The sequence below is a fragment of the Kribbella sp. CWNU-51 genome, from assembly GCF_054073265.1.
Map to the genome: position 1 here is coordinate 148,901 of NZ_JBSXMZ010000044.1, position 111,932 is coordinate 260,832.

The following is a 111,932-nucleotide window of genomic DNA, read 5'->3' on the forward strand; positions in this document are numbered from 1 at the left end:
CGCCGATCAGGCCGCCGCCAAGTTCCCGACGTACTCGGCCCACATGCGCGACCTCTACGACCGCCGCCTGGTCCGGCTGCGGGACGCTTACGAGGCCGGCGTACCGGTGTACGCCGGGACCGACGCCGGCGGCGTACTCGGGCATGGCCTGGTGGCGCAGGAGATCCAGGCCCTGACCGAGATCGGGATGTCGGGGGAGCAGGCGCTGGCGGCCGGGTCATGGGGTGCGCGCGAGTGGCTCGGCGCGTCCAGTGAGCTGAGGCCCGGTGATCCGGCGGACCTGGTCGTGTACGACGAGGATCCGCGGGCCAACCCGGCCGTCCTGACCCACCCGCGGCTGATCGTCCTGCGCGGTCGAGTGGTGGCATGACCCCCTCACGCCAGCATGACCAGTAGAGCCTGATGGGTGTCGACGTCGACAGCTGGTCGAAGGCACTGACACTCGGCCCGCTGCAGGTGGCAGTCACTCTGGGCTTCCTGGGCTGGGTCCCGCCGGCCGTGGCCCGCGGACACGCTCGAGCGGTACGGCACCTGCTCGCACCGAGTCAGGCCGAGTTGGACACCGCACGGTTGCAGCAGCGGGTCGTGGAGCTGACCAAGAGCCGGGCCGGCGCCGTGGACTCCCATGGTGCAGAGCTACGGCGCATCGAACGCGACCTGCACGACGGCACGCAAGCCCAACTGGTGTCGCTGGCCATGCGGATCGGCATCGCCAAGCAGACCATGGCCGACGACCCGGAGAAGGCGGCCAAGCTGCTCGACGACGCCCGCGACGGCGCAGAGCAGGCGATGAACGAGCTGCGCGGCGTACTGCGGACCATGTATCCGCCGATCCTCGCCGACCGCGGTCTGGACGGTGCGGTCTCCGCACTGTGCGCGCGCTGCCCACTGCCGGTCGACCTCCGGCTGGGCGAGCTCAGGCAGGTGCCGGCCCCGTGGAAGCCTCCGCGCCGCGATCGAGGTCCGCCGGGTCCGGCCCGGCCTCCCGGTGCTGGTCTTCTCGCAGTACGTCGAGGAGGTCTACGCGGCCGAGTTACTCGCGGCCGGCAGTGAAGGCGTCGGCTATCTGCTGAAGGACCGGGTGTCCCGGGTCGACGAGTTCATCGAGGCGGTACGGCGGGTGGCCGCGGGAGGGACTGTGCTCGACCCGGAGGTCGTCAGCCAGCTGATGGTCAAGCGGAGCAACCCGCTGGACCGGCCGACGCCACGGGAACATGAGGTACTCGCGCTGATGGCGGAGGGACTCGGCAACACAGCGATCGCCGAGAAGCTGGTGATCTCCGAAGGCGCCGTCCACAAGCACGTCGGCAACGTCTTCCTCAAGCTCGAGCTGCCCCCGACCGATTCCGGTCACCGCCGCGTGCTTGCCGTACTCGCGCACCTCGGGCTCTGAAAGCCATAACGTCCGAAGAACCGAGCGCTACAGGCCTCAGTTCTTCGGACGTTACGCGGGGGTCGTTACGCCGTCTCGTCGGGGACGGACTCCAGGAAGGGCTTCTGGTCCTTCTTGGTGGCCAGGGAGTCGATCAGCTGCTTGGCCAGGGCGAAGCCGGAGCCGCCCATGGTGATGGTCTTCACCAGGGTGTCTTCGATGCCCTGGGCACCGTTCAGCACGACCATGTTGCCGACCTTGTCGAACGACGACGACGCGGCCCGGACGATCTCCGGGTACGCCTCGGCCAGCTGCTGGGCGACGACCGCGTCGGTGTTGGTGGCCAGCGCCTCGGCCCGGGCCTTGATACCGGCCGCCTCGGCCATCGCCTTCGCCTGGACGGCGGCTGCCTCGGCCTTACCGGTCAGCTCGGTCGCCTTCGCCTGCGCCTCACCGCGCAGGTGGACCTCCCGGGCCTGCGCCTCGGCGGCCGCGATCTGCGCGTCACGGGCGGCCTGGGCGAGCGTGCGCTGCCGGTACGCCTCGGCGTCGGCCGGCTTCAGAACGGTCGACTCCAGCTGCTTCTCGGCCAGCGACGCGTTCAGCTTCGCGGTCTCCGTCTCGGCGACCACGACCTCCTGCCGGGCCAGCGCCTCGGCCAGCGGGCCGGACTGGGACGCCTTCGAGTTGGCCTGGTCGACCTCGGCCTGGTAGCCGGCCTGGGCGATCGAGCTCTCCCGGACGGCCGCGGCCTTCTGCGCCGCGGCGGCCTGCTCGCGCTCGGTCGCCTCCCGGTCGCGCTCGGCCTGCGCGATCCGGGCCGCGGCCTCGACCGCGGCGGCCTGCGGGCGGCCCAGGTTCTTGATGTAGCCGGACTCGTCGTCGATCTCCTGGATCTGCAGCGAGTCGACCACGAGGCCGAGCTTCTCCATGTCGCCCGCCAGCGAGCCGCGGATGTTCGTGGTCAGCGTCTCCCGGTCGTGCAGCATCTCCTCGACCGTCGTCGAGCCGACGATCGCCCGCAGGTGACCCGCGAACAGCTCGTGGATCGTGCTCATCACCTGCTCGTCGCTCTGCTCCAGGAACCGCCGGGCCGCGTTCGCGATCGAGCCGTAGTCGTCACCGACCTTGTACGCCGTGACGCCCTTGATGTGCAGCGGGATGCCCTGGCTGGACACGCAGGTGACGGTCAGCGGTGTCGCGCGGATGTCCAGCGGCAACCGCCGTACGGTCTGGAAGCCCGGCAGGACGGCGGTGCCGCGTCCGACCACGATCTTGAAGCCGAGCGTCTCGTTGATCTGCTCGGAGCTCGAGTGCGCGCCGAGGCCGGAGATGATCAGGGCCTCGTTCGGCTCCGCCACCCGCCAGACCATCCGGAACACGATGAGGAGGACGACCACCGCCACCACGGCGATGATCACGTACGTCCAGAGCATTTCCCCTCCAGGGGCTGTACAGATTCAGAGGAACAGGGAGTCAGATGGCGCGAGCGACGTACACGGTGCGGGGCGGGTCGAAATCGACCACGACCACCTGCGTGCCCACCTCGATCACCTCGTCGGTCGCCGGGTAAGCGTAGAAGGCCTCGGTGGCACCCCGGATCGGCAGCATCACCTCGCCGACGATCCCCGGTGCGATCCGGCCGATCACGCGTCCCCGCTTGCCCACCATGACGCCCCTCCGACGTACAGCTGTCACTCTGGGTTCCGCAGCCTACCCGCAGGTCACGCCTTGTCGCCGGGACGGCACAGGAGCATGGTTGAACCACGCGCGGCCTGGGGGACGGGGAGGGATCATGGGCGCCGATGTTCGTGTTGGGGTGGTCGAGGAGGGATCCGACGAGGCGCGGCTCGAGGAGTTGGCGCTGCTGCTGCGGGAGGAGTTGCTGACGCTCGACGTCCAGTCGGTCGAGCCGTACTACGAGGGTGCGGCACCCGAGGGGACGCGGGGCGGCCTGGCCGCGCTCGCAGGCGTTCTGTCCGTCTCGTTGGCACCTGGCCTGCAGGCGATCGGCGCGGTTGTCGCCGTGGTGCGAGGGTGGCTGCGCAGGTCCGGCGGCGGGCGGACGGTGAAACTCACGATCGACGGGGACGTGATCGAGCTGACCGGTGCCAGCGATCGGGCGCAGCAGGAACTCGTGGACGCCTTCATCCGGCGTCACAGCGGCGCGGACGGATGAGATGGGCGGCTCGCGCGTCGCGCTCGTCGTAGCCAACGACCAGTACGCCGATCCTGGGCTGCGCAGCCTGGCCGCCCCGGCCCAGGACGCGGCCGCGCTGGCGGAGGTGCTGACGGATCCGTCGATCGGCGGGTTCGAGGTCCGCGTCCTGCACAACGAATCGGCGCAGGAGATCAGGTTCGCGGTCGAGGACTTCTTCGCCGACCGCGCGCCCGAGGACCTGTTGTTGCTGCACTTCTCCTGCCATGGCTTGAAGAACGCGGCCGGCGAGCTGTTCCTGGCCGTCGCGGACACCCGGCCGACGAGGCTTGCGTCGACCGCGGTGGCAGCGGACTTCGTCAACCGGCAGATGGCCGACAGCCGCGCGCAACGGATCGCACTGTTCCTGGACTGTTGCTACGGCGGCGCATTCCCGCGGGGCATGGTCGTCCGCGCGGCCGGCGAGGCGCAGGTCCGGGACGCCTTCGCCGGGCAGGAGCAGGTCGGCGGCGGGCGTGGCCGCGTGATCGTCACGGCGTCCAGCGCGATGGAGTACGCCTTCGAGGGCGGCCAGCTGACAGCGGATGCGTCGACGCCGGCTCCGTCGGTGTTCACCAGCGCCGTCGTCGACGGCCTGACCACCGGTGAGGCGGACAAGGACGGCGACGGTTGGGTCGGACTCACCGAGCTGGTCGGGTACGTGACCGACCGGGTCCATCGGGTCACTCCGAACCAGAATCCGCAGATGTGGACGTTCGGATCGCAGGGCGAGCTGCTGATCGCGCGCAGCCGGATCCGCCGGATCACCCCGGCCCCGCTCGCACCGGAACTGTCGCAGGCGATGGAGAGTCCGTTGCCGGCAGCAAGGTTCGGTGTCGTCGACTACCTGCGTGAGCGTCTGGACGATGCGGACCTCGCGCAGGCGTACGCCGCGTGGCAGGCACTGCACCGGATGGTCGGCGACGACAGCCGCAAGGTGTCCGAAGCCGCGACCGAAGCGATCGCCCACGGCGTCCCGCGCGTCACGCCGGCCGAGCTGGACCTCAAGCTCGCCGATGGCGTGGCGGTCGGCGAACTGCGGGTCGAGGGACCACCGATCGCCCGGACCGCGGTCGCTTCATCCGCGGCCGGCTGGGTCAGGGTGGAGCAGGACGGCGCGACCGTGCGGTTGACGGCATCGCCCACATCACCGAGTGACCGCCTTGCCTCGGTGGTCGTCGAGGGACCGACCGGGCAGTGCACAGTGCCGGTCCGGCTGACGATGCCGGACACCGAGTCCGAACCACCACCCCCACCACCCGAACCCGAACCCCCGTCCAAGCCGACGCCGGTCCCGCAGCCACCTGCACCCGAGCAGGCCCAACCGGCGCCGGTCGTCAGCCAGCAGTCCGAAAAGCCCCGGAAGACACCGGGATCCGAGGAGCCTCCGAAGACGTCGGGGCAGGTGCCGTGGTGGGCGGTGGCCGCACTGACCGTCGGAGCCCTGATCCTGGTCGTCCTCAACTGGCCGAGCGCGTACCGGTATATCTGGTACGACCACGACAACACGGGGTGGTACGTCTACCGCGGCTGGGGCGACTCCGTGATCCTGTCCTCGTTCGCGGCCTTGCTGGCCGGCCTGGCCGCGCGATGGTCGGGACCCATCGCGCTGGGTGTGGTCGGCGGCTGCGCGGTGTCGCTGATCGAGAGCGGCCTGGTGATCCTCGGCGGCGGCATCTCCTGGAACGAAACCGGCACCTGGGTCGCCACGGTCGCGCTCGCCGCCGCGATGGTCGCCGTACTGCTGATCGTGCTCCGCCCGGCCGGCTGGAGATTCTGGCCGGTCGCGGCGCTGACGGCAGTCCTGATCGTTGCCGGCGGCCTCTTGTTGCTGGCGAGCGCGTTGATCAAGCACCCGGACGGCATTTCGTGGTTCACCGTCACCAACCTGGCTGTAGTGGAGCCCCTTGTCGCGGTCGGACTGGCCTGGCTCGCCGTGGCAGCGACGGAGACCAGGACCCGGATCTGGCTGACGACCGCGGTGACGACGTACGCCGTGATCAGCATCATCGGCACCATCCCCGCCGCGACTCGGGGCGACTCACCGCCCGCCTTCCTCACCGCGCTGCTCGGCAACGCGCTGGTGGCAGCCGCCGTACTCATCCGCGTACGGCGCCCTCCGTCGCACCCTTGATGAACTGGCGGGCGAAGATCGCGAAGACGATCACGAGCGGCACCATCGCCATCAACGCACCGGTCATCACCATGCTGTAGTCGACGCCGTGCGACCGGTTCAGCGTGGACAGCGCCACCTGCAGGGTGAGGTGGTCGGGATTGGTCAGCACGATCAGCGGCCACATGTAGTCGTTCCATGACGCGACGAACGTGAAGATGCCGAGGAACGCCAGCGCTGGCCTCGCCGACGGGAGCGCGACATGCCAGTACGTGCCGAGGAACCCGCAGCCGTCCAGCGTCGCGGCCTCGACCAGCTCGTCGTGGATCGAGTTCTGGAAGTACTGCCGCATCCAGAAGATCCCGAACGCGTTCGCCGCCCCCGGAATGATCAGCGCCTTCAGCGAACCGACCCACCCGAGGATCGCCATCGTCTGGAACTGCGGTACGGCGGCCAACTGCGCGGGCAGCAGCATCGTCGCCAGCAGCAGCACGAACAGGGCCTGCCGGCCAGGGAACCGGAACTTGGCGAAGGTGAACGCGGCCAGCGAATCGAAGAACAGCACCAGCAGCGTGGTGGAGATCGCCACCACCGCGGTGTTCGCCATCGACTGGAAGAACGCCACGTTCGCCAGCACGTGCCGGACGTTGTCGTCGAACTGCGACCCGAAGGTGAACTTCGGCGGGAACCGGTAGATGTCCGCCGTACTGTTCGACGCCATGATGATGGTCCAGGCGAACGGGAACATGAACACCAGCAGGGCCAGCACGAGCACGGCGTGCAGCGCGATCCCGCGCCATCGGTAGCGCATCATCGGTCCTCTCCCCGCCCGCGGAAGATCCGCCAGTTGACGGCCGTGAACAACAGCACGAGCAGGAAGATGCTCAGCGCGATCGCGGCGGCGTACCCGTAGTCGTTGTCCAGGAACGCAGCCCGGTAGAAGAACAGGACGACGGTCATCCCACTCTGCCCAGTACCGCCGCTGTTGCCGACCATCACCTGCGGCTCGGTGAAGGTCTGCAGTCCGCCGATGGTCGAGATGATCACGGTGAACAACACGACCGGCCGCAGTTGCGGCAGCGTGATCGAGAAGAAGGTCCGGACGGCGCCGGCCCCGTCGACCTTGGCCGCTTCGTACTGCTCTCTCGGGATCGCCTGCAGACCGGCCAGATAGATCAGCGTGTTGTACCCGACCCACTGCCACACGATCATCGTCGAGATCGCGATCTTGATCCCCCAGGGCTGGCCGAGCCAGTCCTGCTGCGGAATGCCGAGCGCGCGCAGCCCGGCGTTCACCAAGCCGAAGTTGGTGCTGAACACCGAACTGAAGAAGATCGCCATCGCGACCAGCGAGGTGACGTTCGGGATGAAGTACGCGATCCGGTAGACGTTCGTGAACCGTACGGCGGACTGGAGCATCACCGCGAGCACCAAGGCAATCGCCAGCGTCGGAACCGTGGACATCAGGAACAGGACCACGGTGTTCTTCAGCGCCTGCCAGAACGTCGGGTCCGCGACCAGGAACTTGAAGTTGTCCAGTCCGGTGAACCGACGGGCGCTCAGACCGTCCCAGCGCTGGAACGCCAGAACGATCGTCGACACCATCGGGTAGAGCCCGAAGACCGCGAACAGCAGGTAGAACGGCGACAGCGCCAGATAGAACCGCCAGTACGACCAGACCCGGCGCCCGCGCCGCCGACCAGCAGGGGATCCGGTCAGCGGCGCGGTGTGCGTGGCCGGCGCGGTCGCCGTTCCAGTCACTGCACGCCCTGCCGTTTGGCGATCGCCTTCGCCTTGGACACGGCGGAGGCCCAGGCGGCATCGGAGGTCTTGGAACCGGTCTGCACGGTCTTGAGTTCGTCGTGGAACGGTGCGGCCACAGCGTCGTCGAACGGGCTCTGGTACGCCACCGGGATGGCCTTGGCGGCCGGGCCGAAGGTGTCGATCGGCACCTGCCCGCCGAAGAACGGATCGGCCGCCTTCAGTTGCGGTTTGTCGTACGCCGCCGGGGCGGAGGGGAAGATCTGGGCGTCGGCGAACGCCTTCGCCTCGTTGTCCGGGCTGAGCATGTACTTGATCACCTCGAACGCCTTCTGCGGATCGGCCGCGTTCTTGGTGATCGCGAGGAACGAGCCGCCGAAGTTCGCCGGTCCGCTCGGCGTCGGGGCCAGCCGCCACTTGCCGACGCTGGTCTTGACCGCCGACTTGATGTCCAGCGCCACCCAGGCGGCGCCGATGTGCGCGGGGATCGTGCCCTGGTCGAGGCCGGCGTTCCAGTCCGGGCCACCGCTCGGCGTCTTGCCGTCGATCTTCAGCGTCATCGCCTTGACCGAGGTGTCCCAGGCCTTGCGGATATGGTCCTGGTCGCCGATGAACGTGTTGTCCTTGGAGATGTACCGCTCGGTGCCCTGGCCGACGACCATGTCGTACAGGTCGGTGGCGTCCCAGACGAGCGGCGCCTTCGGGTTCGCCTTCTTCAGCTCGACCCCGGCGGCGAAGAAGTCGTCCCAGGTCTTCAGTTGCTCGGCCACCTTGGCCGGGTCGCTCGGCAGTCCGCCCGCCGCGAAGACGTCCTCACGGTAGAACAGCGCGGTCGGGCCGACGTCGATCGGCAGGCCGATCACCTTGCCGTCCAGCGTCGTGGCCTGCATGACCTTCCAGTCCAGGTAGTCGCCGAGGATCGAGTCCGCGCCGACCGTCTTCAGGTCCACGAACCGCTCGGCCTGCGGCAGCAGCGAGGCGATGTCCTCGCCCTTGAGGCCGGTGATGTCCGGGATGCCCGTACCGCCGTTGAAGGTGGTGATCAGCTTCTGTTTGAAGTCGCCGCCGATCTCGGAGTACTTGATCTTCGGGTCGGGGAAGTGCGCGATCGTGTCGTCGAGCACGGACTTGCCCAGACCGCCCGGCCAGCACCACATCGCCAGCTCGGTGGTGGTGTTCTTCTTCGCCGTCGTCCCGGTGTCCATCCCGGACGAGCAGCCGACGAGGGATCCGCCAAGCACGGCCGTGAAGCCCCCGAGCAGCGTCCGACGTGAGAGCTCCATGGGTTCTACCTTCCTGAGTGGGCGCTGATCAGCGCGTGGAGGTGGTGGTCTTCGGGATGCGCGGCCTGCCAGGCCGCCAGGTCCGCCCAGCGGGGCGCGGCGTCGGCGCCGCCCAGCCGGGTGACCGACAGCGCCGCGGTGAGTGCGGCGAACCGCAGACGCTGCTCGAGTGGCAGCTCCCATAACGTGGCGGCGATGAAACCGGCGGCGAACACATCACCCGCCCCGGTGGTGTCCGCCGCCGGGACCGGATACGCAGGTACGGCGACTCTCTCGCCAGTACTCGCGTCGAGCGCGAGGGCTCCGGCTGCGCCGTTCGACACGACGACCAGCGGCACCTGCTCCGCCAGCCGGTCGAGCGCCTGCTCCGGACTGTCCGTCCGGGTGTAGCTCATGGCCTCGCCGGCGTTCGGCAGGAACACGTCGCAATGCTCGAGCTGATCGAGGACGGCCGGGTCCCACTGCTCGGACGGATCCCAACCCACGTCGGCGAACACCACGCAACCGGCCGCCTTCGCCTTCGCGAGCCACTCGTTCGGCCAGGGGCCGATGTGGGCGGCGACGGCTCGGGCGGCCGGTGGCGCGGTGATCAGCTCGTCGGCCGACAGCAGGGGAGGGGTCCCGCGGGTGACCAGTGCCCGATCGTTGTCATAGGCAAGGGCCACGGTGAGCGGGGTCCGCCAGCCGGCGAGCTTGCGGGAGAGAGTCAGGTCGATGCCCTCGGCGGTCAGGCGGTCCCAGACGCGGTCGCCTTCGGGGTCCGCGCCGAACGCCGCGGCCAGTCCGGTCCGCACGCCCAGCCGGGCCAGCGCGACCGCGAAGTTCGCGATGCCGCCGGGGCTCTCGTGCGAATCGGTGGCCCAGACTTCGGTGCCGGGCCGGGGCGGCGTGGGCAGGCCGAGCACCAGATCCTGGAAGACCAGGCCGGACACCACCACGTCCACGTCGTGCATGGTCAGCACACTCCTGCAGGGTCGATCAAACTCGTGCATGCATCTTGAAGCTACTACGCAATCTCCGCAATACCTGCGCATGTCTTTGACGGAAAATGATAGAGTTTGCGTGATACGGTCTGTCTGTGTTGCCGAAGCAGCGACAGGATCAGATCGTCCGCGCGCTCCGGGCCGACGGGGCCGGGGGCGTCAAGGTGCTGGCCGGCCAGCTGGGGGTCAGTGAGGCGACGATCCGCCGCGACCTCGAGCAGTTGCACGCCGAAGGCCGGCTCACCCGGGTCTACGGTGGCGCGCTCGCGGTTGACGGCGGTGACGAGCCGTTCGCGGACGTGAACGCCGTACACGCCGAGGAGAAGGACCGGATCGCGCGCCGGGCCGCGGAGCTGGTGAGTGACGGCGAGTCGGTGTTGCTCGACATCGGGACCACCGCGCTGCGGGTCGCGCAGCACCTGCACGGCCGCTCGTTGACGGTGGTGACGAGCAATCTCGCCGTACTCGAAGAGTTGCAGCACGACGAGCAGATCGAGCTGATCGTGCTCGGCGGGTTCGTCCGGCGGAGCTACCGGTCCCTGGTCGGGTACCTGACCGAGGAGAGCCTGCGGCAGATCCACGTCGACTGGCTGTTCCTCGGGACCAGCGGGGTCCGGCCGGACGGGCGCGTCATGGACAGCACGATGATCGAGGTGCCGGTGAAGCGCGCGATGATCAAGGCCGCCGACCGGGTGGTGCTGCTCGCGGACCGGACGAAGTTCCCGGGGCACGGGGTTGCGCGGGTGTGCGAGCCGGGCGAACTCTTCATGGTGGTGACCGAGCCCGACGCCGACGAGGCGACCCGGGCCCAACTGGCGGAGGCGGGGGTACAGGTGATGTTGGCGTGAGGCTGACCATTCTCGGCGGCGGTGGATTCCGGGTGCCGCTCGTCTATCAGGCGTTGCTGGGTGATCGTGGCGCCGGCCGGATCACGTCGGTGGTGCTGTACGACGCCGACCGGACGCGGCTCGCGTCGATCGCCGCGGTGCTACGGCAGCAGGCCGCAGCGGTGGCCGACGCTCCGGTAGTCACCGAAACGACCAATCTGGACGACGCGCTGCGTGGTGCGGACTTTGTCTTCTCGGCCGTCCGGGTGGGCGGTCTGGAAGGGCGGACTGTCGACGAGCGGGTCGCGCTGGATCTCGGCGTACTCGGGCAGGAGACGGTCGGAGCCGGTGGGATCGCTTACGGCCTGCGGACGCTGCCGGTCGCCGTGGGAATCGCCCAGCGGATCGCGGCGGTCGCGCCCGAGGCCTGGGTCATCAACTTCACCAACCCGGCGGGGATGGTGACCGAGGCGATGATCCCGTACCTGGGGGACCGGGTGATCGGGATCTGTGACTCACCGTCCGGGCTGGGCCGTCGAGCCGCGTTGGCGCTCGGCCTCGATCCGTCGACTGCCTTCTACGACTACGCGGGGCTGAATCACCTGGGCTGGCTGCGCGGTCTGCGGTCGGGTGGAGTGGATCGACTGCCTGCGCTGCTGGAGTCGAGCGATCTGCTGGCGTCCTTCGAGGAGGGGCGGCTGTTCGGCGCGGACTGGCTGCGGTCGTTGGGGTGCATCCCGAACGAGTACTTGCATTACTACTACTTCGCGCGCGAGACGCTGGCCGCCGTACAGGGTGTTCGGCAGACGCGGGGGACGTTCCTGCTGGAGCAGCAGTCCGCGTTCTACGCCGAGACCGAGCGGCATCCGGAGCATGCGCTGGAGCTGTGGCAGAAGACCCGAGCCGAGCGTGAGTCGACGTACATGGTGGAGAGCCGCGAGATCGCCGACGCGGGAGAGCGCGACGAGCGCGACATGGCGGCCGGCGGTTACGAGCAGGTCGCGCTGTCGCTGATGCGGGCGATCGCCCACAACGAGCGGGCCTCACTGATCCTGAACGTCCGGAACCGTGGCGTACTGCGTCAGTTGGACGACGACGCCGTGGTCGAGATCCCCTGCACGGTCGACGCCAACGGTGCGCTGCCGGTCACCGTGTCCCAGCTGACCGACCACCAGGCCGGTCTGGTCTGCTCGGTCAAGGCCGTCGAGCGGTCCACGATCGAAGCCGCAGCCTCCGGATCCCGGGATGCCGCGTTGCGGGCCTTCGCCTGGCATCCTTTGATCGACTCCGTGACCGTGGCGGGGAAGCTTCTCGACTCGTACGCCGGCCAACTGCCGGATCTCGCCCGCTTCCGGGCGTGACGCCGGATTCGTCGCCGTACCCGACTATCTGGCACAATGGCCTGCTGAGTCCGTCCAGGTTCGTGCAGCCCTCTAACTCCACTGCCTGATGCGGCCCATTCGAGTGGTCACCCGTTGTCCCCACGACGCTGTGCTGCTCACCCAGACATGTAATCCAAGGGAGACCCCACAAACGTGGCAGTCAAGATCCGTTTGAAGCGCATCGGCAAGAAGCGTGCGCCGCACTACCGCATCGTCGTGATGGACGCCCGCACCAAGCGTGACGGCCGCGCCATCGAGGAGATCGGCAAGTACAACCCGAAGACCGAGCCGTCGTTCATCCACGTCGAGTCGGACCGGGCGCAGTACTGGCTGAGCGTCGGCGCGCAGCCGACCGAGGCCGTCGAGGCGATCTTCAAGGCCTCCGGCGACTGGCAGAAGTTCAAGGGCGAGGCCGCTCCGGCGCCGCTGCGGGTCAAGGAGCCGAAGCGGGACAAGCAGGAGATCTTCAACGAGGCCCTCGCCGAGGCGCACGGCACGCTGAAGACCGAGGCCGTCACCGCCAAGAAGACCGCGGCGAAGAAGACGGCCGAGAAGAAGGACGACGCGCCCAAGGCCGAGGAGCCCAAGGCCGAGGAGCCGAAGGCCGAGGCTGCTGAGGCTCCGGCCGAGGCTGCCGCCGAGGCCGCGCCGGCCGACGACGCCAAGGCCTGACGATGATGGAGACCGAGGCGCTCGAGCACCTGGTCCGAGGCATCGTGGACAACCCCGACGACGTCAGCGTCCGGGCCCGGAACCTGCGGCGTGGCCGCACCCTCGAGGTGCACGTCCACCCCGACGACATCGGCAAGGTGATCGGCCGCAACGGCCGGACCGCCACCGCCATCCGCACCGTCGTCGGCGCCCTCAGCTCCGAGTCCTCCCTGCGCATCGACTTCGTCGACGAGCTCAACCGGCGTCCGCGCCGCTGACTCGCAGCAGTCCCCGAAGGGCCGCACCCCACCGGGTGCGGCCCTTCGCCATATCCTCAGGTGAATCGTCGTGTCTGCAGAGAGAGGTTTGTGCGGGTGTTGGTGACTGTCGGACGGATCGGCCGGGCGCATGGTCTCAAGGGCGAGGTCGGGGTGGACGTCCGTACGGATGAGCCGGATCGGCGGTTCGCGGAGGGCGCGATCGTGGTGACGGACTCGAAGGTGCCGCGGACGCTGACCGTGGCAGCGAGCCGCTGGCACAGTGGGCGGCTGCTGGTGAAGTTCGCCGAGGTGCCGGACCGGACCGCGGCCGAGCAGTTGCGGAATCTGACCGTGCGATCCGAGGTCTCGGAGGACGAGCGCCCCGAGGACCCGGAGGAGTACTACGACCGCGAGCTGATCGGTCTGGCCGTCCGCACCGACGACGGCGCCGAGGCCGGCGAGATCATCGACGTCGTCCACCTGCCTTCGCAGGATCTCCTGGAGATCCGCCGCCCGGCGGGCAACGCCGTACTCGTGCCCCTGGTCGAGGAGCTGGTCCCGGAGATCAACGTGGACAAGCGGTACGTCGTCGTGGCCGACCGGCCCGGTCTGCTGGACCCGGAGGGCGCCGAGGTGGCCCCGACCGAGCCGGGCCCGGAGTGAGGCCGGACAGATGAGGCTGGACGTCGTCACGATCTTCCCGGAGTACCTGGCCGCGCTCGACGTCTCTCTAGTCGGCAAGGCGGCCAAGAGCGGCCTCCTGGACATCCACCTGCACGACCTGCGCGAGTGGACCCACGACCGGCACCGCACCGTCGACGACACCCCGTACGGCGGTGGCGCCGGCATGGTGATGAAGCCGGAGCCGTGGGGCCAGGCCCTCGACGCCATCGCGCCCGCAGACGGCCCGACGCAGCCACGGCTGATCGTGCCGACGCCCGCAGGCCGCCCTTTCACCCAGGAACTCGCCTACGAGCTCGCGGCTGAGCCATGGCTCGCTTTCGCGTGCGGTCGCTACGAGGGCATCGACGCGCGGGTCGCGTCGTACGCCGGTGAGCGCATGCGGGTCGATGAGGTGTCCATCGGCGACTACGTGCTCAACGGCGGTGAGGTCGCCGTACTCGTCATGGTCGAGGCAGTGGCTCGCCTCCTGCCCGGAGTGATCGGCAACCCGGAGTCCCTGGCCGAGGAGTCGCACTCCGGTGACGGCCTGCTCGAGTACCCGGTCTACACGAAACCCCCGAGCTGGCGCGGGTACGACGTACCCGACGTACTGCTCTCGGGGAACCACGGCCTGATCGCCGACTGGCACCACGAGGAGTCGGTACGCCGTACTGCCGAGCGCCGGCCTGATCTGCTCGCGGCGTGGGGCGATGCGGTCGCCGGGAAGGACGATGCGGCGTCGCAGGTCCGGCTGCTGCCGGCCACCGAGGAGGACGCGGGGGAGCTCTACACGCTGCAGCTGGCAGCCTTCCTCTCGGAGGGACGGCTCTACGACGATCTCGCCATCCCGCCGCTGGCCGAGGAGCTGGACGCGTGTGTCGCCAGGGTCAAGCAGGGCGGCGTGCTCAAAGCGGTCGCGGGCACGCGGATCGTCGGCTCGGTGCACCTGACCGTGGACGGTGAGGTCGGCCACATCGGACGGCTCATGGTCGCGCCGGACTGGCAGGGCCGTGGTCTGGGCGCCCGGTTGCTGCGAGTCGCCGAGCAGCTAGCGCCCGCCGGCGTCACGTCGTACCAGCTCGACACCGGTGCGGAGAGTGACCGTAACCTCGAGCTGTATCGGAAGGCCGGTTACCGTGAGGTACATCGACGGCAGCAGACCGCGAAGGTCGAGTTGGTCGTGCTCACGAAGCGTCGCAGGCGGCGCTGATTTCGGTTCCGCTGGCGCGGTGTGGCAAGATTGCTCGTTGCTGCCCTTCGGTGCTCCTGCCACAGGGGGTGACCACCGACCGGCAGCACCCGACGAGCTGTGCAAATATGCAGAGCTTTTCATGACTTCATCACCACCGACATTTCGTGGGTGACCTGTGGCACGCGCGAGGAAGAGACACCTGATGAGCAACGTCCTGAACGAGCTCGACAACGCGAGCAAGCGCGACGACATCCCCTCCTTCCGTCCCGGTGACACCGTCAAGGTGCACGTCAAGGTCGTCGAGGGCAACCGGTCCCGCGTCCAGGTGTTCCAGGGTGTCGTGATCCGGCGCCAGGGTGGTGGCCTGCAGGAGACCTTCACGGTCCGCAAGGTCAGCTTCGGCGTCGGCGTCGAGCGGACCTTCCCGCTGCACACCCCGATCGTCGAGAAGATCGAGGTCGTGACCCGCGGCGACGTCCGCCGGGCCAAGCTCTACTACCTGCGCGAACTGCGCGGCAAGGCAGCCAAGATCAAGGAGAAGCGGGACGTCCCGGCCTCCTGAACGTCTTCTAGCGACGACGGTCACCTATGGCGCCGAGCACTGCGACTCGCGCTCGCCCTCGCCCGGCATCGAGGGCACGTCGCAGCAAGGGACGTCACCGCAGGCTGAAGCAGCGGAATCCGCTGCTCAGTCTGCTCGTCGAGATGACCACCGTGACGGTGCTCGCACTCGTCATCACGGTGGTGCTGCGGCTGTTCGTCGCGGAGGCGTTCTACGTCCCGTCGGAGTCGATGTACGACACCCTGACCAAGGACGACCGGATCCTGGCCGAGAAGATCAGCTATCTGCACCGGGACGTCGACCGCGGTGACATCATCGTCTTCAAGGACCCGAGCAACTGGCTGAACGAGGAGCAGGCGGAGCCCGGCCCGTTCCGCAAGGTCGGTGAGTTCGTCGGCATCCTGCCGCGCAGCGGCGAGGGTCACCTGGTCAAGCGCGTCATCGGCATCGGCGGTGACAAGGTGGTCTGCTGCAACAGGGCCGGCCAGATCACCGTGAACGGGATCCCGCTGGACGAGCGCGAGTACCTGCTCAAGGACGCCAAGCCGTCCGAGGTGCCGTTCTCCGTGGTCGTGCCGGCCGGCCATCTGTGGGTGATGGGCGACAATCGGGCCGAATCGGCCGACTCCCGTGCCCATATGGGCGGCCCCGGCGGTGGATTCGTGCCGGTCGAGAACGTGGTTGGCCGGGCCTGTTGCGTAATCTGGCCGTCTGACCGGATGACGATGCTGCGTCCTCCGGAAACCTTCAAGAAGCCGGGGCTGAAGAAGTGACCGATACACCGACCAAGACGGACACCAAATCCGGCCACCGCTCGGGCTTCGGGGCGGCGGCCCGCGAATTCGTGCTGATCGTGGTCGGGGCCCTGATCGTCTCCTCGATCCTGCGGGCGTTCGTCGGGCAGATGTTCATCATCCCGAGCGAGTCGATGGAGAACACCCTGCTGGTCGGGGACCGCGTCGTGGTCGAGAAGCTCACCGACGTGAAGCGCGGCGACGTGGTCGTCTTCGAGGATCCGGGCGGCTGGCTCGGCCCGGAGGAGAGCGGTCAGAAGCGCGGCTCGATCGGCCGGTTCTTCGAGGTCGTCGGCCTGCTGCCGGACTCCAGCCACGGTCACCTGATCAAGCGCCTGATCGGCATGCCGGGCGACAAGGTCGCCTGCTGCGACTCCAAGGGCCGACTCCTGGTCAACGGTCAGCCGCTCGACGAGACCAGCTACCTGTATCCGGGCGACGCGCCGTCGCAGATGGAGTTCCAGGTCACCGTCCCGGCGGGGCGCGTGTTCGTGATGGGTGACCATCGCTCCGCCTCGGGGGACTCCCGCGTCCACTTGCAGGACACCGACTCCAACGGCGCCAACCAGGGTGACGCCGCCTTCGTCCCGATGGACAAGATCACCGGCCGCGCGATCATGATCGTCTGGCCCGCCGGCCGCTGGGCCAAACTCGGCGTACCGGACACCTTCAAAGCCGTTCCAGCGCCCGGCCCGGCCCCGGACAAACCCTCGATCTCCCTCACCCCACCACCCAAGTGAGAGACCCCCGGTGCCCAATCTCTCGCCCTTCGGCCCCGGCCACACTCGACGCACTCGCCATACCCAGCCAGCTGCACCCGACCTCCTGCAGTGTTGGTCGGTGCGGCTGCCTAGGGTGGGGTGTGTGATGCGGAGGGCTGCATGAGTGCGTTGCCGCGTGGGAGCACGGTCCGGCGGGATGCCGGGTTGTACGGGTACGAGCGGGCCTTGCGCCGCGTCGGCTTGGACCCGATCGCCGGCGTGGACGAGGCCGGCCGCGGACCCTGCGCCGGCCCGCTGGTCGCCGCCGCGGTGATCCTGCCGGAGGGCAAGCGCGGTCAGATCCCGGAGCTCGCCGACTCCAAGCTCCTCACCGCCAAGGCGCGCGATCGCTGCTACGACGAGATCCGCAACCGCGCCCTCGCTTGGTCGGTGGTCGCGATCGAGTCGACGGAGTGTGACCGCCTCGGCATGCACGTCGCCAACGTCGAAGCGCTCCGGCGAGCCCTGTTCCGTCTCGACGTACGCCCGGCGTACGTGCTGACCGACGGCTTCGGTGTCGACGGTCTCGACGTACCGGGCCTGGCGATCTGGAAGGGTGACCGCGTGGCGGCTTGTATCGCCGCCGCATCTGTGATTGCCAAGGTGACGCGGGACCGGGTGATGGAGCACTGGGACAAGGTGTACCCGCAGTACGGTTTTGGGATCCACAAGGGCTACTGCACGCCTGAGCACCAGGCGGCACTGGACGAATACGGCCCGTGCCCACAACATCGACGGCGGTTCGAGAATGTCCGCCGCAGTCTGCGACCCGATATGGGACAGAATGTGACCAGTCCCACCGGAGTGGAGAGCCTGTGAGTGAGCGTAGCGAGCGAACCAGCAACTCAGCGCCCCACAGCGCTCATGCCGGAGCCGAGCGTAGCGAGGTGGCGGCATGAGCGCTGACGACCTCGAGAAGTACGAGACCGATATGGAGCTACAGCTCTATCGGGAGTACAAGGACGTCGTCGGGATCTTCAAGTACGTCGTGGAGACCGAACGGCGCTTCTACCTGTGCAACGCGGTCGATCTGAAGGTCCGCACCGAGGGCGGCGACGTGTACTTCGAGGTGACGATGGCCGACGCGTGGGTCTGGGACGTCTACCGTTCCGCCCGCTTCGTCAAGAACGCCAAGGTGGTCACCTTCCGCGACGTCAACATCGAAGAACTCGCCAAGTCCGACCTGGAAGTCCCCAAAGACTCCGACTTCGGCCGCTGACGGCCCGTTGACCGCCCGCACCAGGGCTCATGAGCTCGGCAGGCTTTGGTCTGGTGGAGTTGTTGGGGTCAGGTGCCAGCCGGAGTCGTCGTGCTCGATGAGGTGTAGATCTGCGAGGGTGTCGAGGCAGCTCTCGGTTGTGGGGAGGTCCAAGCCCGCTGTGGTGGCTATGCGGTCGGCGGGGGCCGAACGGACGACAGGGACGGCGTCGAGCGTGCGGCGGAGGTCGTGGTTCAGGTCGTCGACCGGATTCTTGGGGGCTTGCGGGTACGGGGTGAGGCGGGTGCCGAGCGGCGAGATCGCTTCGATGATGTCGGCAACGTTCGTGACGAGGACGGCGTCTCGTTCGCGGACCAGGAGGTGACTGCCTTCCGACATTCGCGACGTGATCGGGCCTGGCACGGCGAGCACAGCGCGACCGCAGTGCTCGGCCCAGCCCGCGCTGTTGAGGGCACCGCTGCGTACGGCGGCCTCGATCACGACCGTCCCCAGCGTGCCGGCGGCGATGAGCCGGTTGCGGGACAGGAACCGCAATTTCGTCGGCGAACATCCCGGCGGCAGTTCACTCACGACCAGGCCGTCCTCGACGATCCGGCTGAACAGTGCCGAGTTGCTCTTCGGATAACTGACATCGACCCCGCATGCCAGCACCGCAACCGTCAGCCCCGACGCTGCGAGCGCGCCACGGTGAGCCGCTGCGTCGATCCCGTAGGCCCCGCCGGACACCACGGTGACGCCGTTGTCCGCCAGTCCCGACGACAGCTCAGCCGCGACATGCTCGCCGTACGACGAACACGCGCGCGCACCCACCATCGCCACGGCCTGGGCAAGCGCACGCCGCAGATTCGCCGGGCCGCGGACCCACAAGCCGAAGGGCACGCCCGCTCGGCGGCTCAGCTGGCCGGCCTCCGCGAGGATCTCCACCTGCTCCGGCCACTCGTCATCCCCAGGAATCACAAACCGTGCCCCCGCCGCAGCCGCTCGCTCCAAGTCGCGCTCCGGCTCAGCCTCGGCCAGCCGGGTAGACCACCGCTCGACCCCAGGAGCCTTCTGCTGCAGCAGCTCCCAGATCTCCAGCACGTCCAACCCGTCAAACGCCTTGAGCGCCGCCAGATCCCCGGGCTCCACCACTCGAGACAACCCAACCCGGGCCAACCGCTCCTCGTCATCACCCCCACCAACCCCGGCCCGCCCCGGTCTGTTCGGCGGCGGAGGCGTCTTGAGCGGCAGACTCGCGTCCGCCGCGAGGCCGTTGGTCGTGGTGGCGCAGGTCGAGTTCATATCGGGCTCCTTAGTGCGGGACAGCTGTCGGAGGGGTCAGTCAGCCGGGGAGACTGCTGAGGTCGGTCAGCCGCCGCCGGGGTCAGGTGAGGGGGCGGGTGTCGGCGAGGTTGGTTAGGGGTTCGCCGGTGCGGAGTTGGAAGGCTTGGTGGGTGAGGTCGACGGTGGGTTGGGCGATGCCTTCCAGGTCGGCCAGGGTCCAGGCGAGGCGGACGACGCGGTCGAAGCCGCGGGCGGTGATTCGGCCGCCGGAGTAGAGGTCCTCGAGGAGTTTCTGGCTGGCGACATCGAGTGGGTAGTCGCGGCGGAGGACCGGGCCGGGGACCTCGCTGTTGAGGATCCAGCCGGTGTCGCGGTAGCGGTGCCCTTGGCGCTCGCGAGCCGACTGGACGCGAGCGGCAACGACCGCGGTCGACTCCGGCTTCTCGTCGGTGATGGCGCGGGCGGCCGGCAAGATCTGGCGCTGGATGTCGAGGCGGTCCTTGATCGGGCCACTGATCCGTTGCCGATAGCGCGCCAGCACTTGAGGCGTGCAGTTGCAGATCCCTTGCTTCGTCCCGGACAGTCCGCAGGGGCAGGGATTGGCCGCCAGGACCAGCATGAAGCGTGCCGGGAACTTGGCCACCGCGGCCGACCGATGCACCTCGATGTACCCCGACTCGAGCGGCTGCCGCAGTGTGTCCAAGGTGAGCGGATGCATCTCGGGCGCCTCGTCGATGAAGAGGATCCCGCGGTGTGCGCAACTGATGGCACCGGGCCGCGGCATCCCCGAGCCGCCACCGACGAGGCTCGACAGCGACGCTGTGTGGTGTGGCGCGATGAACGGCGGACGAACGACGAGCTCGGCGTCGCTGGTCAGCAGCCCTGCCAGCGAGTGCACAGCCGACACTTCCAGCGAGTCGTCCGTGCTCAGGTCGGGCATCAGTCCAGCGAGCCGCTCCGCCAGCATCGTCTTGCCGGACCCTGGCGGCCCGTGCAGGAGCAGATGATGCCCACCCGCGGCCGCGGCCTCGATCGCCCGCCGCCCTTCGTGTTGGCCGATGACATCGTCGAGATCGACCTCAGGAACCCGTGTCAGCGACTCGGACAACAGCCGCGGCTCGGCGCGTGGTGGGGCCTCGTCCGGCACCTCGGTCCCGCGGAGTAGCGCGAGCACCTGCCGCAATGACCGCACGCCGTACACCTCGATGCCGGGGACCAGGCGGGCTTCGCCGGAGTTGAGCTCGGGGACGACGATGCGCTCGAAGTTGGCCCTGGCGGCGGCCAGCGTCATCGCGAGGGCACCACGGACCTCACGGATCCGGCCGTCGAGTCCGAGCTCGCCGATGATCGCCGTCTGCCGGAGCGGGCCGGGCTCGACCACCCCGGCCGCCGTGAGCAGAGCCAGAGCGATCGCGACATCGTAGTGAGAACCGGTCTTGGGCAGTGTGGCCGGCGAGAGGCCGATGGTGACCTTGCGGTCGGGGAATCGCTCCCCGCTGTTCACGACCGCGGCGCGGACCCGGTCGCGGGCCTCGGACAGCGACGCGTCCGGTAGGCCGATCAGCGTTGTCTTCGGCAGGCCCTGGGCGATGTCCGCTTCGACCTCGACCAGATGCCCTTCCAGGCCGACCAGAGCGACCGACCACGTCTGTGCCAGCGACATCAGGCCGCACCCCGCACGTGGTCGACACTCGGCGGCGTGTTGTGGTCGAAGAGGACCGCGATGACGTCGATCCGGATCGCCGCGGGTCTGAGCTGGTGGGTCTGCAGCCAGCGGCCAGCCAGTTTCCGGAGCGTGGTCAGCTTCCGGTAGGTGATCGACTCCAGCGGGCTGCCGTAGTTCAGCCCGCGGCGCGTCTTCACCTCACAGACGACAAGCGTGTCGCCTTCGCGCGCAACGATGTCGATCTCGCCGAGCTCGCAGCGCCAGTTGCGCTCGAGCACGGCGAAACCGTGCGACGTCAGATACCTCGCGGCGAGATCCTCGCCGTACCGCCCGACTGCGTTCTTGGTCCGCATCGATGACCACCTCCGGCTAAGAACATGCCGGGATCAGGCCACGATTTCAGACCTCAGTTTTCGCCTGTGGACAACTCTGCCGCCGATGATGTTGCCGGGGACAACGATCGTGGGCACGACGGTGCCGCGGACAACCGCCGGGACGGCGTCAGTTGCGCATGTGCTTGCCGCGGGACGGTTTGTGCTGCTCGTGCGGCGGTGTGCGCACCGCACGCAACTCGTTCGGATCTGGATGGATCGCCTGCAGGCCGCCGGTCCCGGGATCCGTGTCGCCGATGTCGAAGTCCCAGCTGTCCTCGTTCGCCAGCCGGCTGTGCCAGCGCCCGTACAGGCCGTAGATCGCCAGTCCGATCGCCATCCAGATGCCGAACTTCGTCCAGGTGCTCGTCTTCATGTTGAGCATCAGCCACAGTGTTGCGCCCAGCGACAGCAGCGGGATCAGCGGCACCATCGGCACCCGGAAGCCGCGCTCCAGGTTCGGCTCGGAGCGGCGCAGAGTGAGGACGCCGATCGCACAGAACGCGAAGCAGAACAAGGCGCCGATGACCAGCAACTCCTCCAGCTCCAGCACCTTCGGATAGAGCGTCAGCGCCAGGGCGGCGACGCCGGCAGCGGCCGCCGCACGGGCGGGGGAGGAGTAGACCCGGCTGACTCGACCAAGGCTCTTCGGCAGGAGACCATCGCGGCCCATGTTGAACAGGACGCGGCTCTGCGCGATGAGAACGACCATGATCACCGTCATCAGCGCCAGCAGGGCGCCTAGGTTGACCACCTTCGCGGCCCAGCCGACGCCGACCGCGGCCATCGCCTCCGAGACCGGTGCGCTGCCGCCCAGCTTGCTGTACGGGCGCATTCCGACCAGTACGACGGCCATCGCGATGTAGAGGATCGTGACGGCACCGACGCCGAGCAGCATGCCTTGTGGAACCGTCTTGCGCGGACTGCGGGCGTCCTCGGACGCGGTCGCGATCAGGTCGAACCCGATGTAGGCGAACACGATCGAGCTGGCCGCGGTGAAGATGCCCATGATGCCGAACGAGCCGAACGACGAATCCAGGATCCAGCCGAGCAACGTCGGGCTGGCGGTCGCGGGCGCGGCCCGGGCCATCGGGACGAACGGGTGGTAGTTGGCCATGTTGATGTGCGCGGCGCCGACGATCACGACCAGCAGGATCACGGCGACCTTGGCGATCACCACGACCGTCAGCACCCGGGCCGACAGCTTGGTGCCGGTCACGATCAACGCGGTCAGGATCAGCAACAGCACCGGGGCGACGAGGTTGACCTCGGCGTTCGGGCCGAAGAACTTGGCCACACCGGTGGGCAGCGTGACACCGAATCCGTCCAAGGTGGCCAGGAAGTACGCCGACCAGACGCGGGCGACGATGGCCGCCGCGGTGACGAGCTCGAGCACGAGCGCCCAGCCGACCAGCCAGGCCCACATCTCGCCGAAGGTCACATAGCTGAAGGTGTACGCGCTACCCGAAACAGGAATGGTGGACGACAGCTCGGCGTAGCAGGCCGCGGCCAGCACACACACGATCGCCGCGATCACGAACGAGATGATCACGGCCGGGCCGGCGACCGTGGCCGCCTGGTTACCGCTGATGCTGAAGATGCCGGACCCGATCATCACGCCCAGGCCAAGTACAACCAGGTCGCGACGACCGAACAAGCGCGGCAGACGGTGTCGCGCGTCCTCGACTCGAGTGAACGCCGACTCGACCGGCAGGCGCCGGCCTACGGTCTGTCCGTTCGCTGAGGGGGCCATGGTCAGGGGTGCCTCCGTTGCTACTAGGGCAATCGGGCCGAACAGTAGTCGACCGTCGGGCTATCGACCAGACCTCCTCTCCTCGACCCCCGCGCGGTGGCTTGCGATGCCGCGCCGGCTCCCGCATCGTCGAGGCATGACGCCGGACGCTGTCAGCGCGAACCCCGACTGGCCGGAGGGTTTCGCTGCGTTACTGGCTGACTACGAACGGCATCTGACGGCGGAAAGAGACCTCAGCAGACATTCCGTCAGAGCCTACATCGGGGATGTCGCGGATTTACTCGAACATTTGATTCGGCTTGGTCACGATGATCTCGAGGCCCTCGACATCCGCGGGCTGCGCTCCTGGCTGGCCAAGCAGCAGAGCCTCGGCAAGGCGCGCAGCACGATGTCGCGGCGGGCCACGGCCGCGCGTGTCTTCACCGCGTGGGCGCAGCGGACCGGCCGGATCAGCACGGATCCGGGGGCATTGCTGGCGAGCCCGCGGCCGCACAAAACCCTGCCCGGCGTGCTGGGCCAGGCCGACACTCGAGCCGTCCTGGATGCCGCCGCGGTGGCAGCGGACGACGGCAGCCCGGTCGGCCTGCGCGATCTGGCGATCATGGAACTGCTGTATGCGACCGGCACCCGCGTCGGCGAGCTCTGCGCCCTCGACATCGACGACATCGACACGGCCCGTCGCGTCGTCCGCGTCTTCGGCAAGGGACGCAAGGAACGCTCCGTCCCGTACGGCGTGCCCGCGGCCGAAGCTCTCCAGAGATGGCTGCACGAGGCGCGACCGGAGTTGGCGCGACACGGGAGCGGCCCGGCTGTCTTCCTGGGTGCTCGCGGCGGCCGGATCGACCAGCGAGCGGTACGGCGTCTCGTCCACGAGCGGATCGGGGTCGTCGACGCGCCGGACCTGTCGCCGCACGGGCTCCGGCACACGGCCGCTACCCATCTGCTCGAAGGTGGTGCCGACCTTCGCAGTGTCCAGGAACTGCTCGGGCACGCGTCGCTGGCGACCACGCAGATCTACACCCACATCTCGACCGAACGGCTCCGCAAGGCCTACGAGCAGGCCCATCCTCGAGCCTGATCCGCGGCCGGGCCGGGGTGTGGATGCGGCGCGGTGGCAGGGCGATGGGGCAGACTGCGGGACATGCGGGTTTCGGCGAAGTCTGACTATGCGTTGCGGGCGTTGATCGAGATCACTCAGCGATGGGTGGCGAACGATCCCTCGGTGGTGTCGGCCGAGGAACTCAGCCGCGCGCAGGGGATTCCGCACGGCTTCCTGCAGGGCATCCTCGCCGACCTGCGCCGCGCCGGCGTGCTGGTGAGTCAGCGCGGCCAGTCCGGCGGGTGGCGGCTGGCCGTCGATCCGAACGAGATCTCGGTCGCCGACGTGATGCGCGCGGTGGACGGACCGATCGTGAGCATCTCCGGGGTGCGGCCCGAGAGCGTCGCGTACAACGAGCGGGCCGTCGTCCTGCAGCGCGTCTGGATCGCCGCGCGGGCCAGCCTGCGCGACGTGCTCGAGCACACCACACTCATCGACCTCGCCAAGAACAAGCTCCCGGCCGGCGTCGAACGCCGTTCCCGCGACGAGGACGCCTGGCAGGCTCGGGTCCCCGGCAGCTGAGGCTCGCACTCCGGCCTCGCCGTTGCTACAGTGACGACTTATATAAGTCGAGACTACAGGAGGGGTTTGATGGCTGAGCAGATCTCCACGTTCCTGATGTTCGAGGGCAGGGCCGAGGAGGCGATGAACTTCTACGTGTCGCTCTTCGACGACGCAGAGGTCGTCTCGATCACTCGGCACGGCGCGGAAGGCCCCGGCCCCGAGGGGTCGGTGATGACCGCGGTGTTCACGCTCGCAGGGCAGCGGCTCATGTGCAGTGACAGCTTTGTGCAGCACCAGTTCACCTTCACTCCGTCGGTGTCGCTGTTCGTCGACTGTGCGGACGAGGCCGAGCTCGACCGGCTGTACGCCGCCCTGTCCGAGAAAGGCGGGGTGCTGATGCCGCTCGGGGAGTACGGCTTCAGCCGGAAGTTCGGATGGGTCAACGACCGCTTCGGGGTCTCATGGCAGGTCAATCTGCCCGCCTAGTTCTGGCCGGACTAGTGGCGCCTGATCAGCAGTCCGCCGGCCAGCATCAGGGCTGCCGTCGCACCGACGATCGCGGCGGCCGTCCGCTTCCCGGCTCGGGACGTGTCGTGTGGCGCGTCTGCACGCTCGGCGCGCGGGCTTGGTTCAGGTAGGGGAGCCGCCGCCCGGGGCGGCGGATCTTGGCTGAGCGGAAGTAGGCGGACAGGGCGGTCGGGGACCAAGGTGAGCGGGTTGAGGTACTGCTTGCCCTGGATGAGGCCCCAGTGCAGACAGGTCGCGGGTCTGCAATGCGAGCCGGCGGCAGAGAGATGACCGATCAGAGTGCCCGGGGTCACGGCAGCGCCCACCGCCAGCGCCGAGACGACCGGCTCATAGGTCGTACGGCGAGGGTCGGTCGAGACCGTGACCACGCCGCGTCCCGCGAGCGGACCGGCGTACGTGATGGTGCCGGCGGTCGCTGCGAGGACGGGTTGGCCCGGGGTGCCGGCCAGGTCGACGCCGCGATGGCCCGGGAGCCAGGGTTTGGCTGGGAGTTCGAAGCCATGCACGACCTGTGGTCGTGGTTGGAGGGGCCACACCGGCGGGGCCGCCGTGGCGGGTGGGGAGGTTCCGAGAGTCAGCGCGGCTGTGGTCAGGGTCAAGAGGATGAGCTTCATACCCTGGAACATGCCGTCGGGACGGGCGGTTGCGGACAGTGAGTTCGTGGCCTGTGGACAACCGGTGGCCGGTTCGCCTTCGGCGGGGCTGGTCCCGTACACTTCCGGTGGCGTCCCATGTGAGTGGGACGACTACGCATGCCCGCACAACAGCGCGTTTCCCTCGGTCCCGGGACCTCCCGGGTGGGTTCGTGCGACGGGCATCAGGAGCGGCGGGCCACCCGGTTCGGCGCGAGACAACCGAGAACAGCGCCCGCGCGAGCAGCCGGGCGCGACAGGAGGAACACCCTCATGGCCGTCGTGACCATGAAGCAGCTCCTTGAGAGCGGCGTGCACTTCGGGCACCAGACCCGGCGCTGGAACCCGAAGATGAAGCGCTACATCCTCACCGAGCGCAACGGCATCTACATCATCGACCTGCAGCAGTCGCTGTCGTACATCGACCGCGCCTACGAGTTCGTTCGTAGCACGGTCGCCTCCGGCGGCGCGATCCTGTTCGTCGGCACCAAGAAGCAGGCCCAGGAAGCCATCGCCGAGCAGGCGACCCGAGTCGGCATGCCGTACGTGAACCAGCGCTGGCTGGGCGGCATGCTCACCAACTTCCAGACCGTGAACAAGCGGCTCCAGCGGCTCAAGGAGCTGGAGCTGATCGACTTCGACGACGTCGCGGCCTCCGGTGTCACCAAGAAGGAGCTGCTGCAGAAGCGGCGCGAGCACGACAAGCTGCTGAAGACCCTCGGCGGTATCCGCGACATGGCCCGGGTTCCGGCCGCCGTGTGGATCGTGGACACCAAGAAGGAGCACCTCGCGGTCGACGAGGCGCGCAAGCTGAAGCTGCCGATCATCGGCATCCTGGACACCAACTGCGACCCGGACGAGGTCGACTTCCCGATCCCGGGCAACGACGACGCGATCCGTTCGGTCGGCCTGCTGACCCGCGTGGTCGCCGACGCCGTCGCGGACGGTCTGATGTCGCGTGGTGGCCAGGGCGCTGCCGCGGCCGGCGAGGAGCTGGGCGCCGAGGAGCCGCTGGCCGCCTGGGAGCGGGAGCTGCTGGAGAGCCAGAACGGCACCACCGAGGCCAAGGCCGCCGACGCCCCGGCCGCTGCCGAGGCCCCGGCTGCCGAGGCTCCGGCCGCTGAGGCTCCGGTTGCCGAGGCCCCCGCCGCGGAGGCCCCGGCCGCCGAGGTGCTGACCGAGCCGATCGCGACCGACGCCGTCGTGGTCGAGGGGACCGAGTCCGAGGCCAAGGCCGAGGAGACCCCGAAGGCCGACGAGGCCTGACAGCCACGGATGCCGCCCGGTCCGCCGGGCGGCACCCAGCTGCGCCGCATGGTCCGCAACCGGGCCTGCCCCGCTCATCCAGCCGCATCGACAAGACGAGAGAACGAGGAATGGCGAACTACACCGCCGCTGACGTGAAGAAGCTCCGCGACGCCACCGGCGCGGGCATGATGGACGCGAAGAAGGCGCTCGAGACCACCGACGGCGACTTCGAGAAGGCGATCGAGGAGCTGCGCATCCACGGCGCGGCCAAGGCCGCCAAGCGGGGCGCCGAGCGCTCCGCCACCAACGGTCTGGTGGCCGCGGCGGAGAACGCGCTGGTCCAGCTCAACTGCGAGACCGACTTCGTCGCCAAGAACGAGCAGTTCCAGCAGCTCGCCGCCGACATCGTCGCGCACGCCGCCGCCAGCAAGGTCGGCGACGTCGAGGGCCTGCTGAGCGAGAAGCTGTCCGACGGCAAGTCGGTCGCCGAGAACATCGAGGCTCTGGCCGCGGTCATCGGCGAGAAGCTCGAGCTCGGCAAGGTCGCCGTGTTCGACGGCCAGGTGACGGCGTACATGCACAAGCGCGCCGCGGACCTGCCGGCCCAGGTCGGCGTGCTGGTCGAGTTCGAGGGCGACAACGTCGAGGCCGCCCGCGGTGCCGCCATGCAGGCCGCCGCGATGCGCCCGCTCTACACCACCCGCGACGAGGTCCCGGCCGAGACGGTCGAGAACGAGAAGCGGATCGCCGAGGCGACCGCCCGCGAGGAGGGCAAGCCGGAGCAGGCCCTGCCGAAGATCGTCGAGGGCCGGGTGAACGGGTTCTTCAAGGACGTCGTGCTGCTCGAGCAGGCGTCGGTCCAGGAGAGCAAGAAGTCCGTGAAGGCCGTGCTCGACGAGGCCGGTGTGACCGTGAAGCGGTTCGCCCGCTTCGAGGTCGGCGCCTGATCGCAGGAAAAGCACAGTTCTTCATCGACGAGGAGGCCGGAATCGTGACGGAAACCCTGGGTACCGAGACGAGTCCGGCCTCTTCGCCGTTCGCGCCCGCCTACCATCGGGTGCTGCTGAAGCTCTCGGGTGAGGTGTTCGGCGGCGGCAAGCTCGGCGTCGACCCCGACGTGGTGAACTCGATCGCCAAGCAGATCGCCGAGGTGGCCCGGTCCGGTGTCCAGGTCGCCGTCGTGGTCGGTGGCGGCAACTTCTTCCGCGGCGCCGAGTTGCAGCAGCGCGGGATGGAGCGAAACCGGGCCGACTATATGGGCATGCTGGGCACGGTGATGAACTGCCTGGCGCTGCAGGACTTCCTGGAGAAGCTCGGGATCGAGACCCGGGTGCAGACCGCCATCACGATGGGCCAGGTCGCCGAGCCGTACATCCCGCGCAAGGCCGAGCGGCACCTGGAGAAGGGCCGCGTGGTGATCTTCGGCGCCGGCTCCGGCATGCCGTACTTCTCCACCGACACGGTCGCCGCCCAGCGTGCGCTGGAGATCGGCGCCGAGGCGCTGCTGATGGGCAAACAGGGCGTGGACGGGGTGTACGACTCCGACCCGAAGAAGAACCCGGACGCGGTGAAGTTCGACCAGCTGTCGTACGACGACTTCCTGGCCCGCGGCCTGCGGGTGGCCGACGCGACCGCGATCAGTCTGGCCCGCGACAACGCGCTGCCGATCGTGATCTTCGGGCTCGAGGAGGGCAACATCGCCCGGGTCGTCCACGGAGAGAAGATCGGCACCGTCGTTTCCCCGGGCCAGTAGCCCCAGGTACGCCGTACGCGCCCGTACCACTAGGATCGTTCGACACGGGTGGATGTCCGTTATCTGGTAAACCTGCGTTCGTAGGGTTCCTGTGTTCGTTGGTTGGAGTGGCCGCGCCGAGGCGGCCCTGAGGAAGCGAGGAATGTCGTGATCGACGAAGCTCTCCGCGAAGCCGAGCAGAAGATGGCGAAGGCCGTGGAGGTCGCGAAGGACGACTTCGCCGCGATCCGCACCGGCCGGGCGCACCCGCAGATGTTCGCGGGCATCCTGGCCGACTACTACGGCACCCCGACGCCGCTGCAGCAGCTGGCCGGTTTCCAGGTGCCGGAGCCCCGGACCGTGCTGATCTCGCCGTACGACAAGAGTGCGATGACGGCGATCGAGAAGGCGATCCGCGACTCGGACCTGGGTGTGAACCCGGGCAACGACGGCGCGGTGATCCGGGTGGTGATGCCGCAGCTGACCGAGGAGCGGCGCAAGGAGTACATCAAGGTCGCCAAGACCAAGGCCGAGGAAGCCAAGGTCTCGGTCCGCAACATCCGCCGGCATGCGATGGATCAGGTGCACAAAACCGTCAAGGACGGCGATGCGGGCGAGGACGAGGGCAAGAGTGCTGAGAAGCGGCTCGACGGGTTGACGAAGAAGTACGTCGACTCGATCGACGAGCTGCTCAAGCACAAGGAAGCCGAACTGCTCGAGGTGTGATGGGCGTCGAGAGCACGCCCGCACCGAGTCCCAGCCCGAGCCGCGCCGGGCGGAACCTGCCTGCGGCGATCGCCGTGGGTGTCGGCCTCGGCGCGCTGATCCTCGGATCGCTGTTCTGGCAGAAGGTGCTGTTCACCGTCCTGGTGCTGGCGGTCGTCCTGATCGCCGTCGACGAGATGATGAAGGCCCTGCGCACCGGCGGGGCGATCATCCCGCGGGTCCCGCTGTTCGTCGGTACGACGGCGATGCTGGTGTCGGCGTACTTCGGCGGACCGATGGCGCTGCTGGTCGCGCTCGCGCTGACCGTGCTCGGGACGATCTTCTGGCGGATGCCGGGCGGGACGATCGGGTTCGTGCGGGACGCGAGCGCCGGGGTGTTCCTGATCGGCTACGTGCCGCTGCTGGCCGGGTTCGCGATCCTGCTGGTCCAGCCGGAGGTGGACGGCCCCGAGCGGGTGGTCACGTTCTTCCTGGTCGTGGTCGCCAGTGACGTCGGCGGTTACGCGGCCGGTGTGCTGTTCGGCAAGCACCCGATGGCGCCGACGATCAGCCCGAAGAAGTCCTGGGAGGGCTTCGCGGGCTCGGTGCTCGCCTGCATCGGAGCCGGTATCGCCTCGGTCGTCTGGCTGCTCGACGGGGACTGGTGGGCCGGTGCGATCGTCGGTGCGGTCGCCGTGCTGACCGCCACGGTCGGCGACCTCGCCGAGTCGATGATCAAGCGCGACCTCGGCATCAAGGACATGTCGAACCTGCTGCCCGGGCACGGCGGGGTGATGGACCGGCTCGACTCGTTGCTGGCGACGGCCCCTGCGGTCTGGCTGGTGCTGCATCTCTTGGTGAAGCCATGACGGTCGCACCGGACGGACGGTCCCTGGTGGGCGGCGTCGTACGGCTGGAGCGGCTCCGGGACGGCGACATCGAGGAGCTGTACGCCGCGATCGGCAACGAGCAGGTGTATGCCGGGGGATTCGACGGCGGTCGTGTGCCGGAGAGCGCGGAGGCGATGCGGGCCGAGTGGATCCCGGCTGCGGCGAAGCGATTCGCCTACGCGGTCCGGTTGGTTGCCGACGGCACGGTTGTCGGTACGTCGAGCCTCGGGGACGTCGACCTGGTCAACGAGAGCATCCACCTCGGCTGGACCGGCTACGCGCCGGCCGTCTGGGGTACGGCGGTCAATCCGGCGACGAAGTTGCTGTTACTCCAGCACGCCTTTGAGGACTGCGGATTCGGCCGGGTGAAGATCCAGACCGGCTCGAAGAACACCAGGTCTCAGGCAGCGATCGTGAAGCTCGGTGCGACGCGTGAGGGCGTGCTGCGCCGGCACAAGAGACTGGCCGACGGTTCGTTCCGCGACACGGTCGTGTTCTCGATCCTGGCCGATGAGTGGCCTGAGGTCCGCAAGGGTCTAGAGGCGCGCATCAACCGGTAGCGCCAGCTCCGCGAGGGCGGCGTACGACGCCAGCAAGTTAGCCCGGTCGTAGGTGTTGGTCGTGATCAACACTTCGTCGACGGCGGTACGGCGTACTAGGCCGCCGAGTGCTGTGTCGACCTCGTCAGGCGTGCCGTAGATCTGGCCACGGAGACCGTTCTCGAAGAACTCTTGCTCGCGAGCGGTCATCTCGGGCGGCACGTCCGGCTGCAAGGGCGGGAACACGCCACGCGTGCGTGAGTACGCGCTGGCCCATGCCTCGGGCAACAGGATCTGCCGGGCAGCTTCGGTGGTGTCCGCGACCGCGGCGGTGACGGCGAGGATCACGTAGGGTTCCGACGCCCAGGCCGATGGTTGGAAGCTCGTACGGTACTGGTCGAGGGTCTCGAGCACCTGAGACTCGGAGCGAGCGGCGAGGACGACCGGGAGGCCCAGAGAAGCTGCGATCGCAGCGCCTTCGCCGACCGCGAGGATGAACGGTGGGATGTGCAGGCCCTCGCCGGGGCGGGCGTGGACCTGGTTCTGCTGGGTGCCGGCGAGATACGCCAGCAGTTCACGGACCTGGGCGGCGAAGTCTTCGGTCGCATCCTTCTCTACGCCCAGGGCACGACGGATGCCGTTCGTGAAGCCGACTGATCGGCCGAGGCCCATGTCGATGCGGCCCGGGTACAGCGACTCCAGCACTCCGAACTGCTCGGCCACCACGAGCGGCCGGTGGTTCGGCAGCATCACACCGCCGGTGCCGACGCGGATGCAACTCGTACGGGCAGCAATGGCCGCAGCCAGCACTGTCGGAGCGGAGCCCACCACACCGGGCACGCTGTGGTGCTCTGACACCCAGAAACGCTTGTAGCCAAGCTCTTCGACCTGCTGAGCCAGCTCGACGGTCGCACGCAGTGTCTCGGCTTCCGTCTCACCTACTCGCGTCCGCGAGCGGTCCAGCACGGACAGGGGGACGCCGGAGAGTGCAGCCATGATGCAGAGTCCAACGGGCGCGGCAGAACCGTCATTCCCCCAGCAGGGCCTGAAGGTCCGAGCGGAAGCGTTCCCCGTCGCGCAGGGGAGCAAGGAATCCGCGCTCGACCTCGAGCCGGATCCTTTCGGCCGTTGCGTAGGTGGATCCGCCCAGCTCGGTCAGCACGACGACGTTGCGGCGCCGGTCCTCGGGGCTTCGCCGGCGCTCCACGAATCCTCGGTCCTCCAGGCCGTCGATGAGGTCGCCGATCGAGGTCCGGTCGACGCGGAGCCTGGATCCGACCTCGAGCTGTGACAGCGGCTCGCCGGACGCGACTGCGGACAGCACGGCCAGATCGCGGCCGTTCAACCCGTGCGGGGCCAGCGCCTTGGTCTGCGCCTCGGTCAGCCGCGCCAGGACGTGTTTGAGCAGATACCCCAGCCGGTCCGACACCATACGAGCAAATCTACCGGTAACCTGATCGTCAGGAGAACTGATCATCAGTTACTCTGACGATTATGGAACTGTCTTTCGGTCTGAAGACCACCCCGATGCATGTCCAGTACGCCGACATCCAGCGCGTTTGGCTGGAAGCCGACGAGGTTCCGCAGCTCCGTGACGCCTGGCTCTGGGACCACTTCCTGCCGCTGGTCGGCCCCAAGGACGGCGACGTACTCGAAGGCTGGACGCTGCTCACCGCGCTGGCCGCACAAACGACCCGGCTCCGGCTCGGGCTGCTGGTCACCAGCAACCGCATCCGCCCGCCGGCGGTGCTCGGCAAGATCGCCAGCACGCTGGACGTGATCTCTGGTGGGCGGCTGATCATGGGTCTGGGCGCCGGCGGTACGCATCAGCCGGCCGGTACGGGCGGCATCCCGGGCCCGAACCCGGCCGTTGCGGAGTACGCGGCGTACGGACTGACGCTCGTACCGCCGGGGGAGGGCGTGGATCGGCTGCGCGAGACGATCGAGATCCTGCGCGGGATGTGGACGCAGGACGTCTTCGACTTCCACGGCCGCTACTACACGCTCGAGGAGAACCAGAACGAGCCGAAGCCGATCCAGCGACCGGGTCCGCCGCTGCTGATCGGCGGCTGGGGCAACCGGATGATGCGGCTGATCGCGGAGCACGCCGACATCTGGAACATCAGCGGCCCGCCGCACAACGACTTCGACGTCCTGACCGATCGCGTACGGCGGCTGGACGCGGAGTGCGCGCGGATCGGCCGCGACCCGGGCACGATCAGCCGGTCACTGCAGCAGATCGTCTCGTACGACGATCCGGCGTCGACCCGGGCGATCGTGCAACGCGCCGTCGGGCTGGGGTTCGATCACATCGTGCTGTCGCTGCCGAGGCCGTATCCGGAGCGGGCGGTGCGCTGGCTGGTCCGGGAGATCATCGAGCCCGTGGAGCAGGCTGCCGCCTGACCTTTCGAGCTGGATGGAAAGGGTTGGTGAATTTTCTACACAGTCACGGATGAGTGTGTCAGCATCAAACAAGAGACGACCCGCCCCGGTCGTCCCGTGAGGCTGAGGAGCTGACATGAGAAGTCATCCGAGCACCACGACGAAGTTGAAGGCCGCCCTCGGCGGTCTGGCCCTGGTCGCGGCCGCGGCGCTGCCGATGGCAGCCACCCCGGCGACCGCCGCACCCACGCTGTCCGCGGAGACGGTCGCGGCGACCAAGACGGTGCCGTCGCTCGGCTACTCGACGCAGACCGTCAGGACGCTGAACATCGACTTCCAGTACCAGCAGACCGGGTACTGGTGCGGCCCGGCGGCAACCCGGATCGCGCTGTCGGCCAGGATCTCGCCGCCGAGTCAGCAGCAGCTGGCCAACGAGCTCCCGACCACCACGAACGGCACCGACTGGATCGGGCAGGTGACCCGGGTGCTGAACAACCACCTCGGCACCGGCTGGTACGAGACCAAGGAGATGCCGAACGACCCGCCCACCCAGGCACAGCGTGACCTGCTCTGGCGCGACGTCGTCCTCGACATCGACAACAACTACCCGATCGTCGCCAATATCGTTGCCCCGGCCAACAACCACCCGCCGGGCTACCCGAACTACACGATCTACCACTACTTCACCGTGATCGGGTACGACTCCAGCGACACGACCGTGCTGATCGCCGACCCGGCCGGCTTCGCCCCGACAGCGACGTACTGGCTCACCTTCAACCAGCTCGCCACGCTGATCCCGCCGAAGGGCTACTCGGCCTGAAGGCGCCCCTCGTCACGGCGATACCGTTGTCGCCGTGACGAGGGAACCGCGGTTGGAGATCGAATACTGCACGCAGTGCCGGTGGTTGTTGCGGGCGGCCTGGACCGCGCAGGAGTTGCTGACCACCTTCCCGAAGGAGCTCGGGGAGGTCGCGCTGATTCCGGGCACCGGTGGCGTCTTCGAGGTGCGGCTGGACGGGGAGACGTTGTGGTCGCGCAAGGCGGAGGGTGGATTCGCCGAGATCCCCACGCTGAAGCAGCTGGTGCGTGACCGGATCGCGCCGGACCGCAAGCTCGGTCACTCGGATCGCAAGGAGCCGGCCGCCGAGAGCTGACCGGGTCTGTGATTCTGGGCACGTGGGGGATGTGAATTTGTGAATGTGGTCGGCGGCAAGGGACAATCGGGGATGTTATGACTACCTCCCTTCCTCTTGTCTTCGATGAGCCGCGCCGCGCCAAGAAGCCGCCGCGGCATCTGGCCGACCTCACCGGGGAGGAGCGGCGTACGGCGGTCGCCGCGCTGGGGGAGCCCGCATTCCGGGCCAAGCAGCTGTCGAACCACTACTTCTCCCGGCTGGTGTCCGACCCGGCCGAGATGACCGATCTGCCGGCCGCGACCCGCGACAAGCTGGTCGCGGAGCTGATGCCGCCGCTGCTGACCCGGGTGCGCGACCTGGAGTGCGACAACGGGGAGACCCGCAAGACGCTGTGGAAGCTGCTCGACGGTTCGCTGGTCGAGTCCGTCCTGATGCGGTATCCGGGTCGCACCACCATGTGCGTGTCCTCGCAGGCCGGTTGCGGGATGGCGTGCCCGTTCTGTGCGACCGGCCAGGCCGGACTGACCCGCAACATGACCACCGCCGAGATCGTCGAGCAGGTCGTCGACGGTGCGCGGGCGCTGTCCCGCGGTGAGATCGCCGGCGGGCCGGGGCGGGTCAGCAACATCGTGTTCATGGGCATGGGCGAGCCGATGGCCAACTACAAGGCCGTGATCGGCGCGGTGCGGCGGTTCACCGACCCGTCGCCGGAGGGCCTCGGGATCTCGGCGCGTGGTGTGACCGTGTCGACGGTCGGGCTGGTGCCGCGGATCAACCAGCTCGCGACCGAGGGGATTCCGGTCACGCTGGCGCTGTCGCTGCACGCGCCGGACGACGAGCTGCGGGACGAGCTCGTGCCGATCAACAACCGCTGGAAGGTCGATGAGGTCCTCGACGCGGCCTGGGCGTACGCGCGGCAGACCAAGCGCCGGGTGTCGATCGAGTACGCGATGATCCGCGACATCAACGACCACGCCTGGCGGGCCGACCTGCTGGCGGAGAAGTTGCGGGCCCGCGGCGACTGGGGCTGGGTGCACGTCAACCTGATCCCGCTCAACCCGACCCCCGGTTCCAAGTGGACCGCCTCCGACCCGGCCGACGAGCGCGAGTTCGTCCGCCGCCTCGAGGCCGGCGGCATCCCCACCACCGTCCGCGACACCCGCGGCCAGGAGATCGACGGCGCCTGCGGCCAGCTCGCCGCCGCCAACAAGTGATCAGCTGCTGCTGAGGATCTTCGCCAAGGCGGTGGGTTGGGAGAACATCGGCCAATGGCCGGTGGGGAGTTCGACCAGGTCCCAGGTCGGGGACTCGAGGTGCTTGGCCACGTCTGATGACGGGGTTGCGCCGTCCATCAGGCACTTGATGTAGGTCGTCGGGAGCTCGGTGATCGGACGGGTAACGACAGCCGGCTCGGTGAGTGCGCGGCCGGGGTGTGGGGTGCTGCGAGAAACGATCAGGGCGATGGTCTCGTCGGAGAGGTCCTGGTCGGCGTAGTCCTCCGCGGTGAGTGCCGGCCAGAAACCGCCGGACGCGGTCAGCTGCTCCTGGACCCAGGCGCGGCCTTCGTCGGACCAGCCGTCGACGAACGACTTCCCGTCCGTCGGGATGTTCGAGTCGACGTACACGACTCGCCGCAGCCGATCGCCGATCCGCCCGGCGGCCTGACCGACCGGGATCCCGGAGTAGCTGTGGCCCGCGAGTACGACGTCCTGCAGGTTGTTGTCCTCGATCACCGCCACGATGTCGTCGACATGCTCCTGCTGACCGGCATCCGGACCACGCCGCTCGGCCACCCCACTCAGCGTCACCGGATAGACCCCGTGCCCCTCCGCACGCAGTGCCGCTGCCACGTCGTCCCACGCCCACGCCCCGAGCCAAGCCCCCGGCACCAACACGAAGTTCGTCATGCCGCGCACCGTAGATGACGCCACCGACAGTTCAGCTGACCAGTGCTGCAGCCTCGTCGATGGTGTCGACGAGCCGGATGGATCGGGCCATCGGCCGGTCAGCAGACAGCGACTGCAGCAGGGGCCACACGGGGAGCTTCACGGTCCAGTGGTCGATGCCGACGAGGATGAGGGGGATCTGGGTCGCCGGATCGCCGTAGTAGTTGGGAGTGACGGCCTGGAAGACCTCCTGCACGGTGCCGGCCGCGCCTGGGAGGTAGATGATGCCGCCACGCGCCCGGCTGAGCAGGACGTCCTCACGCTGCGCGTTGGAGAAGTACTTCGCGATGGCCGACGCGAACACGTTCGGCGGCTCGTGGCCGTAGAACCACGTCGGGACGGACACACCCCCGTCGCCCGGGAACTCACGCCGTACGTCGAGACCCGCGGCAGCCCACGCGGCCACCGACGGCTTGAACGACGGTACGCGCGCTAGTCCGGCGAGTGCACGCTCGATGGCGGCGTCGTCGTATTCGGAGAGTGACGCACCGAGGTTGGCGGCCTCCATTGCACCTGGGCCGCCGCCGGTGACCACCATGCGCTTGCGGCGGGCGAGCGTACGACCGAGGAGCACGGCGGCTCGGTAGCTGTCGTCGCTCCGGAGTACGCCGTGGCCGCCCATCACACCCACCCAGGGCTCGTTGCCGGGCAGATCGTCGAGAGCGTCGCCGATGGCGTGGTCGTGGAGGGCCGCGGCGAGGGTCCGGCTGGTGTCGCCCTTCTCGTCGTGCTGCCGTGACCACGCGTAGATCCGGGCGTCCGGTGTGGCGTCGTACCCGTGTTCTAGGCCGGCGTACAGCTCGTCGGCGTCGTACAGCGTGCCGCGGTAGGCGTCGAAGGGGAGGGACGGGATCGCCGGGAAGACGAGTCCGCCGCCGTCGCGGATCCAGCTGTCCGCCTTCTCCTCCAGCACGCAGCCGAGGAACAGGGCGCCCATCGGACGCAGACCGAGCAACTCCGCCGTCCGGCCGGTCAGATCGACCGACTGCACCCGCCACCCGTCCATCGAGGTGGCCCCGGCAGCGACGATCCGGTCGAAGTGTTCCAGGGACTCGATGTCCACATGCGGAATGCTCGGCATTGTCACGCAGAGCACCCTAACTGCCATAGATGCCCACTATGAGCGAACGGCGCGATGAGGTAATGCTTAGGCATGACACATGCGGAGCTCTGGGAGCGTCACAAGGCCGTCATGCCGGACTGGCTCGCGTTGTACTACGAGGAGCCGATCGAGATCGTGCAGGGAACGGGTCGCCGGGTCACCGACGGTGAGGGCGTCACCTACCTAGACTTCTTCGCCGGCATCCTGACCAACGCGATCGGCTACGACATCGCGGAGATCTCCGACGCGGTGCGCGAGCAGCTCGGCAGCGGGATCGCGCACACCTCGACGGTGTACCTGATCCGCAAGCAGATCGAGCTGGCCGAACAGATCGCCGAGTTGTCCGGCATCCCGAACGCCAAGGTCTTCTTCGCCAACTCCGGCACCGAGGCGAACGAGACGGCGCTCCTGCTCGCCACCCAGAACCGCCGCTCCAACCAGGTGCTGGCGATGCGGAACTCCTACCACGGCCGCGCCTTCGGGACCGTCGCGATCACCGGCAACCGCGGCTGGTCCGCGAGCAGCCTGTCCCCGGTGAACGTGCAGTACGTGCAGGGCGCGTACCGGTACCGCAGCCCGTTCCGCGACCTGCCCGACGCCGACTACATCAAGGTCTGCGTCGACGACCTGCGCAACGTCATCGAGACCACCACTGCCGGCGACGTCGCCTGTCTGATCACGGAGCCGATCCAGGGCGTCGGCGGGTTCTCGTCACCCCCGGACGGCTTGTACGGCGCCTTCAAGGAGGTGCTCGACGAGTTCGGGATCCTCTTCATCTCCGACGAGGTGCAGACCGGGTGGGGGCGGACCGGTGAGCACTTCTGGGGGATCCAGGCGCACGACGTCGTACCGGACGCGATGACGTTCGCGAAGGGACTCGGCAACGGGTTCGCGATCGGCGGCGTGGTCGCCCGGCCCGACCTGATGGACAGCATCAAGGCGAACTCGCTGTCCACGTTCGGCGGCAACCCGATCTCGACCAGCGCGGCGAAGGCGACCATCGACTACCTGCTCGACCACGACCTGCAGGCGAACGCGGCCAAGCGCGGCGCCCAGCTGGCCGACGGACTGCGCGGCATCTCCGAGGAGTTCCCCGAGCTCGGCGACGTCCGCGGCAAGGGCCTGATGCTGGCCGCCGAGATCGTGAAGCCGGACGACAACAGCCCCGACGCCGCCACGACCGCCAAACTCCAGCAGGAGACCAAGAACCGCGGCCTCCTGGTCGGCAAGGGCGGCCTCTACGGCAACGTCCTCCGAATGGCCCCACCGATGACCCTCACCGAGGAAGAAACCGCCGAAGCTCTCGACATCATCCGGGACTCCTTCAACACCCTGCGCTGACCAGAGAAGAGCCCCTGCGAGGGGTTCTTCCCTTCGTCGGTCAGATCGGCGGGATGGCGCCGGCCGCTGCGGTGGCGACGGCGGTCTGGTCGATCTGGTCGGGGGCGATGGGTCCCCCGGCGGAGCGGCCGCGGCGGCGCGTCAGGCCCTCGACCCACTGGGCGAGCCGGCCGAGCAGGTAGTTCAGGATCACGAAGATCGCGCCGACGACGATCAACGCCGGCAGCAGGTTCGACTTGTAGTTGCCGATCTGCTCCGCCTTCCGGAGCAGTTCCTCGTACGTGATGATGTAGCCGAGCGCGGTGTCCTTCAGGATGACCACGAGTTGGCCGACGATGGCGGGCAGCATCGCGGTGATTGCCTGCGGCAACAAGATCAGCCGCATCGTCTTCCCGCTGGTCAGGCCGATCGCCATGGCCGCCTCACTCTGTCCCTTCGGCAGCGAGTACACGCCGGAACGGACGAGTTCGGCGACCACCGCGCCGTTGTACAGCGTGAGGCCGGTGACGACCGCGGCCAGGGCGAGCCGATCCGGCGGGACCACCTCGTAGTTGGCGTACAGGGCATAGGTGAACAGCATCATCAGCAGCACCGGCACCGAGCGGAAGAACTCGACGATGACGCTGCAGGGCCACCGGATCCAGGCCGCGAGCGAGAGCCGTCCGACACCCAGCAGCGTCCCGAAGACGAGCGCCAGGACGACCGAGATGGCGGCCGCGGTCAGCGTGCCGATCAGGCCCGGGATCAGGTACTGGGTCCAGATCTCGCCGGTCAGGAACGGCTTCCACTTCGCCGCGGTGAGCTGCCCCTTCTCGTTGAACTTGGCGAGGACGAACCACAACACCAGGACCAGCACGACGATGCTGCCCACGCCGACGGCGGCGTACAGGCGCTTGGCCCGCGGGCCGGGCGCGTCGAACAGAACGCTGCTGTTGCTCATCGCTTCACCGCCAGCCGCTTGGACATCGAGGTGAACAGCACGCCGACCGGCAGCGTCAGGATGACGAAGCCGACCGCGAAGATGCCGAACACCACGAAGATCACGTCCGGCCGGTTCTCCATCATCACCTTCATCACCGCGGAGGCCTCGGTGACACCGATGACGGAGGCAACCGTCGAGTTCTTGGTCAGGGCGATCAGCACGTTGCCCAGTGGGGCGATCGCACCACGGAATGCTTGCGGGAGTACGACGTACCGCAGCGTCTTCAGGAACGGCAGGCCGATCGCCCTGGCCGCTTCGGCCTGGCCGAGAGGCACGGTGTTCACCCCGCTGCGGATCGCCTCGGCCACGAACGACGCGTGGTAGACCGACAGGCCGAGGACGGCGAGCCGGAAGTTGTTGTCGGTGATGAAGGTGTTCGAATCCTTGTTCGCCAGCGAGACGCCGAGCTGCAGGAACAGCCCGAGGTTGCAGAACACGATGACCAGGGTCAGCGGGGTGTTCCGGACGATGTTCACGTAGGCGGAGCCGATCACCTGCAGCACCCGGACGGGGGAGACCCGCATCACCGCCACCCCGGTGCCGATCAGCAGCGCGAAGAACGCCGACAGCAGCGTGAGGTAGATGGTCGTCCGGAAGGCTTGCAGACCGTCGTACTCGACGAAGAACTCCGTAATCACGTCCATGTTTCTCCAGCTGGGAACGAGGTGGAGATCAGCACGCCGGGGAGAGACCGCGCGAGCGGCCTCTCCCCGGCGATGTCAGATCAGGCGCAGGCGTCGAAGGTCTTCGGCGGGTTCGTCGCCGGGTCGAGCTTCAGCCCGGACGAACCGAGATTCTTGTCGAAGGCCTTCTGCCACTCGCCGGAGTCGACCATCTTCTTCAGCGCGTCGTTGACCTTGGTGCAGGTCTCGGTGTCGCCCTTCTTCAGGCCGACGCCGTACCGCTCGGTCGAGAATGTCTTGCCGACCACCTTGAACTTTCCCTGGTTGGCCGCCTGCGAGGCATAGCCGGCCAGGATGGTGTTGTCGGTGGTCACCGCGTCGATCGCGCCGGCGCCGAGCGCCTCCACGCACTTGGAGTAGGTGTCGTACTCCTGCAGCTGCACCGTCTTGGCGAACTTGTCCTTGACCTTCTGCGCCGACGTGGAGCCGGTCACCGAGCACAGCTTCTTGCCGTTCAGCGTCTCCGGACCGGTGATGTCGGTGTTGTCGGCCTTGACCAGCAGGTCCTGGCCGGCGGTCAAGTACGGGCCGGCGAAGGAGACCTTCTCCTTGCGGGCGTCGGTGATCGAGTAGGAGGCGAAGATCATCTTGACCTGCCCGTTGGCCAGCAGCGTCTCGCGCTGGGCCGACGGGGACTCCTTGAACGTGATGTCCTCGTTGTAGCCGAGCTCCTTGGCGACGTACTTCGCGACGTCGACGTCCATGCCGGTGTAGTTCGCGCCTTCCTTCAGGCCGATACCCGGCTGGTCGAACTTGATGCCGATGGTGACCTTCTCGCCACCGCTGGAGCCCGAGGCGGAATCGGAGTCGTCGCTGCCGCAGGCGGCCAGTCCGGTCGCGGCCAAGCCCGCGATGCCGAGGGCAGCGATGATTCGCTGTCGCATGTCATTTCCTCCGTAAGTATCGGTACTACGCTGGGAACGGCGCGAACGGTCAGTGGGTGAGGATCTTCGAGAGGAAGTCCTGTGCCCGCTTGGTCTGCGGATCGGTGAAGAACTTCTCCGGCTCGGCTTCCTCGACGATCTGACCGTCGGCCATGAAGACGACCCGGTTGGCCGCCCGGCGGGCGAAGCCCATCTCGTGGGTGACCACGACCATCGTCATGCTCTGGCCGGCCAGGTCGACCATCACGTCGAGGACCTCTTTGATCATCTCCGGGTCCAGGGCCGAGGTCGGCTCGTCGAACAGCATCACCTTGGGATCCATCGCCAGGGCGCGGGCGATCGCCACCCGCTGCTGCTGACCACCGGACAGCTGCGCCGGATACTTGTCGGCCTGGGCGGTGACGCCGACCCGCTCGAGCAGACCGCGGGCCTTCTCGTCCGCCTCGGCCTTGGACAGACCGCGCACCTTCGTGGGACCGAGGGTGACGTTCTGCAGGATCGTCTTGTGCGCGAACAGGTTGAACGACTGGAACACCATGCCGACGTCGGCGCGCAGCTTGGCCAGGGCCTTGCCCTCGCTGGGCAGCGGTTGCCCGTCGAGGGTGATGGTGCCGTCGTCGATCGGTTCCAGCCGGTTGATCGCGCGGCAGAGCGTGGACTTTCCGGACCCGGACGGACCGATCACCACGACGACCTCGCCCTTGGCGATGGACAGGTTGATGTCCTTCAGGACGTGCAGCTCGCCGAAATGTTTGTTGACCCCGGTCAGCGCGACCAGACCGGTTTTCGTCAAGGTACCGGAATCGCTCATGGCCCAGAACCTAGCGGAGCCTAGGGTGCGGTCGCAGCGCTGGGCGGTTCCACGGTGGTAACGATCTGCAATAACCGGCGCGTACTGTGATCGAAGCCTCACAGGCTGTCCATCTGTATTGCCGGCCGATGTGAACCGATCAGGCGGGACCCGTCAGGTGACGATTCCGTAGTCGCGAATCTTGCGGTAGATGGTCGCCCGCGACATCCCCAGTGCGGCGGCCGCGGCCTGCTTGTCGCCGTCGTACATCGACAGCGCGTCGACGATCGCGTCCCGCTCCAGCGCTTCGATCGGCGTCAACTGCCGACGGGTCGTGGCCCGGCACTCGGGTGGCAGGTCGGCCAGCTCGACCACGCCGGATCGGCGTCGCTTGGCGACCGCGGTGAGGACGGCGCGCAGGTGGGTGATGTTGCCCGCCCACGGCAGCCGCATCAACTGGTTCATCGTCGTGGTGGAGAAGGTCAGGCCGCTGACGCCGGCCTTGGCCAGCAGCGATCGGACCAGTGCCGGAATGTCTTCGAGATGGTGTCGTAGCGGAGGTACTTCGACGGTCCGGGGGAAGAACGCCAGCAGTTGGTCGGCGATCTCGGACCGGTCCGCCGGCAGGGTGAGCGCGACCCAGGCGTCCCCGGCGATCGCGCCGTCGCGGACGCTCTGCAGTACGTCGGTGAGGCCGTAGAGGACCTCGCCGGTCAAGAGGTTGGCCCGCCGGATGATCAGATCGGAACCGGATTCCAGTTCGGCTCGGGCCTCGGCCGGCAGGTCGTCGCCGGTCACCGCGGGATCGAGAACGGCCAGCCGCCGGTCGGGGGACACGTGCCGGCGGACCGCGCGCAGCAGGGACAGCTTGCCGGCGCCCGGTTCGCCGTCGGCGATCAGCCACTCGGACCGGCGGCACGCGTCCAGCATCTCCTGGGTGACGTGCTGCCAGACCGCGCTGTACCCGGTCGTGCCAGGAACCAGGGGGGCGCGGGCGGGTTGCTGACTGCGGGCTGGTGGCCGCTGCTCCTTGATCTGGATGACGCCGCCGGCCAGGGTGTCGCCGAGGAAGGTCGGCCGGTAGGCCAGCCGGGCGGTCGTCCCGCTGGGCAGGTCGGTCAGGATCACCAGCGGCTTCGTGCCACCCCGCGCGTCCCGGGTGCGGTCGATCAGCGCCGCCTGGTCGACGGCGTCGAACCGGGCCTGTGCGTAGGCGTTCATCATGAACACTTCGTCGCCGAGCGCGAGCACCGGGCCGCCGCTGTGCCGGCAGGCGGCGTAGTAGTCGCTCAGCAGCGCGTGGTCGAGTGCGTTCGCCTCCTCGACGACCCGTTCGTGGATCCGCCGGGCCGCGAGCTTGGCGAACGACAGCAGGATCGAGTTCGAGTTCCGGGCCTGGGTGGTGATGTCCAGTACGCCGAGCAGGCCGCCGGTGACCGGATGGGTGATCGGCGCCCCGGCGCAGGAGAACATCCGCAGCTTGTCGTTGTAGTGCTCGGGTCCGTGAATCAGGATCGGGCCGCCCACCTCGAGCGCCGTACCGATCCCGTTGGTGCCGACCTCGGACTCGGCGTACTGGAATCCGGGCGCGAGGTCGACGGAGTCCAGCCGCCGCAACAGCGACGGGTCGCCGCCGCGGCGATCGAGGACGACGCCCTTGGAGTCGGTCAGGATGATGCAGACCGGCTCGTTGTGCAGCTCCGACGACAGCGCGTCGATGACTGGCCGGGCTGCCCGCATCAGCGTGGTCTCGCGGTCGATCCGGTCGAAGTACTTCGGGGCGGGGCGGTCAATGTCCACCTGGGACGCGTGTGAACGCTCCCACGAGACCCGGATCGGATCCCGGACCGGCTGTGCAGCGCCCATGGGTCGCCTCCTTCACGTCCGTCACCAGCGGAGTTCCCACCACGGTAGCCGCCCCGTGTGTGACCGCCATCTCACATTGAGACACGGACGCCGCCCCTGGACGGCTTTCATCCCTTCTTAACGCAGCCCGCCGTACCGCAGGAGCCGGGCCGAGAGCCGGCTCCCGATCATGGAGGCAGACATTGAGTAGGCAGAGTCTCACCAAGGCGCACGCCAAGATCACCGAGCTGTCGTGGGAACCGACCTTCGCGACCCCGGCGACCCGGTTCGGCACCGACTACACGTTCGAGAAGGCGCCGAAGAAGGACCCGCTGAAGCAGATCATGCGGTCCTACTTCCCGATGGAGGAGGAGAAGGACAACCGCGTGTACGGCGCCATGGACGGCGCGATCCGCGGCAACATGTTCCGCCAGGTGCAGCAGCGCTGGCTGGAGTGGCAGAAGCTCTTCCTGTCGATCATCCCGTTCCCGGAGATCTCCGCCGCCCGGGCGATGCCGATGGCGATCGACGCCGTACCAAACCCGGAGATCCACAACGGGCTCGCGGTGCAGATGATCGACGAGGTCAGGCACTCGACGATCCAGATGAACCTCAAGCGCCTGTACATGAACAACTACATCGACCCGGCCGGGTTCGACATGACCGAGAAGGCGTTCGCGAACAACTACGCGGGCACCATCGGCCGCCAGTTCGGCGAGGGGTTCATCACCGGTGACGCGATCACCGCCGCGAACATCTACCTGACTGTGGTCGCGGAGACCGCGTTCACCAACACGCTCTTCGTCGCGATGCCGGACGAGGCCGCGGCCAACGGCGACTACCTGCTGCCGACCGTCTTCCACTCGGTGCAGTCCGACGAGTCGCGGCACATCAGCAACGGCTACTCGATCCTGCTGATGGCACTCGCCGACGAGCGCAACCGGCCGCTGCTCGAGCGCGACCTGCGCTACGCGTGGTGGAACAACCACTGCGTCGTGGACGCGGCGATCGGGACCTTCATCGAGTACGGCACGAAGGACCGCCGCAAGGACCGGGAGAGCTATGCGGAGATGTGGCGCCGGTGGATCTACGACGACTACTACCGCAGCTACCTGCTGCCGCTGGAGAAGTACGGCCTCACGATTCCGCACGACCTGGTCGAGGAGGCCTGGAAGCGGATCGTCGACAAGGGCTACGTGCACGAGGTCGCGCGGTTCTTCGCCACCGGCTGGCCGGTGAACTACTGGCGGATCGACGCGATGACCGACAAGGACTTCGAGTGGTTCGAGGAGAAGTACCCAGGTTGGTACTCGAAGTACGGCAAGTGGTGGGAGAACTACAACCGGCTCGCCTACCCCGGCAAGAACAAGCCGATCGCCTTCGAGGAGGTCGGGTACCAGTACCCGCACCGCTGCTGGACCTGCATGGTGCCGGCGCTGATCCGCGAGGACATGGTGGTCGAGAAGGTCGACGACCAGTGGCGCACGTACTGCTCGGAGACCTGCTACTGGACCGACGCGGTCGCCTTCCGCGGCGAGTACGACGGCCGCCCGACACCGAACATGGGACGCCTGACCGGCTTCCGTGAGTGGGAGACCCTGCACCACAACAAGGACCTGGCCGACATCGTCCAGGACCTCGGGTACGTGCGCGACGACGGCAAGACACTGATCGGCCAGCCGCACCTGGACCTGGACGACCCGAAGAAGATGTGGACCCTCGACGACGTCCGCGGCAACACGTTCATGAGCCCGAACGTGCTGCTGAACGAGATGTCCGACGCCGAGCGCGAGGCCCACGTGGCGGCGTACAAGGCCAACGGAACCAAGCCCGCGGCCTGACGCGATGAGCTGTCTTATCTGGCACTGAATCCACCGAGCATCAGGAGGAGGCCGCCATGGCCGACACCCACCGGATCCGCTTCGAACCGGTCGATATCGAGATGGACGTCACCGAGGACGACAAGATCCTCGACGCGGCGTTCCGGCAGGGCATCCACCTGATGCACGGCTGCAGGGAGGGGCAGTGCTCCGCCTGCAAGTCGTACGTCCTGGACGGTGACCTGCAGATGGAGCGCTACTCCACCTTCGCGTGCAACGACGCCGAGGTGGCCGAGGGCTACGTGCTGCTGTGCCGGGCGCACGCCTTCAGCGACTGCACGATCGAGCTGCTCAACTACGACGAGGACGAGTTGCTCGGCGGCGTTCCGATCCAGACCGTGACCGCCCAGGTCCTGGCGATCGAACCGGTCACCCGGGACATCGTCTCGCTCCGCTTGACGACGGAGCAGGCGTTCGAGTTCAGGCCGGGTCAGTACGTCGACATCACCATCCCCGGCACCGACGACCACCGCTCGTTCTCGATGGCGACCACGCAGTCGACGCCGGACGAGCTCGAGTTCCTGATCAAGAAGTACCCGGGCGGCCGGTTCTCGGCCCTGCTCGACGGCGAGCTCGCGGTCGGCGACGAACTGTCGCTGACCGGGCCGTACGGCTCGTCGACCCTGAAGGACGGCCATGTGCTGCCGGTCGTCTGCGTGGCAGGCGGGGCCGGGATGGCGCCCATCCTGTCCATCCTGCGGCACCTGCGGGAGACCGGCAGCACCCGTCCGGTCCGCTTCTACTACGGCGCTCGTACGGCGGCCGACCTGTTCTACCTCGAGGCGATCAAGGAACTCGGTGCGGAGCTCACCGGCTTCGAGTTCGTCGCCTGCCTGTCCGAGTCGGCCCTGTCCGAGTCGACTGAGCACGCGGACGGGCTGCAGGTCGAACAAGGCAACGTCACCGACATCGTCGAACGGCGGGAGGCCGAGCTGCACCGCAGCGAGGTCTACCTGTGCGGGCCGCCCCCCATGGTCGACGCCGCCCTGGCGTTGCTGGAGGCAAGCAACGTGCCGAAGGACCAGGTCTTCTACGACAAGTTCACCAGCCCAGCGACTACCGATGGAGTCTGAGATGACAGAAACCAAGCAACGCAGCTTCCCGAAGATCGAGTTCACCGACTCCGAGGCCGGCGCGCTGGAGTTCCCCAGCTCGCAGAGCCGGTCGTACAACTACTACAAGCCGGCCAAGCTGCGCGCGACGATGTACGAGGACGTCACGGTCGACGTGCAGCCGGACCCGGAGCGGCACCTGAGCCAGGGCTGGATCTACGGCTTCGGCGACGGTCCCGGCGGCTACCCGAAGGAGTGGACCGCCGCGAAGTCCTCGAACTGGCACGCCTTCCTCGACCCGAACGAGGAGTGGAACCAGACGATCTACCGGAACAACTCCGCAGTCGTCCGGCAGGTCGACCTCGGCCTGCAGAACGCCAAGCGGGCCCGGGCGTACGACGCCTGGAACCCGGCCTGGCTGAAGTTCGTCGAGCGCAATCTCGGCGCCTGGATGCACGCCGAGAACGGTCTCGCCCTGCACGTGTTCACCAGCATCCAGCGGTCCGGTCCGACGAACATGATCAACACCGCGGTCGCCGTCAACGCCGCCCACAAGATGCGGTTCGCCCAGGACCTCGCCCTCTTCAACCTGGACCTGTCCGAGGCCGACGTACCGTTCGACGGCGCAGCCCACAAGGAGGTCTGGAAGAGCGCCCCGGAGTGGCAGCCGACGCGTGAGGTGGTCGAGCGGCTGACCGCCGTCGGCGACTGGTGCGAGCTGTTGTTCGCCACCAACATCGTGTTCGAGCAGCTGGTCGGGTCGCTGTTCCGCACCGAGCTGGTGATGCAGATCGCGGCCCGCAACGGCGACTACATCACGCCGACCATCGTCGGCACCGGCGAGCACGACTACGACCGCGACCTCGGCTACAGCCGCAACCTGTTCCGGCTGCTGACCCGGGACGCCGAGTTCGGCGAGAGCAACAAGGTGCTGTTCGGCGAGTGGCTCGCGACCTGGGTGCCGCGTTGCCTCGACGCCGCGCACGCGCTGCAGCCGATCTGGTCGCAGCCGGCCGACAAGTCGGTCACGTTCGCGGACAGCCTGGACGCGGCCAAGCAGAAGTTCCGTTCCCTGCTCGAGGATCTCGGGCTCGACACTCCGAAGGAGCTGGACCAGTGAGCATGCAGTTCGGATCTGCCGCCGAGTTCTCCAACAAGACCGGTGTGACCCTGATGAACACCCCGATCGGCCGCGTCGTCGCCCAGGTGATGGGTGCCAAGGACGGCGTCGAGCTGACCGAGTACCCGTCGATGATCCGCGTCGACGGTACCGGGTTGCTCGACTTCGACTACGCCGAACTGTCCGACGCGCTCGGGATGGAGTTCGACGGCTCGGTGTTCGAGGAGATCTCCTCCACCCACTACGGCCGGATGGTGCACCTCGACGACAAGACCATCCTGTTCGCCAGCCCCGAGGACGCCGCCGAGTACATCGGTTTCGACCTCACCACGAAGTGAGGCCGCATGTACGAGAAGAACGGTGAGAAGTACTACGTCGTCGACGCCCACATCGCGCTGTGGGACGCCCGGGCGGAGAACCAGCGCAACATCCACGGCAAGCAGTTCATCGACTGCTTCTACGACTACCACAAGAACCTCAGCCCCGAAGAGGTCGTCTGGGACTACGACACCTACACGTACTACGGCGGGCAGCGCCTGCTGAAGGACCTGTTCGAGGACGGGTACGTCGACCACGCGATCTTCCAGCCGGCTATCCTGAGCGACTTCTACAAGCGGGGTTTCGGCCAGACCGAGGACGCCCTCGCGCTGACCCGGGCGAACCCCGGCAAGCTCACCTACAACCACGCGTGGGACCCGCGGCACGAGGAGGCCGGCCTCGAGCAGCTCCGCAAGGACGCGGACCGGATGGGGCTGAAGGGCGTCAAGCTCTACACCGCCGAGTGGCACGGCGACTCCCGGGGCTACAAGCTGGACAGCCCGTGGTCGCGCCGCTATCTCGAGGAGTGCCTGAAGCTCGGGATCAAGAACATCCACGTGCACAAGGGCCCCACCATCCGGCCGCTGGACCGGGACGCGTTCGACGTCGCGGACATCGACCAGGTGGCGACCGACTACACCGACCTGAACTTCATCGTCGAGCACGTCGGCCTGCCCCGGCTGGAGGACTTCTGCTGGATCGCCACCCAGGAGCCCAACGTGTACGGCGGTCTGGCGGTGGCGATGCCGTTCATCCACACCCGGCCGAAGTACTTCGCGCAGATCATCGGGGAGTTGCTCTACTGGATCGGCGAGGACCGGATCCTCTTCTCGTCGGACTACGCGCTCTGGACGCCGAAGTGGCTGGTGGAGAAGTTCGTCGACTTCCAGATCCCGGCGGACCTGACCGAGTACGCGCCGCTGACCGTCGAGCAGAAGAAGAAGATCCTCGGGCTCAATGCGGCGAGCCTGTACGACCTCGACGTACCCGAGGAGCTCCGGCTTCCCGCTGACGCCGGATCGCGGGAAGAAGCCGTGGCGTCATGACCACGGTCGCGGTGTCGCTGGAGGCCGGCGTCGCGGCGGCGCTCGCGACCGTCGTCGACCCCGAGCTGGACCAGCCGATCACGGAGCTGGGCTTCGTCCGGTCGGTCCGGATCGACGACGCCGGCGTGACCGTCCATCTCCGGTTGCCGACCTCGTTCTGTGCGCCCAACTTCGCCTACCTGATGGCATCCGACGCGGTCGACGCCCTGCGTCGGGTGCCGGCAGTGGGCACGGTGACAGTGCTGCTCGACGATCACCACGACTCGGACAAGATCAACGCCGGTCTGGCCGCGGACGCGGGCTATGTCGGCACGTTCGGATCCGAGGCCGAGCAGGACCTGGACGAGCTGCGCCGGACCTTCCAGCGCAAGGCGCACACCGCGGCGATGGAGCGGTGCGTGATGGCGTTGCTCCGGTCCACCAGTATCACCGTCGACCAGCTGTCCGGGGTCACCCTCGGCCAGCTGGTCGGTGGCCCGCACAAGGAGGCCCTGCTCCGGCGGCGCACCGACATCGGACTCGGCATCCGGCCCGACGACCTGGTGCTGGTCGACGACGACGGCGTACCGGTGCCGTCCGAGGCGATACCGATGCGGCTGCGGTTCGCGAAGGCGGTCCGGATCTCCGTCGAAGGCAACGCGCACTTCTGCCGCGGCCTGCTGGCCACCCGGTACGACGACGAGCCGGGCGGCTTGATCACCAATACGAGGAGGACGAAATGAGAGCCGTCCAGGTCATCGGCTATCACGAGAAGTTGCAGCTCACCGACGTACCCGAGCCGAAGATCACCGGGCCGCTCGACGTCGTCGTCCGGATCGGGGGAGCGGGGGTCTGCCGGACCGACCTGCACATCCTCGAAGGGCAGTGGGCGGAGAAGAGCGGCGTACGGCTCCCGTACACGATCGGGCACGAGAACGCCGGCTGGGTCCATGCGGTCGGCGACGCCGTCACCAATGTGACGGTCGGCGACAAGGTGATCCTGCATCCGCTGATCACCTGCGGACTCTGCCGGGCCTGCCGGTCCGGCGACGACGTGCACTGTGAGGCGAGCAGCTTCCCGGGCATCGACACCGACGGCGGGTACGCCGAGTATCTGCGCACCACCGCCCGGAGCGTCGTACGGATCGACGACTCACTCGAGCCGGCCGATGTCGCGGCACTCGCGGATGCCGGGCTGACCGCGTACCACGCGGCGGCGAAGGCGGCCCGGGCGCTCAGGCCGGGCAATGTCTGCGTGCTGATCGGCGCGGGCGGGCTGGGGCACATCGGGATCCAGGTGATGAAGGCGATCTCGGCGGCGACCGTGGTCGTTGTCGACCGCAACAAGGCCGCGCTGGATCTGGCCGTGGAGATCGGCGCCGATCACGGAATCGTTGCCGATGGCACTCAGGTCGACCAGGTCCGGGAGCTGACCGGCGGCGCCGGCGCGGAGGCGGTGATCGACTTCGTCGGCGAGGGCGGCGCCACCGCGGACGGGGTCGCGATGCTGCGGCGGGCCGGCAACTACTACGTCGTCGGGTACGGCGAGAACCTCGACGTACCGACCATCGACGTGATCTCGACCGAGATCAACTTCCTCGGGAACCTGGTCGGTTCCTACAACGATCTGCAGGACCTGATGGAGCTCGCGGCCCAGGGCAAGGTCGCGCTGCACACCACGAAGTACCCGCTGGCCGAGTTCCAGCAGGCCATCGACGATCTCGACCACGGCCGGGTCCGCGGCCGGGCGATCCTCATCCCCTAGAAGGAGGCTGACCATGGCGAAGGAACTGCGGTTCAACACGGACGCGCGGCGGTTGCTCGAGTCCGGCGTGAACGCGCTCGCGGACGCGATCAAGGTGACGCTCGGGCCGAAAGGCCGCAACGCGGTGCTGGAGAAGCTGACAGGCCCGCCGACGATCACCAACGACGGCGTCACCATCGCTCGCGAGATCCAGCTGCGCGAACCCTTCGCCAACATGGGCGCGCAGCTGGTCAAGGAAGTCGCGATGAAGACCAACGGGGTGGTCGGCGACGGCACCACCACGGCCACCGTACTGGCCCAGGCGATGGTCCGCGAAGGCCTCCGTGAGGTCGACGCGGGCGCCAACCCGATGCGGGTCCGGCGCGGGATCGAGCAGACCGTTCCGGTGGTGATCGAGACGCTGCGGGAGTGGGCGGTCGAGGTCGGCGGCCGCGACGAGCTGCGGCACATCGCGACGCTGGCGGCCAGTGACGACGAGGTGATCGGCGCGGTGATCGCGGACGCGGTCGACTGGGTCGGGCGCAACGGCGTCGTCACCACCGAGGAGTCGGACACCCTCGGGATGTCGGTCGAGGTGGTCGACGGCATCGAGTTCGACCACGGCTACGTGTCGGCGTACATGGTCACCGACCGGGAGCGGATGGAGACCGTCTACGACCACCCGGTGATCCTGCTGACGAACAAGAAGATCACCCAGGTGCAGGAGATCATGCCGGCCGTCGAGGTGGCGCAGCGCGCCGAGCGACCCCTCGTCGTCCTCGCCGAGGAGGTCGACGGACCGGCGCTGCAGCTGCTGGTCGGCGGCAACATGCACAACACGATGCGCTCGGTCGTCGTCCGGGCGCCCGGCTTCGGCCACCGCCGGATCGCCGAGCTGGAGGATCTCGCCACCGCGCTCGGCGGTTCGGTGATCGCGAAGGACACCGGGCTCGACCTGTCCGACGTGAGCCGCGAGCACCTCGGGTCCTGCGACCGGATCACGATCACCGAGGACTCCACGACGATCGTGGGCGGGCACGGGGACGCGTCACTGGTGGCGGCGCGGATCTCCCAGCTGGAGAAGCAGTTCGAGCGGGCCAAGATCGACGCCGATCAGGACAGCCTGCAGCTGCGGATGGCGCGGCTGGCCGGCAAGGTCGCGGTGATCCGGGTCGGCGGCGCGACCAGTGTCGAGCTGAAGGAGCGGATGCTGCGGGTTGAGGACTCGCTCGCCGCGACCCGCGCCGCGCTCGAGGAAGGCGTGGTGGCCGGCGGCGGAACCGTCCTGGTCCAGGCGCAGGCCGTGCTGTCGAAGCTGGAGCTGTCCGGCGACGAGGCCATCGGCCGCGAGGTGGTCCGGCGAGCACTGCCCGAACCGCTGCGGTGGATCGCGATCAACGCCGGGTACGACGGCGACGAGGTGGTGGCGCGGGTCGCCGAGCTGCCGAACGGGCACGGCTTCAACGCGCTCACCGGCCAGTACGCCGATCTTGTCGAGGACGCGGTGATCGACCCGCTCAAGGTCACCCGGGCGGCGCTGGAGAGCGCGGCCTCGATCGCGGCGCTGCTGATCACCACCGAGACCGCCGTTGTCGAGGAGATCCTCGGCAACCCCGGCGCGATCATGGCGCCCGGCTTCGGCGATCTCGCCGAGGGCATGGTCCGCCCGTCCAACATCTACTGACAGGAGTGTGCCATGGGCGACCGACGGCACCAGTTGCTGGAGACCTTTCTGCACCGGGTCCTCGGCGTCGGCCTCGACGAGGTGCACGTGGAGGCCGTCGTACTCGCGCAGGGTCTCAGCGACCGGCTCGAGGAGCTGATCGACGCCGCGCTCGGATACCCGACCCGGGACCCGCGTGGGGTGCCGATCCCACCCAAGGCGCGCGTGGACGCATGATCGAACCGACCTCGCCGCAGCTCGCCACCGCGGCCCGCACCTTCGGGCTGTTGCTGGCGCCGGTCCGGCTGCATCTGGTCGCACTGGCGAGCTGCGGTGAGTACGACGTCGGCACGCTGGCCGCCCGGGTGGGCGTCAGCGTGCCCACGGCGAGCCAGCACCTGGCCAAGCTGCGACTGGCCGGCCTGGTCAGCGCCCGGCGGGAGGGCCGCCGGCAGTTCTACACCGTCGACGACCCGCACGTGATCGCGCTGGTCGAGCAGATCTTCCAGCACGTCGCGCCCGACGGCTCCCTCGCGCCGGATCCTCCCCGGCAGCAGTCTCTCCCGGACCGGCAGCCGGCGGTCTCCGGTCCGGGAGGCAGGCTCGTCAGTGACTTGGCCGGCCACCGCAGCAGCCGCCGGCAGCGAGTGCCGTCGCCGCAGGCGGCTCCTTGACCGCGGCCTCCACATCGGCGAGCATTCGTTGCCGCGCGGCCGGCGAGATCACCTGGCCGCGCGTGACGACGGAGTGGATCTTCCGGGTGTTCCGGATGTCCGCTAGCGGGTCCGCATCCAGTACGACGAGGTCCGCGATCTTCCGTGGTTCCACCGAGCCCAGGTCCGCGGTCAGCCCGAGGAACCTGGCCGGCTCGACGGTGGCGGCGTACAGGGCCTGGCGAGGGGTGGCACCGGCCGTCACCAGGTGCTCGAGTTCCTCGTGCAGGGCGAATCCGGGGACGGAGTACGGCGTACCCGTGTCGGTGCCGGCCAGGATCGGGACATCGTGGGCGAACAGCTCACGGACGAAGCGCTGCCGCCACGCCCACATCTGGTGCTGGTGCGAGATCTCCTCGGCGGTCCGGTTGGCGGCGTACAGGTTCTCCATCACGTAGTCGTAGGTGCCGATCGAGTCGGCGCTCATGTACTTCGCGAGGGCCGGGTCGAGGCGGGTGTAGTCGATCTGGTCCAGGACGTTGTGCATGGTCAGCGTCGGCGTCACGCCCGTCCGGTTGCGGCGCAGGGTGCCGAAGACGTCCGCGGCCCGGGCCGGGCTGTAGGTGTTCGCGGCGATCCACTCGATCGGGTGCAGTTGCCGGAACCAGGCGTTGTAGTCGCCGGTGTTCACGCTGATCGCGCGGACCATCCGCCGTACCTCGGCCTCGCGAGTGGAGACGGACAGGCCGAGGGAGTGGATGTGCTCGATGCTGCGCTGGCCGGCGTTGCTGACCTCCTTCGAGGTGAGCTCGTCGGGTCCGTGGCCGTGGACGGTCAGTCCGACCTTCCGGGCCTCGTCGAGGATGGCGGCGTACGCGATCTTGTTCAGGCGCGAGTACACCTTGACGAAGTCGGCGCCTTCGGCCTTGACCTGGCGTACGGCGGCTCGCGCGGCGGCCGCGTCGTCGACGACCAGGACGTGCAGGAGATTCGGATCCCACAGGGTCGGGTCGCCGTCGATGATCTGGCTGGCCACGATCATCCGCGGGCCGAGCAGCGTGCCGGCGTCGATCCGGTCGCGCCAGTCGTAGAGCATCGGGTTGGAGGCGGCCATCTCGCGGACCATGGTCAGGCCGTTGGCCAGGTACAGCGGGGGAGACACCCGCTCGTCGCCGAGGCTGTGGACGTGCATGTCGGCGAGTCCCGGGATGACGTACTTGCCGGTGGCGTCGATCACGGTCGCGCCGCGCGGGACGGGGAGCCGGCCGACGCCGATGATCCGGTCGCCGCTGATCAGGACGGTCTGGTTGCGATCGCGGCGGCCGGTGGCGACGTCGATGACGGTGGCGTTGGTCAGGGCGGTGATCCGCGTCGAGGGCTTCACCGAGGCGGTGGCGGTGCCGACGGAGAAGGAACCGCCGGCGATCACGGCGGCGCCGGCGGCGGTACGGGCGAGGAACTGACGGCGAGAACTGTTCATGCCCCTCACTATTCTCGCCGGGCGCGCGCCGGTCAGGGGTTACAAGCAGCCGGTCCCAGGTAGGGAAATGTCTACCTCGGCACGTACTCTTGGTGGCTGTCATGCGTACTTATGAGGTCCGCACCTACGGGTGCCAGATGAACGTCCACGACTCCGAGCGGCTCCGCGGCCTGCTGGAGGACGCGGGCTATGTCCGCGCGCCCGAGGGTGACCAGGCCGATGTGGTCGTCTTCAATACCTGCGCGGTCCGGGAGAACGCCGACAACAAGCTGTACGGCAACCTCGGCCACCTGGCGCCGGTGAAGGCGAAGAAGCCCGACCTGCAGATCGCCGTCGGCGGTTGCCTGGCGCAGAAGGACAAGGCGTCGATCGTCCGCAAGGCGCCGTGGGTCGACGTGGTCTTCGGGACGCACAACATCGGCTCGCTGCCGGTGCTGCTGGAGCGGGCCCGGGTGGAGCAGGAGTCGCAGGTCGAGATCCTCGAGTCGCTCGAGGTGTTCCCGTCGACGCTGCCGACCCGGCGCGAATCGCCGTACTCGGCCTGGGTGTCGGTGAGCGTCGGCTGCAACAACACCTGCACGTTCTGCATCGTGCCGGCGCTGCGCGGCCGGGAGAAGGACCGGCGGCCGGGCGACGTCCTGGCCGAGGTCGAGGCGCTGGTCGCCGAGGGCGTCCTCGAGGTGACCCTGCTCGGCCAGAACGTGAACTCGTACGGCGTGGAGTTCGGCGACCGGTTTGCTTTTGGCAAGCTGCTGCGAGCGTGCGGCGGGATCGACGGCCTGGAGCGGGTCCGGTTCACGTCGCCGCATCCGCGGGACTTCACCGCGGACGTGATCGAGGCGATGGCCGAGACGCCGAATGTGATGCCCTCGCTGCACATGCCGCTGCAGTCCGGTTCGGACCGTGTGCTGAAAGCGATGCGCCGCTCGTACCGGCGTGATCGGTACCTTCGCATTATCGAAGACGTCCGTGCGGCGATGCCGGATGCCGCCATCACGACCGACATCATCGTCGGGTTCCCGGGGGAGACCGAGGAGGACTTCCAAGGCACACTCGACGTGGTTCGGCAGGCGCGGTTCGCGGGGGCGTTCACCTTCCAGTACTCCAAGCGTCCTGGTACGCCGGCCGAGTCCATGGAGGATCAGGTCCCGCGCGACGTCGTCCAGGATCGGTACGAGCGGCTGGTCGCGCTGCAGGACGACGTGGCCTGGGACGAGAACAAGGCGATCGTCGGTCGGTCGCTCGAGGTGCTCGTCGCCGAGGGGGAGGGGCGCAAGGACGCCGCGACCCATCGGCTCAGCGGGCGGGCCCGCGACAACCGCCTCGTCCACTTCGCGCTCCCGGAGGGCGTCGAGACGCCACGGCCGGGCGACCTGGCCACGGTCGAGGTCACCTACGCCGCACCCCACCACCTGGTCGCGGACGTCTTCGGCGCCGTACGCCGTACTCGCGCCGGCGACGCGTGGGAGCGCGCGCAGGACGCACCGGCCTCGGAGAGTCCCGGCGTCATGCTCGGCATGCCCACCATCGGCGCCAAACCCCTCGAACCGGCAGTCGGCGGCTGCCAGGTCGGATGACGGCCGAGCCGGCCGACGGGTCGGAGCGGTCGCCCCTCCTTCCGCCTGGCGCCGAGCCGTTCGCCGCTGGGCGGGATGCGGACGTCTACGCCATCGACGACCAATGGGTGCTGCGCCGCTACCGCGACGGGTACCCGGTGCGGGACGAGGCGGACTTCATGCGTCACGTCGCGAAGTACGACTACCCGGTCCCCGCAGTCCGCGAGGTTGTGGGTCCGGAGATGGTGATCCAGCGGCTGAACGGCCCGACCCTCGCCGACGCGGCGATCGCCGGAGACCTCAACGGGACCGAACTCGGCGAGATCCACGCGGACCTCCACCGCCGGCTGCACGCGATCCCCGCACCGAGCGGCACCCCGGGCCGGGTGGTTGTCCACGGCGACCTGCATCCGCTCAACGTCATCGCCACCGACGACGGCCCGGTCGTGATCGACTGGCGCAACGCGGTGGAAGGCATGGCGGAGTTCGACATCGCGATGACGGCGATCATCTGCGCCCAGGTCGCGCTCGACCCGTCCTTCGAGGCGCTGACCCCCCTCGTCCGCGAAGCCCTCGGCGCCTACCTCGCCAACTCCATCGACCCCACGCCAGGCCTCGCCGACGCCCTGGCCGAGCGAGGCCGCAACGTCACCCTGACCCCGGAGGAACTGGCCCTCCTCCCCGCGCAGGAAGCCCTCATCCGCTCGTATCTCTAGGCGTTCAGGAACTGTGACGGTTTGAGGGCGCGGGTGACGATCCGGAGCTCGCCGAGGTGGCCGGCGAACGCCTGCTCGATCACGTTGGCGTAGTGGTTCGCGCCCAGCAGCCACGGTTTGCCGGCAGTCGCGAGCCCGTTGGACGGGGTCGCCGGATTACGCAGCAGCGGCGCGGAGTCGACGTACAAGGTGCTGTGCCGGCCGTGTCGGCGCCGGTACCCATCCGGCTCAGCAGACCCTGCCACGAGTGGTCCGCACCGTCGTCGGTCAGCTTCACGAACGCCTCGATCGTGTAGCCCTTGGTGAACGTCATCGCGTTGAGCGGCGCGTTATCCACCGTCCGCAGGTACCCGCCGCGCGCCGGGTTCTTGCCGCCGGCAAACAACCAGCTGGCATGCCCGGGCTGGTCCGGATGGAACTCGGCAGTCGCCGTCGGCTCGTCGCCTGCCAACTGCACGCGGGTCAGATGGTTGCCCTGGCCCGAGTGGTCGATCACCTGGTCGGTGACCGGCCCGTCGAAGCGCCAGTACGCCGCTGTGCCGGGGATGACGAGTTGAGCGGCCGGCCGGGCCGGGCGGACCGGGACCGGAGCGAACCCGGCGAACCGCTCGGCGAAGTCGATCGGGATGCTGAACCGGTTGGTGTCGTCGGTCAGCTCGATGTCACCCTCGGCGAGCTCGTTGCGTCGTGTCGGGTCCTGGTCGAGGATCCACGGCGCGAAGGTCTCGACGTCGATCGTGTTCCGGGCCAGGTCGAAGTGGTAGAGCCGGACCCGCCGTAGTACCGATCCTGATAGTTGGTCAGGTGCAGGTGCACGTCGTGGCCGGCGGCGTTCTGCCGGACCACCCGGCCGGGCGGCCAGAAGGGGCCGTTGAGGGTGAGGAAGATCTGGTCGCTGTGCTTCACCAGTTGGTCCCAGACCCGGTTGCCGTGGTCGGTGAAGTACGCGACCGGGTTGCCGTGGTCGGCGTTCACCAGCTCGTGCGTGGTGAGGACGACGGGCAGCCGCGGGTGCTTGGCGATGACGTCGCGCGCCCACGCGAAGCTCGCGTCCGACGGTCGCCAATCCATTGCCAGCAGCAACCACTGCCTGCCCGCCGCCCGGAACACGTGGTACGAGTTGTACCCGTTCGCCGTCGAGCCGCCGTACGTCGCCATCCGCCGGAACCGCTCCGGCGGGAAGGTGTCCAGGTACGGCGACGGGCCGCGGGTGTCATCCCTCGACGCGTCGATGTCGTGGTTGCCGGCCAGCACGCTGTAACTCGAAGCTCGCACTCAGCGGTGCCGGGTCCCCCCGATCCTGATCGAACTGATACTGCGTATCCGGTACGACGGCCACCGTGAAGCGCGGGTGCTCCTTGTCGATCCGTCCCGCCGTCTTTCTCGCCGTACCGGCCGCAACCGCTGCCGCCGAGCCGCTGCTGGATGCCGCAGCATTCCCGGTGGTGAGCACACCGGGCGCGATCACCGCACCCGCCCCGAGCGCTCCTGCCTGCAAAAGCCGCCGCCGGCTCGTCCCGTCGCCCTGCTGACCCATCGCCGCCTCCAAAGCCTCACTGACACCGCAGCGAACTCTAAAGCGGTCTATCCCCGCGATCGATGAGCACGAGGCGAACCCTCGAAGCAGAAGTCAGAACCCGTGCACGATCACCGCAGGCAGTCCGTCACCGGCGATCCCCGCCAGCACCCGAGCCTCATGCGGCACCACCGGATCGGGCAACTTGTCCAACGAGAACCAGTCCAACCCATCCGCCTTGTCCGGCTCCATCAACCGAGGCTCACCCGACCACCGAGTCGTCAGAAAGAAGAAGTCCACCCGCTCATCAATCGGATCCCCGTTGCCGCCGGTCCGATGCATCGCGGTCACCGGCACGAGATCACCCGGATCGATCTCCACCCCAACCTCCTCCCGAACCTCCCGCACCGCAGCCGCAACCACCGACTCTCCCCGCTCCACATGCCCAGCCGGCACCGCCCAATACCCATCCATGTAACCGGTATTGGCTCGCAGCATCATCAACACCTCATCCCCCCGTCGCAGCACCACATAAGCCGCCGGCACCACCCGAAACCGATCCATACCCCAAACCCTAATAACCCCCACCGACACCCCATCCCCACCACCTCCACCGCCCTCGAACGACCCCGCACCCGCCCGACCCCACCAACCCCGCGCCCACTTCACCCCGCGCCGCCGTCCCAGCCCCCGCCCCGCGCACCGCCGTCTTTGCGCCCGCCCTGCGCGGCTCGCCGCGTCCGCGCCATTTGAGAGGTTGACCCCCAAGTTGGAGGGTCGCCCCCTCAGAATCCGAGGGGGCAACCCTCCAGCTCAGGGGTCAACCTCTGAGGTTTCCTCCCGTGGATCGGGTTGGACGGCGCGCGGATGGTCCAGGTGGGGGAGTCGGAGGTGCGTCGCGACTGCTACGGCTGAGGTGGTGGAGCGAGGATGGTGATGCCGTGCCGGGCGGCTATCTGGGAAACGGCGGCAAGGTCGGGCGGTACGCCGGGTTCCTGCGCGCGGCCGCGGCGCCGCCAGGCATCCACCTGGAATCGTTGCTCACCGAGCCACTTGTCGCCGGCCTCCCCGCCGACCGCCGACTCGCCCACCACGACCGGATCGCCCTGTCCGAACTGGCCGACGAGCCCTTGTGTTCTTCCCACGCCACCGTTCCGTACTCGCGTACGACGAGTTCATCGCCTCCTGCCGCGCAGCCGGCTTCAGCCCAGCCATCGTCTAAGAAGCCAGCGGCATCTCCGCGCTAGGCCTCGTCGCCGCAGGCTTCGGAGTAACTGGCGTAGCCGCCTCCTACCAAGCAGTCTCGTTGCACGGCGTCCGCTACGACCCCGTCACCGGCCACCAACACACCCTCCAACTCGCCTGGTCCGCCAACAACACCAACACCGCCCTCGCCGCCTTCTGACAAACCGCCCGCCGAACAACCCAGCTCGAGAGTTAGCCAGCAGAAGACATCTGGCTCGCTCGACCGGGTGATCGTGTAGAACCGCGTGCATGGTTCTTCCGACTGAAATCGTTGCGCCCGAGAGGATCGAAGTCCGTGCTGGGCACCGCCTCGCGGTGCGGCGTCGTGGGGATGGCGGCGTACCGCTGCTGCTCATCCACGGGTTCCCGTGCACGAGCCGCATCTGGTCGCACAACATAGTCCCGCTGGCCGAGGCGGGTTTCGACGTCGTCGCGCCGGACCTGCGCGGGTACGGCGACTCCGATTTCGCGCCGAATGACTTCTACGACCTCAATGCGTTCAACACCGACCTGACCGCCTTGTTCGACAAGCTCGGCTGGGAGCGCGCAGTCATCGCCGGGCACGACCTGGGTGCGATGATCGCCGTCGACATGGCCAACCGGCACCCCGACCGGGTGGATCGCTTGGTGATCCTGGACGACTCCATGCCCGACCTGGCTGAGACGTTCGCGGCGGCGGGCATCCCGCCGAGCCGGCCCAAGCCCGCTGTCTACGACTACCAACGCCTCCAAGGGCACCACGCCGACGCCCTGGTCGCAGAACTGGGTACGCCCGAGCAACGGCGGCGTTACATCGGTGAGTTCTACGGGCATCGCATGTGGTGTCCGCCGGATGCCTTCGACGAGGACGACTTGGCCTTCCTGACCGAGCCGTACGGCGACGCGGACCGACTGCGCGCCTCCTTCGCCGACTATGAAGTGGTTATGGGCACCCGGCAACTGTCGGCTCCAGAAATGCTCGACCGGCCGGTCCAGCAGCGGGCCCTGGTACTGATCGGCGCCGATCAGGTGACCATCGGCGACCACGCCGAGCAGCGATGCGCGCTCGCCTTCCCCGCCGCGGTCGGTCCGTTCTGGGTCAAGGGCGCCGGCCACTTCATGCCCTGGGAGCGACCCGAAACAGTCAACCGAGCCATTCACTCCTTCTGCGGCGACCTCCTAGCGACCGCCGCCACTCGCCCCCGCGCCAACACCTGAACCCGCCGCGAGCACGACGCACGGACCCTCGCCGCTCCTCTGCCCCTTCTGTCTCGCTCGGGCGAGCCAAGGGAACCGCGCCTCCTGGAGTTGCTTGATTGGTCTCGCGGGCGGATGCGCCACATTCAGCGGTTCATTGCTGGGAACGACTTGGGAACGACTTGGGAACAGCGCGGGAACGAGGCGGGAACAGCATGAGAACGAAGATGCGCTGATTCGAGTCGGCGGAGGCGATATCCGGAGGACGGGGCCTCCCAGACACGCCTGGAGCGGCGCATATCCGTGGGATGTGTCGGTTTCTGAACCGAGCGTTGGCCCCGTGCTGCTCGGCAATGTGCGCGGGCTCGCCGGCTGGACCTAAAAGCCAAGAGAACCTCATGACGATTCCGTCCCTCGGCGGGCTGATAACGCATCGACCGGCGCTCCTGAGCGCGAATAGATGGCTGTTTGGGCCGGTCCGGGACACATTTGGGGACATAAATGCTGCCGCGACAGGTTAAAGGCGATCGAATACAGGATCAGCGCGGCGATGAAACCGCAGCGAACGGCAGGTCGATCGACAGCCCGCCGACGTGCACCGGCCGCAGCGCCCGCCCGAGCACCGGCTTCCGTCCATGCATGCGTCAGCTCACCGGGCCCGGCTCGCCCCACTGGGGACCGTTTTGCCAACACACGCGTCCAGTCCAGCACCATCCGTACGAGCGACGGCAAGATCAACGCTGTCAGGTGTACCCGACCAGGGCTCATGGTCAACTCCCCTCCGCGATGACCACACTGCGACGTTCAGTCCAGGCGAGCTACTAATTACGAGGACGGCTGTTCTGGGGTGTCCGGGGGCCAGCGGTTTCCTCCGGATTGTGAATCATGTGAGGGCACAGCTCGTGCATCGGTCGGACGTTCGTGATGCCTTGGCCGGTCGACGCGTGGAGTGACCCTGTGAGGCCACTGCTAATGGCATGTTCTTGGCATGCGCGGGAAGTGCATAAGCGGCGTGAAAGGTGATCGCAGCCTTGATGTACCGGTTTGTTGAACGTGCGGGATGATGCAGGCCGTTGCTTCGCTTGAGAGAGGCGCAGCGTCCGGTCGACGTCGGGCAATTCATCCGCTGGGGATGAGTCGCGTACACGCGACCCGGGGCCAAATGGTCCCGGGAAGGGAGCGCGGGATGGATCGAGAATTGGCTGTCACGGGTGGTCCGCTGGAGAACCTCGCCAGGCCCAAGGATTCTCTCTGCCTGGTTGTGTCCACAGCCATGGTCGGGTTGCGATGAGGGCCGGTCGCTTGCTGCGGGTCGGCGTACTGCTCGCCTGCCTTGGCCTGCTGGTCGGCTGCGACTACACCGCAAACGCCAAGGCCCAGGACCTGTGCACCCAGTACGACCAACTGGTCACCTCCGTGGACAAGTTGCGCAGTGAGGATCCGCTGACTGCAAAGGCGGAGGAGCTGCGGACCGCGTCACAGGAGGTCGTGGCCCAGCTCGACGAGTTCCAGGCCGTCTCTGACGGGCGCCTCGACGTCGCCCTGTCGACGCTGCGCGCCGATGTTGCAGCAGTGAAGGAGTCCGCGGTCGCCGCCGGGACCGAGGCGCTCGACGCGGCGCGCCCGCAGTTGCAGGACGCCTTGACGAACCTCGCCGAGGCCTGGTCCGTGGTGGAGCGCATAGCCGTCGCCCAGTGCGGCCCAGCTAGTTGAGGCAGCAACGGAGCACCAGGAAGTGAGTAGGAGAGGAACGAGATGAGCGTGTCGTTCGTGCTTGAGGCTCTGGTCGTCCTTGGCGCAATCGTCATGGGCACCCGGGCGGGCGGGGTCGGGGTCGGCCTGTGGGGCGGTCTCGGCACCTTCGTACTGGTCTTCGTCTTCGGTGAGGCGCCCGGTGAGCCGCCGGCCGCGGCACTGGCGATCATTCTGGCCGTCGTCACAACGGCGGCGCTGATGCAGGCCGCCGGCGGCATCGACTGGATGGTGGCAGTTGCGGCGCGGGTCATCGCGAGCCATCCGAAGCAGATCACGGTGATCGCCCCGTTGACGGCGTTCGCGTTCTCGATCGGGGCCGGCACCAGCAACATCATCTACCCCTTGCTGCCGGTGATCTACGACGTCTCCTACAAGAACGGGATCCGGCCCTCGCGGCCGTTGACGGTCACGGTGGTGCAGTCCGGGATGGCGCTCGCCGCCTCCCCGGTCTCGGCGGCGATGGCCGCGATGCTGACCCTGACCGACGTCGCGCCGTACAACCTCGGGCTGACGCAGATCCTCGCGATCACCGTGCCGTCGTGCGTGATCGGCATCGTCGTCACCTCGCTGATGGTCGGCAGGATGGGAAAGGAGCTCGCCGACGATCCCGAGGTCCAGGCCAAGATCGCCGCAGGTGAGCTGGCCCGGGTGGGCTCTGAGAGGCCGGCCGCGGCTCAGATCCGAGGCCAGGGCTCGGCCGGCGGCACCGGTTCCGACCCGGAGCTGCCGACTTCGGCGCAGGTCCCGGCACCCACCGAACTCACCTACACCAAGCGGGGCCGCAACTCGGCACTGGCGTTCCTGTTCGGCGTGGTGGCCATCGTCATCCTCGGGCTCTTCCCGGACCTGCGGCCCTCGTACCAGGTCGAGAACGAGACGGTCACCATCGACATGACCACCACGATCGTCTTGGTCATGTTCGTGATCGGTGTGGCGATCCTCCTGATCGGTCGACCCGACGTGAAGGTCGTGCCGGACATGTCGGTGTTCAAGGCCGGCATGATCTCCGCGATCGCCTTGTTCGGGATCGCCTGGCTCACGGCCACGTTCATCGACGCGCACGAGGCCTTCATCATCGACACTATCGGCGGCTGGGTCACCGACTGGAAGTTCATCTTCGCGCTCGCGGTCTTCCTCGTCGCGGCCCTGACCACCAGCCAGTCCACCGCGACCCGGACGATCGTGCCCATCGGGCTCGCCGCCGGGCTGGCGCCGGGCATCGTCACCGGCATGTGGGCCGGTGCGCTCAGCGGCGTCTACACGCTGCCCGCCAACGGCACCCAGATCGCCGCGGCCAACTTCGACCTCACGGGCACCACGAAGCTGGGCACGAAGCTGTTCGACCACAGCTTCTTCGTCCCGATGCTGATCATGTCCGTCACCACGATCGTCGTCGGGGCGCTGATCGGCGGCATCTTCTTCTGATCCCGGCGGTCAACGGCCCCAGATTCCTTGCGAGAAACGGAGCGCAGCAATGAACAAGACCGACATCGCCGCGAAAGCCTCGGCCCTCATGCCCGGTCTCCTCACGGACCTGGAGAAGCTGGTGTCGATCCCGTCGATCGCCTTCCCGGGCTACCCGGCCGAACCCGTCGAGGAGATGGGACGGGTGACCCTGCAGATGTTCCGCGAGGCTGGGTTCACCGACGCGCGACTGATGGAGGTCCCGTCCGGTTACCCTCCGATCTACGGCGAGATCAAAGGCCCTGAAGGATCACCGACCGTGGTGCTCTACGCCCACTACGACGTGCAGCCCGCACCACCGGAGCAGGGCTGGACGAGCGACCCGTGGACCGCCACCCGTAAGGACGACGGTCGAATCTACGGCCGCGGCGCCGCCGACGACATCGGCGGCCTGATCGCGCACCTCGGCACCCTGCGCATCTTCGACGGCAAGCTCCCGTGCACAGTGAAGCTGGTTCTGGAGGGGATGGAGGAGACCGAGAGCAACCTCGAGGCGTTCGTCGAGGCTCATCCGGAGCTGTTCGCCTGTGACTTGTTCGTCATCTGCGACATGGGGAACCTGCAGGTCGGCGAACCCGTCCTGACCACCGCCCTGCGCGGTGACGTCGCCTGCGTGGTGACGCTGAAGACGCTCGAGCACCCGCTGCACTCCGGCGTGTTCGGGGGGCCCGCGCCGGACGCCATGATGGCGATGGCACGCCTGCTCGCGACGCTGCACGACGACCACGGGAACGTCGCCGTCGCCGGAGTCTCCGCCGGCGAGTGGACGGGGGAAGACTTCAGCGCCGAGGACTTCCGGGCCAGCGCCGACATCCTCGACGGGGTCCGGCTCACCGGCACCGGTCACATCGGGGATCGGCTCTGGTCACGTCCCTCGATCAACGCCATCGGACTCGACATGACCTCCATCGCCGGCTCCTCCAACGTGCTCATCCCCGAGGCTCGCGCCAAACTCTCAATGCGAATCGTGCCCGGTTCGGACCCGGACAAGGAGCTCGAGGCGCTCGTCGATCACCTCGAGGCCAACGCTCCGTGGGGCGCCCGGGTCGAGGTGCAGCGCACCAAGGCGGCGCCGCCGTTCCGGTGTGACACCAGCGGACCCGGCTATGCCGCCGCCCGGTGGGCACTGACCGAGGCCTTCGGCAAGCCGGCCGGAGAGGCTGGCAGCGGCGGCTCGATCCCGCTGCTCCGCACCCTCCAGCAGGCCGCACCCGGCGCTGAGTTCGTCCTCTGGGGGCCGGAGGACACTGCAGTCGCACGAATCCACTCCTCCAACGAGAGCGTCGACCTGCACGAGATCGAGAGCCTGGTCGTCGCGCAGGCCCTGCTTTTGCAGCGCTTGGCCGACGGTGCACACCCAGCCTGATGCGTCTCAGCGCTGTTGGTAGCGCGCCTTCGTGAGAGGGGAGTCGAATGAGTTCCACTGACACCGGTACGAGTAACGGGACCCAAGGTGTCCTGCTCGTCACCTGCCTGTCCACCCTGGTGGTCAACGCGAACACGTCCGCGGTCAGCATCCTCCTCCCGGCCATCAGCGCCGATACCGGCATGTCCGTAACGACGTTGCAATGGGCCGTGACCGGCTATTCACTGGTCGGTGCCGCAACCATCGTGACGTCTGGTTCGCTGGGCGACGTCTTCGGAAGGAAGCGGATCTTTCAGCTCGGACTACTGCTCTTCACCGCCTCCTGCGTGCTGATCGCACTCTCCGGCTCGGGGGGCATGGTGATCGCCGGCCGCGCTACCCAGGGCGCCGCGGGCGCGACGATCCTCGCTTGCGGGCTCAGCCTTCTGTCGGTGGCCAACCGCGGTCAAGCACAGTTGCGGGCGGTCTCGCTCTGGGGGGCGGCAGCAGCGGTCGGTGCCGCGGCCGGGCCCCTGCTTGGCGGCGTCTTGGTCGAGCTGACGGGATGGCAGGCACTGTTCTGGGTGGACGCGGGCGTCGCTGTAGTCTGCATGGTCATCACGGCCGCCAGTGTGGCCGAATCACGCGACTCCAGCCGGTCCCGCTCGATCGACGTTTGGGGGAGCTTGCTGGTCGCCATCACCCTCATGCCCCTCATCCTCGCGCTGAGCAAGGGCAGCGACTGGGGATGGGCATCCGTCGCCACCCTCGGTTGCCTGGCGCTGGCCATCGGTGCGGGGATCGCATTCGTGGCCGTCGAACGCCGGGTCGCCGTACCGATGCTCGATCTGGCGCTGCTCCGAAACCGGGTCCTGGTCGGTTCCACACTCGCGATCCTGATTGGCTCCGGCACCATCAACGGGCTCATGTACCTGATCAGCCTCTACTTCCAGAACCCCCAAGCCCTTGGCTACAGCCCATTGCAGGCCGGCCTGGCAACCCTGCCCGCCACAGCTGGACTGGTGGTGGTCGCGCCTCTCGTGCCACGCTTGGCAGCACGGTTCGGCGGCCGGCAGGTCGTCGCCGGAGGGTTCGCGATCACCGCCGCCGGGTTCGCAGCGATCGGCTTCGTCGAGGCGTCATGGCTGTACACGGCCTTCGTCCTACCGCTCGTTGCCGTTGCCATCGGAATGGGACTCTCCAACGGGCCGGCGTCGTCGGCGGCGACAGCCTCAGTGTCGGCGACTCAGGTCGGGGCAGCATCCGGTGTCTCCAACATGGCCCGGTATGTCGGTGCCGCAGTGGCCACGGCGCTTGCTGCGTCGATCTACGGCAACGTGATCGCAGACAAGACAGCGGCCGGACAGTCGGGCGCCGACGCACTGGCCGCAGGACTCGGTGCAGCCTCCTGGGCGATGGCAGCAATCAGTGCCGCCGGCGTCGTGATGGCCGTGGTCATGGGTCGCCACCGCGCTGCCCAGGGCACCCTGGCCGATGCGGCCGCCGCAGCAGCGGCCCACACCCACACGCTGCCGACCTCAGCCACGCCCGTCGCTACGCCGACCGGTCACCCTTAAGGCGGTGTCCTTCGGGCGGTGTTCTTATGTCACTCCCTGGACATGACGGAGGGCCGCAAGGGGTTCATTCCTTGCGGCCCTTCGGGTGGTGATCAGGCGGGCTGGTTCGGGCCGTCCGGGATGTCGTCGTTCTGGCCGTCGAGGCCGTCCAGGCCCTCTTTGGCCTTCTCGACACCCTGGTCGATCTTGTCGCCGTATTTGCCGCCCGTCTTCTCGTCGACGAAGTCACCGGCCTTGTCGAGACCCTCGCCTACCTTGTCGCCGTGCTGGTCGACCAGGTCGCCGGCCTTTTCCTTCAGGCCCTCGGCCTTACCCTTGAACTTGTCGAAGATGCCCATCTCCGGGCTCCCATTCCTGCGTAGTTGAGTGCTTACAGACAGCTTGCGGCGATCTTCGCACCTGCAACGCTTGAACTGTGGGATCTCCGCGAGTGCCATGCGGACGGGCCCGGAGTCAAGACCGAGACTCAGACGCCGTCGCCAGACGGCTCCGACTCTACGTCACCACCGCTGTCTTCACCCTCGTCGCCAGTGGACTCGACGTCTCCACCACTGAACTCGACGTCGCCGCCACTCCTGGACTCGACGTCGCCGCCGCTGCGCTTGAATTCGACGTCGCCGCCACTCTTCGCGGCGAACTCATCGGCCTCGTCGCCCAGCCCCAACTTCTCCTTGGCCGCGTCGGACTCTTCCTCGAACGGATTCGACACTGGTTTCCTCCCGTAGACGTAATGCGATCTGCAGTGTTCCTACCGAACTTTCCGGGTCAACCACAAGGCCAGTCTGGCCCTCTTGGCGGAGTCTTCATAACGACCCTGTCAGACTGGAGCGATGCCCGATCCACTCGTCGTCGCGGTCGTCGGTCCCACCGCCGCCGGCAAGTCCGACCTGTCCGTTGCCTTGTGCAAGCGCCTCGGCGGCGAGGTGGTGAACGCGGACGCAATGCAGGTCTATCGCGGCATGGACATCGGTACGGCGAAGATCAGTACGGCGGAGCGCGACGGCGTACCGCATCACCTGCTGGACATCCTCGATGTCACCGAGACCGCGACCGTCGCCGAGTTCCAGCAGCTCGCGCGGCAAGCGATCGACGACTGCATCGACCGCGGCAAGGTCCCGGTGCTCGCCGGCGGATCTGCGCTGTACATCCGCGCGATCCTCGACGACTTCGTCTTCCCCGGCACCGACCCCGCCGTTCGCGCCCGCCTGGAAGCCGAGCTGGCAGACAAGGGCTCCGGGGCACTGCACGAGAAGCTGACGGAGATCGACCCGAAGGCGGCCGAGCAGATCCTGCCCAGCAACGGCCGGCGGATCGTCCGGGCGCTCGAGGTCGTCGAGATCACCGGCGGCCCGTACGTCGCGACCCTGCCCGAGCATCGGTACGTGTATCCGGGTGCGGTCCAGCTCGGTCTCGACGTACCGCGGCCGGAGCTGGACGAGCGGATCGGGCGGCGGGTGGACCGGATGTTCGACGCCGGATTCGCCGACGAGGTGCGAGGTCTGCTGAACAAGGGTTTGATTGAGGGGAAGACGGCCAACCGGGCGCTCGGCTACTCGCAGGTGATCGCGTTGCTGAACGGTGAGATCGACGAGGTGGAGGCGCGGGAGCGGACCGCGCAGGCCACGCGCCGGTTCGCGCGCCGGCAGGACTCGTGGTTCCGTAAGGACCAACGAATCAGTTGGCTGCCGTACGACGACCCCGACCTGCTGGAGAAGGCACTCGAAGTGATAGCCGAAGGCAACCGGAAGGCGAGCAGCGGCGTAGTCGGGGTGGAAGAAGCCCCGAGCCATCACTCAGGGGCCGTCGATGCGAGGGGGTGACCGTGAGGCCGAGTTTCGCGAGTACCTGCTCGCGGACCGCACCCGACTGATGAGGACGGCTCTCCTGCTGACCGCGGGAGATGTGCACACCGCCGAAGATCTGGTGCAGACCGCCTGCACGCGGGTCTACGTGCACTGGCACCGGATCAAGCACGAAGGCGCCGGCCCGTATGCGCACCGCATCCTGGTCAACGCCTTCCTGGACGAGCGCCGCCGCGCCGGCCGCCACCCCGAGGTGGTGACGGCGGAGACGCTCGAGCCGCGGCTGTCCGGCGAGGCGGACCCGGTGGACACCCTGGCCGTGCGCGGGGCGTTGCTGGATCTCGCGCCGCGGCAGCGGGCGGTGCTGGTCCTGCGGTACTTCCAGGATCTCGACGTGGCGACCTGCGCGCGGATCCTGGAGTGCACCGAGGGGACCGTGAAGAGCCAGACGGCGAAGGCGTTGAAGCGTCTGAAGGAACTGATGTCCGAGGAAACGGATCGTACGACGGGGAGTAGTTGAGAACACGGTGGACGAGGTCAAGAGGCTGTTGGAGGGGTTCGCGGATACTGCGGCCGATGGGTTGCCGGACGCGGACATCGAGGCGGACGTCGCCCGCGGCCGGCGCGCGCTGCGCCGGATCAAGCGCCGGCGCCGGGTCACCGGAGTACTGTGCGTGGCCGCCGTGTCGGCCGTTGTCCTTGCGATCGGCAACCAAGTGAAATGGTGGGGGACCGGCGGCAGCACCGAGGTCGCGGGCGGATCGGGCGAGCCGGAGACCGCCGCCGCGAGTACGATTCCCTCGACGGCCCGACCCGCTCCGGCCAAGAGCGGCGAGACGATGTCCATGTTCGGCGCGTCCGTGGCCGAACTGGTGGCGAACAACAAGCCCTGGCGCACGATCGACTGCTTGCTCGCGCCGAAGGGCTGGACCGCCGAGACCCCGATCGCCGCCGGCCGCGTCGTACTCTCGCAGCCGGAGATGCGGACCGCGGACACCGCCGCCAAGATCGTGCTGCAGGCGGCTCCACAGGCGCGCAGTCTGGTGTCGGTCCGGGTCACCGACGGGGTCGGCAAGACCTTCCACATCGGCACTCTCGACGGCCGGCTGACCGGCCAGGTGAAGCTCGCCGACAAGTGGCTGCTGGTCCAGCTCCCGAACGGCACCGTCGAGTGGCCCGACGACGTCCTGCGCCAGTTCATGGACTCCTGCGCCATCAAGTAGGCGCGCCACAAGTGGCGCACAACCTCGCCGTGGGATAGGCAAGGGCTTGACCTTGTCGCCGACGCCCCGCGGGAGAAACTCGTGAAGAAACTGGTCGCATCTCTGTCTGCAGGTGCCCTTCTCCTGTCCGGTCTGAGTGCGAGCGGAGCCGTCGCGAGCCCGCCGGCCCAGAGCCCGGTCAGACATCCGACCGCGGTCGGGTTCGGCGGCGCGGTGTCGTCGGTCGACCCGGACGCGACCAAGATCGGCCTCGACGTACTGCGGCGTGGCGGCAACGCGGTCGACGCCGCGGTGGCCACAGCCGCGGCCCTCGGTGTGACCGAGCCGTACTCCGCCGGCGTCGGCGGTGGCGGGTACTTCGTCTACTACAACGCCAAGAAACACAAGGTGTTCACGATCGACGGCCGCGAGACCGCACCCGCGGACATGCCGTCGGACGCGTTCATGAACAAGGCGACGGGTCAGCCGTACCCCTTCGCGCAGCTGGTGACCTCTGGTGTGTCGATCGGCGTACCGGGCACGCTGGCGACCTGGGACAGCGCGCTGCGGCAGTGGGGTTCGCTGCCGCTCGGCAAGGCGCTGACGCCGGCCGCCGACCTGGCCGATCGCGGCTTCGTGGTCGACCCGACGTTCCGGCTCCAGACGCTCGAGAACAAGGACCGGTTCGCGCAGGTCGTGCCGACGGCCAAGCTGTTCCTGCCCAACGGCGACGCGCCGCAGGTCGGGTCGGTGTTCAAGAACCCGGAGCTCGCCGACACCTACCGCCTGATCGGCAAGCAGGGCCCGTCGGTGTTCTACCGCGGTCCGCTGGCCGGCGAGATGGCGGCCGTGGCCGAGAACCCACCGAAGACCGCCGACGCCACGCTGCCCTTCTTCAGCGGATACCTCGCCACGGGCGACCTGGCGAAGTACAAGGCGATCGACCGCCAGCCGACCAGCGTTCGGTACGACGGCCTGGACGTGTACGGCATGCCGCCGTCGTCATCCGGCGGCATCACTGTCGGTGAGGCGCTCAACATCCTGCAGCCGCAGCACCTGAGGCAGCAGAGCACCACGCAGGCGTTGCACACCTACCTCGAGGCCTCCGCGCTGGCCTTCGCGGATCGCGGTGCGTACATCGGTGATCCGGCGTACGTCGACGTACCGCAGAAGGAGCTGCTGTCACGGGGCTTCGGCGCCGAGCGGTCGTGCTTGATCGACCCGCAGAAGGCCGCGGTCAAGCCGGTGCCGGCGGGGTCGCCGGACGGCAAGTACTCGCCGTGCGCGCAGGGCACGGCCGCCGAGCAGCGGCCGGACACCGAAGGTCGTTCGACCACGCACCTGGTCACCGCGGACAAGTGGGGCAACGTCGTCTCCTACACGCTGACGATCGAGCAGACGGGTGGCAGCGGCATCACGGTTCCCGGACGCGGGTTCCTGCTGAACAACGAGCTGACCGACTTCTCCGCGGTCCCTGACCCCAAGGACCCGAACATCGTGGCGGCCGGCAAGCGGCCGCGGTCCTCGATGTCGCCGACGATCGTGCTGCGCGGCGGCAAGCCGTACATCGCGATCGGATCGCCTGGCGGCTCGACCATCATCACGACGGTCTTGCAGACGCTGACGAACCGGCTCGACCGTGACATGACCCTGCCGGAGGCGATCGCCGCACCGCGCGCGTCCCAGCGCAACACTGCGTCGGTCACCGCCGAACAGTCCTTCATCGACACCTACGGTTCGGCGCTCGCGCCGTACGGCCACACCTTCACGCCGGCGGGTGCTCCCGGGAGCTCGGCGGCCGAGATCGGAGCGGTCGCGGCGCTGGAGTTCCTGCCCGGCGGTGCGATCCTGGCGGCCGCGGAGCCGACCCGGCGCGGCGGCGGATCCGCCGGCACGGTCCGGCCCTGACCGACCCGTTGCGTCCGAAGATGTGAGGGCAATAGACCACGGATCTTCGGACGCAAGGGGTCTTCTGGCGCTAGAGCGAGGTGATGATCGCGGCGACCAGGTCGGCTCGTTCGGCCAGGCTCGCCGCGATCACCTGTTCGTGGACGGCGTGGGCCCCTTGACCTAGCGGCCCCAGGCCGTCCAGCGTCGGAATCCCGAGCCAGCCGGTCAGATTGGTGTCGGCGGCCCCTGAAGCCGCCGCTCCGTCGACTTCCTGGCCGACAGACCGCCCGGCTGTGATCACCTTCCCTAGCAACTCATCGGTCGCCGGCGACGGCTGCCAGGCCGGGCGGTTGGACATGACGCGTACCTGCAGCTGGGCGTCCGCACGCACGGGCTGGAGGCCGGTGACCGCGTCGAGTACCGCCTGCTCGGTCTCCGGATCGACGAACCGGAAGCCGATATCGGCCGCGGCAAATCCGGGTACGACGTTCGTCCGGCCGCCTCCGGTGATCGTGCCGACGTTGCACAACACCTCGTCGTACCTGCTGACCACCGCGCGGACGAGGATCAGCTGGTCGACCAGCTCGTCGATCGCGGAGACACCACTGCCGGGGTCGAGGGCGGCGTGCGCCTCGCGGCCGGTGACCTCGATCCGGACCCGGGTGCTGCCCCAGCGCGACGTCTTGAGGTCGCCGTTCGGATGCGGTGGCTCGAGGCCGAAGGCGGCGTACACCCCGGTCGACTCGGCGGTGACGAGATCGCGAGCCGATGGGGAGCCGACCTCCTCGTCCGCGACGACGACAACGCGCACCGGACGGTGATCGAGGTCGGCGATCCGTTCGAGCGCGGTTTCCAGGACGACGAGTCCGCCCTTCATGTCGAAGACGCCGGGCCCGCGGACGACGCCGCCCTGTTCATGCCAGGGCATCGCGTCCCGCAGTTGCCCGACCGGCCAGACGGTGTCGTGGTGCCCGAGGAAGAGCAGGGGCGGCTCCCCGGCGCGCGGACCGCGGCCGGGGAAGTCGGCGACCACATGATCGCCGGTAGGCATCGGCACGCGGCGGGTGGTCCCGCCGAGCTCGCCGTACCTGTCGACGAGGCGGTCGGCGAAGGCGTTCAGGGCCTTGGAGTCACCCGTTGGCGTCTCGTGGCCGACGTACTCCCGGAGCCGATCGATCATCATGGATAGTCAACGTATCATCATCCGGTCGCCGATTGACTTCCCTCAGATCGACGGGATGTACTCAAGATATGAATCGTATCCGTGAGGCGGGCGACGGCTTCAGGGCCGTCTCGCTGACCACCCCGGCGCGGTATGCCGAGGCTGCGACGCTCTACCGCGAGGTGTTCGGTTACCAGGACCCGGACTACGCCCTGAACCCGCGACTGCTCGGCGCTCTGACGAGCAACGGCGGGTCCGTGGTCGGCGTGCTGGACGAGTCCGATCGGCTCGTCGCCTTCGCCTACGGCTTCTGTGGCACGGACCGGCGCGGTTTCTACCACTACTCGCAATCGGCCGTGGTCGCCGCCGATCAGCAAGGCCAGGGGCTCGGGCGGCTGCTCAAGCACACGCAGCGGGAAGTTGCCCTCGGCCACGGCATGACCCGGATGCGCTGGACCTACGATCCGTTCGAGATCCGCAACGCGCACTTCAACCTCGACGTCCTCGGCGCCCGCGGTCGGTGGTACGCCCCGGACATGTACGGTCCCGGCACCGACCGCGTGGTCGTCGAGTGGGATCTGACCCGGGAGCCGAGTGCTGAGCCGGCCCGGGAGACGGCTCGGTTGGTGGTCCCGGCCAAGGTGACCGACCAGGTCCGGCACGACGTCCGGGCGGGCTTCCAGGGGTTGCTCGGGAAGGGGCTCGTGGCCAAGTCCTGCACTCGGCTGACGGACGGGGACGCCGCCTACTGCTTCGGGCCGGTCGACGATGCCTGAGGATGCACGCAACCGCGAACTGTCCAGCCCCCACGAGCGGTACGACGCCCGCCTGCAAAGGCGATCGTCGACGCAGTTGCAGCGCCGCGTGGTCGAGCAGGAGCGCGCCTCGATCGAGCGGGCACTCGACCAGATCCTGGCCGACGACTCGATCGCCCAGGCGGCAGCCCGGATCGTGGCCGCCCGGCGCCGCTTCATCATCGGCTCGGCGAAGTCGTTCTCCTACGCCTCGCTGCTCGCCTTCGACCTCAGTGCCGGCCTGTCCCAGGTCACGCTGATCGACGGCACGGTCGTCCGCGGCGTCGACGTGCTGTCCGACGTACGGTCCAACGACCTGATGGTCGCGTTCTCGCTGCGCCGCTACCGTCGCGACACCGTGGAGATCGCCCGCGCCTTCGTCGAGGCCGGTGGTGAACTCGTCGCCGTCACGGACTCCGAGGACGCGCCGCTGGCGAAGATCGCGAACCAGAGCATCTACGTCGCCACCGGGAGTGCGTCGTACGTCGATTCGCCGACGGTGGTGGCGTCCGTGCTGCACGTGCTGGCGACCCTGACCACGGCGAGCGCGAAGGGCGCGCGCCGGCGGCTGGGAGAGCGCGACCGCTTGAACACGGAGCTGGGACTGTATGTCAACTGACCTGAAGATCACCGCTGCCCGGCTGCACCGGGTGCGGATGCCGCTGGTGCACGCGTTCCGCACCAGTTCGCACCGCAAGACGTTTCTCGATCACATCCTGGTCGAGCTGGAGGACGCGTCCGGAGCTGTCGGCTGGGGCGAGATCGCCTCACCGTCGGATCCGTACTTCGTCCCTGAGACGGTCGAGACGTGCTGGCAGATCGCCGGGCACTACCTCTTGCCGGCCGTGCTCGGTCAGCAGTGGCAACACCCGGAGCAGGTCTCGCGACTGTGGTCGAAGGTTCGCGGCAACCAGTTCGCCAAGGCAGGTGTGGATGTCGCCGCCTGGGTGTTGTGGTCGGCCGTGCGGGGAGTGCCGTTGGCCGAGGCGCTCGGCGGGACCCGGACCGAGGTGGTCGCCGGGGTCTCGCTCGGGATCGAGCCGACGATCGACGGCCTGCTGGCCGAGGTCGAACGGCAGGTCGCGGCCGGCTATCCGCGGGTGAAGCTGAAGATCGCGCCCGGCTGGGACCTCGAGCCGGTGCGAGCGGTGCGGGCCGCCTATCCGGAGCTCGACCTCCATGTCGATGCCAACGGCATCTATTCCGGGGACGACCTGGACTACCTGCGGACCCTGGACGACTTCGGCCTGACGATGATCGAGCAGCCGTTCGCGCCGCGGAACCTGCTGGACCACGCCCGCCTGCAGCGACAGGTGGCGACCCCGATCTGCCTGGACGAGAGCATCGAGACCCTCGACGACCTCGAGACCGCCTTGTCCGTCGGGGCGTTGAAGGTGCTCAACATCAAGGTCTCGCGGATGGGTGGCCTGACGGCAGCCCGCGCCGCGCACGACCGCGCGCAGCAGGCCGGGATCGCGGTCTGGTGCGGGGGTATGCACGAGTTCGGCGTCGGCCGCGCCGCCAACGTCGCGATCTCCAGCCTGCCCGGTTTCTCCCTCCCGTCGGACGTGTCCGCCTCGGACAAGTACTACGCCCAGGACGTGATCACCCCTGCGGTGATCGCGACACGAGGTGTCGTACAGGTGCCGTCGGGGCCAGGTCTGGGCCACGCGCTCGACACCGACCTGATCGCCGCGAACACCGTGGCCACGCTCGCTCTCTGACAGAACAGGACCATTGGATGAGTCAGGACCTACGCACGGACTCCCCGGCAAACGCATACCAGACCGAGCTCCCGACCGGCCGTCGCCGCTGGCTGAACGCGCTCGCCGCGATCGGGTTGCTGGCGTCGGTCGTCGCCGGGCTGCTCACCGACGGCCCGACGCTGTGGGGCCTGCTGCCGATCGTGCTGTACGCCGTCTTGTGCCTGCTGGGCATGGACATCGTCGTCGGCACCGTCATCGCGGTGCTGTCCGGCATTCTGATCGCCGGCCTGAGCCCGATCGAGACCGGCACGTTGCTCGGCAAGTCGCTGGCCGACTCGGTGACGGCGATCGGCCTGATCATCGTGCTGGGCGCGGGCGTCGGCGAGGTGCTCAGGGTGACCGGCGTGGCGACGACGATCGTGTCGGGTGTGATGCGCATCGCCGGGGATCGCAGCCGGGTCGCGGTCGTCGTCGGTGTGATGGTGTCGTGCCTGATCCTGGTCGCCAGCCTCGGCACGCTGGCCGGTGCGCTGGCCATCGCGGCGCCGATCGTGCTGCCGATCACGGCGCGGCTGGGCTACACCCGCGCGGCGACCGCCTCGATGATCTTCATCGGCGGCTGTGCCGGCCTCACGGTCGCACCCTTCGCGGGCTCGAACGTCGCGATCATGACCGCGGCCGACGTCAACTATCTGACCTACCTCGGCTACGGCGCCGGCCCGCTGGCCGTGCTCTCCCTGGTGCTGGGCCCGTTGGTGGTGGCCTACATCCAGCGCCGGACCGAGGGCACCGGCGACGACTACGACCTCGCCGAACTCGTCTCCGGCGACAGCGCGACCACCGCGCGGGCGCCGCGAGCCGCGACGGCCACCTTCCTCGTCGTACTGCTCGGCAGTGTCGTGTACGCGACGGTGACCGAGGCCGGTACGAACTTCCCGTTGCTCGCGCTGCCGGTGCTGGGGATCGTCACCGGTCTGGCCGGCCGGCTGAGCGCCCGGGACATCGCCGAGCACATGTACCGCGGTGGCGCCAAGCTGATCAGCATCCTGCTGCTGTTCTGGTTGCTGGCCGCGCTGTTCGCGCTGATCGACCAGTTGGCGCCGTTCAAGGTCATCCTCGACGAGCTCGGCCCCGAGCTCGCGACGGTGTCCGGATTCGGGGTGGCGATCGCGATCGCCTTGCTCGGCTGGGTCGGCGTACCCGGCGCCACGGCGGCTCAGGTCGTCCTGCTCGACAAGGTGTTCGGGACGCTGGCGGCCGGCGCCGGCGTGGGTCCGGGTGCGTGGGTCGTGGTGCTGCTGTTCGCGTCGAAGGCGGACACGTACGGGCCGTTCCCGAACGCCAACATGGTCGGCGCGATGGGCCTGGCCCGATCCTCGGACCTGAAGAGCATGCTCATCACCGGCTGGATGATGCTGGTGCCCGCCTGCGTCATGTACGCCGTGATCCTGTTGGTGACGACATGATCGCGATCACCGGCGGTCTCGTCGTGGACGGCACCGGCACGGAGCCGGTGGCGGCGACGGTGGTGGTCGACGGCGACCGCATCGCCGACGTCCTGCCGGCCACCTCGCAGCCGGCCGTCTCCGAGGTGATCGATGCCGCGGGCAACATCGTGGCACCGGGTTTCATCGACCTGCATTCGCACGCGGACTTCAGTGTCCGTACGTCGCCCGGGGCGACCGCCCAACTGCACCAGGGCGTGACCACCCTGGTCACCGGGAACTGCGGCTGGTCGCCGTTCCCGATCACGGACCTGGAGTCGATGCGGACCGGTACGGCGTTCCTCGACCCGAAGCACGACTGGTCGTGGCGGGACACCGGCGAGTTCGCCGCATCCCTGGAGCCCGCGGCCGTGAACGTCGCGCTCCAGGTCGGCCACTCGGCGCTGAGGATCGCGGCGATGGGCAACGCGGACCGGGCGCCGTCACCGGACGAGCTGCGGACGATGCAAGACCTGCTGCGAATCGCCGCGGAGCAAGGCGCGGTGGGCTTCTCGACCGGCTTGATCTACGCGCCGGGTGCCTACGCGGAGTCGTCCGAAGTCGCGGCCCTGGTGGCGACCGCGGCCGACTGCGGGCTGCTCTACTCGACCCACATCCGCAACGAAGGCGCGGGCCTGCTCAGGGCACTGGACGAGGCGATGGCCGCGGCAAGGGCAGGCGGCGCGAGACTCGAGGTCTCGCACCTGAAGGCCGTTGGCGAACGAATCCACGGTCTGGTCACCGCGGCGCTCGAACGCCTCGACCGAGCCCGCGCAGACGGTCTGGACGTCACCTGGGACGTCTATCCCTACACGGCCTCCAGTACGACGCTCACCGCCCGGCTGCCCACCTGGGCGATGGACGGCGGTACGCAAGGTCTGCTGGCCAGGCTCGCCGATCGGACCGAACGCGAGCGGATCGCGGCGGCCCTCCGCACGGGTGACCTGTTCGATCCGGCCGCTGTCGTGATCGCGTCCGTGCCGCCCGGCCGGTACGAGGACTGTCGCGGTCTCAGCCTCGCGGAGATCGCCCGGCGCGACGAGGTGGACGCGGCCGAGGCCGCGCTGCGGGTGCTCGAGCACCACCGGGCCGCGGTCAGTGTGGTGAACCACGCGATGAGCGAGGACGACGTCGTCACCGTGCTGCGGCACCCGTGCACGAGCGTCGCGAGCGACGGGTGGATCCTCGACGCCACCGGGCCCGGCCACCCGCATCCGCGCAACTTCGGCACGTTCCCCAGGGTCCTCGGCCGGTACGCGCGTGACCTCGGCGTACTCACCCTGCCCGAAGCGATCCGCCGGATGACCTCGCTGCCCGCGTCCCGGCTGGGCTTCACCGACCGCGGTGTGATCAAACCCGGTGCCGTCGCCGACCTCGTCGTACTGGACCCGTCACGGGTCGCCGACAGGTCGACGTACGACGATCCCTGGCAACTGTCCGTCGGCATCGAGCACCTGCTTGTCGGGGGCCGGCAGGTGCTGGCCGACAGCGTACCGACGGGTGAGCGGCCGGGGCGCGTCCTCACTTGACGCGCTGTCCCCGGGTTCGCCCTCCCAGCGGACGTGTCCGCCGCGGAGAAGTACTACGCCCGGGATCGGCGGCCAACCCTCCGGAGCCGAGGTGATCGATGCCACGGGCAACATTGTGGCATCGATCGTCCGCTCAGGTCTGCTTGAAACGCTTGGGTTCGCTCGGCAACGGCGGAGGGGTGACGGCGGCGTCCTCGGCGGTCGTCTCGAGCCATCCGTCGTACTCGGTCAGCAGGTCGTCGAGCTCGTTCTGATCCACATCGCGCAGTACGACGACCCACGGGTGGTCCTCGTCGTCGCCCTCGCCGTGGAAGCGGCCGCGCCGTACGTCACCGTCCAGCCGGGCGGCGACCGTCTCGGCGTCCTCCTGCTCCCAGAAGTAGGCGATCAGCTCCATGGGCAACACCGTACGATCTTCCTCATGAGTACGTTTGCGTGGCTGAAGGGGCATGGCACGGAGAACGACTTCGTGATCCTGCCCGACCCCGACGGCACGATCCACGGCGAGCTGGACGCGTCGGTGGTGCGCTTCCTCTGCGACCGGCACGCCGGCCTCGGGGCGGACGGCGTCCTGCGGGTGATCGAGGGCGGCAAGCAGTCGTACGTCGAGGACGGCGGCGACTGGTTCATGGACTACCGCAACGCCGACGGCTCGATCGCCGAGATGTGCGGCAACGGCGTCCGCGTCTTCGTCCGGTACCTGACCGAAGCCGGGCTGACCGGAGGCAAGCCGGTCCGGGTCGGCACCCGGGCCGGCGTCAAAGAGGTCGTGCTGAACGACGACGGCACGCTGACCGTGGACATGGGCGAGCCCACGCTGCCCGCTCCGGCGGGCGTCGTCGTCGAGGCGAACGGGCACCAGTGGCCGGCTGTCAACGTGGACATGGGCAACCCGCACGCGGTCGCCTTCGTCGACGACCTCCGCGAGCCCGGCAACCTGTGCGACCAGCCCACCTGGTCCCCCCAGGAAGCGTTTCCCGACGGCGTGAACCTGGAGTTCGTCGTACGGCGGGGTCCGCACGACGTCGAGATGCGGGTGCACGAGCGCGGATCGGGGGAGACGCGGTCCTGCGGGACCGGGACCTGTGCCGTCACTGTGGCCGCTGCGCGGGCGGCCGGGGACGAGTTGCCGGTCACGTATCGCGTCGGCGTACCGGGCGGTGAAGTCAGCGTGACGTGGCGTGCGGACAACCATCTGGAGCTGACCGGACCGGCCGTGATCCACGCTCGCGGAGACTTCGATCGGGCCTGGTTACCCGCCTGACGGGGAATTCAGGTACCGCGTGGGGCGTTGACGTGGTTAATCGGGTCGCCTGTACTAGGTGGCCCGTGCCACGATGGAAGGTATATGACGACCCATTCGCATTCATACGACGAGACCACCGACGTCGAACTTGACCTCATCGAGGGCGACGACTCCGGCGATTCGTTGACGGGTCACGACTCGCACGACTCCGAGCTGGGCACTGAGGGCCTAGAGCTCGAGGAACGCCAGGCCCTGCGCCGTATCGTCGGCATGTCGACCGAGCTGACCGACATCAGCGAGGTCGAGTACCGCAAGCTGCTGCTCGAGCGGGTGCTGCTGGTCGGCGTCTGGACCGAGGGCAGCGCCGAGGACGCGGAGAACTCGCTTGCCGAGCTGAAGCTGCTCGCCGAGACCGCCGGTTCCGAGGTACTGGACGGCGTGATCCAGCGGCGGAAGAAGCCCGACCCGGCGACCTTCATCGGTTCCGGCAAGGTGGCCGACCTGCGCAACCTGGTCGCGTCGCTCGGCGCCGACACGGTGATTGCCGACGGTGAGTTGGCCCCCGCGCAACTGCGCAACCTGGAGGACAAGCTCAAGGTCAAGGTGGTCGACCGGACCGCGCTGATCCTGGACATCTTCGCGCAGCACGCGAAGAGCAAGGAAGGCAAGGCCCAGGTCGAGTTGGCCCAGCTGCAGTACATGAAGCAGCGCCTGCGTGGTTGGGGTGGCAACCTGTCCCGCCAGGCCGGTGGACGCGTCGGCGCGGCTGGTGGCGGTATCGGTGGCCGTGGTCCCGGTGAGACCAAGATCGAGACCGACCGGCGCCGGATCAACACCAAGATCTCCAAGCTCCGCCGTGAGCTGAAGGACATGAAGGGCACGCGGTCGACGATGCGCCAGGAGCGCCGCCGGCACTCGATCCCGTCGGTCGCGATCGCGGGGTACACCAACGCCGGCAAGTCCTCGCTGCTGAACAAGATCACCGGAGCCGGTGTCCTGGTCGAGAACGCGCTGTTCGCGACGCTGGATCCGACCACCCGGCGGACGACGACCTCCGACGGCCGCGTGTACACGTTCACCGACACCGTCGGATTCGTGCGGCACCTGCCGCACGACATCGTCGAGGCGTTCCGCTCGACGCTGGAAGAGGTCGCGGACGCGGATCTGCTGCTGCACGTGGTCGACGGTTCGCACCCCGACCCGTTGGCCCAGATCCAGGCGGTCCGCGAGGTGCTCGGCGAGATCGGCGCCACGGACGTCCCGGAGATCATCGTGATCAACAAGGGCGACCTGGCCGACCCGATCGCGCTGGCCCCGATCCTGCACCGCGAGCCGGGCGCGATCATCGTCTCGGCCCGCACCGGCGACGGCATCGACAAGCTGAAGGCCCTGGTCGAGGCATCGCTGCCGCAGCCGGACGTGGCCGTCGACCTGTTGCTTCCGTACGACCGGGGCGATCTGGTCTCCCGGATCCACTCCGAGGGCTCGGTCGGCCAGCTCGAACACACCGCCGACGGCACCCGTCTCACCGCCAAGGTCCATCCCGACCTGGCCGGCGACCTCACGCCGTACCAGGTGGCGGCAGCCAACTAACGCACGGCTCTCTGAGGGCGTCGCCAACTCTTGGCGACGCCCTCACGCTGTGTCATCCTCCGAATTGGGGGTGGGGGATGGCGGTCAGGGTGGGTGTCGCTTGGGCGACCTATTTCCAGCGCAAGCCGTATCAGTTCTATCCGCGACTTCGGTACGCCTACAAACCGCCGTCGCTGTTCCTGCAGGCCATGATCGAGGCCGGTGACCGAGCGAAGTGGCTCGGTAGCGACGAACAGTTGGTGACTAGCTGTTTCGATCCGCAGGGTCGAGCGCAACAGGTCGACATCCTGTACCTCTCCAGCCACGGCCTGACCGGTGCGAGCGGCTTCGAGGTCGCCCTGCACGCCGGTGACTGGCCGTTGTTCGGTGGCGGCTTCGGCGACACCGGCCCAACGGTGGTGGTCTTCGACTGCTGCGAGCTGGCCGACGTCCAGGTTCCGAACTGGAAGCAGGACTGGGAGACTGCTCTGCTGGGGCAGGGGCTCCGCCTCGTACTGGGCTTCTCGACCAAAGCCTCGGGCTCCCGCAAGGCGGCTGCAAGGGGTACCGGATTCGCCGACGAGTTGATCGCCAGTCCGAATCAGTCGATCAAGGAGGCGTGGTTCACCGCGATCCACAACAGCACCAGCACCAACGAGGAGCCGGTCGCCATCGCGTTCGGCGACAGCGATGCCGACGCGCAGGACGTGCTGGACACCATGTCCATCGGGTCCTTGTACGGTCCGCGGGCCAACACCGTTCCGACCGTGCGGACGGAGCCGTGAGATGGCATGGCTCATGGTGGGGCTCAGTGCCGTCGGTGACTGGGCCGAGGCGCAACAGAACCGGTTCGTGGCGGTGCCACCGAGCATCGAGTTCGCCCCGGTCAGGCGGCAGCACGAGGTGGCGGAGCAGATTCTGGCGGAGCTCGGCCTGAACGGTGAGGTCCAGCGCAGGTCCGGTACCGTCCGGCTGTTCGGCGAGCCGGATCAGTTGTGGTCGGCGGCCCTCGGCTACGTCGACGTGACAGACCTGCCCCGCGAAGTCGAGTTCGGTGGAGACGAGCCTCCTCCGAGGCCGCCGCCGTTCGTCCGCCGGGAGGCGGCGACCCGGATCGAGGGAGTGCCGGCGACCGGTCCGGGTGGCCGGATCACCCAGTTCGCTCACCGTGGTGGGGACTTCGTCGACGTGTCGGTACGGCCGGTCGCCATCCTGACCGATCCCGGCGAGTGGCGTGATCCCGGTGAAGTGCAGGCGATCGCGGAGAACCTTGTCGGCAGCGTACCGAACTACGAGCTGTACGTGGCGTTCGGTTACTCCGAGCCGTCCTGCTACGAGGCGGCCGATCGAACCGACGCGGCGTTCTCCCTGCTTCTGGACGGGTTCGCGCCGGACGGTACCGGGCCGCGGTGGCAGCAGTGCTTCGAGATTCCGGCGGACCGGACCCTGCCGGTCGACGATTGAGAGCGGGGAGGGGACGTGGCCGACTATCTCGGCATTGCTCTGGGGGTCTTCGTGGCGGTGGTGTACCCGATCCTGAAGGGGTACGTCACCGAGGAGTTCTCGACCAAGGCCGTCGAGGTGCCCAAGTGGGTGAAGGTGTACGGCGCCCTCGTGGCGCTGTGCCTGGTCAGCGCGTTCGCCGTACTCGCGGCGTTCCGGGCGGCCAAGCCGGACACGGAGATCACCTTCTGGGTCGCCGTCGTGATGGGCTTCGGGTACGAAGCCTCGGTGGAGAAGATCTTCGGCAAGCCGCTGACCGCCTGACGGCGCGGCGGCCCGGGTCTTCCGACCCGGGCCGCCGTTGCCGTTCAGTTGCTCAAGGCATCACTTGCGCTTGGAGACCTGGACCTTCATGGTCGTGCCGTTGCGCGAGAGGACCTTGATGTTGACGCCGTTGTTCGGCACCTTGACGCCGGCCTGCGGCTGCTCCGGGTACCAGTACTGCAAGCTGTCGTTGAAGGTGGAGACAGCGTTCTGGCCGCGGATGTAGCTCGCCTGCCCATTCACGTGCAGGGTGAACGAGTCTGCCTTCTCCAGACCGAACGGGGCGTCGTACCCGGCGACCCGCGGCCGCCAGATCTGGCCGTCGAGGCGGTTGATCGGGACCGGGTGGCTGTCGATCGGCAGAATCAGACCCTGACCGGGGTGTTCGTTGGTGTTGTTGTCCTCCTGCGAGGTGTCCCAGTACCAGAGCAGCAGACCGTCCTGGTACGGGAAGTGCTCGACCTTGTCCGGCAGCGTGCTCGCCCAACCGAAGTTGTACGGGCCGGTCTGCAGGTACTGGTCGTGGTCGACGTAGTTGATGTGCGACGCCATGTAGTAGTTGTCGTGCAGGGTGGTGAAGCTCGCGCCGGCCGCGCTGAAGCCGTTCAGCGTCCAGCCGTCGGGCGAGGTCTCGGCACCGGACGTGACCACCGCGGTCGTGCCCGAGGTCACCTTGATCTCGTCGGCGAAGAAGCCCTTGCCGCCGGCCGCGGGGTCGGTGGTGTAGCGGAACTGCAGGCCGATCGTCTTGCCGGCGTAGGCCGACAGGTCGAAGGTGGCCGGCTGCCAGCCGGTGCTGGTGCCGTCGATGCCGTTGCCCTCGGCCGCCTTGGTGATGTTGCCGGCGATCGGCTTGTAGCCGGTGCCGTCGTTCACCTCGACGTAGGCGTAGTCACAGGCCTCCGCGCCACAGTCCTCGATGTCCCAGTTCGCCTGGAAGGTGAGGCTGGCGGGCTGGCCGGCCGGCAGCGTGACCTGACGGTTCATCGTGTGGGTGAAGTTGTTGCCTTCACCACTCCACCATGACTTGGTGCCGGCCGCCGGTGGCACCAAGTCGTGCACCAGCGGCTTCTTCGGCAGTGTCACCACCAGGCTCTGGGCCTTCTTGGTGTTGTACTCGTGCGGGCCGAGCTCGACGGTCCGGTTCTGGCCAGCCGCGACGATCTCGTAGTCCAGCCAGCCGAGCTGCAGCTTGTCCCACGCGTTGAAGTCGGCCGCCTGCTCGCCGAGGCCGCCGTCGGTGGCACTGCTGACCCGGCTCTGCGCCATGATCGTCCACCAGTTCACGCCGTTCTCGACCGGCGCGCCAGAGGTGTCGTACTCGTCCGGCAGACCGAGGTCGTGGCCATACTCGTGGGCGAAGACGCTGATCCCGCCGTTCTCCGGCTGGATCGTGTAGTCGCCGACGTACAGGCCGGTGTCGCCGATCTGGGCGCCGCCGCGGTTCGGCTGGTTCACTGGGCCGCCGGGGAAGTTGGCGTACCAGCGGTGCGACCAGATCGCGTCCTCGCCCTGCTGCGGGTCGCCGTCGGCCTGGTCGCCGCCGGCGTGGACGATCTGGAAGTGGTCGATGTAGCCGTCCGGCTCGTTGAAGTTGCCGTCGCCGTCGTAGTCGTAGCGGTCCCACTGGTCGAACGTCTTCAGGTCCGCGGTGATCTGCGCGGTGGTCCGGCCGGCCGCCTTCTGGTCGGCGACCCACTGGTTGACCGCGTCCTGGATCAGGAACCAGGTGTTGTTGCAGACGTTGCCGGCACACGGGAACCCGTTCGACCGGCCGTAGCGGGCCTCGTTGTACCTGACCTTGACCCAGTCGGTGACCTCGCCGTCGACGCTGTACCGGCCGGACGACTGCTTCTCGTAGTACTCCTTCACCGAGTTGCCGTTGCCGAAGTACAGGTCCTGGAAGTGCTTCTGGTCGTAGTTCGGCTGCCAGACGGTCGAGTTGTCCACCGACCGGTCCGGCGCGGGGATCGCGTTGTGCAGCGGGCCCTCGAAGGTGGCCGGGCCGGGGATGGCGGCGTTCTGGTCCTTGTCCGGGTAGCTCGGGTGCCGCTCGTTGCCGAACTCGGCCAGCACGACGAAGATCTTGTCGGTCTTCTCCCGGCTCAGCTCGACGTACTGGTCGACCCGGCCCTTGGCGTTCTTCACACCCTTCGCGCCGACCTGCTTGCTGCCGAGGTTGACGACGGTGCTGCCGTCGCGCTGCTCGACCTTGGCGGTGCCGTTCAGCACCTTGGTCAGGGCCTCCTGCCGCAGTTCGCGGCGCTTGTCCTCCTGCGGGCTGGACAGTTCGTCCGGCGCGGGTGCCGCCTCACTCGCGACCGGCGCGGCGCCCATCTCCCGGGGCGGTGTGGCGGCATCGCTGGCCGAGGCCCACCCGAGCCCGGCCGTTGCCGCCAATGCCAGGCTGAATAGCCCGGCGGGTAGCTTGCGCACGATTCCCCTCCATGCTTGGTCGATGCCCGCCGCGTATGGTGACGCGGCGTAGTCAGTTGCTCCCCCGAGCGTGTTTTGCGCGAGAGTACGGGGAAAATCGGCAGAGCTGAAGTAGATTGCCGGAATTTCGCCAAAGCTGCGGGGAATCCTGCGTCATCGGTGGAACTACTCAAGCGCCCGCGTACGACGCCTCACCCGCGGCAGCCCCCGGAGTTGGCAGACTGTGCTAGTGGAGCGCGAGACGGTCGACCTGCTGCAGCCCCTGTGGCGTGCGCTCGTCGTGTTCCGCGTGATCACCTGGGCGTTCGCCTGCTTCGGCGTCTGGACCCGCTGGGACGGGATCGTCCGGCCGTCCGGCGCGCTGCTCCTGCTGGCGGTGATGGGCGTCTGGACGGTGATCTCCTCGATCGGCTACAGCCGGCGCTGGGGACGGCGGAACACCCGGCTCGCGTTCGCCGACCTGATCGTCACCGTCGGCTGCATGTACGCGACCTTGTGGGCGCAGCCGCTGGTCGACATACGGGCCGGAGCCTCCGTACTGACCTCGGTCTGGGCGGCCGGGCCGGTGCTCGCACTGGCGATCTCCCGCGGCCGGGACGGCGGCCTGCTCGGTGCGGCCACGATCAGTCTCGCGCTGCTCTCGCTGCGCGGTGTCGACAATGCCGCGAGCATCCTCGCCAACGTGCAGCTGCTGCTGGTCGCGGGCCTGGTTGTCGGGTACGCCGCCTCCACCTTGCGGCAGGCGGGAGCACGGCTGCGGAAGGCGATCGCCACCGAGAGCGCGACCGCCGAGCGGCTGCGGCTCAGCCGGTCCATCCATGACGGTGTCATGCAGGTGCTGGCCCAGGTCCAGCGCCGCGGTACGGCGATCGGCGGCGAGGCGCTCGAACTGGCCGCGCTGGCCGCCGAACAGGAAGTTGCCCTGCGCACCTTGATGTCGACCCGGCCGGCCGTTGCCGAGGGCGACCGCGTCGACCTGTGCGGATTGCTCCTGCTGCTGGCCACGCCGCGGGTGGACGTCGTCGTACCGGCCGGGCAGGTGTTGTTGCCGGCCGCAACCGCGGACGAACTGGTTGCCGCGGTCAAGGAAGCGCTGAGCAACGTGACCAAGCACGCCGGCCCCGAGGCCCGTGCCTGGGTGGTGATCGAGGACCTCGCCGACGCGGTGGTGGTGTCGATCCGCGACGATGGGATCGGTACGACGCCGGCCCGGCTCGAGCAGGCCCGGGTCGACGGGCACCTCGGCGTGAGCCAGTCGATCCGCGGCCGGATCACAGACCTGGGCGGCACCGTCACGGTCCGGACCGGGCCTGGCGAGGGAACCGAGTGGGAATTGAAGGTGGTGACGGCATGACTGTGTTGAATTCCGCGCCTCCGGCGCGGGGGTCTTGGGGCTTCGCCTCCCGCCCTTCCCTCGTCGCTGCGCTCTCTGCACTCCTCAGTCCAGGGCGGGAGGCCCCATGACCAGGGTCATGATCGTCGACGACCATCCGATGTGGCGTGAGGGGGTGGCGCGCGATCTGGGGAGCCGCGGGTACGACGTCTGCGCGACGGCGTCGGACGTGTCAGGCGCGGTGAAGGTCGCACTGGCGACCCGGCCGGACGTGGTGGTGATGGACCTGCAGCTCGGCGACGGTTCCGGTGTCGACGCGACCCGGGAGATCACGACGGCCTTGCCGGACACGCGAGTACTGGTGTTGTCCGCCAGCGCCGAGCAGGACGACGTACTGGCGGCGGTGAAGAACGGCGCGTCGGGGTATCTGGTGAAGTCGGCGTCGCTGGACGAGTTCGACGACGCGGTACGGCGTACTGCCGAGGGCGATGCGATCTTCAGCGCCGGCCTGGCCGGGCTGTTGCTGGGGGAGTACCGCCGGCTCGGGGCTGCTGGGCCCGAGGTGCCGAAGCTGACCGACCGGGAGACGGAGGTGCTCCGGCTGGTCGCGCGCGGGCTGACCGCCCGGCAGATCGCCACCCGGCTCGTGCTCTCGCACCGGACGGTGGAGAACCACGTGCAGAACACGCTCCGGAAGCTGCAGCTGCACAACCGGGCCGAGCTGGTCCGCTACGCGATCGAACACGGGTTGGACACACCCGAATAGACCTGGGCGCTGGTTACAGTCGCGACCTGGTCGCTTGTGCGATTGTTCGCCGTACCGCTTGAATGGCTTCGTACACTATGCGTTCCACCCTCGGTGGATGCTCTCTGTCACGACACCCGCACTATGGGTGCCCAGCTCCGGAGGCTGTAGTGAACCGGTCGTCCCTCATCCGCGCGCTGCTTGCGTTCTTCGTTCTCGCGGCATCGACGTACGTCGTCCTGACGGCCCGGCCGCAACTCGGCCTCGACCTGCGCGGCGGCACGCAGATCGTGCTGGAGGCCAAGGACTCGCCGACGGTCAAGGCGACCAAGGAGACCACCGACAAGGCGACCCAGGTGCTGCACCGGCGGATCGACGCCCTCGGCGTCAGCGAGCCGAACGTGACCCGCCAGGGCGAGAACCGGATCATCGTCGAACTGCCCGGCGTGCAGGACCCGCGCGAGGCGGCGAAGGTGATCGGCAAGACCGCGCAGCTGACGTTCCACGAGGTGCTCGACCAGGTCGCCGCGAAGCCGGCCAAACCGGCAGCGGGTGAGGTCTACCTGCCCAGTGACACCGGGCAAGGCTTCCTGCGGCTGGCCAAGCCGGCGATGACGGGCGAGCTGGTCAGCGGGGCCGAGGGGGTGCTCGATCCGCAGCAGGTCGCCCAGGGCTGGTTCGTCGAGATGAAGTTCAAGGGCGACGGCGGCAAGATCTGGGCGAACATCACCGGCAAAGCCGCCTGCCAGCCGGTCAACACGCCGCAGCGCCTGATCGCGATCGTGCTCGACAACGAGATCATCAGCGCACCGCAGGTCGATCCGAACGGTGGCAACCAGCTCTGCAACCTCGGCATCGCCGGCGGGACCACGACGATCTCCGGCTCGTTCGCCGAGGCCGACGCCAAGGACCTGGCCGCGCTGATCTCCGGCGGCGCGCTGCCAGTGCCGGTCGAGGTCATCGACCAGCGCACGGTCGGCCCGTCGCTGGGTCAGGACGCGATCCAGGCCAGCGCACTGGCCGCGATCATCGGGCTCGCCCTGACCGCCTTGTTCATCGTGATCGTCTACCGCCTGGTCGGCCTGATGGCGGTCCTCGGCTTGGTCGGGTACGCCGGGATGTCGTACGCGGCCCTGACCGCACTCGGAGCCACGCTCACTTTGCCCGGTCTGGCCGGCTTCGTGCTGGCGATCGGGATGGCGGTCGATGCGAACGTGCTCGTCTTCGAGCGAGCCCGCGAGGACTACACCTCCGGCCGCACCGACGGCCTGCGCCGGTCGCTGCGCAGCGGCTTCCAGAACGCGCTGTCCGCGATCGCCGACTCGAACATCACCACCCTGCTCGCCGCCGGACTGCTCTTCTTCCTGGCCGCCGGCCCGGTCCGTGGCTTCGGTGTCACGTTGAGCATCGGCGTGGTGGCTTCGATGCTGTCCGCGCTGGTCGTCACCCGGGTGCTGGCCGAGTTCGCCGTCTCGCGAGGTTTCGTACTGCGGCACCCTGGGCTGAGCGGGATCGCGGGGCACGGCCGGGTTCGGACCTGGCTGGAGTCGCGGCGGCCGTCGTTGATGAAGCACAGCCGGCGGTGGTTGCTGATCACGGCGGTGGCAATCGTGGTTGCCGTCGCGGGGGTTGCGGTGCGCGGGCTGAACCTCGGCATCGAGTTCACCGGTGGGCGGCTGCTCGAGGTGAGCACGGCCCAGCGGATCACGCCGGACCAGGCCCGGGCCGCGGTGGCGGAGGCCGGCTACCCGAGTGCGGTGGTGCAGGCGTCGGGCACCGACGACATCACCGTGCGGACCGGGACGATCAGCGACGACGAGGCGGAGAAGATCCGCGAGTCCATCTCCCGGATCGGCGGCGGCACCGAACTGGTCCGCAACGAGAGCATCGGCCCATCGCTGGGTGACGAACTGCGGAACAAGGGCCTGATCGCGCTCGGCATCGCGCTGCTGGCCCAGTTGCTCTATCTGGCTGCCCGATTCCGCTGGACCTTCGGCGCCGGCGCCGTCCTCGCACTCGTGCAGAACGTCGCGGTCGTGATCGGCGTCTTCGCCTGGACCGGGAAGCCGATCGACGGCATCTTCCTGGCCGCGGTCCTGACGATCATCGGCTACACCGTGAACGACTCCGTCGTGGTCTTCGACCGCATCCGCGAGACCCGCAACGCCCGCTCGACGGACAACCTCGCCAGCATCATCGACACCGCGATCGTCAACGTCCTGCCACGCACCATCAACACCGGCATCTCGACACTCTTCATCCTGAGCGCGCTGCTCTTCCTGGGCGGCGACTCGCTGGCGGACTTCGCCCTCGCACTGCTCCTCGGCATCCTCGTCGGCACCTACTCGTCGAACCTGACCGCGGCGCCGCTCCTGCTCGAGCTCGAACGCCGCTACCCGGCACCGCCGCCCCGCCCGAAGCGCCCCCAGGTCGCCCGCGACGCCCAACCCGACCGCGGCGCCGTGGTCTAACCCCGCCCCCCACCACCTCGCCCCGCCCTCCACCACCTCGCCGCGGCCGCCGCCACCTCGCCGCGCCCGCCACCACCTCGCTTCGCCCTCCACCACCTCGCCGCGCCCGCCACCACCTCGCTTCGCGCTCCACCACCTCGCCGCGCCCGCCACCACCTCGCTTCGCGCTCCACCACCGCCCTTCCCGGCTCGTTGCCGCGATCGCGCCCCGCCGGTATGCATGCAACCAGCTGCACTGCCGGCGCCTCCACCACCCCTCACCCACCCGGCCGCTCTTCCACTTTGTGCACCGGCCAACCGTCCGCGGCCCGGTTCGATGGTTGACCGGTGCACAGGGTCGCCACGTGTGGTCGGTTGTGTGGCTGCGCGCCGCGGATGGGTCGCTGGCGGCGGTCGTCCGGGATGGCTGACGAGTCGGCCTCCGACCGACCGCACCCCCCGGGGCGCTGCCACTTTGTGCATGGACCGACCGTCGGCGGCCCGGTTCGGTGGTTGACCGGTGCACAGGGTCGCCACGTGTGGTCGGTTGTGTGGATGCGCGCCGCGGATGGGTCGCTGGCGGCGGTCGTCCGGGTGGCTGACGAGCCGGCCTCCGACCAGCCGCAGCCCCCCGGGGCGTTGCCACTTTGTGCACCGGCCAACCGTCCGCCCCCGTTCGATGGTTGGCCGGTGCACAACGTCGCCGCGCGCGCCGCGCCGGCCTACCCCCAGCCGAGTCGTGGGTTCTGGTCGATGGTTCGGCGGTGAGCCTCACCGTGATCCACGACTCGGGGGGTGGGGTGCGGCGGGTGGTTGCGGGAGCGGGAGGTGGTGGGGGTGGGTTGTCCACAGGAGGGGCGGCGGACCGGAAATGTGTCGGTCTTGCGGGCTAGGGTGTGGCGGTGGGTGTTGACGTACGCGAACTGCTCGAAGCCGCTGTCTCCGGAATCAACGGTCAGACACGACCTGGTCAGGTGGAGATGGCCGAGGCCGTCAACACCTCTATGCACGACGGCTCCCACCTTCTCGTCCAGGCGGGCACCGGCACGGGTAAGTCCCTCGGCTACCTCGTCCCGGCGCTCCTGCATGCGATCGAGGACCGCCGCGTCGTGGTTTCGACCGCGACTCTCGCGCTCCAGTCCCAGCTCGTCGACCGCGACGTCCCGGCCCTCCTCGACGCGACGGAGAAGCTTCTCCCGCGCAGACCGTCGTACGCGATCCAGAAGGGCCGCAACAACTACGCCTGCCTGCACCGCATCCGCGAAGGCGCGCCGGACGACGACGGCATGCTCATCGACGTCCCACCGCCCGGGCAGGTCGGCCAGCAGGTGCTCGAGCTCCGCGACTGGGCCGAGCAGCAGCTGCTCGACGGCGAGGCCGGCGACCGCGACCACGCACCCTCGCATCAGTACCAGGCCTGGCAGCAAGTCGCCATTGCCGCCCGCGAGTGCCTCGGGGCGCAGAAGTGCCCGTACGGCGAGGAGTGCTTCGCGGAGAAGGCCAAGGAGCAGGCCCGCAAGGCCGACATCGTCATCACGAATCACGCGCTGCTCTCGATCGACGCGTTCGAGAACCGCACCGTCCTGCCCGAGCACGACGTCGTCATCGTCGACGAGGCCCACGAGCTGCCGGCCCGGGTCACCGGCGCCGCGGGTGACGAGCTCTCGCCGCAGATGGTCGAGCGCGCCGCCAAGCGCTCCCGCCGCTTCGTCGACGACGACAAGGCCGACGACCTGATCGACGCCTCCGACGCTCTCCGCGCCGCCCTCGACGGCACCCGCGAAGGCCGCATCGAGGCGTCGAACGGTCCCGTGCTCGAGGCCGCCGCCCTCGTCCGCGATGCGGCCCGCGGGCTGTACTCCGACCTGAACAAGAAGTCCGACGACAAGGACGACGATCCCGACGGCGCCAAGCGGCAGGCCAAGGGCGCGGTCAAGGAGATCTTCGACGTCTCCGAACGCGTCGCCGCGCTGAGCGACCTCGACGTCGTCTGGATGACCGACCGCGACCGCTTCGGCCGCGAGCTTCGGATCGCCCCGCTCACGGTCGCGGGTCTCCTCCGCGAGCTGGTGCTCAAGGACCGCACCGCCGTTCTTACCTCGGCGACGCTGTCGCTGGGCGGCGACTTCGACGCGATCGCCCGCCAGGTCGGTCTCCGCCCGGCCGACAAGCTCGAGGACGACGACGAGATGCCAGAGGTCGACTCGGATTCCGAGACCGGCCCGCTCCCGTGGCGTGGTCTCGACGTCGGTTCGCCGTTCGAGTACGAGAAGCAGGCGATCCTGTACGTCGCCAAGCACCTGCCGCCGCCCCATCGCGACGGACTGGGCCAGAAGCAGTTCGACGAGATCATCGATCTGGTCACCGCCGCGGGCGGCCGGACGCTCGGCCTGTTCTCGTCCCGGCGGGCTGCCGAGGCGGCGACGGCTGCGGTCCGCGAGGCGACCGACCTGAAGGTGCTCTGTCAGGGTGACGCGCAGCTGGGCGAGCTGGCCCGCGAGTTCGTCGACGACCCGGAGACGTCACTGTTCGGCACCCTGTCGCTCTGGCAGGGCATCGACGTACCGGGCTCGACCTGCAACCTGGTGATCATCGACCGGGTCCCGTTCCCGCGTCCGGACGAGCCGCTGATGGCCGCCCGCCAGCGCGCCGTCGACGAAGCCGGCGGGAACGGGTTCATGGCCGTCGCCGCGACCCACGCCGCGCTGCTCCTCGCGCAGGGGACCGGCCGGCTGATCCGTCGCAGCTCCGACCGCGGGGTGGTCGCGATCCTGGACCCCCGCATCGTCACCCAGCGGTACGGCGCCTTCCTGCGCGCCTCCTTGCCCCCGATGTGGCCGACCGCCGATCGTGAGAAAGTGCTCGGCGCCCTGAAGCGATTGCAATCGACGTGAGCCCCGTGACCGGTCCGCCGGTGCTGCCGATGATGGCGGCGCTGGGGGAGATGCCGTCGGGCGCGGGCTGGTCGTACGAGATGAAGTGGGACGGCATCCGCGTCATCGCCGAGGTGGATGCCGGTGTCTGCCGACTCTGGTCGCGGAACAGCCGGGACGTGTCCGGCGGCTACCCCGAGCTGATCGGGCTGGCCGAGGCGCCGGGTTTGCGGCTGCCCGCCGTACTGGACGGCGAGATCGTCACCCTGGACGAGAACGGCGCACCCTCGTTCGGCCTGCTGCAGCGCCGGATGCACGTCCGCGATCCGCGCCACCTGCGTCACCTGATCACCGAGGTCCCGGTCTCGGTGCGGCTCTTCGACGTCCTTCGCCTCGACGGCAAGTGGTTGCTAGAGGCAACGTACGACGATCGCCGTGGACTGCTGGACTCGTTGGAGATCGGCGACCCGTTCTGGGAGACACCGCCCGCGTATGACGACGGGGAGGCGGCGCTGGAGTTGTCGGCGTCGACCGGGCTCGAGGGAGTGGTGGCGAAGCGCCGGAAGTCCCGGTACCTGGCCGGCCGCCGCAGCAGCGACTGGATCAAGGTCAAGCCGGTGCAGACGCGCGATGTGATCCTCTGTGGCTGGCATCCGGGAGAGGGCAACCGCGAGGGCAAGATCGGCTCGTTCTACTGCGGCGCGTACGCCGAACCGGGCGGCGACCTGGTCCTGATCGGCAAGGTCGGCTCGGGTCTCGACTTCGCCACCCTGGACATGCTGTCCGCCGAGTTGGCCGGCCTGGAGATCGACCGCCCACCCTTCGACCCTGCCACGATCCCCGGACCCGACCGCCGTCGCGCCCACTGGCTCGACCCGGTGCTGGTTGCTGAAGTCACCTACTCCGGCTGGGCCGCCGACGCCCGCCTCCGTCATCCCGTGTGGCGGGGCCTCCGCTTGGACATCAACCCCGAAGCGGTCCTCGTCTGAGCCCGTCCCCGCGAGTCCGCCCCACTCCATCCCACGCCGCACTCGAATCAGGCCGACACCCAGCCGCACGCCGGCCCGACACCACTCCCGGACCCGCACACCCCTCGGGCGACCTCGGACCGGGACCTTGCACACGATCTGGGGACCTGGGACAGGTTGTGCGATGTCCAAGGACCCGATGACTTGTCCGAGGCCCCGGCCGAAGGAAGCTGAGCAGCGTCTCGAGGACCCGGCACCCCGGGTAGCAGGCCTTCCGCGGCAGCCGGCACCCGCGGCTCCCCGCGCTGGGCGCGGGCCCCCGACCACCGGGTTGGCACCGGGCGCCGGGCAAACCCACCGGGTTGGCACCGGGCACCCTCCCGGACCCGCACACCCCCGGGCGACCTCGAACCGGGACCTTGCTCACCATCTGGGGACCTGGGACAGGTTGTGCCATGTCCGAGGACCCCATGACTTGTCCGAGGCCCCGGCCGACGGAAGCTGAGCAGCGTGTCGAGCACCCGGCATCCCGGGCAGCGGGCCTTCCGCGGCACCCGGCACCCGCGTCACCCCGGCGCTTGTGCCAGCCGGCGCCCGCGGCACCCGGCGCCCGCGGCACCCGGCGCCCGCGGCACCCGGCGCCCGCGGCACCCGGCGCCCGCGGCACCCGGCACGTCGGGGTCTTCTGGGGTTGTTCGGCGGGTGTCCGGGCAGGGTTGATGAAGCATCGAGTGTGCAAGTGCGTGGAATGTTCACGTGCAAGCAGCGGAAAGCCCCGGCCGCCAGAACATGCGGGCACCGAGCCGAAATGTTCGGAATGCGGAGAGAAACCTGCTGCGCTGAGACGGCAGCTGTTCAGGTGTCGCAGAAAACGGCGATTTTCAGCCAATGCCGAGAGGAACTCCGGTGCTCTTCACGCAAACGACTGTTGCATGTGGCCACGAATCCCTCGAGGCCGCATCCGTAGGTCAGTCGTTCGCTTCCCGGGACGGCGCCGGAATCTCCAGCGCAGCCTCGATCTTGTCGGCCAGTTTCTCCGGCGAGTGAGTCGGCGCGTAGCGCGCGATCACCCCGCCGTCTCGGCCGATCAGGAACTTGGTGAAGTTCCACTTGATCCGTCCGCCGAGCAGGCCGCCTTGCTCACGCTTCAGCCAGTTGTACAGCGGAAGCGTCTTCGACCCGTTCACATCGATCTTGGCGAACATGGGGAACGTGACGTGATAGATCGTCGAGCAGAAGTTCGCGATCTCCTTCTCGTCACCGGGCTCCTGGTGGCCGAACTGGTCGCAGGGGAAGCCAAGCACCGAGAAGCCCTGCCTGCGGTATTTCTTGTAGAGCTTCTGCAGGCCGGAGTACTGCGGGGTCTGGCTGCACTGCGAGGCCGTGTTCACCACCAGGAGCACCTGGTCGCGGAAATCGGCAAGAGACTGTTCATTGCCTTCGATCCGCACGGCGCTGAAGTCATAGACAGTCGTCATGACTCAATGCTGACACGACACGCCCGACTTCGCGCGGCGTCTGACATGTCAGACTCGGCGCAGAACTGTTACGACCTTTCCGAGAATGATCGCGTCCTTGCCGTCGATCGGCTCGAAGGCGGGGTTGTGTGGTAGCAGCAGGATCTCGGTCTTGGTCTTCTTGAACGTCTTCACGGTGGCCTCGCCGTCGATCATCGCGGCCACGATGTCACCGTTCTCCGCGGTCGGCTGCTGCCGGACGACCACCCAGTCGCCGTCACAGATCGCCGCCTCGATCATCGACTCACCCTTGACCCGCAGCATGAACAGCGTGCCCTCGCCGACCATTGCCTTGGGCAAAGGGAAGACCTCTTCGATCTCCTGCTCGGCCAGGATCGGCCCACCGGCGGCGATCCGGCCGACGACCGGCACGTAGGCGGCGTCCGGATGCGCGTCGCCGGCCCCGGTCTCGTCGTACGTCGTCTGCCGCACCGAACCGAGCGCCGTCCGCCGGGCCGCGGCGTCGACCTCGCCCGGGTAGCGGACCTCGATCGCCCGTGGCCGGTTGGGGTCGCGGCGGAGCAGGCCCTTCTGCTCCAGCACGCGTAGTTGGTGGGACACCGACGACGAGCTGGTCAGGCCGACCCGCTCGCCGATCTCGCGCATCGACGGCGGATAGCCGCGGCTGTCCACCGAGTCCCGGATGACGTCCAGCACGCGGCGCTGGCGCGGCGTCAGACCGGTCGCGTCGGCCGGGCCGTCGGGCAGCTCGGCCACGGTCCGGTCCGCCGGTTGACCGGCCCCCGCGGCGCGGCGCTCGTCCTTGCTGGAACCGCTCGGCGTCCTGGCCATCGGTGATTGCTCCTCTGGTCGGGCCGGCGGTCGCACACCGGCCAAAGCTTGCTCGACTGACACGACCGTAGACCGAATCCTGAGATTCTTCAAACATCTGTTCGAAGGCGTGTCGGTTCGCACGTCTGTTCGTGTGTCGGGTTATAAGCCGCGGGCGAGGCGGCCGGGGTGGTGGGAATTTACCGGGCGTGTCGTGGTTGGAAGTGGTTGCGCGACGGGCGCCTGTCGGTTAATCATTCGTACAGGCGTTCGATCGAACAAGTGTTCGGGCCGGTCGGTTTCCGGAAACTGTCGGAGGGGACCGGTAGACAGAGATCGACAGCCCAAGACGTGGTCTGGACGAGGTCTGGAGGATCCGATGAGCACAACGGCTCTCGCGGCAGATGCACTGGTGGGCCGCCAGGCGCCTGAGGCCGCGCCGTCCCCGAGCGGGACCCCGCGCCGTCGCCCCAGGATCGCCGGCACCAGCACCGAGCCGCTGCCGGTCCGTGCCTGCTCCGGTGAGGTCCTCGGCCGCCGGGCCGGCGACGTGCGTCGCGCCAACCCTGGGTCCACTCGGGTCCGGCGTCACGCGGTCGCCGAGGCTGAGGCGCCTGCTCTGCGGCTCACCCGCCGCGGCCGGATGCTGCTGACCGCCATCTCCGTCGTCGTCTTCGGATCGGCGATCGTCGTCCTCGGCCTGCGCGTCAGCGGAGTCCTCGTCCCGGGCCCGGACTTCTCCCACACGGTCTCCGTCCAGGTGGCCCCCGGCCAGACCCTCTGGTCCATCGCCCAGGACACCAACCCGACCCAGGACCCGGCCACCGTCGTCGAGAAGATCGCCGACCTCAACAAGCTCGCCAGCCCGGCCGACGTCGTTCCCGGCCAGACGCTCCAGATCCCGATCGCGCGCTGATCAGACCGTCTTGGTGGCGCAGCCCATGTAGGACACGGCGGTGCCCTTCACCTGGCCGACGTCCATCAGCCGGCTGAGCCGGCCGAAGGTGATCCGACCGCGGCGGGCGCGGGTGAAGTTCCACAGCAGCGAGGCTTTGCTCGCCCGCGGCCCGAGTCCGGTGATCTCGTCGAGGCGTAGGCCGTGCCGGTGCAGGATCTCCTCGAGCTCCGCCGGCTTGATGAACAGCGCCCAGGAGTGCAGTTCGGTGTCGACGACTCGCGTCAGTCGCCAGTCCTGCAGCAGTTTGACGGCCAGCAGTTTCGACGTGCGGGTCCGGTTGATGGTGTCGAACAGGTAGAGACCACCGGGCTTGAGCACGCGCGCCGTCTCGCCGACCACCCGTTCCAGGTCCGACACGTGTTCGAGCACGTCACAGCAGTACGCGAGATCAACACTCGCGTCGGCCAACGGCAGCCGCTCACCCGCGGCCACGGCGTACCCGACGCCCAATCCCGACGACTTCGCATGCTCGCGCGCAGTCCGGACCGAGACCTCCGACGGATCCAGGCCGACGACCCGGCACCCCAGTTGCGCGAACGCCTCGGCCAGGAATCCGCCCCCGCACCCGATGTCGACCGTTCGCAGGCCGGCTGGATCGCGTCCGGTCCGACGGAGTACGCCGCGGAAGTAGGCGAACCGCCCAGGCGTGAAACTGCCGTTCAGCGTGTTCAGCGGGTTGGCCTCGTCCCACCAGCCGCCGCCCAACCGGTCGTAGATCTGGTTGTCGATGCCCATCGCGGCCCCCGATCCCAGTAAACAACTTCGCTGGGAACCTCAGGCCCGGGCAGCGCGCCAGTCGTCCTCGAGCAGGGCGTAGACGTACTCGTTGGCCCATTCGCCCTTGAAGACGAGCGCGTGGATGTGGTGCGCCTCCCGGCGCATCCCGAGGCGTTCCAGCAGGCCGGCGGACGCGGTGTTGCGGTCATCCAGGATCGCGACGATCCGGTGCAACCCAAGATCCTCGAATCCAACTCGCAGCACCTCGCGCGCAGCATCGGCCGCGAGCCCCTTGCCCTGGTAGTCGGTGTGCAGGGCGAAGCCGATCTCGCCCTGGCGATCGGTCTCGCTGGCCCACTTCAGCAGCACCTCACCGATCACGGTCCCGGTCTCGCGGAGCTCGATCGCGAGCACCAGCCACTGGCCCGGTTCGGTCAACTCGCCCTGGCTCAGCTTCTTCTCGAGGGCGACGCGGGTCTCTTCGCGATCCCGGACCGGCCAGGGCGTGTAGCGCACCACCTCAGGTCGCGAATGGAACGCGAACAGATCGTCGAGGTCGTCCATCCGATGCGGCCTCAGGTCGAGTCGCTCGGTTCGCAGCGGGTAGGTGGGGCGTAGTCCAGGCACGGAGCCATCCTCGAGTAGGCTGTCTAATGTCGTTAGACAATAGCTGCCGAGCTCGAGAGTCGACAACGAGGTTTAGTGACCAGACGCGATCCGTCCTCCCATGCCGCGGCCGGGATCTCGACTGCCGCGATCGCCGACGCTGCACTGGCTGTCATCCGCGCCAGTGGCGTCGACGGTCTCACGATGCGCACTGTGGCCGAGCGCCTGCAGGTCCGCGCCCCGTCGCTGTATCACCACGTCCACAACAAGTCCGAGCTCCTCGACCTGGTCGCCCGGAACGCGTTCGACCAGTTCACCGCGGACAAAACGGCGTACGTCGAACTCGGCAGCGTCGACGAGTGGATCGCGGTCACCAAGGCCGGGGCGCTCGAGCTGCGAGCGTTCTACGCCGAACACCCCGGCCTGGCCGGCCTGATCCAGTCGAAGGCCACTCCTGACCGCGACCAAGGCGAAGGCTCACGCGCTGAGTTGGTGCGCGCGCAGATCCAGTCGCTCGTCGACCTCGGCGTACCCGAGTCTCAGGCGCGCCACATCTTCGAGGTGAGCGCCCGCTGGACGTTGGCTGCCGTGGTCGCCGAGTCCCCAGGCTCCATGGATCTCTTCAGCGATGGCCTCGATCTCTTCCTGGACGGCGTGCGCGCCCGCCTGCAGGAGTTGGCTACTTGACCGTGTCCAGCCACAACTGGGCATAGCGAGCACCGTCGACCGCGGTCGCGACCTGTACGGCGGTCGACGACGGCCCGTGGGGATCGCCAGAGAGATCCGCGGACCAGTCCCGCGTGTCGACGATCGTGCGACCCCGGGACCAGCTCCCCGCCAGCTCCACTCGCAGCGGGAAGCGCTGAGTCGTCAGCCCGGACGGATCGATCACCGCACACACTGCGCCGCCGTCCCCGATGCTGGCCCCGTCGGAGTTGTAGAGCTCGCTCCGCCTCTCGATCAGCTTCCGCGCCAGCTCCGCCGACGGCGATCCGCCCAACCCGCGCGCCTGGTCCAGCGAGATCACGACGTCGTAGAAGACATCCAGCCCGTACATCGTCACCGGTACGCCGAGCTCCCCGGCCGCACTGAGCACGATCGCGGCCGCCTCCGGGTCGGTCCAGATGTTGAACTCCGCCGACGCGGTCGCGTTCCCGATCCCGGCCGCGCCGCCCATGAACACGATCTCGCGGAGTCCCGCAGCCGCTTCGGGGTAGGTGCGCAGCAAGAGCGCGATGTTCGTCATCGGTGCCAACGGAACGAGCGTCACCAGGTCGCCGGTCGTCGCGGCGTCCCCCAGTACGTCGCGCAGCAACTCGACCGCATGCCGGGAATCCGTCGTACGGGTGGATCGCGGCCAGTCGAGATCGCCGAGCCCGTCGACGCCGTGGACATGCGGAGCGGCCCGCACCGGCTGGAGCAGCGGCAACGCGGCACCACGAGCGACCGGAACGTCGGGCCGCCCGGCAGCCTCCAGCACGGTCAGCGTGTTGATCACCACGTCGTCCAATCCGACGTTGCCGCCGGCGCAGGTCACGGCCTTGAGGTCGAGCTCGGGGTGCCGAGCGGCCAGTAGGAGGGCACAGGCGTCGTCCAGTCCTGTGTCGACGTCGAGAATCACCGGCTTCATGGCGCCATCCTCACGCATGCCGGGTTACATCCGGAGTTGGCGGGCAGTTCATCACTGGCTTGAGCGGTGTTCGCGTCGCCTTTCTACGGTCGATGCCTGTGACCCTGACCGTCGCGCGGCCCGTGCGGGAGTCGTTCGTTCGCGAGCCCGGTGCGCCGCTGCGCATCTGGGCACACCGCGGTGGTTCCTCGGCGGCGCCGGAGAACACGGCCGCGTCCGACGAGGTCGCTCGCCGCGCGGGGGTCGAGTGGATCGAGAACGACGTACAGCCGACGAAGGACGGCGTACCGGTGGTCCTGCACGACGAGACCGTCGACCGGACCACGGACGGGACCGGAGCGATCCGGTCGCTGACGGCGGCTCAGGTGGCCGAGTTGGATGCGGGGTCGTGGTTCGCGCCCGGGTACGCCGGTCTGCGGGTGCCGACGCTGGTATCGCAGCTTGACGGGTTCAGGGAGCGTGGTGGCAGTCTGCTGCTCGAGATCAAGGGCGTGCACCCGCGCGAATCGGTCGAGCGGATTGTCGACGAGATCCACGGTCGCGGGATGAGCCAGCGGGTGTTCGTGCAGAGCTTCGAGCCGCAGCACCTGCGCTGGGTCCGCGAGTTCGCTCCCGAACTGCCGCTCGGTCTGCTGCGATCCACGCTCGATCCGGATCCGCCGGCGATCGCGAAGGATCTCGAGTTGTCGGCGTACAACCCGTCGGAGGCCGCGTTCGGGCTCCGGCCGGACATCGTCGCCGGCCTGCACGCGGCCGGGGTCGCGGTCAACATTTGGACTGTCGACAATCCGGCCAGCTGGAACGCGCTGGAGCGAGCCGGTGTCGACGGCATCATCACCAACCGCCCGGCCGAGCTGGCCGGCTGGAACGCGGCGTTCGGCCAGCGGCTCAAACCGGCCGCGACGATCCTGAGCCCGGCGGCGGGGGAGCGGATCGAGCCGGGCCAGCGCCTACGAGTTGCCGTCGGCAACAATTCGCCCGAGCCCATCGCGATCACGCTCGACGGCGTCCCGGTCGCCAATGGCGCCTTGATCGACCCGGTCCTGCTGACGGCTGGGCAGCACACCGTGACGGCGACCGTCGCGGGATCGACAGTCGAGATCACCTTCGAGGTGAGCGCGCCGCGCTTGTAGGCTGGCTCGGAGCTGTTTATCGATACAGCGCTCGTGCCATGAGCAGCACCGGACCGAAAGGCCGATATGACTCAGAACGCCTCGCCCAGCGCAGTGCAGCGACTCGCCTACACCCCCTCCGACCCCGAGGCCACACCAATCCGCCAGGCACGCGTCACCGTCGACGCGGCGCAGGACCTCGGCGTACTGGACCGCCCATGGGCGAGCCTCGGGTACGACGAGATCAACTGGACCTACACGCCGCAGGGACGCCGGACCCTGCGGACCATCGGTGGTTTCGCGGAGACGCCGTACCACGTCCGGCCGCACAACATCTTCAACAGCGGCACGGGGCTCGGTCTGCCGCACTGGGGTAGCGGCAACGTCTACCACGAGGACGCGGACGGCAAGCCGTACTACGACTTCACCATCGCCGACCTGACGTACGACGCGATCGTCGACGCCGGCCATCATCCGCTGGTCGAACTCGCGTTCAGCCCGCTAGCGCTCGTACCAGAGGAGGCGAAGACGGACTTCACCTTCGAGGGCAGCCCGAGTCAGTACAGCGCCTATGAGGCCGGCTGGTGGTCCTATCCGCCCAAGGACTACGCCAAGTGGGGCGGACTGGTCGCGGCACTGGTCGAACACGCTCTGGAGCGGTACGGCGCCGACGAGGTCCAGCACTGGCTCTGGGAACTGTGGAACGAGCCCGACATCTCCTACTGGCGCGGTACGCCGGAACAGTTCCACGAGCTGTACGACGTGACGGTCAAGGCGATCCGTGGTGTGTATCCATCGGCCAAGGTCGGTGGGCCCGCGGTCACCGGTGGGGATGAGGGCGCGGTCTTCCTGCGCGGCTTCCTCCAGGCCTGTGCCGACCGCGACCTGCCCGTCGACTTCGTGTCCTTCCACACCAAGGGCTCGCACTTCACTCCGTGGCGCACGTACGGCCCGATCGGCGCCCCGGCGCCGGTACAGCAGTCGCCGTCCACCCCGAAGATGCTCCGCGAGATCGACCGCGCGCTGGCCGTCATCGAGGAGTTCCCGCAGTACGCCGGGCAGCCGGTGATCGTGGACGAGTGCGACGCATCGGTCCCGGCGCACTGGGGGATCTACGACAACGCGAACTTCGCCTACCGCAACAACGAGTACTACCCGGTGTTCCAGGCCAAGCTGATGAAGAAGGTGCTCGACCTCAACGCGCAGCACACCGCGAAGGTGCATGAGGCAACCACCTGGAGCTTCTCGATGGAAGGCGAGCGGTACTTCGAGGGCACGCGGAGCTTCGTCACCGCGTCCGGCGTCGAGAAGCCGCTGATGAACGCCTACCGCGCCTTCGCCCGCCTCGGCCACCGCCGGTTGGCCGCCACCTCGGACCAGGCCGCGGACATCTCCGATATCAGTACTCTAGGCAACGGTCTTCCCGAGGAGATCGACGTCATCGCCGGTGCCGACGGCGACGAGATCACGATTCTCGTCTGGCGCCACACTGACGACCAGTACGCCGCTGACCCGGCCACGGCCGGCGTCGACCTCGAGGTGAACGGTCTGGATTCCGGCCCGTGGACCGTCCAGCACTTCCGGATCGACCACAGTCACAGCAACAGTCACACGATCTGGCAGGAGCTCGGCGCACCCCAGGATCCGACGCCTGAACAACTCGCCGCCATCACCGCCCGCCAAGGCCTCGAACGACTCAGCGACGATGTGGTGGTCGAGATCGACGGCGGCTTCACTATGCCGTTGGACCTACCGCGACCGGCGCTTAGTCTCGTCGTGCTGAAGAAGGGAGCGGGATGACTTTGGATCCCGGCGTATGGGGCGTGCTGGCGACTCCGCTGAGCGAGGACGGTTCGGCCGTCGACACGGAATCGCTGGCGCGACAGGTCCGGCACTACGAGTCGATCGGTGCGACCGGCCTGACCGTGCTCGGCGTCTTCGGCGAAGCGGCCCGGCTGAGCTCCGCCGAGCGGCGCACGGTGGTGGAGACGGTCGTCGCGGCGTCGTCCCGGCTGCCGCTCGTCGTCGGGATCAGCGCGCTGGAGCTCGACGAGGTGTGCGCGGAGGCCGCCAATGTGCTGCCGGCAGTCGATTCCCGCCTCGCCGGACTTATGGTTCAAGTGAACTCCAGCGATCCCGGTGCGCTGAGCAATCATTTGAATTCCGTTGCCGAGCGCACCGAACGTCCGATCGTGGTCCAGGACTACCCGATCATCACCGGCATCCGGATCACGACCGCCGATCTGATCGCCGCCGTACGTGACGTGCCGTCCGCCGTCGCGGTGAAGTCGGAGTCGTCCCCGAGCCCGCCCGCCGTCGCCGAGTTGGCGGCCGGACTCGACGTACCCATCTTCGGTGGCCTCGGCGGCACCTGCCTGCTCGACGAGCTCGCCGCCGGCGCGGCCGGCGCGATGACCGGCTTCTCGGTCCCGGAGGGCCTGATCGCGTGTGTGACGGCGTACCGTGAAGGTGGTTTCGACGCTGCTCGCGAGGTGTGGCGGGACTACCTTCCGCTGGTCAACTTCGAGTTCCAGGCCGGGATCGCGCTCGGTCTGCGCAAACACAGTCTCGTCCGACGCGGCTTGATCGCGTACGACGCCGTCCGGCCGCCGGCCGCGGTACCGCCGGAGAGCATGTTGCGGCTGCTGGCCGAGCACCTGCGGAACACGCCTGGCGTGTCATGAGCGGCATCTACCGCGGGCTGGTGAGCTACGGGGATCCGGAGTTCTCGCGGTATCTGCGGCGCGCGTTCCTGCACGCGAGCGGGCGGTCGCCGGAGTCGCTGGAGCGGCCGGTGATCGGGATCGCCACCTCGACCAGCGATTTCAACCCGTGCCATCGGCAACAGCCGGAGCTGGTGGAGTCCGTTGCCCGCGGCATCCTCGCGGCCGGCGGGCTGCCGATGGAGTTCCCGACGATCTCGCTGGGCGAGAGCTTCCTCGAACCGACCGCGATGGTCTACCGCAACCTGATGGCGATGGATGTCGAGGAACTCGTCCGGGCTCAGCCGATGGACGGGGTCGTGCTGGTCGGCGGGTGTGACAAGACCGTGCCGGCGCAGCTGATGGGCGCGTTCTCGGCCGGTCGTCCGGCGATCCAGCTCGTCACCGGCCCGATGTCGACAGGCCGGTATCAGGGCGAGCGGTTGGGCGCATGCACTGACTGTCGACGGTTCTGGGCGCGCTACCGGGCCGGTGAGGTGCCGGAGGAGGAGATCGGTCGGGTGGAGCGGAACCTGGCGACCACAGCCGGGACCTGTGCGGTCATGGGGACCGCGTCGACGATGGCCTGCCTGGTAGAGGCGCTCGGCATGGCGTTGCCGGACAGTGCGGCCGCACCGGCGGTGCACGCCGACCGCTTGCGGATCGGCGAGGCGACGGGTGCCGCTGCGGTGTCGATTGCCACGGCCGGCCGGACGCCGGACCAGATTGTCACAACAGCCTCGATTCGCAACGCTCTGCGGGTGCTCCTCGCCATCGGTGGATCCACGAACGCGCTGATCCACCTCACCGCCATGGCCGGGCGACTCGGACTCCGGATCGATCCGGCGGAGTTGAACGAGTTGAGCGAGACCACGCCGGTCCTGGTCGAGCTGAAGCCGACGGGTGCGCACTACATGGAAGATCTCCACGCGTCGGGCGGACTCCCCGCCGTACTGCATGAGCTGCGGGACCTGCTCGACCTGTCCGTGCTGACGGTGACCGGCGAGACGCTGGGGGAGCGGCTCGGTGACGGGCCGGCGTGGGTGGACCGGGACGTCGTACGGCCGCTGAGCACGCCGAGTCGGCCGAAAGGCGGGCTGGTGTGGTTGAGCGGGTCACTGGCGCCATCTGGCGCGCTGATCAAGCGGTCTGCCGCAGACCCGGCGCTCTTCGAGACAACCGGCCGGGCCGTGGTCTTCACGTCGCTGGAAGACCTGGCGGCCCGGATCGACGACCCAGACCTGGACGTCGAGCCGACTGACATCCTGGTCCTGCAGAACGCCGGTCCACTCGGTGCCGGCATGCCCGAGGCCGGCTACCTCCCCATCCCGGCCAAACTGGCCCGTAGCGGAGTCCGGGACATGGTCCGCATCTCCGACGCCCGCATGAGTGGTACGGCGTACGGGACGATCGTTCTCCACGTCACTCCGGAAGCCGCCCTCGGTGGACCGCTGGCGCTGGTACGCACCGGCGACCGGATCCGGCTCTCGGTGTCCGAGGCCCGGCTCGACCTCCTGGTCCCACCCGAAGAGCTCGAGACTCGCCGGGCCGCTCTCGCACCACGCCGTACCCCTGGGCCCACCGGTTACCGGCGGTTGTTCCGCGACCACGTTCTGGGAGCGGATCGGGGCTGCGATTTCGACTTCTGCCTACCGGCCGGAGAGCCGATCGCGGGACCGTAGTCTGCGCCTCCGCGGGCCTGTTCCGGTGGCGCCACGCGGGAGTACACGGGGTCGCGCGGGTGTTGAAACAAGGAGACGCGCGCGAGATTCGAGCGTTCTTGCAAACTGTCGGAGCAGCGATCTAGGATCCCTAGATGTAGTGGTTACACGGGTGTAATTTTCCACAGGTAGTGGTTGGTTGCACACAGGTCATACACAGGTTGTCCCCAGGCTGATCCACAGACCGCCCCCTCGGCGGCCGGCGGGAGGAGTGATTCGTGCACTGTCCGTATTGCCGGCACGCCGACTCCCGAGTGGTCGACAGCAGGGTGGCCGAGGACGGCGGAGCGATCCGCCGCCGGCGGCAGTGCCCGGTCTGCGAGAAGCGGTTCACCACCGTCGAGCAGATGCAGTTGACGGTGGTGAAGCGCTCCGGCGCGACCGAGCCGTTCAGCCGGGAGAAGGTCATCAACGGCGTCGGCAAGGCCTGCAAGGGCCGGCCGGTGGACGTGGACGCACTGGCCCGGCTGGGCCAGAAGGTCGAGGACGCGCTCAAGGCGAGCGGCTCGCCGGAAGTGCCCGCGCACGAGGTCGGACTCGCGATCCTCGGTCCGCTGCGGGAGCTGGACGAGGTCGCCTACCTGCGGTTCGCGAGCGTCTACCGGCAGTTCGAGTCCGCCGACGACTTCGAGACCGAGATCGCGCTGCTGCGGGCGGAGAAGGAGCCTCAGGGCACCGAGCCGCGCCCGCTGAAGCCGACCCAGCAGACATAAATCGGGGATTCAGCACCATCTAGCAACACCTGGCGTTACTCAACGGGGCGGTCCCGACAGACCGCGGCGGTACAGACACAGGGCGAGGAGCAACCATGACAGAGACGGTGACCGGCCACTCGGGGTCGACCAAGAGGTCGGCGGCCGGGTTCCGCAGGGGCAAGAACGTGCCCGCGGGACTCACCATCGAGCGCATCTTCACCACCGAGGGTGTGCACCCGTACGACGAGGTGACCTGGGAGCGTCGCGACGTCGTACAGCAGAACTGGAAGACCGGTGAGACCGTCTTCGAGCAGCGCGGGGTCGAGTTCCCCGACTACTGGAGCGTGAACGCGTCCACCATCGTCACCACGAAGTACTTCCGCGGCGCGGTCGGTCACGACAACCGCGAGTGGAGCCTGAAGCAGTTGCTCGACCGGGTCGTGAAGACCTACCGCAAGGCCGGTGAGGAGTACGGCTACTTCGCCACCCCGGCCGACGGCGAGGTGTTCGAGCACGAGCTCGCCTGGATGCTGCTGCACCAGTACTTCAGCTTCAACTCGCCGGTCTGGTTCAACGTCGGGACCGCGTCGCCGCAGCAGGTGTCGGCCTGCTTCATCCTCGCCGTCGACGACTCGATGGACTCGATCCTGAACTGGTACAAGGAGGAGGGCCTGATCTTCAAGGGCGGCTCCGGCGCCGGTCTGAACCTGTCCCGGATCCGTTCCTCCAAGGAGCTGCTGCAGTCCTCCGGCGGCACCGCCTCCGGCCCGGTCTCCTTCATGCGCGGCGCGGACGCCTCCGCCGGGACGATCAAGTCCGGCGGCGCTACCCGGCGCGCGGCGAAGATGGTCGTGCTCGACGTCGACCACCCCGACATCGAGGAATTCGTCGAGACCAAGATGCGCGAGGAGGAGAAGATCCGCGTGCTGCGCGACGCGGGCTTCGACATGGACCTCGGCGGCCGCGACATCACCTCGGTGCAGTACCAGAACGCCAACAACTCGGTCCGGGTCACCGACGAGTTCATGCGGGCGGTCGAGGAGAAGGGCGAGTTCGGGCTGCGGGCGCGGCTGGACAACTCGGTGATCGAGACCGTCGACGCGCGTGAGCTGTTCGACAAGATCTCGCACGCCGCGTGGGCCTGCGCCGACCCCGGCCTGCAGTACGACGACACCATCAACGACTGGCACACCACGCCGGAGACGGGCCGGATCACCGCATCCAACCCGTGCTCGGAGTACATGCACCTGGACAACTCGTCCTGCAACCTGGCGTCGCTGAACCTGATGAAGTTCCTCCGCGACGACGACCTGTTCGACTCGGAGAAGTTCGTCAAGGCCGTCGAGCTGATCATCACCGCGATGGACATCTCGATCTGCTTCGCCGACTTCCCGACCGAGGCGATCGGCGACACCACCCGCGCGTACCGGCAGCTCGGCATCGGCTACGCGAACCTCGGTGCGTTGCTGATGGCAACGGGTCACGCCTACGACTCCGACGGTGGTCGCGCACTGGCGGGCGCTATCACGTCGCTGATGACGGGCACGTCGTACCGGCGGTCGGCCGAGCTGGCCGGCGTCGTCGGACCGTACGACGGCTTCGAGCGGAACAAGGACGCCCACACCCGGGTGATGCGCAAGCATGCGGCGGCCAACGACGCGATCCGGACCGTGCACCAGATCGACAAGGACGTGCACAAGCACGCCACCGCGGCGTGGGACGGCGTACTGAAGACCGGCGGCAAGAACGGCTGGCGGAACGCACAGGCCTCGGTGCTCGCGCCGACCGGCACCATCGGCTTCATGATGGACTGCGACACCACCGGTATCGAGCCGGACTTCTCGCTGGTCAAGTTCAAGAAGCTGGTCGGCGGCGGCTCGATGCAGATCGTCAACCAGACGGTCCCGCGGGCGCTGCGTCAGTACAGCTACACGGAGGAGACGATCGAGGCGATCGTCGAGTACATCGCCGAGAACGGTCACGTCGTCGACGCGCCCGGCCTGAAGCCGGAGCACTACGAGATCTTCGACACCGCGATGGGCGAGCGGGCCATCAAGCCGATGGGCCACGTGCGGATGATGGCGGCGGCGCAGCCGTTCCTGTCCGGCGCGATCTCGAAGACGGTGAACCTGCCGGAGACCGCGACGGTCGAGGAGATCGCCGACGTCTACTTCCAGGGCTGGAAGCTCGGCCTGAAGGCGCTCGCGGTCTACCGCGACAACTGCAAGGTCGGCCAGCCGCTGGCGGACGCGAAGGCGAAGAAGGCCGTCGCCGCTGAGGCCGCCGTCGCGGAGAAGATCGTCGAGAAGGTGATCGAGTACCGACCGACCCGCAAGCGCCTGCCGAAGTCGCGGCCGTCGCGGACCACGTCGTTCTCGGTCGGTGGCGCTGAGGGCTACATGACCGCCGGCTCCTACCCGGACGACGGTCTCGGCGAGGTCTTCCTGAAGATGGGCAAGCAGGGCTCGACCCTGGCCGGGGTGATGGACGCCTTCTCGATCGCGATCTCGATCGCTCTGCAGCACGGCGTACCGCTGGAGACCTACGTCCAGAAGTTCACCAACCTGAAGTTCGAGCCGGCCGGTCTGACCGATGACCCGGACGTCCGGATGGCGCAATCGATCATGGACTACATCTTCCGCCGCCTGGCCCTGGACTACCTGCCGTTCGACGAGCGGGCTGCCCTGGGTATCTACTCGGCGGACGAGCGGTCCCGGCAGCTCGACACCGGCTCCTACGAGCCGGCCCCGGTCGAGGTGTCCGAGGCCGAGTCCCTGAAGTCGGTCGAGCCGGTCGCTTCGGACGTCCCCGACAAGCCGGTCGAGGCGGCCGCCGCGAAGCCGGTCAAGGGCGAGGCCCACACCACCGCCGAGATGCTCGAACTGATCACCGGCACCTCGGTCGACGCACCGCTCTGCTTCACCTGCGGCACGAAGATGCGCCCCAGCGGTTCCTGCTACGTCTGCGAAGGCTGCGGCAGCACCTCCGGCTGCAGCTGACCACCAGCTGAAAGCACCACGGCCCCCGGGAACTTCCCACATTCCCCGGGGGCCGAGGTGCGTCCCGGGCTGCCCAGCTAAAACGCTGGAAGCGCTCCCAGTTCGCCGCTTATGATCGCCGGCGACTGTCTACCGTTCCGGGAGCCGCCCCATGCCGTTTCTGTCATCACTGCCTCGACGTGCGCTCGCCGCGTCAGCCATTGGTCTGCTGACCGCGGGCCTCCTGACCGCGGCGCCGGCGTACGCGAACTCGGCCGCCAACTGCTACGCCCACCCGTCCAAGGAACTGCTCAACTCGCGCCTCAGCTCAGCCGTCTACTGCACCGACGGCGAGTGGCTGGGCGTCCACGACGAGCAGGCCGACGGCCATAGCGCTCGGGCGGCCATCCAGCTGTATCAAAGCCAGGTCGGCTTCTGGTACGACGCTCACGAATGCTTCGACGACACCACGGTCTCGGACTACGACGGCTGGTCGTTCTGCAACTTCTCCGTGCCCGACGGCACCCTGGTCCGCATCCGCCTCTGGTCCCAATCCAACGGCGCCGAATCCGACTCAGTCGTCACCACCTCCTTCACAACCTGACCCAGCCACCTCGCCGGAGATCAGCGTGCGGACGTGACTGACCCGCGCCGACCCGGCGCAGGCCCGCCAGGATCTGACTGGCCGTGCAGACCCGGCGAGGTCAGCGCAACTCTGCCTGACCGGTGCTGATCCTGGCGGAGGCCAGCGCGGATCTGACTGGCCCCGCGCTGGCGTCAGCGTTTTCCCGCTTCGGCGACCGTGATGGCCTGCCGACCGGGCCCAAGCAGACCCACACGTTCGTAGTGCCGGAGCAACCGCTCACTGACGCCAGTGCGTTTGGCCCACTGCCCAATCAACATCGCATCTCCGCTGAACTTGACCTCATCACAAGGTCAACGTCCAACCCTGTTCCCGACCACCACATTCCGTCACCCGCTGTGCACCTCGCGGCTCTCGTTCGCCGTACATGCCGGCGGCGCTCGCCTTGCACCTCGCGCCAGGTACGTCGACCCCGCGTCACCTGCCCGCTTCGCGACATCAGGAAGCCGCGCAGGGCGGTGTCCACGCTGTCGGAGTCGACGCTGTCGACGTACGTGCCCACGGCCGCAGCGCGTCTGCCGTCTGCCGTTCAGCGCATGAGGTACGGCGAATCCTTGACGTCACGGGATGATCGCCGGAGGGTGACGAAGTGAGCGCTCCACTCCTTTCTCGCCCAAGGAGAACGTCATGCGTTTGAGTAAACCGCATCGCACCTGGGCCGCGTTCGTCACCGTCGGCCTGGTGCTCGCACTGGTTTCGGTCCCGTCGTCGGGAGCTGCTCCCGACCGTGGGTCGTTCGATGCAACGGCCCGCCCACTGATTCGCAACAGCGGGCAGGCCTACCTGAACACCAGACTTCCCATCAAGGCGCGGGTCGAAGACCTCCTGCGCCGGATGACGCTGGAGGACAAGGTCGGCCAGATGACCCAGGCCGAGCGAGGTGCTGTGACGAACGACGCCTCGCTCGTCACCACCTGGCGGCTCGGCTCGGTGCTGTCCGGAGGCGGCTCGGTGCCGACCCCCAACACGCCAGAGGCCTGGGCAGACATGGTCGACCGGTTCCAGGCCGCCGCTCTGCAGACCCGCCTGCAGATCCCGATCCTGTACGGCGTCGACTCGGTGCACGGCCACGGGAACTTGCTCGGGGCAACGGTTTTCCCGCACAACATCGGACTCGGATCGACCTGGGACCCCGGATTGGTCCAGCGGATCGAACACGTCGTGGCCGAGGAGACCCGTGCCACCGGGCCGCAGTGGGCGTTCGCCCCGTGCGTCTGCGTCGCTCGCGACACCCGGTGGGGTCGCACGTACGAGAGTTTCTCGGAGAGCCCCGCTCTGGTGAGCCGCTTCGCGGCCGCGATCGAAGGATTCCAGGGCAAGAACCTCGCCGCGACGGATCGGGTACTCGCCAGCGCCAAGCATTTCGCGGGTGATGGTGACACCGAGTTCGGATCAGCCGCCGGTGACTACACGATCGACCAGGGCATCACGGTGACCAACCGCCAGGACTTCGCCCGGTTCGACCTCGCGCCGTACCTTCCCGCCGTCGGCAAGTACGACGTCGGCACGGTGATGCCGTCGTTCTCCAGCATCGACTGGACCGAGGACGGCGTCGGTAACCCGATCAAGATGCACGCGAACCGTGAGCTCATCACCG

Annotated in this window: 112 protein-coding genes (2 of these 112 running past the window's edge); 76 read left to right on the plus strand and 36 right to left on the minus strand. The window is 68.3% G+C overall.

All coding sequences use genetic code 11. The features are described from left to right. The 3 genes in view from ACXC9Q_RS34990 to ACXC9Q_RS35000 are tightly spaced (at most 32 nt apart) and all read left to right on the plus strand, a layout consistent with a single transcriptional unit that may run on beyond the window. Positions 1-370 carry the end of an amidohydrolase family protein gene (locus ACXC9Q_RS34990; RefSeq protein WP_457060931.1) on the plus strand. It extends 752 nt beyond the left edge of the window, so 370 of the gene's 1,122 nt are visible here — the last part of the coding sequence; its start codon lies off the left edge, out of view; its stop codon occupies positions 368-370. Between the two features lie 32 nt (positions 371-402). Then, complete coding sequence (locus tag ACXC9Q_RS34995; protein WP_457060932.1) at positions 403-1,053, plus strand: sensor histidine kinase; 651 nt, start codon at positions 403-405, stop codon at positions 1,051-1,053. After that, a complete protein-coding gene (locus ACXC9Q_RS35000) occupies positions 989-1,393 on the plus strand; it encodes a LuxR C-terminal-related transcriptional regulator (RefSeq protein ID WP_457060933.1) in 405 nt (134 codons plus the stop codon). Before ACXC9Q_RS34995 ends, ACXC9Q_RS35000 begins: the two co-directional genes overlap by 65 nt. Before the next feature lie 65 nt (positions 1,394-1,458). On the opposite strand, the gene ACXC9Q_RS35005 is transcribed toward ACXC9Q_RS35000, so the two are convergent. Both ACXC9Q_RS35005 and ACXC9Q_RS35010 read right to left on the minus strand, forming a co-directional pair. Further along, a complete protein-coding gene (locus ACXC9Q_RS35005; RefSeq protein ID WP_457060934.1) occupies positions 1,459-2,808 on the minus strand; it encodes an SPFH domain-containing protein in 1,350 nt (449 codons plus the stop codon). 40 nt (positions 2,809-2,848) lie between these two features. Further along, the gene (locus ACXC9Q_RS35010) at positions 2,849-3,043 is read right to left on the minus strand and encodes a hypothetical protein (RefSeq protein ID WP_457060935.1); all 195 of its coding nucleotides are present in this window, start codon (positions 3,041-3,043) and stop codon (positions 2,849-2,851) included. A 124-nt stretch (positions 3,044-3,167) separates the two neighbouring features. On the opposite strand from ACXC9Q_RS35010, the gene ACXC9Q_RS35015 reads away from it, so the two are divergent. Together ACXC9Q_RS35015 and ACXC9Q_RS35020 are read left to right on the plus strand one after the other, a co-directional pair. After that, on the plus strand, positions 3,168-3,551 hold the full coding sequence (locus tag ACXC9Q_RS35015) for an effector-associated constant component EACC1 (RefSeq protein ID WP_457060937.1): 384 nt from the start codon (positions 3,168-3,170) through the stop codon (positions 3,549-3,551). A gap of 1 nt (position 3,552) precedes the next feature. Beyond that, positions 3,553-5,703: a caspase family protein gene (locus ACXC9Q_RS35020; RefSeq protein ID WP_457060938.1), complete on the plus strand. Its 2,151-nt coding sequence runs from the start codon at positions 3,553-3,555 to the stop codon at positions 5,701-5,703. Here the strand turns inward: ACXC9Q_RS35020 and ACXC9Q_RS35025 are convergent. Genes ACXC9Q_RS35025 through ACXC9Q_RS35040 form a run of 4 tightly spaced genes read right to left on the minus strand, consistent with a single transcriptional unit; the run spans position 5,669 to position 9,679 of the window. Further along, complete coding sequence (locus tag ACXC9Q_RS35025) at positions 5,669-6,493, minus strand: carbohydrate ABC transporter permease (RefSeq protein ID WP_405072285.1); 825 nt, start codon at positions 6,491-6,493, stop codon at positions 5,669-5,671. The genes ACXC9Q_RS35020 and ACXC9Q_RS35025 overlap by 35 nt on opposite strands. Beyond that, complete coding sequence (locus ACXC9Q_RS35030) at positions 6,493-7,443, minus strand: carbohydrate ABC transporter permease (RefSeq protein WP_457060939.1); 951 nt, start codon at positions 7,441-7,443, stop codon at positions 6,493-6,495. The genes ACXC9Q_RS35025 and ACXC9Q_RS35030 overlap by 1 nt, the downstream gene beginning before the upstream one ends. Beyond that, the gene (locus tag ACXC9Q_RS35035) at positions 7,440-8,726 is read right to left on the minus strand and encodes an ABC transporter substrate-binding protein (protein WP_457060940.1); all 1,287 of its coding nucleotides are present in this window, start codon (positions 8,724-8,726) and stop codon (positions 7,440-7,442) included. Before ACXC9Q_RS35035 ends, ACXC9Q_RS35030 begins: the two co-directional genes overlap by 4 nt. A 5-nt stretch (positions 8,727-8,731) precedes the next feature. After that, the gene (locus ACXC9Q_RS35040) at positions 8,732-9,679 is read right to left on the minus strand and encodes a carbohydrate kinase family protein (RefSeq protein WP_457060941.1); all 948 of its coding nucleotides are present in this window, start codon (positions 9,677-9,679) and stop codon (positions 8,732-8,734) included. Between the two features lie 125 nt (positions 9,680-9,804). Between ACXC9Q_RS35040 and ACXC9Q_RS35045 the strand changes: the two genes are divergently transcribed. From ACXC9Q_RS35045 to ACXC9Q_RS35095, 11 genes are all read left to right on the plus strand, one after another. Continuing rightward, complete coding sequence (locus ACXC9Q_RS35045; protein WP_457060942.1) at positions 9,805-10,557, plus strand: DeoR/GlpR family DNA-binding transcription regulator; 753 nt, start codon at positions 9,805-9,807, stop codon at positions 10,555-10,557. Beyond that, on the plus strand, positions 10,554-11,897 hold the full coding sequence (locus tag ACXC9Q_RS35050; RefSeq protein ID WP_457060943.1) for a 6-phospho-beta-glucosidase: 1,344 nt from the start codon (positions 10,554-10,556) through the stop codon (positions 11,895-11,897). The genes ACXC9Q_RS35045 and ACXC9Q_RS35050 overlap by 4 nt, the downstream gene beginning before the upstream one ends. A 174-nt stretch (positions 11,898-12,071) precedes the next feature. Next, the gene (rpsP, locus tag ACXC9Q_RS35055; protein WP_329479542.1) at positions 12,072-12,590 is read left to right on the plus strand and encodes a 30S ribosomal protein S16; all 519 of its coding nucleotides are present in this window, start codon (positions 12,072-12,074) and stop codon (positions 12,588-12,590) included. Between the two features lie 5 nt (positions 12,591-12,595). Beyond that, positions 12,596-12,847 (plus strand): RNA-binding protein, encoded by a 252-nt coding sequence (locus tag ACXC9Q_RS35060; protein WP_328526964.1) that lies wholly within the window; start codon positions 12,596-12,598, stop codon positions 12,845-12,847. A 96-nt stretch (positions 12,848-12,943) separates the two neighbouring features. Then, positions 12,944-13,492 (plus strand): ribosome maturation factor RimM, encoded by a 549-nt coding sequence (gene rimM, locus ACXC9Q_RS35065; RefSeq protein WP_457060944.1) that lies wholly within the window; start codon positions 12,944-12,946, stop codon positions 13,490-13,492. Between the two features lie 10 nt (positions 13,493-13,502). After that, entirely contained in the window at positions 13,503-14,702 is a 1,200-nt protein-coding gene (gene trmD, locus ACXC9Q_RS35070; protein ID WP_457060945.1) for a tRNA (guanosine(37)-N1)-methyltransferase TrmD, read from the plus strand. A 184-nt stretch (positions 14,703-14,886) separates the two neighbouring features. Further along, the gene (gene rplS, locus ACXC9Q_RS35075) at positions 14,887-15,246 is read left to right on the plus strand and encodes a 50S ribosomal protein L19 (RefSeq protein WP_329479536.1); all 360 of its coding nucleotides are present in this window, start codon (positions 14,887-14,889) and stop codon (positions 15,244-15,246) included. A gap of 143 nt (positions 15,247-15,389) precedes the next feature. Continuing rightward, on the plus strand, positions 15,390-16,019 hold the full coding sequence (lepB, locus tag ACXC9Q_RS35080) for a signal peptidase I (protein WP_457060946.1): 630 nt from the start codon (positions 15,390-15,392) through the stop codon (positions 16,017-16,019). Continuing rightward, positions 16,016-16,780, plus strand: coding sequence for a signal peptidase I (gene lepB / locus ACXC9Q_RS35085; protein WP_457060948.1), 765 nt, complete (start codon positions 16,016-16,018; stop codon positions 16,778-16,780). Before lepB (ACXC9Q_RS35080) ends, lepB (ACXC9Q_RS35085) begins: the two co-directional genes overlap by 4 nt. A gap of 141 nt (positions 16,781-16,921) precedes the next feature. Next, positions 16,922-17,620, plus strand: coding sequence for a ribonuclease HII (locus ACXC9Q_RS35090; protein WP_457060949.1), 699 nt, complete (start codon positions 16,922-16,924; stop codon positions 17,618-17,620). Positions 17,621-17,696: 76 nt separating this feature from the next. After that, a complete protein-coding gene (locus tag ACXC9Q_RS35095; protein ID WP_012922325.1) occupies positions 17,697-18,020 on the plus strand; it encodes a DUF2469 domain-containing protein in 324 nt (107 codons plus the stop codon). Positions 18,021-18,047: 27 nt separating this feature from the next. Here ACXC9Q_RS35095 and dprA read toward each other — a convergent pair whose 3' ends face one another. From dprA to ACXC9Q_RS35115, 4 genes are all read right to left on the minus strand, one after another. Continuing rightward, positions 18,048-19,301, minus strand: a complete 1,254-nt coding sequence (dprA, locus tag ACXC9Q_RS35100) for a DNA-processing protein DprA (RefSeq protein WP_457060951.1) — start codon at positions 19,299-19,301, stop codon at positions 18,048-18,050. Positions 19,302-19,383: 82 nt separating this feature from the next. Then, positions 19,384-20,946: a YifB family Mg chelatase-like AAA ATPase gene (locus ACXC9Q_RS35105; protein ID WP_457060952.1), complete on the minus strand. Its 1,563-nt coding sequence runs from the start codon at positions 20,944-20,946 to the stop codon at positions 19,384-19,386. After that, positions 20,946-21,302 (minus strand): YraN family protein, encoded by a 357-nt coding sequence (locus tag ACXC9Q_RS35110; RefSeq protein ID WP_457060953.1) that lies wholly within the window; start codon positions 21,300-21,302, stop codon positions 20,946-20,948. The genes ACXC9Q_RS35105 and ACXC9Q_RS35110 overlap by 1 nt, the downstream gene beginning before the upstream one ends. A gap of 148 nt (positions 21,303-21,450) precedes the next feature. Further along, on the minus strand, positions 21,451-23,073 hold the full coding sequence (locus ACXC9Q_RS35115) for an APC family permease (protein WP_457060954.1): 1,623 nt from the start codon (positions 23,071-23,073) through the stop codon (positions 21,451-21,453). A gap of 136 nt (positions 23,074-23,209) precedes the next feature. Between ACXC9Q_RS35115 and ACXC9Q_RS35120 the strand changes: the two genes are divergently transcribed. From ACXC9Q_RS35120 to ACXC9Q_RS35130, 3 genes are all read left to right on the plus strand, one after another. After that, positions 23,210-24,151 (plus strand): tyrosine recombinase XerC, encoded by a 942-nt coding sequence (locus ACXC9Q_RS35120; RefSeq protein WP_457060955.1) that lies wholly within the window; start codon positions 23,210-23,212, stop codon positions 24,149-24,151. A gap of 63 nt (positions 24,152-24,214) precedes the next feature. Beyond that, complete coding sequence (locus ACXC9Q_RS35125; protein WP_328519471.1) at positions 24,215-24,694, plus strand: RrF2 family transcriptional regulator; 480 nt, start codon at positions 24,215-24,217, stop codon at positions 24,692-24,694. 69 nt (positions 24,695-24,763) lie between these two features. After that, entirely contained in the window at positions 24,764-25,162 is a 399-nt protein-coding gene (locus ACXC9Q_RS35130; RefSeq protein WP_329479520.1) for a VOC family protein, read from the plus strand. A gap of 11 nt (positions 25,163-25,173) precedes the next feature. On the opposite strand, the gene ACXC9Q_RS35135 is transcribed toward ACXC9Q_RS35130, so the two are convergent. Further along, positions 25,174-25,818, minus strand: coding sequence for a M23 family metallopeptidase (locus ACXC9Q_RS35135; RefSeq protein ID WP_457060956.1), 645 nt, complete (start codon positions 25,816-25,818; stop codon positions 25,174-25,176). Positions 25,819-26,109: 291 nt separating this feature from the next. Here ACXC9Q_RS35135 and rpsB point away from each other — a divergent pair, with 291 nt between their 5' ends. The 6 genes from rpsB (at position 26,110) to ACXC9Q_RS35165 (ending at position 30,971) form a co-directional block, all read left to right on the plus strand. Further along, complete coding sequence (gene rpsB, locus ACXC9Q_RS35140; RefSeq protein WP_457060957.1) at positions 26,110-27,102, plus strand: 30S ribosomal protein S2; 993 nt, start codon at positions 26,110-26,112, stop codon at positions 27,100-27,102. Between the two features lie 110 nt (positions 27,103-27,212). After that, complete coding sequence (gene tsf, locus ACXC9Q_RS35145) at positions 27,213-28,031, plus strand: translation elongation factor Ts (protein ID WP_405067914.1); 819 nt, start codon at positions 27,213-27,215, stop codon at positions 28,029-28,031. A gap of 44 nt (positions 28,032-28,075) precedes the next feature. Further along, positions 28,076-28,837 (plus strand): UMP kinase, encoded by a 762-nt coding sequence (gene pyrH / locus ACXC9Q_RS35150; RefSeq protein WP_329479512.1) that lies wholly within the window; start codon positions 28,076-28,078, stop codon positions 28,835-28,837. A 150-nt stretch (positions 28,838-28,987) separates the two neighbouring features. After that, on the plus strand, positions 28,988-29,542 hold the full coding sequence (frr, locus tag ACXC9Q_RS35155; protein ID WP_457061034.1) for a ribosome recycling factor: 555 nt from the start codon (positions 28,988-28,990) through the stop codon (positions 29,540-29,542). Then, complete coding sequence (locus tag ACXC9Q_RS35160) at positions 29,542-30,390, plus strand: phosphatidate cytidylyltransferase (protein WP_457060958.1); 849 nt, start codon at positions 29,542-29,544, stop codon at positions 30,388-30,390. Before frr ends, ACXC9Q_RS35160 begins: the two co-directional genes overlap by 1 nt. Further along, a complete protein-coding gene (locus tag ACXC9Q_RS35165; RefSeq protein WP_457060959.1) occupies positions 30,387-30,971 on the plus strand; it encodes a GNAT family N-acetyltransferase in 585 nt (194 codons plus the stop codon). Before ACXC9Q_RS35160 ends, ACXC9Q_RS35165 begins: the two co-directional genes overlap by 4 nt. Here ACXC9Q_RS35165 and ACXC9Q_RS35170 read toward each other — a convergent pair. Together ACXC9Q_RS35170 and ACXC9Q_RS35175 are read right to left on the minus strand one after the other, a co-directional pair. Further along, a complete protein-coding gene (locus ACXC9Q_RS35170) occupies positions 30,948-31,946 on the minus strand; it encodes an LLM class flavin-dependent oxidoreductase (protein ID WP_457060960.1) in 999 nt (332 codons plus the stop codon). The two genes, ACXC9Q_RS35165 and ACXC9Q_RS35170, sit on opposite strands and share 24 nt — an antisense overlap. A gap of 31 nt (positions 31,947-31,977) precedes the next feature. Then, positions 31,978-32,382, minus strand: a complete 405-nt coding sequence (locus ACXC9Q_RS35175) for a MarR family winged helix-turn-helix transcriptional regulator (RefSeq protein ID WP_457060961.1) — start codon at positions 32,380-32,382, stop codon at positions 31,978-31,980. A 62-nt stretch (positions 32,383-32,444) separates the two neighbouring features. Between ACXC9Q_RS35175 and ACXC9Q_RS35180 the strand changes: the two genes are divergently transcribed. From ACXC9Q_RS35180 to rlmN, 4 genes are all read left to right on the plus strand, one after another. Next, on the plus strand, positions 32,445-33,353 hold the full coding sequence (locus ACXC9Q_RS35180; protein WP_457060962.1) for an LLM class flavin-dependent oxidoreductase: 909 nt from the start codon (positions 32,445-32,447) through the stop codon (positions 33,351-33,353). 115 nt (positions 33,354-33,468) lie between these two features. Then, positions 33,469-34,152: a C39 family peptidase gene (locus ACXC9Q_RS35185; RefSeq protein ID WP_457060963.1), complete on the plus strand. Its 684-nt coding sequence runs from the start codon at positions 33,469-33,471 to the stop codon at positions 34,150-34,152. Between the two features lie 34 nt (positions 34,153-34,186). Beyond that, positions 34,187-34,486 (plus strand): SelT/SelW/SelH family protein, encoded by a 300-nt coding sequence (locus ACXC9Q_RS35190; RefSeq protein WP_329479498.1) that lies wholly within the window; start codon positions 34,187-34,189, stop codon positions 34,484-34,486. Positions 34,487-34,563: 77 nt separating this feature from the next. Further along, positions 34,564-35,682 (plus strand): 23S rRNA (adenine(2503)-C(2))-methyltransferase RlmN, encoded by a 1,119-nt coding sequence (gene rlmN, locus ACXC9Q_RS35195; protein ID WP_457060964.1) that lies wholly within the window; start codon positions 34,564-34,566, stop codon positions 35,680-35,682. Here rlmN and ACXC9Q_RS35200 read toward each other — a convergent pair whose 3' ends face one another. Next, positions 35,683-36,375 (minus strand): alpha/beta fold hydrolase, encoded by a 693-nt coding sequence (locus tag ACXC9Q_RS35200; protein WP_457060965.1) that lies wholly within the window; start codon positions 36,373-36,375, stop codon positions 35,683-35,685. Between the two features lie 31 nt (positions 36,376-36,406). Next, positions 36,407-37,495: an LOG family protein gene (locus tag ACXC9Q_RS35205; RefSeq protein WP_457061035.1), complete on the minus strand. Its 1,089-nt coding sequence runs from the start codon at positions 37,493-37,495 to the stop codon at positions 36,407-36,409. A 72-nt stretch (positions 37,496-37,567) separates the two neighbouring features. Here ACXC9Q_RS35205 and ACXC9Q_RS35210 point away from each other — a divergent pair, with 72 nt between their 5' ends. After that, positions 37,568-38,857: an aspartate aminotransferase family protein gene (locus tag ACXC9Q_RS35210; RefSeq protein WP_457060966.1), complete on the plus strand. Its 1,290-nt coding sequence runs from the start codon at positions 37,568-37,570 to the stop codon at positions 38,855-38,857. A 40-nt stretch (positions 38,858-38,897) separates the two neighbouring features. On the opposite strand, the gene ACXC9Q_RS35215 is transcribed toward ACXC9Q_RS35210, so the two are convergent. The 5 genes from ACXC9Q_RS35215 to ACXC9Q_RS35235 all read right to left on the minus strand — a co-directional run bounded on the left by ACXC9Q_RS35215 (position 38,898) and on the right by ACXC9Q_RS35235 (position 44,062). Then, the gene (locus tag ACXC9Q_RS35215) at positions 38,898-39,797 is read right to left on the minus strand and encodes an amino acid ABC transporter permease (RefSeq protein WP_457060967.1); all 900 of its coding nucleotides are present in this window, start codon (positions 39,795-39,797) and stop codon (positions 38,898-38,900) included. Further along, positions 39,794-40,483: an amino acid ABC transporter permease gene (locus tag ACXC9Q_RS35220; RefSeq protein ID WP_457060968.1), complete on the minus strand. Its 690-nt coding sequence runs from the start codon at positions 40,481-40,483 to the stop codon at positions 39,794-39,796. Before ACXC9Q_RS35220 ends, ACXC9Q_RS35215 begins: the two co-directional genes overlap by 4 nt. Before the next feature lie 80 nt (positions 40,484-40,563). Further along, positions 40,564-41,406 carry a glutamate ABC transporter substrate-binding protein gene (locus tag ACXC9Q_RS35225; RefSeq protein WP_457060969.1) on the minus strand — a complete coding sequence of 281 codons (843 nt, stop codon included), beginning with the start codon at positions 41,404-41,406 and terminating at the stop codon, positions 40,564-40,566. Positions 41,407-41,455: 49 nt separating this feature from the next. Further along, on the minus strand, positions 41,456-42,217 hold the full coding sequence (locus ACXC9Q_RS35230; RefSeq protein ID WP_457060970.1) for an amino acid ABC transporter ATP-binding protein: 762 nt from the start codon (positions 42,215-42,217) through the stop codon (positions 41,456-41,458). Between the two features lie 153 nt (positions 42,218-42,370). Beyond that, on the minus strand, positions 42,371-44,062 hold the full coding sequence (locus ACXC9Q_RS35235) for a sigma-54-dependent Fis family transcriptional regulator (protein ID WP_457060971.1): 1,692 nt from the start codon (positions 44,060-44,062) through the stop codon (positions 42,371-42,373). 182 nt (positions 44,063-44,244) lie between these two features. Between ACXC9Q_RS35235 and ACXC9Q_RS35240 the strand changes: the two genes are divergently transcribed. Genes ACXC9Q_RS35240 through ACXC9Q_RS35285 form a run of 10 tightly spaced genes read left to right on the plus strand, consistent with a single transcriptional unit; the run spans position 44,245 to position 53,517 of the window. Beyond that, positions 44,245-45,882, plus strand: coding sequence for a ferritin family protein (locus ACXC9Q_RS35240; protein WP_329479482.1), 1,638 nt, complete (start codon positions 44,245-44,247; stop codon positions 45,880-45,882). A gap of 56 nt (positions 45,883-45,938) precedes the next feature. Then, entirely contained in the window at positions 45,939-46,994 is a 1,056-nt protein-coding gene (locus ACXC9Q_RS35245) for an FAD-binding oxidoreductase (RefSeq protein ID WP_457060972.1), read from the plus strand. Between the two features lies 1 nt (position 46,995). Further along, positions 46,996-48,093: an aromatic/alkene monooxygenase hydroxylase subunit beta gene (locus ACXC9Q_RS35250; RefSeq protein WP_328519494.1), complete on the plus strand. Its 1,098-nt coding sequence runs from the start codon at positions 46,996-46,998 to the stop codon at positions 48,091-48,093. Positions 48,094-48,095: 2 nt separating this feature from the next. After that, the gene (gene mimD / locus ACXC9Q_RS35255) at positions 48,096-48,431 is read left to right on the plus strand and encodes a propane 2-monooxygenase effector subunit MimD (RefSeq protein ID WP_328526967.1); all 336 of its coding nucleotides are present in this window, start codon (positions 48,096-48,098) and stop codon (positions 48,429-48,431) included. Between the two features lie 6 nt (positions 48,432-48,437). Further along, positions 48,438-49,457 (plus strand): amidohydrolase family protein, encoded by a 1,020-nt coding sequence (locus tag ACXC9Q_RS35260; RefSeq protein ID WP_457060973.1) that lies wholly within the window; start codon positions 48,438-48,440, stop codon positions 49,455-49,457. After that, positions 49,454-50,179, plus strand: a complete 726-nt coding sequence (locus ACXC9Q_RS35265) for an iron-sulfur cluster assembly protein (RefSeq protein WP_457060974.1) — start codon at positions 49,454-49,456, stop codon at positions 50,177-50,179. Before ACXC9Q_RS35260 ends, ACXC9Q_RS35265 begins: the two co-directional genes overlap by 4 nt. After that, positions 50,176-51,201 (plus strand): NAD(P)-dependent alcohol dehydrogenase, encoded by a 1,026-nt coding sequence (locus tag ACXC9Q_RS35270; protein WP_457060975.1) that lies wholly within the window; start codon positions 50,176-50,178, stop codon positions 51,199-51,201. Before ACXC9Q_RS35265 ends, ACXC9Q_RS35270 begins: the two co-directional genes overlap by 4 nt. Before the next feature lie 13 nt (positions 51,202-51,214). Continuing rightward, on the plus strand, positions 51,215-52,864 hold the full coding sequence (groL, locus tag ACXC9Q_RS35275; RefSeq protein WP_457060976.1) for a chaperonin GroEL: 1,650 nt from the start codon (positions 51,215-51,217) through the stop codon (positions 52,862-52,864). 12 nt (positions 52,865-52,876) lie between these two features. After that, complete coding sequence (locus ACXC9Q_RS35280) at positions 52,877-53,080, plus strand: iron dependent repressor, metal binding and dimerization domain protein (RefSeq protein WP_457060977.1); 204 nt, start codon at positions 52,877-52,879, stop codon at positions 53,078-53,080. Further along, positions 53,077-53,517, plus strand: coding sequence for an ArsR/SmtB family transcription factor (locus tag ACXC9Q_RS35285; protein WP_457060978.1), 441 nt, complete (start codon positions 53,077-53,079; stop codon positions 53,515-53,517). Before ACXC9Q_RS35280 ends, ACXC9Q_RS35285 begins: the two co-directional genes overlap by 4 nt. Here the strand turns inward: ACXC9Q_RS35285 and ACXC9Q_RS35290 are convergent. Next, a complete protein-coding gene (locus ACXC9Q_RS35290) occupies positions 53,450-54,976 on the minus strand; it encodes an amidohydrolase family protein (RefSeq protein WP_457060979.1) in 1,527 nt (508 codons plus the stop codon). The two genes, ACXC9Q_RS35285 and ACXC9Q_RS35290, sit on opposite strands and share 68 nt — an antisense overlap. A gap of 101 nt (positions 54,977-55,077) precedes the next feature. Between ACXC9Q_RS35290 and miaB the strand changes: the two genes are divergently transcribed. Together miaB and ACXC9Q_RS35300 are read left to right on the plus strand one after the other, a co-directional pair. After that, positions 55,078-56,553 (plus strand): tRNA (N6-isopentenyl adenosine(37)-C2)-methylthiotransferase MiaB, encoded by a 1,476-nt coding sequence (gene miaB / locus ACXC9Q_RS35295; protein ID WP_457060980.1) that lies wholly within the window; start codon positions 55,078-55,080, stop codon positions 56,551-56,553. After that, a complete protein-coding gene (locus ACXC9Q_RS35300) occupies positions 56,550-57,248 on the plus strand; it encodes a phosphotransferase (protein WP_457060981.1) in 699 nt (232 codons plus the stop codon). Before miaB ends, ACXC9Q_RS35300 begins: the two co-directional genes overlap by 4 nt. On the opposite strand, the gene ACXC9Q_RS35305 is transcribed toward ACXC9Q_RS35300, so the two are convergent. The 4 genes from ACXC9Q_RS35305 to ACXC9Q_RS35320 all read right to left on the minus strand — a co-directional run bounded on the left by ACXC9Q_RS35305 (position 57,245) and on the right by ACXC9Q_RS35320 (position 59,909). Next, positions 57,245-57,493 carry a hypothetical protein gene (locus tag ACXC9Q_RS35305; protein ID WP_457060982.1) on the minus strand — a complete coding sequence of 83 codons (249 nt, stop codon included), beginning with the start codon at positions 57,491-57,493 and terminating at the stop codon, positions 57,245-57,247. The two genes, ACXC9Q_RS35300 and ACXC9Q_RS35305, sit on opposite strands and share 4 nt — an antisense overlap. Positions 57,494-57,899: 406 nt before the next feature. Continuing rightward, positions 57,900-58,523: a hypothetical protein gene (locus ACXC9Q_RS35310; RefSeq protein WP_457060983.1), complete on the minus strand. Its 624-nt coding sequence runs from the start codon at positions 58,521-58,523 to the stop codon at positions 57,900-57,902. Between the two features lie 355 nt (positions 58,524-58,878). Beyond that, entirely contained in the window at positions 58,879-59,328 is a 450-nt protein-coding gene (locus tag ACXC9Q_RS35315; protein WP_457060984.1) for an NUDIX hydrolase, read from the minus strand. Positions 59,329-59,669: 341 nt separating this feature from the next. Further along, on the minus strand, positions 59,670-59,909 hold the full coding sequence (locus tag ACXC9Q_RS35320; RefSeq protein ID WP_457060985.1) for a hypothetical protein: 240 nt from the start codon (positions 59,907-59,909) through the stop codon (positions 59,670-59,672). A gap of 349 nt (positions 59,910-60,258) precedes the next feature. Here ACXC9Q_RS35320 and ACXC9Q_RS35325 point away from each other — a divergent pair, with 349 nt between their 5' ends. The 5 genes from ACXC9Q_RS35325 to ACXC9Q_RS35345 all read left to right on the plus strand — a co-directional run bounded on the left by ACXC9Q_RS35325 (position 60,259) and on the right by ACXC9Q_RS35345 (position 67,326). Continuing rightward, entirely contained in the window at positions 60,259-61,206 is a 948-nt protein-coding gene (locus tag ACXC9Q_RS35325; protein WP_457060986.1) for an alpha/beta fold hydrolase, read from the plus strand. A 1,266-nt stretch (positions 61,207-62,472) separates the two neighbouring features. Continuing rightward, positions 62,473-62,898: a hypothetical protein gene (locus ACXC9Q_RS35330; protein ID WP_457060987.1), complete on the plus strand. Its 426-nt coding sequence runs from the start codon at positions 62,473-62,475 to the stop codon at positions 62,896-62,898. Between the two features lie 42 nt (positions 62,899-62,940). Next, positions 62,941-64,365 carry an anaerobic C4-dicarboxylate transporter gene (locus tag ACXC9Q_RS35335; RefSeq protein ID WP_457060988.1) on the plus strand — a complete coding sequence of 475 codons (1,425 nt, stop codon included), beginning with the start codon at positions 62,941-62,943 and terminating at the stop codon, positions 64,363-64,365. A 49-nt stretch (positions 64,366-64,414) separates the two neighbouring features. Next, a complete protein-coding gene (locus ACXC9Q_RS35340) occupies positions 64,415-65,770 on the plus strand; it encodes a M20/M25/M40 family metallo-hydrolase (RefSeq protein WP_457060989.1) in 1,356 nt (451 codons plus the stop codon). 47 nt (positions 65,771-65,817) lie between these two features. Further along, on the plus strand, positions 65,818-67,326 hold the full coding sequence (locus ACXC9Q_RS35345; protein WP_457060990.1) for an MFS transporter: 1,509 nt from the start codon (positions 65,818-65,820) through the stop codon (positions 67,324-67,326). A gap of 92 nt (positions 67,327-67,418) precedes the next feature. On the opposite strand, the gene ACXC9Q_RS35350 is transcribed toward ACXC9Q_RS35345, so the two are convergent. Beyond that, a complete protein-coding gene (locus ACXC9Q_RS35350; protein WP_457060991.1) occupies positions 67,419-67,664 on the minus strand; it encodes an antitoxin in 246 nt (81 codons plus the stop codon). A 128-nt stretch (positions 67,665-67,792) separates the two neighbouring features. Further along, positions 67,793-68,035 (minus strand): hypothetical protein, encoded by a 243-nt coding sequence (locus ACXC9Q_RS35355; protein ID WP_328519508.1) that lies wholly within the window; start codon positions 68,033-68,035, stop codon positions 67,793-67,795. Between the two features lie 121 nt (positions 68,036-68,156). On the opposite strand from ACXC9Q_RS35355, the gene miaA reads away from it, so the two are divergent. From miaA to ggt, 4 genes are all read left to right on the plus strand, one after another. Next, the gene (miaA, locus tag ACXC9Q_RS35360) at positions 68,157-69,146 is read left to right on the plus strand and encodes a tRNA (adenosine(37)-N6)-dimethylallyltransferase MiaA (protein WP_457060992.1); all 990 of its coding nucleotides are present in this window, start codon (positions 68,157-68,159) and stop codon (positions 69,144-69,146) included. After that, a complete protein-coding gene (locus ACXC9Q_RS35365; protein WP_457060993.1) occupies positions 69,133-69,648 on the plus strand; it encodes a SigE family RNA polymerase sigma factor in 516 nt (171 codons plus the stop codon). The genes miaA and ACXC9Q_RS35365 overlap by 14 nt, the downstream gene beginning before the upstream one ends. A 7-nt stretch (positions 69,649-69,655) precedes the next feature. Continuing rightward, on the plus strand, positions 69,656-70,351 hold the full coding sequence (locus ACXC9Q_RS35370; protein WP_457060994.1) for a hypothetical protein: 696 nt from the start codon (positions 69,656-69,658) through the stop codon (positions 70,349-70,351). 81 nt (positions 70,352-70,432) lie between these two features. Then, positions 70,433-72,238, plus strand: a complete 1,806-nt coding sequence (gene ggt / locus ACXC9Q_RS35375) for a gamma-glutamyltransferase (protein ID WP_457060995.1) — start codon at positions 70,433-70,435, stop codon at positions 72,236-72,238. 70 nt (positions 72,239-72,308) lie between these two features. On the opposite strand, the gene ACXC9Q_RS35380 is transcribed toward ggt, so the two are convergent. Next, positions 72,309-73,403 (minus strand): M20/M25/M40 family metallo-hydrolase, encoded by a 1,095-nt coding sequence (locus ACXC9Q_RS35380; protein ID WP_457060996.1) that lies wholly within the window; start codon positions 73,401-73,403, stop codon positions 72,309-72,311. A 68-nt stretch (positions 73,404-73,471) separates the two neighbouring features. Here ACXC9Q_RS35380 and ACXC9Q_RS35385 point away from each other — a divergent pair, with 68 nt between their 5' ends. The 5 genes from ACXC9Q_RS35385 to ACXC9Q_RS35405 are packed head-to-tail and all read left to right on the plus strand — an operon-like array spanning position 73,472 to position 78,895. Next, a complete protein-coding gene (locus tag ACXC9Q_RS35385; RefSeq protein WP_457060997.1) occupies positions 73,472-74,158 on the plus strand; it encodes a GNAT family N-acetyltransferase in 687 nt (228 codons plus the stop codon). Next, positions 74,151-74,795, plus strand: coding sequence for a MurR/RpiR family transcriptional regulator (locus tag ACXC9Q_RS35390; protein WP_457060998.1), 645 nt, complete (start codon positions 74,151-74,153; stop codon positions 74,793-74,795). Before ACXC9Q_RS35385 ends, ACXC9Q_RS35390 begins: the two co-directional genes overlap by 8 nt. Next, entirely contained in the window at positions 74,785-75,900 is a 1,116-nt protein-coding gene (gene menC, locus ACXC9Q_RS35395) for an o-succinylbenzoate synthase (RefSeq protein WP_457060999.1), read from the plus strand. The genes ACXC9Q_RS35390 and menC overlap by 11 nt, the downstream gene beginning before the upstream one ends. A 17-nt stretch (positions 75,901-75,917) precedes the next feature. After that, positions 75,918-77,348 (plus strand): Na+/H+ antiporter NhaC family protein, encoded by a 1,431-nt coding sequence (locus ACXC9Q_RS35400; protein WP_457061000.1) that lies wholly within the window; start codon positions 75,918-75,920, stop codon positions 77,346-77,348. Beyond that, positions 77,345-78,895 carry an N-acyl-D-amino-acid deacylase family protein gene (locus ACXC9Q_RS35405; RefSeq protein ID WP_457061001.1) on the plus strand — a complete coding sequence of 517 codons (1,551 nt, stop codon included), beginning with the start codon at positions 77,345-77,347 and terminating at the stop codon, positions 78,893-78,895. The genes ACXC9Q_RS35400 and ACXC9Q_RS35405 overlap by 4 nt, the downstream gene beginning before the upstream one ends. A gap of 133 nt (positions 78,896-79,028) precedes the next feature. Here the strand turns inward: ACXC9Q_RS35405 and ACXC9Q_RS35410 are convergent, their stop codons facing one another. Further along, positions 79,029-79,292, minus strand: a complete 264-nt coding sequence (locus ACXC9Q_RS35410) for a hypothetical protein (protein ID WP_457061002.1) — start codon at positions 79,290-79,292, stop codon at positions 79,029-79,031. Between the two features lie 24 nt (positions 79,293-79,316). On the opposite strand from ACXC9Q_RS35410, the gene dapF reads away from it, so the two are divergent. The 5 genes from dapF to ACXC9Q_RS35435 all read left to right on the plus strand — a co-directional run bounded on the left by dapF (position 79,317) and on the right by ACXC9Q_RS35435 (position 83,480). Further along, positions 79,317-80,159 (plus strand): diaminopimelate epimerase, encoded by an 843-nt coding sequence (gene dapF / locus ACXC9Q_RS35415; RefSeq protein ID WP_457061003.1) that lies wholly within the window; start codon positions 79,317-79,319, stop codon positions 80,157-80,159. A gap of 84 nt (positions 80,160-80,243) precedes the next feature. Then, positions 80,244-81,734 (plus strand): GTPase HflX, encoded by a 1,491-nt coding sequence (gene hflX / locus ACXC9Q_RS35420; RefSeq protein ID WP_457061004.1) that lies wholly within the window; start codon positions 80,244-80,246, stop codon positions 81,732-81,734. Between the two features lie 77 nt (positions 81,735-81,811). Beyond that, positions 81,812-82,498, plus strand: coding sequence for a DUF6345 domain-containing protein (locus tag ACXC9Q_RS35425; protein WP_457061005.1), 687 nt, complete (start codon positions 81,812-81,814; stop codon positions 82,496-82,498). Position 82,499: 1 nt separating this feature from the next. Next, positions 82,500-83,177 (plus strand): hypothetical protein, encoded by a 678-nt coding sequence (locus ACXC9Q_RS35430; protein ID WP_457061006.1) that lies wholly within the window; start codon positions 82,500-82,502, stop codon positions 83,175-83,177. A 15-nt stretch (positions 83,178-83,192) separates the two neighbouring features. Further along, entirely contained in the window at positions 83,193-83,480 is a 288-nt protein-coding gene (locus tag ACXC9Q_RS35435; protein WP_457061007.1) for a hypothetical protein, read from the plus strand. A gap of 60 nt (positions 83,481-83,540) precedes the next feature. Here ACXC9Q_RS35435 and ACXC9Q_RS35440 read toward each other — a convergent pair whose 3' ends face one another. After that, positions 83,541-85,916, minus strand: coding sequence for an immune inhibitor A domain-containing protein (locus ACXC9Q_RS35440; RefSeq protein WP_457061008.1), 2,376 nt, complete (start codon positions 85,914-85,916; stop codon positions 83,541-83,543). Between the two features lie 229 nt (positions 85,917-86,145). Between ACXC9Q_RS35440 and macS the strand changes: the two genes are divergently transcribed. The 5 genes from macS (at position 86,146) to ligD (ending at position 94,306) form a co-directional block, all read left to right on the plus strand. Next, complete coding sequence (macS, locus tag ACXC9Q_RS35445; RefSeq protein ID WP_457061009.1) at positions 86,146-87,270, plus strand: MacS family sensor histidine kinase; 1,125 nt, start codon at positions 86,146-86,148, stop codon at positions 87,268-87,270. 106 nt (positions 87,271-87,376) lie between these two features. Beyond that, complete coding sequence (locus tag ACXC9Q_RS35450) at positions 87,377-88,015, plus strand: response regulator (protein ID WP_457061010.1); 639 nt, start codon at positions 87,377-87,379, stop codon at positions 88,013-88,015. A 149-nt stretch (positions 88,016-88,164) separates the two neighbouring features. After that, positions 88,165-90,465 carry a protein translocase subunit SecD gene (secD, locus tag ACXC9Q_RS35455; protein WP_457061011.1) on the plus strand — a complete coding sequence of 767 codons (2,301 nt, stop codon included), beginning with the start codon at positions 88,165-88,167 and terminating at the stop codon, positions 90,463-90,465. Positions 90,466-91,340: 875 nt separating this feature from the next. Then, positions 91,341-93,338 carry an ATP-dependent DNA helicase gene (locus tag ACXC9Q_RS35460; protein WP_329479419.1) on the plus strand — a complete coding sequence of 666 codons (1,998 nt, stop codon included), beginning with the start codon at positions 91,341-91,343 and terminating at the stop codon, positions 93,336-93,338. Between the two features lie 5 nt (positions 93,339-93,343). Then, positions 93,344-94,306: a non-homologous end-joining DNA ligase gene (gene ligD, locus ACXC9Q_RS35465; protein ID WP_457061012.1), complete on the plus strand. Its 963-nt coding sequence runs from the start codon at positions 93,344-93,346 to the stop codon at positions 94,304-94,306. A gap of 947 nt (positions 94,307-95,253) precedes the next feature. Here ligD and ACXC9Q_RS35470 read toward each other — a convergent pair. After that, positions 95,254-95,763: a glutathione peroxidase gene (locus ACXC9Q_RS35470; RefSeq protein WP_328519527.1), complete on the minus strand. Its 510-nt coding sequence runs from the start codon at positions 95,761-95,763 to the stop codon at positions 95,254-95,256. Between the two features lie 48 nt (positions 95,764-95,811). Beyond that, positions 95,812-96,594, minus strand: a complete 783-nt coding sequence (lexA, locus tag ACXC9Q_RS35475; protein ID WP_328519528.1) for a transcriptional repressor LexA — start codon at positions 96,592-96,594, stop codon at positions 95,812-95,814. 358 nt (positions 96,595-96,952) lie between these two features. On the opposite strand from lexA, the gene ACXC9Q_RS35480 reads away from it, so the two are divergent. Next, complete coding sequence (locus tag ACXC9Q_RS35480; RefSeq protein WP_457061013.1) at positions 96,953-97,489, plus strand: LysM peptidoglycan-binding domain-containing protein; 537 nt, start codon at positions 96,953-96,955, stop codon at positions 97,487-97,489. Here the strand turns inward: ACXC9Q_RS35480 and ubiG are convergent, their stop codons facing one another. Together ubiG and ACXC9Q_RS35490 are read right to left on the minus strand one after the other, a co-directional pair. Then, on the minus strand, positions 97,490-98,266 hold the full coding sequence (gene ubiG, locus ACXC9Q_RS35485; protein WP_457061014.1) for a bifunctional 2-polyprenyl-6-hydroxyphenol methylase/3-demethylubiquinol 3-O-methyltransferase UbiG: 777 nt from the start codon (positions 98,264-98,266) through the stop codon (positions 97,490-97,492). It abuts the gene before it with no gap. A 39-nt stretch (positions 98,267-98,305) separates the two neighbouring features. Beyond that, positions 98,306-98,875, minus strand: coding sequence for a GNAT family N-acetyltransferase (locus ACXC9Q_RS35490; RefSeq protein WP_457061015.1), 570 nt, complete (start codon positions 98,873-98,875; stop codon positions 98,306-98,308). Between the two features lie 75 nt (positions 98,876-98,950). On the opposite strand from ACXC9Q_RS35490, the gene ACXC9Q_RS35495 reads away from it, so the two are divergent. Continuing rightward, a complete protein-coding gene (locus tag ACXC9Q_RS35495; protein ID WP_457061016.1) occupies positions 98,951-99,541 on the plus strand; it encodes a TetR/AcrR family transcriptional regulator in 591 nt (196 codons plus the stop codon). On the opposite strand, the gene ACXC9Q_RS35500 is transcribed toward ACXC9Q_RS35495, so the two are convergent. Next, positions 99,534-100,484, minus strand: coding sequence for a nucleoside hydrolase (locus tag ACXC9Q_RS35500; protein WP_457061017.1), 951 nt, complete (start codon positions 100,482-100,484; stop codon positions 99,534-99,536). The genes ACXC9Q_RS35495 and ACXC9Q_RS35500 overlap by 8 nt on opposite strands. A 98-nt stretch (positions 100,485-100,582) precedes the next feature. On the opposite strand from ACXC9Q_RS35500, the gene ACXC9Q_RS35505 reads away from it, so the two are divergent. From ACXC9Q_RS35505 to ACXC9Q_RS35535, 7 genes are all read left to right on the plus strand, one after another. Next, on the plus strand, positions 100,583-101,617 hold the full coding sequence (locus tag ACXC9Q_RS35505; protein ID WP_457061018.1) for a glycerophosphodiester phosphodiesterase: 1,035 nt from the start codon (positions 100,583-100,585) through the stop codon (positions 101,615-101,617). Positions 101,618-101,683: 66 nt separating this feature from the next. Further along, on the plus strand, positions 101,684-103,396 hold the full coding sequence (locus tag ACXC9Q_RS35510) for a GH39 family glycosyl hydrolase (protein ID WP_457061019.1): 1,713 nt from the start codon (positions 101,684-101,686) through the stop codon (positions 103,394-103,396). Then, the gene (locus tag ACXC9Q_RS35515) at positions 103,393-104,280 is read left to right on the plus strand and encodes a dihydrodipicolinate synthase family protein (RefSeq protein ID WP_457061020.1); all 888 of its coding nucleotides are present in this window, start codon (positions 103,393-103,395) and stop codon (positions 104,278-104,280) included. The genes ACXC9Q_RS35510 and ACXC9Q_RS35515 overlap by 4 nt, the downstream gene beginning before the upstream one ends. Further along, positions 104,277-105,980, plus strand: a complete 1,704-nt coding sequence (locus ACXC9Q_RS35520; protein ID WP_457061021.1) for a dihydroxy-acid dehydratase — start codon at positions 104,277-104,279, stop codon at positions 105,978-105,980. Before ACXC9Q_RS35515 ends, ACXC9Q_RS35520 begins: the two co-directional genes overlap by 4 nt. A 257-nt stretch (positions 105,981-106,237) precedes the next feature. Beyond that, positions 106,238-106,732, plus strand: a complete 495-nt coding sequence (gene nrdR / locus ACXC9Q_RS35525; RefSeq protein ID WP_328519537.1) for a transcriptional regulator NrdR — start codon at positions 106,238-106,240, stop codon at positions 106,730-106,732. A gap of 95 nt (positions 106,733-106,827) precedes the next feature. Then, a complete protein-coding gene (locus ACXC9Q_RS35530; protein WP_457061022.1) occupies positions 106,828-109,713 on the plus strand; it encodes a vitamin B12-dependent ribonucleotide reductase in 2,886 nt (961 codons plus the stop codon). A gap of 151 nt (positions 109,714-109,864) precedes the next feature. Continuing rightward, complete coding sequence (locus ACXC9Q_RS35535) at positions 109,865-110,296, plus strand: hypothetical protein (RefSeq protein WP_457061023.1); 432 nt, start codon at positions 109,865-109,867, stop codon at positions 110,294-110,296. 173 nt (positions 110,297-110,469) lie between these two features. On the opposite strand, the gene ACXC9Q_RS35540 is transcribed toward ACXC9Q_RS35535, so the two are convergent. After that, entirely contained in the window at positions 110,470-110,595 is a 126-nt protein-coding gene (locus ACXC9Q_RS35540) for a MerR family DNA-binding transcriptional regulator (RefSeq protein ID WP_457061024.1), read from the minus strand. 367 nt (positions 110,596-110,962) lie between these two features. On the opposite strand from ACXC9Q_RS35540, the gene ACXC9Q_RS35545 reads away from it, so the two are divergent. Then, positions 110,963-111,932, plus strand: the beginning of a protein-coding gene (locus tag ACXC9Q_RS35545; protein ID WP_457061025.1) for a glycoside hydrolase family 3 protein. The gene runs 1,022 nt beyond the window's last position; 970 of the gene's 1,992 nt are visible here — the first part of the coding sequence; the start codon lies at positions 110,963-110,965; the stop codon falls past the right edge of the window.

Bases quoted from the DNA above. Each gene is read 5' to 3' on its own strand.
- ACXC9Q_RS35325 (WP_457060986.1), top strand. From the start codon at position 60,259: ATGGTTCTTCCGACTGAAATCGTTGCGCCCGAGAGGATCGAAGTCCGT.
- ACXC9Q_RS35125 (WP_328519471.1), top strand. From the start codon at position 24,215: ATGCGGGTTTCGGCGAAGTCTGACTATGCGTTGCGGGCGTTGATCGAG.
- ACXC9Q_RS35450 (WP_457061010.1), top strand. From the start codon at position 87,377: ATGACCAGGGTCATGATCGTCGACGACCATCCGATGTGGCGTGAGGGG.
- ACXC9Q_RS35250 (WP_328519494.1), top strand. From the start codon at position 46,996: ATGACAGAAACCAAGCAACGCAGCTTCCCGAAGATCGAGTTCACCGAC.
- ACXC9Q_RS35095 (WP_012922325.1), top strand. From the start codon at position 17,697: ATGAGCGCTGACGACCTCGAGAAGTACGAGACCGATATGGAGCTACAG.
- ACXC9Q_RS35170 (WP_457060960.1), bottom strand. From the start codon at position 31,946: ATGGCTGCACTCTCCGGCGTCCCCCTGTCCGTGCTGGACCGCTCGCGG.
- rpsB (WP_457060957.1), top strand. From the start codon at position 26,110: ATGGCCGTCGTGACCATGAAGCAGCTCCTTGAGAGCGGCGTGCACTTC.
- ACXC9Q_RS35235 (WP_457060971.1), bottom strand. From the start codon at position 44,062: ATGGGCGCTGCACAGCCGGTCCGGGATCCGATCCGGGTCTCGTGGGAG.
- ubiG (WP_457061014.1), bottom strand. From the start codon at position 98,266: ATGGGCATCGACAACCAGATCTACGACCGGTTGGGCGGCGGCTGGTGG.
- ACXC9Q_RS35205 (WP_457061035.1), bottom strand. From the start codon at position 37,495: ATGCCGAGCATTCCGCATGTGGACATCGAGTCCCTGGAACACTTCGAC.
- ACXC9Q_RS35115 (WP_457060954.1), bottom strand. From the start codon at position 23,073: ATGGCCCCCTCAGCGAACGGACAGACCGTAGGCCGGCGCCTGCCGGTC.
- ACXC9Q_RS35260 (WP_457060973.1), top strand. From the start codon at position 48,438: ATGTACGAGAAGAACGGTGAGAAGTACTACGTCGTCGACGCCCACATC.
- ACXC9Q_RS35025 (WP_405072285.1), bottom strand. From the start codon at position 6,493: ATGCGCTACCGATGGCGCGGGATCGCGCTGCACGCCGTGCTCGTGCTG.
- ACXC9Q_RS35510 (WP_457061019.1), top strand. From the start codon at position 101,684: ATGACTCAGAACGCCTCGCCCAGCGCAGTGCAGCGACTCGCCTACACC.
- miaB (WP_457060980.1), top strand. From the start codon at position 55,078: ATGCGTACTTATGAGGTCCGCACCTACGGGTGCCAGATGAACGTCCAC.
- ACXC9Q_RS35390 (WP_457060998.1), top strand. From the start codon at position 74,151: ATGCCTGAGGATGCACGCAACCGCGAACTGTCCAGCCCCCACGAGCGG.
- ACXC9Q_RS35135 (WP_457060956.1), bottom strand. From the start codon at position 25,818: ATGAAGCTCATCCTCTTGACCCTGACCACAGCCGCGCTGACTCTCGGA.
- ACXC9Q_RS35285 (WP_457060978.1), top strand. From the start codon at position 53,077: ATGATCGAACCGACCTCGCCGCAGCTCGCCACCGCGGCCCGCACCTTC.
- ACXC9Q_RS35515 (WP_457061020.1), top strand. From the start codon at position 103,393: ATGACTTTGGATCCCGGCGTATGGGGCGTGCTGGCGACTCCGCTGAGC.
- ACXC9Q_RS35535 (WP_457061023.1), top strand. From the start codon at position 109,865: ATGCCGTTTCTGTCATCACTGCCTCGACGTGCGCTCGCCGCGTCAGCC.
- ACXC9Q_RS35220 (WP_457060968.1), bottom strand. From the start codon at position 40,483: ATGGACGTGATTACGGAGTTCTTCGTCGAGTACGACGGTCTGCAAGCC.
- ACXC9Q_RS35290 (WP_457060979.1), bottom strand. From the start codon at position 54,976: ATGAACAGTTCTCGCCGTCAGTTCCTCGCCCGTACCGCCGCCGGCGCC.
- ACXC9Q_RS35105 (WP_457060952.1), bottom strand. From the start codon at position 20,946: ATGTCGCTGGCACAGACGTGGTCGGTCGCTCTGGTCGGCCTGGAAGGG.
- ACXC9Q_RS35315 (WP_457060984.1), bottom strand. From the start codon at position 59,328: ATGGATCGGTTTCGGGTGGTGCCGGCGGCTTATGTGGTGCTGCGACGG.
- ACXC9Q_RS35090 (WP_457060949.1), top strand. From the start codon at position 16,922: ATGAGTGCGTTGCCGCGTGGGAGCACGGTCCGGCGGGATGCCGGGTTG.
- ACXC9Q_RS35005 (WP_457060934.1), bottom strand. From the start codon at position 2,808: ATGCTCTGGACGTACGTGATCATCGCCGTGGTGGCGGTGGTCGTCCTC.
- ACXC9Q_RS35040 (WP_457060941.1), bottom strand. From the start codon at position 9,679: ATGCACGACGTGGACGTGGTGGTGTCCGGCCTGGTCTTCCAGGATCTG.
- ACXC9Q_RS35180 (WP_457060962.1), top strand. From the start codon at position 32,445: ATGGAACTGTCTTTCGGTCTGAAGACCACCCCGATGCATGTCCAGTAC.
- ACXC9Q_RS35425 (WP_457061005.1), top strand. From the start codon at position 81,812: ATGGCGGTCAGGGTGGGTGTCGCTTGGGCGACCTATTTCCAGCGCAAG.
- ACXC9Q_RS35335 (WP_457060988.1), top strand. From the start codon at position 62,941: ATGAGCGTGTCGTTCGTGCTTGAGGCTCTGGTCGTCCTTGGCGCAATC.
- tsf (WP_405067914.1), top strand. From the start codon at position 27,213: ATGGCGAACTACACCGCCGCTGACGTGAAGAAGCTCCGCGACGCCACC.
- ACXC9Q_RS35500 (WP_457061017.1), bottom strand. From the start codon at position 100,484: ATGAAGCCGGTGATTCTCGACGTCGACACAGGACTGGACGACGCCTGT.
- ACXC9Q_RS35160 (WP_457060958.1), top strand. From the start codon at position 29,542: ATGGGCGTCGAGAGCACGCCCGCACCGAGTCCCAGCCCGAGCCGCGCC.
- ACXC9Q_RS35230 (WP_457060970.1), bottom strand. From the start codon at position 42,217: ATGAGCGATTCCGGTACCTTGACGAAAACCGGTCTGGTCGCGCTGACC.
- ACXC9Q_RS35165 (WP_457060959.1), top strand. From the start codon at position 30,387: ATGACGGTCGCACCGGACGGACGGTCCCTGGTGGGCGGCGTCGTACGG.
- hflX (WP_457061004.1), top strand. From the start codon at position 80,244: ATGACGACCCATTCGCATTCATACGACGAGACCACCGACGTCGAACTT.
- ACXC9Q_RS35520 (WP_457061021.1), top strand. From the start codon at position 104,277: ATGAGCGGCATCTACCGCGGGCTGGTGAGCTACGGGGATCCGGAGTTC.
- ACXC9Q_RS35430 (WP_457061006.1), top strand. From the start codon at position 82,500: ATGGCATGGCTCATGGTGGGGCTCAGTGCCGTCGGTGACTGGGCCGAG.
- rplS (WP_329479536.1), top strand. From the start codon at position 14,887: ATGAGCAACGTCCTGAACGAGCTCGACAACGCGAGCAAGCGCGACGAC.
- dapF (WP_457061003.1), top strand. From the start codon at position 79,317: ATGAGTACGTTTGCGTGGCTGAAGGGGCATGGCACGGAGAACGACTTC.
- ACXC9Q_RS35340 (WP_457060989.1), top strand. From the start codon at position 64,415: ATGAACAAGACCGACATCGCCGCGAAAGCCTCGGCCCTCATGCCCGGT.
- ACXC9Q_RS35405 (WP_457061001.1), top strand. From the start codon at position 77,345: ATGATCGCGATCACCGGCGGTCTCGTCGTGGACGGCACCGGCACGGAG.
- ACXC9Q_RS35300 (WP_457060981.1), top strand. From the start codon at position 56,550: ATGACGGCCGAGCCGGCCGACGGGTCGGAGCGGTCGCCCCTCCTTCCG.
- ACXC9Q_RS35330 (WP_457060987.1), top strand. From the start codon at position 62,473: ATGAGGGCCGGTCGCTTGCTGCGGGTCGGCGTACTGCTCGCCTGCCTT.
- lepB (WP_457060946.1), top strand. From the start codon at position 15,390: ATGACCACCGTGACGGTGCTCGCACTCGTCATCACGGTGGTGCTGCGG.
- rlmN (WP_457060964.1), top strand. From the start codon at position 34,564: ATGACTACCTCCCTTCCTCTTGTCTTCGATGAGCCGCGCCGCGCCAAG.
- ACXC9Q_RS35010 (WP_457060935.1), bottom strand. From the start codon at position 3,043: ATGGTGGGCAAGCGGGGACGCGTGATCGGCCGGATCGCACCGGGGATC.
- ACXC9Q_RS35410 (WP_457061002.1), bottom strand. From the start codon at position 79,292: ATGGAGCTGATCGCCTACTTCTGGGAGCAGGAGGACGCCGAGACGGTC.
- ACXC9Q_RS35480 (WP_457061013.1), top strand. From the start codon at position 96,953: ATGAGCACAACGGCTCTCGCGGCAGATGCACTGGTGGGCCGCCAGGCG.
- ACXC9Q_RS35130 (WP_329479520.1), top strand. From the start codon at position 24,764: ATGGCTGAGCAGATCTCCACGTTCCTGATGTTCGAGGGCAGGGCCGAG.
- ACXC9Q_RS35200 (WP_457060965.1), bottom strand. From the start codon at position 36,375: ATGACGAACTTCGTGTTGGTGCCGGGGGCTTGGCTCGGGGCGTGGGCG.
- ACXC9Q_RS35350 (WP_457060991.1), bottom strand. From the start codon at position 67,664: ATGGGCATCTTCGACAAGTTCAAGGGTAAGGCCGAGGGCCTGAAGGAA.
- ACXC9Q_RS35210 (WP_457060966.1), top strand. From the start codon at position 37,568: ATGACACATGCGGAGCTCTGGGAGCGTCACAAGGCCGTCATGCCGGAC.
- ACXC9Q_RS35035 (WP_457060940.1), bottom strand. From the start codon at position 8,726: ATGGAGCTCTCACGTCGGACGCTGCTCGGGGGCTTCACGGCCGTGCTT.
- ACXC9Q_RS35345 (WP_457060990.1), top strand. From the start codon at position 65,818: ATGAGTTCCACTGACACCGGTACGAGTAACGGGACCCAAGGTGTCCTG.
- mimD (WP_328526967.1), top strand. From the start codon at position 48,096: ATGCAGTTCGGATCTGCCGCCGAGTTCTCCAACAAGACCGGTGTGACC.
- ACXC9Q_RS35110 (WP_457060953.1), bottom strand. From the start codon at position 21,302: ATGCGGACCAAGAACGCAGTCGGGCGGTACGGCGAGGATCTCGCCGCG.
- trmD (WP_457060945.1), top strand. From the start codon at position 13,503: ATGAGGCTGGACGTCGTCACGATCTTCCCGGAGTACCTGGCCGCGCTC.
- ACXC9Q_RS35270 (WP_457060975.1), top strand. From the start codon at position 50,176: ATGAGAGCCGTCCAGGTCATCGGCTATCACGAGAAGTTGCAGCTCACC.
- miaA (WP_457060992.1), top strand. From the start codon at position 68,157: ATGCCCGATCCACTCGTCGTCGCGGTCGTCGGTCCCACCGCCGCCGGC.
- ACXC9Q_RS35020 (WP_457060938.1), top strand. From the start codon at position 3,553: ATGGGCGGCTCGCGCGTCGCGCTCGTCGTAGCCAACGACCAGTACGCC.
- ACXC9Q_RS35120 (WP_457060955.1), top strand. From the start codon at position 23,210: ATGACGCCGGACGCTGTCAGCGCGAACCCCGACTGGCCGGAGGGTTTC.
- ACXC9Q_RS35400 (WP_457061000.1), top strand. From the start codon at position 75,918: ATGAGTCAGGACCTACGCACGGACTCCCCGGCAAACGCATACCAGACC.
- ACXC9Q_RS35225 (WP_457060969.1), bottom strand. From the start codon at position 41,406: ATGCGACAGCGAATCATCGCTGCCCTCGGCATCGCGGGCTTGGCCGCG.
- ACXC9Q_RS35245 (WP_457060972.1), top strand. From the start codon at position 45,939: ATGGCCGACACCCACCGGATCCGCTTCGAACCGGTCGATATCGAGATG.
- dprA (WP_457060951.1), bottom strand. From the start codon at position 19,301: ATGAACTCGACCTGCGCCACCACGACCAACGGCCTCGCGGCGGACGCG.
- ACXC9Q_RS35215 (WP_457060967.1), bottom strand. From the start codon at position 39,797: ATGAGCAACAGCAGCGTTCTGTTCGACGCGCCCGGCCCGCGGGCCAAG.
- ACXC9Q_RS34995 (WP_457060932.1), top strand. From the start codon at position 403: ATGGGTGTCGACGTCGACAGCTGGTCGAAGGCACTGACACTCGGCCCG.
- menC (WP_457060999.1), top strand. From the start codon at position 74,785: ATGTCAACTGACCTGAAGATCACCGCTGCCCGGCTGCACCGGGTGCGG.
- ACXC9Q_RS35540 (WP_457061024.1), bottom strand. From the start codon at position 110,595: ATGTTGATTGGGCAGTGGGCCAAACGCACTGGCGTCAGTGAGCGGTTG.
- ACXC9Q_RS35380 (WP_457060996.1), bottom strand. From the start codon at position 73,403: ATGATGATCGATCGGCTCCGGGAGTACGTCGGCCACGAGACGCCAACG.
- ACXC9Q_RS35015 (WP_457060937.1), top strand. From the start codon at position 3,168: ATGGGCGCCGATGTTCGTGTTGGGGTGGTCGAGGAGGGATCCGACGAG.
- groL (WP_457060976.1), top strand. From the start codon at position 51,215: ATGGCGAAGGAACTGCGGTTCAACACGGACGCGCGGCGGTTGCTCGAG.
- ACXC9Q_RS35470 (WP_328519527.1), bottom strand. From the start codon at position 95,763: ATGACGACTGTCTATGACTTCAGCGCCGTGCGGATCGAAGGCAATGAA.
- ACXC9Q_RS35185 (WP_457060963.1), top strand. From the start codon at position 33,469: ATGAGAAGTCATCCGAGCACCACGACGAAGTTGAAGGCCGCCCTCGGC.
- ACXC9Q_RS35175 (WP_457060961.1), bottom strand. From the start codon at position 32,382: ATGGTGTCGGACCGGCTGGGGTATCTGCTCAAACACGTCCTGGCGCGG.
- ACXC9Q_RS35530 (WP_457061022.1), top strand. From the start codon at position 106,828: ATGACAGAGACGGTGACCGGCCACTCGGGGTCGACCAAGAGGTCGGCG.
- ACXC9Q_RS35365 (WP_457060993.1), top strand. From the start codon at position 69,133: ATGCGAGGGGGTGACCGTGAGGCCGAGTTTCGCGAGTACCTGCTCGCG.
- ACXC9Q_RS35385 (WP_457060997.1), top strand. From the start codon at position 73,472: ATGAATCGTATCCGTGAGGCGGGCGACGGCTTCAGGGCCGTCTCGCTG.
- ACXC9Q_RS35265 (WP_457060974.1), top strand. From the start codon at position 49,454: ATGACCACGGTCGCGGTGTCGCTGGAGGCCGGCGTCGCGGCGGCGCTC.
- ACXC9Q_RS35060 (WP_328526964.1), top strand. From the start codon at position 12,596: ATGGAGACCGAGGCGCTCGAGCACCTGGTCCGAGGCATCGTGGACAAC.
- ACXC9Q_RS35280 (WP_457060977.1), top strand. From the start codon at position 52,877: ATGGGCGACCGACGGCACCAGTTGCTGGAGACCTTTCTGCACCGGGTC.
- lexA (WP_328519528.1), bottom strand. From the start codon at position 96,594: ATGGCCAGGACGCCGAGCGGTTCCAGCAAGGACGAGCGCCGCGCCGCG.